This window comes from Micromonospora sp. RP3T (genome assembly GCF_003027925.1).
Classification (GTDB): Bacteria; Actinomycetota; Actinomycetes; order Mycobacteriales; family Micromonosporaceae; genus Micromonospora.
This window is the reverse complement of sequence record NZ_PYPS01000009.1, coordinates 57315-170672: the sequence shown is the minus strand read 5'-3', so window position 1 is coordinate 170672 and position 113358 is coordinate 57315. Positions and strand designations below refer to the sequence as shown.

Annotated in this window: 104 protein-coding genes, 3 tRNA genes and 3 pseudogenes (2 of these 110 running past the window's edge); 57 read left to right on the top strand and 53 right to left on the bottom strand. The window is 71.6% G+C overall.

The window, feature by feature from the left end; all coding sequences use genetic code 11:
• Window positions 1-35, top strand: the end of a protein-coding gene (locus C8054_RS10395) for a helix-turn-helix transcriptional regulator (protein ID WP_158273836.1). The gene continues 925 nt to the left of window position 1, outside the view; only the last 35 of its 960 coding nucleotides appear in the window; its start codon lies off the left edge, out of view; its stop codon occupies window positions 33-35.
• Between the two features lie 78 nt (window positions 36-113).
• Here the strand turns inward: C8054_RS10395 and C8054_RS10390 are convergent.
• Together C8054_RS10390 and C8054_RS32640 are read right to left on the bottom strand one after the other, a co-directional pair.
• Window positions 114-1643 (bottom strand): annotated as a pseudogene (locus C8054_RS10390) (cellulose-binding protein); the annotation flags it as partial.
• A 568-nt stretch (window positions 1644-2211) separates the two neighbouring features.
• A pseudogene (locus C8054_RS32640) lies at window positions 2212-2622 on the bottom strand (helix-turn-helix domain-containing protein); the annotation flags it as partial.
• Between the two features lie 304 nt (window positions 2623-2926).
• On the opposite strand from C8054_RS32640, the gene C8054_RS10380 reads away from it, so the two are divergent.
• Entirely contained in the window at window positions 2927-4894 is a 1968-nt protein-coding gene (locus C8054_RS10380) for an ABC transporter ATP-binding protein (RefSeq protein ID WP_107156541.1), read from the top strand.
• 355 nt (window positions 4895-5249) lie between these two features.
• Window positions 5250-6230, top strand: coding sequence for an alpha/beta fold hydrolase (locus C8054_RS10375; protein WP_107156540.1), 981 nt, complete (start codon window positions 5250-5252; stop codon window positions 6228-6230).
• A gap of 74 nt (window positions 6231-6304) precedes the next feature.
• On the opposite strand, the gene C8054_RS10370 is transcribed toward C8054_RS10375, so the two are convergent.
• Together C8054_RS10370 and C8054_RS10365 are read right to left on the bottom strand one after the other, a co-directional pair.
• Window positions 6305-7819: a cellulase family glycosylhydrolase gene (locus C8054_RS10370; protein WP_107156539.1), complete on the bottom strand. Its 1515-nt coding sequence runs from the start codon at window positions 7817-7819 to the stop codon at window positions 6305-6307.
• A gap of 248 nt (window positions 7820-8067) precedes the next feature.
• Window positions 8068-8343: a DUF6008 family protein gene (locus C8054_RS10365; RefSeq protein WP_107156538.1), complete on the bottom strand. Its 276-nt coding sequence runs from the start codon at window positions 8341-8343 to the stop codon at window positions 8068-8070.
• 4 nt (window positions 8344-8347) lie between these two features.
• Here C8054_RS10365 and C8054_RS31995 point away from each other — a divergent pair, with 4 nt between their 5' ends.
• On the top strand, window positions 8348-8488 hold the full coding sequence (locus C8054_RS31995; protein ID WP_158273835.1) for a hypothetical protein: 141 nt from the start codon (window positions 8348-8350) through the stop codon (window positions 8486-8488).
• Here the strand turns inward: C8054_RS31995 and C8054_RS10360 are convergent.
• From C8054_RS10360 to C8054_RS10310, 11 genes are all read right to left on the bottom strand, one after another.
• Window positions 8478-9374 (bottom strand): hypothetical protein, encoded by an 897-nt coding sequence (locus C8054_RS10360; protein ID WP_107156537.1) that lies wholly within the window; start codon window positions 9372-9374, stop codon window positions 8478-8480. The genes C8054_RS31995 and C8054_RS10360 overlap by 11 nt on opposite strands.
• Before the next feature lie 87 nt (window positions 9375-9461).
• Window positions 9462-10376, bottom strand: a complete 915-nt coding sequence (locus C8054_RS10355) for an aminoacyl--tRNA ligase-related protein (RefSeq protein WP_233219569.1) — start codon at window positions 10374-10376, stop codon at window positions 9462-9464.
• A 2-nt stretch (window positions 10377-10378) separates the two neighbouring features.
• Entirely contained in the window at window positions 10379-11524 is a 1146-nt protein-coding gene (locus C8054_RS10350) for an acyl-CoA dehydrogenase family protein (RefSeq protein ID WP_107156536.1), read from the bottom strand.
• Window positions 11521-11799 carry an acyl carrier protein gene (locus tag C8054_RS10345; protein WP_233219568.1) on the bottom strand — a complete coding sequence of 93 codons (279 nt, stop codon included), beginning with the start codon at window positions 11797-11799 and terminating at the stop codon, window positions 11521-11523. The genes C8054_RS10350 and C8054_RS10345 overlap by 4 nt, the downstream gene beginning before the upstream one ends.
• Window positions 11796-12650, bottom strand: coding sequence for a hypothetical protein (locus C8054_RS10340; protein WP_107156534.1), 855 nt, complete (start codon window positions 12648-12650; stop codon window positions 11796-11798). Before C8054_RS10340 ends, C8054_RS10345 begins: the two co-directional genes overlap by 4 nt.
• A 261-nt stretch (window positions 12651-12911) precedes the next feature.
• On the bottom strand, window positions 12912-13376 hold the full coding sequence (locus tag C8054_RS10335; protein ID WP_233219567.1) for a flavin reductase family protein: 465 nt from the start codon (window positions 13374-13376) through the stop codon (window positions 12912-12914).
• 169 nt (window positions 13377-13545) lie between these two features.
• Window positions 13546-14535 (bottom strand): nucleoside-diphosphate kinase, encoded by a 990-nt coding sequence (locus tag C8054_RS10330; protein ID WP_146179901.1) that lies wholly within the window; start codon window positions 14533-14535, stop codon window positions 13546-13548.
• A gap of 11 nt (window positions 14536-14546) precedes the next feature.
• Window positions 14547-15704, bottom strand: a complete 1158-nt coding sequence (locus C8054_RS10325; protein WP_107156531.1) for a nucleotidyltransferase family protein — start codon at window positions 15702-15704, stop codon at window positions 14547-14549.
• Window positions 15701-15976, bottom strand: a complete 276-nt coding sequence (locus tag C8054_RS10320) for a phosphopantetheine-binding protein (RefSeq protein ID WP_107156530.1) — start codon at window positions 15974-15976, stop codon at window positions 15701-15703. Before C8054_RS10320 ends, C8054_RS10325 begins: the two co-directional genes overlap by 4 nt.
• Window positions 15966-17036 carry a pyruvate kinase gene (locus C8054_RS10315; RefSeq protein WP_107156529.1) on the bottom strand — a complete coding sequence of 357 codons (1071 nt, stop codon included), beginning with the start codon at window positions 17034-17036 and terminating at the stop codon, window positions 15966-15968. The genes C8054_RS10320 and C8054_RS10315 overlap by 11 nt, the downstream gene beginning before the upstream one ends.
• Window positions 17021-17797, bottom strand: a complete 777-nt coding sequence (locus C8054_RS10310; RefSeq protein WP_107156528.1) for a hypothetical protein — start codon at window positions 17795-17797, stop codon at window positions 17021-17023. The genes C8054_RS10315 and C8054_RS10310 overlap by 16 nt, the downstream gene beginning before the upstream one ends.
• A 232-nt stretch (window positions 17798-18029) precedes the next feature.
• Between C8054_RS10310 and C8054_RS10305 the strand changes: the two genes are divergently transcribed.
• Window positions 18030-19715 (top strand): ABC transporter ATP-binding protein, encoded by a 1686-nt coding sequence (locus tag C8054_RS10305; protein WP_199199670.1) that lies wholly within the window; start codon window positions 18030-18032, stop codon window positions 19713-19715.
• Window positions 19712-21460 (top strand): ABC transporter ATP-binding protein, encoded by a 1749-nt coding sequence (locus C8054_RS10300; RefSeq protein ID WP_107156526.1) that lies wholly within the window; start codon window positions 19712-19714, stop codon window positions 21458-21460. The genes C8054_RS10305 and C8054_RS10300 overlap by 4 nt, the downstream gene beginning before the upstream one ends.
• 12 nt (window positions 21461-21472) lie before the next feature.
• On the opposite strand, the gene C8054_RS10295 is transcribed toward C8054_RS10300, so the two are convergent.
• Window positions 21473-22759, bottom strand: a complete 1287-nt coding sequence (locus C8054_RS10295) for a macrolide family glycosyltransferase (RefSeq protein WP_107156525.1) — start codon at window positions 22757-22759, stop codon at window positions 21473-21475.
• A gap of 35 nt (window positions 22760-22794) precedes the next feature.
• On the opposite strand from C8054_RS10295, the gene C8054_RS10290 reads away from it, so the two are divergent.
• Window positions 22795-23673 carry an alpha/beta fold hydrolase gene (locus C8054_RS10290; protein ID WP_107156524.1) on the top strand — a complete coding sequence of 293 codons (879 nt, stop codon included), beginning with the start codon at window positions 22795-22797 and terminating at the stop codon, window positions 23671-23673.
• Between the two features lie 113 nt (window positions 23674-23786).
• A complete protein-coding gene (locus tag C8054_RS10285) occupies window positions 23787-24815 on the top strand; it encodes a radical SAM protein (RefSeq protein ID WP_107156523.1) in 1029 nt (342 codons plus the stop codon).
• 199 nt (window positions 24816-25014) lie between these two features.
• Here C8054_RS10285 and C8054_RS10280 read toward each other — a convergent pair whose 3' ends face one another.
• A complete protein-coding gene (locus C8054_RS10280) occupies window positions 25015-25602 on the bottom strand; it encodes an LmbU family transcriptional regulator (RefSeq protein ID WP_199199669.1) in 588 nt (195 codons plus the stop codon).
• 452 nt (window positions 25603-26054) lie between these two features.
• On the opposite strand from C8054_RS10280, the gene C8054_RS10275 reads away from it, so the two are divergent.
• On the top strand, window positions 26055-26318 hold the full coding sequence (locus tag C8054_RS10275) for a transposase (protein ID WP_306766807.1): 264 nt from the start codon (window positions 26055-26057) through the stop codon (window positions 26316-26318).
• Complete coding sequence (locus tag C8054_RS31990; RefSeq protein ID WP_158273834.1) at window positions 26318-26647, top strand: hypothetical protein; 330 nt, start codon at window positions 26318-26320, stop codon at window positions 26645-26647. The genes C8054_RS10275 and C8054_RS31990 overlap by 1 nt, the downstream gene beginning before the upstream one ends.
• 89 nt (window positions 26648-26736) lie before the next feature.
• On the opposite strand, the gene C8054_RS10265 is transcribed toward C8054_RS31990, so the two are convergent.
• The 6 genes from C8054_RS10265 to C8054_RS10240 all read right to left on the bottom strand — a co-directional run bounded on the left by C8054_RS10265 (window position 26737) and on the right by C8054_RS10240 (window position 34024).
• On the bottom strand, window positions 26737-27051 hold the full coding sequence (locus C8054_RS10265) for a hypothetical protein (RefSeq protein ID WP_146179900.1): 315 nt from the start codon (window positions 27049-27051) through the stop codon (window positions 26737-26739).
• A 221-nt stretch (window positions 27052-27272) separates the two neighbouring features.
• Entirely contained in the window at window positions 27273-30689 is a 3417-nt protein-coding gene (locus C8054_RS10260) for a DEAD/DEAH box helicase family protein (protein ID WP_107156520.1), read from the bottom strand.
• A 44-nt stretch (window positions 30690-30733) separates the two neighbouring features.
• Window positions 30734-31903, bottom strand: a complete 1170-nt coding sequence (locus tag C8054_RS10255) for a restriction endonuclease subunit S (protein WP_107156519.1) — start codon at window positions 31901-31903, stop codon at window positions 30734-30736.
• Window positions 31900-33438 carry a class I SAM-dependent DNA methyltransferase gene (locus C8054_RS10250; protein WP_107156518.1) on the bottom strand — a complete coding sequence of 513 codons (1539 nt, stop codon included), beginning with the start codon at window positions 33436-33438 and terminating at the stop codon, window positions 31900-31902. The genes C8054_RS10255 and C8054_RS10250 overlap by 4 nt, the downstream gene beginning before the upstream one ends.
• Before the next feature lie 386 nt (window positions 33439-33824).
• Window positions 33825-33897: transfer RNA gene (locus tag C8054_RS10245), tRNA-Arg, on the bottom strand.
• Between the two features lie 36 nt (window positions 33898-33933).
• A tRNA-Ser gene (locus tag C8054_RS10240) sits at window positions 33934-34024 on the bottom strand.
• A gap of 135 nt (window positions 34025-34159) precedes the next feature.
• Here C8054_RS10240 and C8054_RS32635 point away from each other — a divergent pair.
• Window positions 34160-35761: a hypothetical protein gene (locus C8054_RS32635; protein ID WP_233219566.1), complete on the top strand. Its 1602-nt coding sequence runs from the start codon at window positions 34160-34162 to the stop codon at window positions 35759-35761.
• On the opposite strand, the gene C8054_RS10230 is transcribed toward C8054_RS32635, so the two are convergent.
• Window positions 35722-36495 (bottom strand): CPBP family intramembrane glutamic endopeptidase, encoded by a 774-nt coding sequence (locus C8054_RS10230; RefSeq protein ID WP_107156517.1) that lies wholly within the window; start codon window positions 36493-36495, stop codon window positions 35722-35724. The genes C8054_RS32635 and C8054_RS10230 overlap by 40 nt on opposite strands.
• Before the next feature lie 122 nt (window positions 36496-36617).
• Here C8054_RS10230 and C8054_RS10225 point away from each other — a divergent pair, with 122 nt between their 5' ends.
• Window positions 36618-37739 (top strand): globin domain-containing protein, encoded by a 1122-nt coding sequence (locus tag C8054_RS10225; RefSeq protein ID WP_107156516.1) that lies wholly within the window; start codon window positions 36618-36620, stop codon window positions 37737-37739.
• Window positions 37740-37855: 116 nt separating this feature from the next.
• Here the strand turns inward: C8054_RS10225 and C8054_RS10220 are convergent, their stop codons facing one another.
• Window positions 37856-39388 carry a peptide deformylase gene (locus tag C8054_RS10220; protein WP_107156566.1) on the bottom strand — a complete coding sequence of 511 codons (1533 nt, stop codon included), beginning with the start codon at window positions 39386-39388 and terminating at the stop codon, window positions 37856-37858.
• Between the two features lie 318 nt (window positions 39389-39706).
• Here C8054_RS10220 and C8054_RS10215 point away from each other — a divergent pair, with 318 nt between their 5' ends.
• Entirely contained in the window at window positions 39707-40483 is a 777-nt protein-coding gene (locus C8054_RS10215; RefSeq protein WP_107156565.1) for an IucA/IucC family C-terminal-domain containing protein, read from the top strand.
• Window positions 40484-40490: 7 nt separating this feature from the next.
• Here the strand turns inward: C8054_RS10215 and C8054_RS10210 are convergent, their stop codons facing one another.
• Window positions 40491-42260 (bottom strand): hypothetical protein, encoded by a 1770-nt coding sequence (locus tag C8054_RS10210; protein ID WP_107156515.1) that lies wholly within the window; start codon window positions 42258-42260, stop codon window positions 40491-40493.
• A 209-nt stretch (window positions 42261-42469) separates the two neighbouring features.
• Here C8054_RS10210 and C8054_RS10205 point away from each other — a divergent pair, with 209 nt between their 5' ends.
• Window positions 42470-43174 (top strand): bifunctional 2-polyprenyl-6-hydroxyphenol methylase/3-demethylubiquinol 3-O-methyltransferase UbiG, encoded by a 705-nt coding sequence (locus C8054_RS10205; protein WP_107156514.1) that lies wholly within the window; start codon window positions 42470-42472, stop codon window positions 43172-43174.
• Between the two features lie 88 nt (window positions 43175-43262).
• On the opposite strand, the gene C8054_RS10200 is transcribed toward C8054_RS10205, so the two are convergent.
• Both C8054_RS10200 and C8054_RS10195 read right to left on the bottom strand, forming a co-directional pair.
• Window positions 43263-43796, bottom strand: coding sequence for a YbhB/YbcL family Raf kinase inhibitor-like protein (locus tag C8054_RS10200; RefSeq protein ID WP_107156513.1), 534 nt, complete (start codon window positions 43794-43796; stop codon window positions 43263-43265).
• Between the two features lie 71 nt (window positions 43797-43867).
• Window positions 43868-43954, bottom strand: a tRNA-Ser gene (locus tag C8054_RS10195).
• A 71-nt stretch (window positions 43955-44025) separates the two neighbouring features.
• On the opposite strand from C8054_RS10195, the gene C8054_RS10190 reads away from it, so the two are divergent.
• Complete coding sequence (locus tag C8054_RS10190; RefSeq protein ID WP_107156512.1) at window positions 44026-45000, top strand: NAD(P)H-quinone oxidoreductase; 975 nt, start codon at window positions 44026-44028, stop codon at window positions 44998-45000.
• Window positions 45001-45003: 3 nt separating this feature from the next.
• Here the strand turns inward: C8054_RS10190 and soxR are convergent, their stop codons facing one another.
• A complete protein-coding gene (gene soxR / locus C8054_RS10185) occupies window positions 45004-45456 on the bottom strand; it encodes a redox-sensitive transcriptional activator SoxR (protein WP_107156511.1) in 453 nt (150 codons plus the stop codon).
• A gap of 46 nt (window positions 45457-45502) precedes the next feature.
• Here soxR and C8054_RS10180 point away from each other — a divergent pair, with 46 nt between their 5' ends.
• The gene (locus C8054_RS10180; protein ID WP_107156510.1) at window positions 45503-46186 is read left to right on the top strand and encodes a transketolase; all 684 of its coding nucleotides are present in this window, start codon (window positions 45503-45505) and stop codon (window positions 46184-46186) included.
• Window positions 46187-46194: 8 nt separating this feature from the next.
• Entirely contained in the window at window positions 46195-47073 is an 879-nt protein-coding gene (locus tag C8054_RS10175) for a transketolase family protein (protein ID WP_107156564.1), read from the top strand.
• A 48-nt stretch (window positions 47074-47121) separates the two neighbouring features.
• On the opposite strand, the gene C8054_RS10170 is transcribed toward C8054_RS10175, so the two are convergent.
• The 6 genes from C8054_RS10170 to C8054_RS10145 form a co-directional block, all read right to left on the bottom strand.
• Window positions 47122-47832 (bottom strand): glycosyltransferase family 2 protein, encoded by a 711-nt coding sequence (locus tag C8054_RS10170; protein WP_107156509.1) that lies wholly within the window; start codon window positions 47830-47832, stop codon window positions 47122-47124.
• A gap of 79 nt (window positions 47833-47911) precedes the next feature.
• The gene (locus tag C8054_RS10165) at window positions 47912-48571 is read right to left on the bottom strand and encodes a hypothetical protein (protein WP_107156508.1); all 660 of its coding nucleotides are present in this window, start codon (window positions 48569-48571) and stop codon (window positions 47912-47914) included.
• Window positions 48572-48627: 56 nt separating this feature from the next.
• Window positions 48628-50076, bottom strand: a complete 1449-nt coding sequence (locus tag C8054_RS10160; protein ID WP_107156507.1) for a HAMP domain-containing sensor histidine kinase — start codon at window positions 50074-50076, stop codon at window positions 48628-48630.
• The gene (locus tag C8054_RS10155) at window positions 50069-50761 is read right to left on the bottom strand and encodes a response regulator transcription factor (protein WP_107156506.1); all 693 of its coding nucleotides are present in this window, start codon (window positions 50759-50761) and stop codon (window positions 50069-50071) included. Before C8054_RS10155 ends, C8054_RS10160 begins: the two co-directional genes overlap by 8 nt.
• 69 nt (window positions 50762-50830) lie before the next feature.
• Window positions 50831-51343 carry a hypothetical protein gene (locus tag C8054_RS10150; RefSeq protein WP_107156505.1) on the bottom strand — a complete coding sequence of 171 codons (513 nt, stop codon included), beginning with the start codon at window positions 51341-51343 and terminating at the stop codon, window positions 50831-50833.
• 70 nt (window positions 51344-51413) lie between these two features.
• Window positions 51414-52586, bottom strand: a complete 1173-nt coding sequence (locus tag C8054_RS10145) for an acetyl-CoA C-acyltransferase (RefSeq protein WP_107156504.1) — start codon at window positions 52584-52586, stop codon at window positions 51414-51416.
• Window positions 52587-52698: 112 nt separating this feature from the next.
• Between C8054_RS10145 and C8054_RS10140 the strand changes: the two genes are divergently transcribed.
• On the top strand, window positions 52699-53136 hold the full coding sequence (locus tag C8054_RS10140; protein WP_199199668.1) for a PH domain-containing protein: 438 nt from the start codon (window positions 52699-52701) through the stop codon (window positions 53134-53136).
• Between the two features lie 453 nt (window positions 53137-53589).
• On the opposite strand, the gene C8054_RS10135 is transcribed toward C8054_RS10140, so the two are convergent.
• A complete protein-coding gene (locus C8054_RS10135) occupies window positions 53590-54531 on the bottom strand; it encodes a rhomboid family intramembrane serine protease (protein WP_199199667.1) in 942 nt (313 codons plus the stop codon).
• Between the two features lie 25 nt (window positions 54532-54556).
• Entirely contained in the window at window positions 54557-55087 is a 531-nt protein-coding gene (locus tag C8054_RS10130) for a peptidylprolyl isomerase (RefSeq protein ID WP_107156502.1), read from the bottom strand.
• Between the two features lie 84 nt (window positions 55088-55171).
• Here C8054_RS10130 and C8054_RS10125 point away from each other — a divergent pair, with 84 nt between their 5' ends.
• A complete protein-coding gene (locus tag C8054_RS10125; protein WP_107156501.1) occupies window positions 55172-55993 on the top strand; it encodes a hypothetical protein in 822 nt (273 codons plus the stop codon).
• A 99-nt stretch (window positions 55994-56092) separates the two neighbouring features.
• On the opposite strand, the gene corA is transcribed toward C8054_RS10125, so the two are convergent.
• Entirely contained in the window at window positions 56093-57241 is a 1149-nt protein-coding gene (gene corA / locus C8054_RS10120; RefSeq protein WP_107156500.1) for a magnesium/cobalt transporter CorA, read from the bottom strand.
• Window positions 57242-57525: 284 nt separating this feature from the next.
• Complete coding sequence (locus C8054_RS10115) at window positions 57526-58620, bottom strand: PLP-dependent aminotransferase family protein (RefSeq protein ID WP_107156499.1); 1095 nt, start codon at window positions 58618-58620, stop codon at window positions 57526-57528.
• A gap of 198 nt (window positions 58621-58818) precedes the next feature.
• Here C8054_RS10115 and C8054_RS10110 point away from each other — a divergent pair, with 198 nt between their 5' ends.
• Complete coding sequence (locus C8054_RS10110) at window positions 58819-59697, top strand: 3'(2'),5'-bisphosphate nucleotidase CysQ (RefSeq protein WP_107156498.1); 879 nt, start codon at window positions 58819-58821, stop codon at window positions 59695-59697.
• Window positions 59698-59927: 230 nt separating this feature from the next.
• Window positions 59928-61472 carry a hypothetical protein gene (locus C8054_RS10105; protein WP_233219565.1) on the top strand — a complete coding sequence of 515 codons (1545 nt, stop codon included), beginning with the start codon at window positions 59928-59930 and terminating at the stop codon, window positions 61470-61472.
• A 64-nt stretch (window positions 61473-61536) separates the two neighbouring features.
• On the opposite strand, the gene C8054_RS10100 is transcribed toward C8054_RS10105, so the two are convergent.
• From C8054_RS10100 to C8054_RS10085, 4 genes are read right to left on the bottom strand one after another with little or no spacing between them, the layout of a single operon-like run.
• Window positions 61537-62451: a glycosyltransferase family 2 protein gene (locus C8054_RS10100; protein ID WP_107156496.1), complete on the bottom strand. Its 915-nt coding sequence runs from the start codon at window positions 62449-62451 to the stop codon at window positions 61537-61539.
• Window positions 62448-63446, bottom strand: a complete 999-nt coding sequence (locus C8054_RS10095; RefSeq protein ID WP_107156495.1) for a sulfotransferase — start codon at window positions 63444-63446, stop codon at window positions 62448-62450. Before C8054_RS10095 ends, C8054_RS10100 begins: the two co-directional genes overlap by 4 nt.
• Entirely contained in the window at window positions 63443-64021 is a 579-nt protein-coding gene (locus C8054_RS10090; protein ID WP_107156494.1) for a glycosyltransferase, read from the bottom strand. Before C8054_RS10090 ends, C8054_RS10095 begins: the two co-directional genes overlap by 4 nt.
• Window positions 64021-64497, bottom strand: coding sequence for a UDP-N-acetylglucosamine--LPS N-acetylglucosamine transferase (locus C8054_RS10085; protein WP_107156493.1), 477 nt, complete (start codon window positions 64495-64497; stop codon window positions 64021-64023). Before C8054_RS10085 ends, C8054_RS10090 begins: the two co-directional genes overlap by 1 nt.
• A 500-nt stretch (window positions 64498-64997) precedes the next feature.
• On the opposite strand from C8054_RS10085, the gene C8054_RS10080 reads away from it, so the two are divergent.
• The 13 genes from C8054_RS10080 to C8054_RS10020 all read left to right on the top strand — a co-directional run bounded on the left by C8054_RS10080 (window position 64998) and on the right by C8054_RS10020 (window position 81615).
• Window positions 64998-66845, top strand: a complete 1848-nt coding sequence (locus C8054_RS10080; RefSeq protein WP_107156492.1) for a Wzz/FepE/Etk N-terminal domain-containing protein — start codon at window positions 64998-65000, stop codon at window positions 66843-66845.
• On the top strand, window positions 66842-67849 hold the full coding sequence (locus C8054_RS10075; protein ID WP_107156491.1) for a DUF3048 domain-containing protein: 1008 nt from the start codon (window positions 66842-66844) through the stop codon (window positions 67847-67849). Before C8054_RS10080 ends, C8054_RS10075 begins: the two co-directional genes overlap by 4 nt.
• Window positions 67846-69336, top strand: coding sequence for an O-antigen ligase (locus tag C8054_RS10070; protein ID WP_107156490.1), 1491 nt, complete (start codon window positions 67846-67848; stop codon window positions 69334-69336). The genes C8054_RS10075 and C8054_RS10070 overlap by 4 nt, the downstream gene beginning before the upstream one ends.
• Complete coding sequence (locus C8054_RS10065) at window positions 69336-70541, top strand: hypothetical protein (RefSeq protein WP_107156489.1); 1206 nt, start codon at window positions 69336-69338, stop codon at window positions 70539-70541. Before C8054_RS10070 ends, C8054_RS10065 begins: the two co-directional genes overlap by 1 nt.
• A gap of 16 nt (window positions 70542-70557) precedes the next feature.
• Entirely contained in the window at window positions 70558-71421 is an 864-nt protein-coding gene (locus tag C8054_RS10060; protein WP_107156488.1) for a sulfotransferase domain-containing protein, read from the top strand.
• Window positions 71388-73007: a flippase gene (locus C8054_RS10055; protein WP_107156487.1), complete on the top strand. Its 1620-nt coding sequence runs from the start codon at window positions 71388-71390 to the stop codon at window positions 73005-73007. The genes C8054_RS10060 and C8054_RS10055 overlap by 34 nt, the downstream gene beginning before the upstream one ends.
• Before the next feature lie 28 nt (window positions 73008-73035).
• Entirely contained in the window at window positions 73036-73968 is a 933-nt protein-coding gene (locus C8054_RS10050) for a sulfotransferase (protein ID WP_107156486.1), read from the top strand.
• A gap of 145 nt (window positions 73969-74113) precedes the next feature.
• Window positions 74114-75160, top strand: a complete 1047-nt coding sequence (locus C8054_RS10045; RefSeq protein WP_107156485.1) for a glycoside hydrolase family 26 protein — start codon at window positions 74114-74116, stop codon at window positions 75158-75160.
• Window positions 75161-75377: 217 nt separating this feature from the next.
• Entirely contained in the window at window positions 75378-78434 is a 3057-nt protein-coding gene (locus tag C8054_RS10040; protein ID WP_233219564.1) for a malectin domain-containing carbohydrate-binding protein, read from the top strand.
• Window positions 78435-78577: 143 nt separating this feature from the next.
• The gene (locus tag C8054_RS10035; RefSeq protein ID WP_199199666.1) at window positions 78578-79027 is read left to right on the top strand and encodes an NUDIX domain-containing protein; all 450 of its coding nucleotides are present in this window, start codon (window positions 78578-78580) and stop codon (window positions 79025-79027) included.
• A gap of 107 nt (window positions 79028-79134) precedes the next feature.
• Window positions 79135-79866, top strand: coding sequence for a sugar phosphate nucleotidyltransferase (locus tag C8054_RS10030; RefSeq protein ID WP_107156482.1), 732 nt, complete (start codon window positions 79135-79137; stop codon window positions 79864-79866).
• Window positions 79854-80921: an iron-containing alcohol dehydrogenase family protein gene (locus C8054_RS10025; RefSeq protein WP_107156481.1), complete on the top strand. Its 1068-nt coding sequence runs from the start codon at window positions 79854-79856 to the stop codon at window positions 80919-80921. Before C8054_RS10030 ends, C8054_RS10025 begins: the two co-directional genes overlap by 13 nt.
• Window positions 80896-81615, top strand: coding sequence for a CDP-alcohol phosphatidyltransferase family protein (locus C8054_RS10020; protein ID WP_107156480.1), 720 nt, complete (start codon window positions 80896-80898; stop codon window positions 81613-81615). The genes C8054_RS10025 and C8054_RS10020 overlap by 26 nt, the downstream gene beginning before the upstream one ends.
• A 321-nt stretch (window positions 81616-81936) precedes the next feature.
• On the opposite strand, the gene C8054_RS10015 is transcribed toward C8054_RS10020, so the two are convergent.
• A complete protein-coding gene (locus C8054_RS10015; protein ID WP_107156479.1) occupies window positions 81937-82131 on the bottom strand; it encodes a DUF397 domain-containing protein in 195 nt (64 codons plus the stop codon).
• 8 nt (window positions 82132-82139) lie between these two features.
• Window positions 82140-82967 (bottom strand): helix-turn-helix transcriptional regulator, encoded by an 828-nt coding sequence (locus C8054_RS10010; RefSeq protein ID WP_107156478.1) that lies wholly within the window; start codon window positions 82965-82967, stop codon window positions 82140-82142.
• 348 nt (window positions 82968-83315) lie between these two features.
• Between C8054_RS10010 and C8054_RS32265 the strand changes: the two genes are divergently transcribed.
• Window positions 83316-83486, top strand: coding sequence for a hypothetical protein (locus C8054_RS32265; RefSeq protein WP_199199665.1), 171 nt, complete (start codon window positions 83316-83318; stop codon window positions 83484-83486).
• Window positions 83473-84660, top strand: coding sequence for a helix-turn-helix domain-containing protein (locus tag C8054_RS10000; RefSeq protein ID WP_233219563.1), 1188 nt, complete (start codon window positions 83473-83475; stop codon window positions 84658-84660). The genes C8054_RS32265 and C8054_RS10000 overlap by 14 nt, the downstream gene beginning before the upstream one ends.
• 31 nt (window positions 84661-84691) lie before the next feature.
• Here C8054_RS10000 and C8054_RS09995 read toward each other — a convergent pair whose 3' ends face one another.
• From C8054_RS09995 to C8054_RS09985, 3 genes are all read right to left on the bottom strand, one after another.
• Window positions 84692-85516 carry a TrmH family RNA methyltransferase gene (locus C8054_RS09995; RefSeq protein WP_107156476.1) on the bottom strand — a complete coding sequence of 275 codons (825 nt, stop codon included), beginning with the start codon at window positions 85514-85516 and terminating at the stop codon, window positions 84692-84694.
• The gene (locus C8054_RS09990; protein ID WP_107156475.1) at window positions 85513-86307 is read right to left on the bottom strand and encodes a phytanoyl-CoA dioxygenase family protein; all 795 of its coding nucleotides are present in this window, start codon (window positions 86305-86307) and stop codon (window positions 85513-85515) included. The genes C8054_RS09995 and C8054_RS09990 overlap by 4 nt, the downstream gene beginning before the upstream one ends.
• Window positions 86308-86406: 99 nt before the next feature.
• Window positions 86407-87657, bottom strand: coding sequence for a glycosyltransferase family 4 protein (locus C8054_RS09985; protein WP_107156474.1), 1251 nt, complete (start codon window positions 87655-87657; stop codon window positions 86407-86409).
• Between the two features lie 24 nt (window positions 87658-87681).
• On the opposite strand from C8054_RS09985, the gene C8054_RS09980 reads away from it, so the two are divergent.
• The 5 genes from C8054_RS09980 to C8054_RS09960 all read left to right on the top strand — a co-directional run bounded on the left by C8054_RS09980 (window position 87682) and on the right by C8054_RS09960 (window position 94555).
• Entirely contained in the window at window positions 87682-88542 is an 861-nt protein-coding gene (locus C8054_RS09980; protein WP_107156473.1) for an Fpg/Nei family DNA glycosylase, read from the top strand.
• Between the two features lie 280 nt (window positions 88543-88822).
• Window positions 88823-90328 carry a sugar transferase gene (locus tag C8054_RS09975; RefSeq protein WP_107156472.1) on the top strand — a complete coding sequence of 502 codons (1506 nt, stop codon included), beginning with the start codon at window positions 88823-88825 and terminating at the stop codon, window positions 90326-90328.
• Window positions 90329-90338: 10 nt separating this feature from the next.
• Entirely contained in the window at window positions 90339-91562 is a 1224-nt protein-coding gene (locus tag C8054_RS09970; protein WP_107156471.1) for a sensor histidine kinase, read from the top strand.
• The gene (locus C8054_RS09965) at window positions 91559-92326 is read left to right on the top strand and encodes a LytTR family DNA-binding domain-containing protein (protein ID WP_107156470.1); all 768 of its coding nucleotides are present in this window, start codon (window positions 91559-91561) and stop codon (window positions 92324-92326) included. The genes C8054_RS09970 and C8054_RS09965 overlap by 4 nt, the downstream gene beginning before the upstream one ends.
• 147 nt (window positions 92327-92473) lie before the next feature.
• Complete coding sequence (locus C8054_RS09960; RefSeq protein WP_107156469.1) at window positions 92474-94555, top strand: carboxypeptidase-like regulatory domain-containing protein; 2082 nt, start codon at window positions 92474-92476, stop codon at window positions 94553-94555.
• A 61-nt stretch (window positions 94556-94616) separates the two neighbouring features.
• On the opposite strand, the gene C8054_RS09955 is transcribed toward C8054_RS09960, so the two are convergent.
• Window positions 94617-95168 carry a Uma2 family endonuclease gene (locus C8054_RS09955; protein ID WP_158273833.1) on the bottom strand — a complete coding sequence of 184 codons (552 nt, stop codon included), beginning with the start codon at window positions 95166-95168 and terminating at the stop codon, window positions 94617-94619.
• A gap of 170 nt (window positions 95169-95338) precedes the next feature.
• On the opposite strand from C8054_RS09955, the gene C8054_RS09950 reads away from it, so the two are divergent.
• The 5 genes from C8054_RS09950 to C8054_RS09930 all read left to right on the top strand — a co-directional run bounded on the left by C8054_RS09950 (window position 95339) and on the right by C8054_RS09930 (window position 100428).
• Entirely contained in the window at window positions 95339-95776 is a 438-nt protein-coding gene (locus C8054_RS09950; protein ID WP_107156467.1) for a hypothetical protein, read from the top strand.
• Window positions 95777-97417: a cation acetate symporter gene (locus C8054_RS09945; protein ID WP_107156466.1), complete on the top strand. Its 1641-nt coding sequence runs from the start codon at window positions 95777-95779 to the stop codon at window positions 97415-97417. It abuts the gene before it with no gap.
• Window positions 97418-97496: 79 nt separating this feature from the next.
• Window positions 97497-98261, top strand: coding sequence for an ABC transporter ATP-binding protein (locus tag C8054_RS09940; RefSeq protein WP_107156465.1), 765 nt, complete (start codon window positions 97497-97499; stop codon window positions 98259-98261).
• Window positions 98246-99940: an ABC transporter permease gene (locus C8054_RS09935; RefSeq protein ID WP_107156464.1), complete on the top strand. Its 1695-nt coding sequence runs from the start codon at window positions 98246-98248 to the stop codon at window positions 99938-99940. The genes C8054_RS09940 and C8054_RS09935 overlap by 16 nt, the downstream gene beginning before the upstream one ends.
• A complete protein-coding gene (locus tag C8054_RS09930; RefSeq protein ID WP_107156463.1) occupies window positions 99940-100428 on the top strand; it encodes an SRPBCC family protein in 489 nt (162 codons plus the stop codon). The genes C8054_RS09935 and C8054_RS09930 overlap by 1 nt, the downstream gene beginning before the upstream one ends.
• Before the next feature lie 126 nt (window positions 100429-100554).
• Here the strand turns inward: C8054_RS09930 and C8054_RS09925 are convergent, their stop codons facing one another.
• Genes C8054_RS09925 through C8054_RS09915 form a run of 3 tightly spaced genes read right to left on the bottom strand, consistent with a single transcriptional unit; the run spans window position 100555 to window position 101324 of the window.
• Window positions 100555-100812, bottom strand: a complete 258-nt coding sequence (locus tag C8054_RS09925; protein WP_107156462.1) for a hypothetical protein — start codon at window positions 100810-100812, stop codon at window positions 100555-100557.
• An 18-nt stretch (window positions 100813-100830) separates the two neighbouring features.
• Window positions 100831-101019 carry a DUF397 domain-containing protein gene (locus tag C8054_RS09920; RefSeq protein WP_107156461.1) on the bottom strand — a complete coding sequence of 63 codons (189 nt, stop codon included), beginning with the start codon at window positions 101017-101019 and terminating at the stop codon, window positions 100831-100833.
• Complete coding sequence (locus tag C8054_RS09915; protein WP_233219562.1) at window positions 101016-101324, bottom strand: Scr1 family TA system antitoxin-like transcriptional regulator; 309 nt, start codon at window positions 101322-101324, stop codon at window positions 101016-101018. The genes C8054_RS09920 and C8054_RS09915 overlap by 4 nt, the downstream gene beginning before the upstream one ends.
• A 105-nt stretch (window positions 101325-101429) precedes the next feature.
• On the opposite strand from C8054_RS09915, the pseudogene C8054_RS09905 reads away from it, so the two are divergent.
• Window positions 101430-102172 (top strand): annotated as a pseudogene (locus C8054_RS09905) (flavin reductase family protein).
• A gap of 44 nt (window positions 102173-102216) precedes the next feature.
• On the opposite strand, the gene C8054_RS09900 reads toward C8054_RS09905, so the two are convergent.
• The gene (locus C8054_RS09900) at window positions 102217-103200 is read right to left on the bottom strand and encodes a hypothetical protein (RefSeq protein WP_107156460.1); all 984 of its coding nucleotides are present in this window, start codon (window positions 103198-103200) and stop codon (window positions 102217-102219) included.
• A gap of 224 nt (window positions 103201-103424) precedes the next feature.
• Between C8054_RS09900 and C8054_RS09895 the strand changes: the two genes are divergently transcribed.
• The 10 genes from C8054_RS09895 to C8054_RS09850 form a co-directional block, all read left to right on the top strand.
• On the top strand, window positions 103425-103793 hold the full coding sequence (locus C8054_RS09895) for a DUF485 domain-containing protein (RefSeq protein ID WP_091061706.1): 369 nt from the start codon (window positions 103425-103427) through the stop codon (window positions 103791-103793).
• Window positions 103771-105444: a cation acetate symporter gene (locus C8054_RS09890; protein WP_107156459.1), complete on the top strand. Its 1674-nt coding sequence runs from the start codon at window positions 103771-103773 to the stop codon at window positions 105442-105444. Before C8054_RS09895 ends, C8054_RS09890 begins: the two co-directional genes overlap by 23 nt.
• An 81-nt stretch (window positions 105445-105525) precedes the next feature.
• On the top strand, window positions 105526-106506 hold the full coding sequence (locus C8054_RS09885; RefSeq protein ID WP_107156559.1) for an NAD-dependent epimerase/dehydratase family protein: 981 nt from the start codon (window positions 105526-105528) through the stop codon (window positions 106504-106506).
• Between the two features lie 74 nt (window positions 106507-106580).
• Entirely contained in the window at window positions 106581-107816 is a 1236-nt protein-coding gene (locus tag C8054_RS09880) for an LCP family protein (protein ID WP_107156458.1), read from the top strand.
• A gap of 140 nt (window positions 107817-107956) precedes the next feature.
• The gene (locus C8054_RS09875; protein ID WP_107156457.1) at window positions 107957-109171 is read left to right on the top strand and encodes an LCP family protein; all 1215 of its coding nucleotides are present in this window, start codon (window positions 107957-107959) and stop codon (window positions 109169-109171) included.
• A gap of 184 nt (window positions 109172-109355) precedes the next feature.
• Window positions 109356-110273 carry an LCP family protein gene (locus tag C8054_RS09870; protein ID WP_233219561.1) on the top strand — a complete coding sequence of 306 codons (918 nt, stop codon included), beginning with the start codon at window positions 109356-109358 and terminating at the stop codon, window positions 110271-110273.
• 28 nt (window positions 110274-110301) lie between these two features.
• Window positions 110302-110637 carry a rhodanese-like domain-containing protein gene (locus C8054_RS09865; RefSeq protein ID WP_107156456.1) on the top strand — a complete coding sequence of 112 codons (336 nt, stop codon included), beginning with the start codon at window positions 110302-110304 and terminating at the stop codon, window positions 110635-110637.
• A 12-nt stretch (window positions 110638-110649) separates the two neighbouring features.
• A complete protein-coding gene (locus C8054_RS09860; protein WP_107156455.1) occupies window positions 110650-111441 on the top strand; it encodes a glycerophosphodiester phosphodiesterase family protein in 792 nt (263 codons plus the stop codon).
• Between the two features lie 76 nt (window positions 111442-111517).
• Window positions 111518-112972 carry an ATP-binding protein gene (locus C8054_RS09855; protein WP_107156454.1) on the top strand — a complete coding sequence of 485 codons (1455 nt, stop codon included), beginning with the start codon at window positions 111518-111520 and terminating at the stop codon, window positions 112970-112972.
• A gap of 31 nt (window positions 112973-113003) precedes the next feature.
• On the top strand, window positions 113004-113358 hold the 5' portion of the coding sequence (locus tag C8054_RS09850; RefSeq protein WP_107156453.1) for an ATP-binding protein. It continues 95 nt past the right edge of the window; the window shows 355 of its 450 coding nt (coding positions 1-355); its start codon is at window positions 113004-113006; its stop codon lies off the right edge, out of view.

The following is a 113358-nucleotide window of genomic DNA, read 5'->3' as shown; positions in this document are numbered from 1 at the left end:
CACCGACCGGGCCACCGCACGACCGCGCGCCGTGAGCGCCGGGAGGCGTACCCGATCCGCGGCCGGCGGACGCCGGTGTCACAGTCGCGGGTGACACCGGCGTCGCCCGGTCGTTACGGGGTGACCACCTTGCCGCCGAACGTCACGACGAGGCGGCCGTCGGAGGCGAAGGACCAGCCGAGGGCACCGGAGTACTGGGCGCAGCGGGACCCGTTGCTGCCGGAGAAGAACTGGTTGGAGCTGTCGGAGTTGCCGACGATCCGGTCGTTCGTGCCACCGTCGCACGAGGTGTTGTTCCGGAACACCGAGGAGCCGCCGTCGAAGTTGAAGTTGCGCTCGGTGTTGCCGATGCCGGCGTTGTTCGACACCGTCATCGAGCCGACGTTGCGGTTGTAGGTGAAGCCGTGCTGGCCGTTGTCGTACGCGATGTTGCCGCGCACGACGTGGTTCACGCCGATGTCCTCGCCGCCGAGCTTGAAGCCGTTGCGGTCGCCGTTGCCGGCCTGGCCACCGTTGCTCAGCGTGCCGTTGCCGTACGCCAGGGAGGACTCGATGGTCACCGGACCGATGGGCCCGGTGTCGCTCTTGGTGTAGAGGTCGTACCCGTCGTCGATGTTGTTGTGGGACACCGTGTAGCGGAAGATGTTGCCGGTGCCGACCGTCAGCTTCGGGGCGAAGCCGTCGGCGTCCTCACCGTCGGAGTCGGCGTTGTCGTGCGACTCGGTGCTCACCACCAGGTTGTTGGCGGGCCACTGGTCGCGGGGCGCGTTGGCGACCAGCCGCGAGAGCTGGAGCCCGGAGTCCCGGTTGAAGCGGGTCACCACGCGCTCGACGATGTTGTTGTTGCCGGCGAGCAGGATGCCGTTGTCCCCGGCCCGCTCGACGACGATGCCGCGGATGTGCCAGTACGACCCGCCCAGTTGGAGCCCGCGGTTCGCCGGGTCCTCGCTCTGCGCCGAGAAGTTCAGCACCGGCGTCTCGCCCGGGTAGGCGAAGATGTTCTTACGCGCGCTCGACGTGCCGTTGTTGCCCTGGCCGATGGTGACGGTCTGCGTGTAACGGTAGGTGCCGCCGCGCAGGTAGATGGTGCCGCCGGCGGCGACCCGGGTGATCGCCGAGGCGAGCGTGGTCGGGTTCGCCTGCGTGCCGGCCGCGCCGTCGGTGCCGGCCGGTGCCACGTACAGCGTGCCGCTCGACGGGGGCGGGGTGGTCGGTGGCGGCGTGGTCGGTCCGGTGGTGGGCGGCGGGGTGGTGGGCCCGGTGGTCGGCGGCGGCGTGGTCGCGCCCGAGGCGTACGTCTCGAACTCCGCGATCCGCGGGGTGGCGGTCGAGCTGGTGATCTCGAAATTAATCTTGCGAAGGGCGGTCGCGGCGAACGTGATGACGCCCGCCCCGGTACCGCTGGCCAGCGTGGCGCCGGTGTCGTTGTTGACCACCCGCCAGGAGCCGACCGCCCCGACCGCGCCGGCCGCCTCCCGGATGTTGATCGAGGCGACCGTGGTGGCGGAACCCCACTTCACCGAGATGCGGCCGGTCGAGCCGGCCGGCGACCAGTAGGTGCTCATGTCGCCGTCGATCGCGCTTCCGTAGCTGGTGCCGTCGGCCTTGCTGGAACCGTCCGCGCCGGCCCCGAGACTGAGGTTTATGGCATTGGCGTTGATCGATGCCAAATCGAGGTCGCCGAATGCCCCCGACGCCTGGCTCACCGGTATCGTAGCGACGACCGCCACGGCGGCGACCACGGCGAACCCGCCGGTAAGAAGCTTGTGTCGCACTGCGGTTCTCACAGTTGGACTCCTCGGGAGTAGACACGGTGCGGGCACGACTCTTACCGCCCCGACACCGCATGTGGCTTCGTGTGCGCACCCTCAGCCCGGATCGAAACATCGATGAAACACAGGCTAAGAAAGCGCTTACCGGCGAGGCAATAGCAAAGACGTGCAGGTTTGTTGCATACGGGAAGGGCACCCCGTCGGCCGCTCAGGTCGGAGGGCGTGCGCGCGACCGGGACGCGCCGCCCGCCGGCCGCCGGTCGTCGAGCGGCTCGGCGACGGGCCACGGCCCGGAGTGGTGACCGGAGGGTCCCGCCGCGTCGAGTAACTGTCGGGCCCGCCGCCGCACCGACTCGACGCCGCGGTCGGCGGTCAGCGCGAGCGCCCGGACGGCCAACCCGGTGGCCTGTTCGAGATCGTCGACGCGCAGGTGGGCGGTGGCCAGGTCGAACGCCTCGGTGGCGTACGCGCGGGCGGCGCGGAAGGCCCGCAGGTCCCGGGCGAGCGTGGCGAGCAGGCCCGACAGGTGGACGGCGACGCGTCCGCCGAGCTCCCCGCGCCCCGCGCCGGCGGGCCGTTCGGTGCCCACCCGTCGGCGACGCAGACCCAACTCGGCGATGCGGTCGTAGTCGGCGGTCAGCGTGCCGCCGGTGCGCAGCACGGTGTCGCACCGGCACCAGAACGCCCGGTCGGGGTGTTGCCGGCCGGTTTCCGTGCTGGCGATGGAGCTGCGGGCGTACCGCACGAGCGGGGCGAGGCGGTGCTGGGTGAGGCCGGCGGCCCTACGCAGGTGGGCGAGCCGACGGCCGAGCGCGCGGCGCGCGGCGACGATCTCGTCGCGGTCGTCCATCGGCCACCACCCCGGCGTCGAGCGGTCACGGTGAGGGGCGACAGTAACGACCCGCTGTGACATTTTCCAAGTCCGCGCACCGGGCCGGCAGCGGCCGCCGGTCGCTGCCGGTCCGGCCGCGGTGTCGGAGGTGATGTCGGCAGAGACCGACATTGTCGGTGGGCGGTGTCACGGGCGTGTCGGCCGATCGGCGTCATACGGTGCCTGCATACGCGGCGACCGGCCCTGATCCCGACCCGCCGTTCTCCGCGCCGTCGCACGTCCACGCCACCGGCCCGCCCGCCCGTCGTTGGGAGGATCCGTCATGCCCGAACCCGACCGTGCCGATTCCGCCTCGCCCACCCCCGCGTCGGAGGTCGACCCGGTGTTGCCGGAACTGCGGGAGATGTGGTGGGAGACCGGCGTGCGCGCCCGCGCCCAGGCCGGGCTGTTCGCCGTGTTCACCGAGCTGCCCCGTCTGGTCCGGGCCGCCCTCGTGGTGAGCTGGCGCGCCGATCGGCTGCGCACGTCCATCGTGGCGGCCTCGACCGTGGGCGCGGGGGTGATGGCGGCGTTCGGGCTCCTCGCCACGCAGCGGGTGCTCGTGGAGCTGTTCGCCGGCGGACCCACCGGCGACAAGGTACGCGCCGCGCTGCCCGCGCTGACCGCGCTCGCGGCGGCGACCGCGCTGCGCGCCGGGATGGCCACCGCGATGGGGTACGCGCAGAACGGGCTGGCCCCCAAGGTGGACCGGGAGGTGGAACGTGGCCTGTTCGAGGTCTCCACGGCGGTCCGGCTGGAAGCCTTCGACGCCGACGCGTTCGCCGACGACATGGAGCGCGCCTCCCGGGGCGCGGACTCGACCACCGGGTTGGTGCAGGCGGCGATGAACCTGCTCGCCGGGCTCGCCGGCGTGGTGGCGGTCGCGGTCGCCGTCGTGGTGGTCCACCCGTTGCTGCTGCTCGCGTTGCTGGTCGCGACCGTGCCGAACGGGTGGGCGTCGCTGCGCGCCGGGCACCTCCGCTACCAGACGTACGCCGCGGGCTCGGTGCGACGGCGGCGGTTGTGGCTGCTGCACCGGCTGATGGCCGAACGCGACTCCGCCCCCGAGCTGCGCTCCTACGGTCTGCGGCAGTTCCTGCTCGACCAGTACGACCGGGTGATGGCGGTGGAGACCCGTATCCAGCTCGCGCTCGCCCGCCGGGTCACCACGACCACCACCGTCGGGGCGATGATCGGCGGGATCGCCACCACGGCGGTCTACGTCCTGCTCGGGTTGTTGCTGGTCGACGGCCAGATCCCCCTCGCCGCGGCGGCCACCTGCGTCATCGCCGTGCAGGCCGCGCAGCGGTCGCTGGCAGTGGTCACCTTCCAGGTGGACCGCGTCTACACCGAGGGACAACATTTCCGCGACTACAGCGACTTCATGACGCGAGCCGCCGACCACCTCCCCGCGCCCCGGGACCCGGCCGCGCCTCGCACCACGCCGAGACGACTGCGGACGATCAGCGTCGAGAAGGTCAGCCTGCGCTACCCCGACCGCGACACCGCCGCCGTCGACGAGGTGACCCTGACCATCGGGTCGGGCGAGACGGTGGCGTTCGTCGGGGAGAACGGCTCCGGCAAGTCCACACTCGCCACCATGATCGCCACCCTGCGTACGCCCACCGCCGGCACCATCCGCTACGACGACCGGCCGCGCGACGACTGGGACACCGACGCGCTGCGGTCCCGGATCGCGGTCGTCACGCAGGAGTACCACAAGTGGCCGTTCACCGCCGCCACGAACATCGCCATCGGCGACGTCACCACCGCCGCGGACCAGGACCGCATCACCGCCGCCGCGGCCCGGGCCGTCGCCCACGACATGATCAGCGAGCTGCCCCACGGGTACGAGACGCTGCTCGACCGTACGTTCGCCGGCGGGCAGGACCTCTCCGGCGGGCAGTGGCAGCGCATCACCGCCGCCCGTGGGTTCCTGCGCGACGCCGACGTGCTCATCATGGACGAACCGTCCTCCGCGCTCGACCCCCGCGCCGAGGACGCGTTGTTCCAGGCCATCCGCGACCGGCAGGGACACGCCATCACCATCCTGATCACCCACCGGCTGGCCAACGTCCGGCATGCCGACCGCATCTACGTCCTGCACCACGGGCGCCTCGTCGAGGCGGGTACGCACCGGGATCTGATGACCGCCGGCGGCCGCTACGCCGAGCTGTTCACCCTCCAGGCCGCCGGCTACGACACCACCACGCCGGCCACGACGTTTCCCCGCCAGCCCTCCTCCGCCTGACGGGTCCCGCCTCCACCACAATCGCCGACCCGGGTAGTGGCACTTATACACTGACCTGCGCCGATACCTGGTTCACCCAATGGTGGGCCGGCCACGACCGAACAACATCAACTCAGTGCATCACGAGATCAACTCGAAGCACGCCCGCGAATGTGGTTAAGATCGTCGTCTGTCCCGTTGACGGCATTCCCGTTGATGGCAGTCCCGACCATCGGACGCAGGCGCAGGAAAATAGGTCTCATCGGTCATTTCCCATCGACCATCGGGCATGAGTGGCCTTGTCACGAGCCTGCATTTGCCGAAGTCGGTAAAGATCCTTGGCACCGTCTAGAGAACTGGAGCATGCGTGTCTTCCATGAACAGAAGGAAGCTGATCGCGCTCGGGGCCGGCGCGGTCGCCGCGGCGGCGACCGGCACCGCGGCGCAGGCCGCACCGTCCACCGACGGTGCGCGGATCGCCGCTCCGTCCGCCGCCGACCTCGCAGCCTCCCTTCCCGGGGGGTTCACGAGCAGGTACGCGGACGTCAACGGAATCCGGCTGCACTACGTCGCCGGTGGGCGCGGGGAACCCCTGATCCTGCTGCACGGCTGGCCGCAGACGTGGTGGGAGTACCACAAGGTGATGCCCGCGCTGGCCACCCGGTACCGCGTGATCGCCGTCGACCTGCGCGGCGCCGGCAATTCCAGCAAGCCCGCGTCCGGCTACGACAAGAAGACCATGGCGGCGGACATCGCGGCGTTGGCCGGTGCGCTGGGCTACGCCAAGGTGAACGTCGTGGGTCACGACATGGGGTCGATGGTCGCCTACAGCATGGCGGCGAACCACCCCTCGGTCATCAACAAGATCGCCATGCTGGACGTGGATCACCCGAACAGCAGCTACTACGAGTTCCGCATGCTGCCGGCACCGGGCGCCCCGTTCCACCCCTGGTGGTTCGCCTTCAACCAGGTGTCGCAACTGCCGGAGCAGCTCATCACCGGCCGGTCCCGGTTCCTCATCGACTGGATGTTCGACAACCTCCTGGTCAACAAGGCCGCGATCAACGATTTCGACCGGGCCGTATACGCCCTGGCCTATTCGACACCGGACGCCATTCGGGGCGGCAACGGCTGGTACAAGGCGCTGGGTCAGGACATCGTCGACAACGAGACGTACTCGCCGGTGACCGTCCCGGTCCTGGGCATCGCCCACCCCATCTTCTACCCGGGCTTCGCCGCGACGCTGACCCAGCAGGCCACCAACGTGCAGCTGGTCCAGATCGACAACACCGGGCACTACTTCGTGGACGAGCAGCCCCAGGTGCTCGTCCAGCACCTGCGGGCGTTCTTCGGCTGAGCGGGTCGAGCTGAGCCGGGCTGAGGCTCCGGACGGGTGGGCGACGGACATCGCGCCGTCGCCCACCCGGCCCGTCAGCTCGCCGCGCAGGCCAACGACGGTACGCCGTTGGTGCCGCTCGACGAGCCCAGGAAGCCGAAGGTCGTGCTACCGCCGGCACTGAGCGAACCGTTGTAGCTGACGTTGCGGGCGGTGACGGTCGAGCCGCTGCTGGTCACCGTCGCGCTCCACGCCTGCGTCACCTGCTGCCCGTTCGCGAACGTCCAGGTCACCGTCCAACCGCTGATCGCCGAGCCACCGGCGGTCACCCGCGCCTCGGCCTGGAAGCCGCCCTGCCACGAACCGGTCACCGTGTACGACGCCGAACAGGACCGCCCGTTCGACGGCGGCGGGGTCGTCGGCGGCGGGGTGGTCGGCGGCGGGGTCGTCGGCGGGGTGGTGGTCGGCGGCGTCGTCGGGGTGGTGCCGACAGCGCTCATGATGGCGTCGATGATGCCCTGCTGGGTGACCGCACCGCTGCTGCGGTTGAACAGCCCGAACCCGTACGCGCCGTTGTAGCCGTTGTCCCAGTAGGCGGTGGCCGCCCCGTACTTCTTGGCGGTGGACACCAGCGTGCGCGCGTAGTCCGCGCGGTACCTGTTGTTCGTCGAGTCGACCGATGTCTTGTCGACCGAACCGTACTCACCGACGAACACCGGGTATCCGCGCGAGACGAAGGTGTCGCGCACCTTCTTGAGCTGGGTGTCCATGAAGTCCTGCTGGCCCCAGGTCGACTTGCGGGCCGGATTGGTGGCGGCCGGCCCCCACTGCGTGATGGTGCCGTTCTCCTCGCCGGCGAAGTCCCAGGGGTCGTAGTAGTGCACGGAGATCATGAGCCGCTGTTCGTTGGCGGGCACGGACGACGACCGGTACTGGTCCGTCGGCAGCACGAAGCCGTAGTTGCCCACTGTGTAGTCGATGTTGGTGTTCCAGCCGGGGATGAGCAGCCAGCGCGAGGTGTTGTTCCCGCCGGTCCGGCGGACCGTGTCCACGAAGATCTGGTTGTAGGCGTTGATGTTCGAGTAGCACGGCTGGGTGGGGTTGCCGTACTGCCCGTCGAACTCCTCGTTCATGGACTCGAGGACGAGGCGCTCGCCGTAGCTCTGGAACCTGGTCGCTACCTGCTGCCAGACCTTCTGGTACTTCTCCCTGATCGTGGTCTGGTTCGACGAGTCGCAGATCAACCACGAGCCGGTGACGGTCTTGTAGCCGTCGCCGTGCATGTTGATCAGCACGTACAGGCCGCGACCGTAGGCGTAGTCGACGATCTCCTGGATCCGGTTCAGCCAGGCGGCGCTGATCGTGTAGTTCGGGGCGGCCCCGATGTTCCCCAGGTAGGAGACAGGGATGCGGATCGTCTTGAATCCGGCCGCCTTCACCCGGTCGATGAAGGCCTGCGTCACGACCGGGTTGCCCCAGGCCGTCTCGCTGGGGATGCCGTTGGCGTTGGCCTCCAGGGCGTTCCCCAGATTCCAGCCCGCCCCCATGTCGGCGACGAGTTGGGTGGCGTTCAGCTGGGCGATGTTGTCCGCGGACGCGGAACTCGTCATCGCGGCTGCGGAGCCGGCCAGCGCCAGTACGCCGGAGAGTAAGGCGAACTGAACCTTTCTGAATGTGGATTTCACGAAAATCTCCTGTCTTCGAGCCCACCGTCACGCTGGGTTGTCGAAGCGATTCGACGATATTCGACTGCCTACGCTGGCGGTCGAGGGGTCGCCAAAGGATAGATGCTCGTGCATGAAAGGAGCAAGGACCCGGCCGGTGACGGAACGACTCCTCCAGCATCCGGCCGAACAGTTCACGACAAGGAAGCGACAACCATCCGATCGTCCGTCACCTTGGTCGCCCGCTTCGTTATCAGCATGATCCCGGCCAGGCCGGCCAGGAAGATGAAGTTGCCGGTGAGATGCAGGATTTCCGTGCCCAGGGAGGCCTTGGTCGCGTCCACTTGCCCGAACCCGTCGGCCAGCCCGAGCCCATCGGCGTCCGCGAGGTGTGCGGGCCCGACTGGCGCGAAGTGGCAGCGCAGGAGCAGACGCGTCCGCGCCTGCCAGTAGGCGGGCGAAGTTCGCACTGACGTGACCGCCGACGACCTCCTGCTTCTGGTCGGCTTCCTCTGGCGCATCAACCCGGATGAGAACGTCGAAACCCGCAGCAGCCACCTGCTCGACCTCGTCATGGACGCGCTGCGCGGCGGCGATCCTGCGCTCAGCGCCTAAGTCGTCCTGTCTGACGTCCTCGCCGAGCTGAGCACGGCGGCTGCACGAGATGACTCCATCCCAGCGCGTCGCGCATTGCCCCGTGTACCAGCCGGGCCATCGCCCGCCGGATGTTGATGGTCACGTAGCCGGGCTGGCCATCGCCTACTCGCATCTTGCCGACTGGGGACTCCACCACCGCCACGGGTGCGACCAAGGGGGCAGCGCTGCAGGCGAAGGCCTCGCGCACCGCACCCTTCTCGATCAGCTCACGCCAGGCATGGAGGCCGAGATTCGCCTCACGCAGGGGAAAGCCGAGCATCCGAGTGAGCTGCTCGACGGTGTCCCGGGCAATGGTGGGACCGTCGCTCAGCACCGGGCTGAATACCCGCGCGTTGCGTGAGTCACCGAAAACGAAGAACGGATGGTGGGTGGTTTCCAAGCCCGCCACAGAGTGGTCGATCTGGAGTGTGATCGGCAACAACCGGTCGGCGTACGGCTCGATCACCGGCCTCAGTCGGCAGCAGTACCGCCGCTGTCCCGGGCCGGGTGCCTCCTCGCGCAGCTCCACGGTCAGATGCAGCGAGTCCAATGCCCCACCGGGGATACGGTCGGCGCGGCGTACCGCTTCCTCGGCGGCTGCGAGCAACAGCGAGGCCGGCACCACCGGCATGCAGCGTTCACGACAGGCCCGCCGGATGAGCCCCGTGTAGTCACGGGGGCGGAAGAGTGAGACGCGGCCACGGTCCCAGCGGTACGCCCGAAGGCCGGTGACCACTCGGACCACCCGACCGCCGGGCAGCTCCTCGTGGCCGGGGTTGGCCCGGATCCACCGCCAACCCGTCAGCGGCGCCCAGCACAGGTGTTGGACGCCCTGGGCGTGTGGGATCGGAGCCGGGTACGTCATCGCGCCTCACCTTCCTGCGGTAACCGTCGAATTGCCGACGATCTGGCGAGCCGTCGAAGGAGCCACCAGCGCGGCGAGGCGGGCCGGTCACCGCGGATCTACCGCCAGGGTGGCGCGGACGCGGGCCGGCCAGCTTGCAGGATCGGGGCCATGCGCGGCGAGCAGGGCGAGGGTGATGCGTTCCAGGCCGAACGCGGCGCAGGCGGTGTGTGCGGTCTCGCCGCCGATTCGAATCGAGAACGGCGTCCCGAAGTGGTCCTTGTGGTAGTTGGCGCTGGCCACAGCTTGGACCGCACCGTCACCGACCGGTGCCGTCAGTTCCCACTTGAGCTGTTGTTCGCGCTGGGTGGCACCCATCAGCCGGCCGGCGCCACCAAAGAACGGATCCGAGGCCGGCACGACTGACACGTCCAGGCCGAGGTCGCCAAGCCACCGTTCGGCGCGGGACACCCAGGCGTCCCGCCATTCCGTGACCTCGTCGGCCACGCCGATCCGGACGAATTCCCGCATCCGGAAGCTCCGGAGCCGGCCGTGCTCATGGGTGCCCTCGTTGCGGTAGCAGTACGCCTCCGCGGTGACGACGACCGGCTCGGTCAGGTCCTTCCCCTCGAAGAGCGGATAGAGGTGATAGCACGTCGCCGGCAGCACCGCTACGTCGGTGATCTGCTGAGCGGTGTGCCACGGCGCATTCTGTTCGTCCCGGGCGAGCTGCAACTCGTGCCAGCGCGCGGGACTGCCCGCGAAGCTGTGTACCGTTCCCAGGAGGTTCGGGAACCCGTCGACGTAGCCGACCCGCTCCAGCAGGGCCCGGGCGATGACCGGTGGTACGGCCACTGACACCGGCTGCTGGGGTGCGGTTAGCGTCAGCAGCGCCGATCGCAGGGCAGCCACGATCGCGTCGAAGGATCGGTTGGCGACGGCGATGCCCGGTGTCTCGGTCGGGATGAGGGCGGCATCGGCGGTGGACAGGTGCGGCTGGGCCGCGGTGGAGGTGTCGGTCACGGCTAGGCTCGTTTCCATAGGCTGAGTCGGGCGTTGGCGGTCATCAGGCGCTCGTTGCCGATCATGAGGCGAGCGGAGTACAGGTCGCGCAGCGGCCGAGCGACCGATAGGGGGCCGGCCTCGGCATAGCCGGGCATCCCGCAGATTTCGAGGGCCGCAACCGCGACGTCGACGGCAAGGGTGGAGACAGTGACCTTGAGGTTGTTCACGGCCAAGGTGAGGGTGGGGCCACCGTGCTCGTCGACGGCACCCGGGTCCGCCCAGATCGGCTCGAAGCGGCGGACGGTGGTTGCTAGCGCGGCCCCCATCTGGTCCATCCGCCCGGCGGCCTCCGCCAGCCGCGGATCGACCAGGTCGGGGTTGCCGCGCATGCGTCCCCGGACGGCCTGTTGCGCACGACGGAACGCGGCAGCGGCGATGCCGAACCAGCATGCTGCCCACAGCAGGTGTGACAGCGGCACCATGGTCGCGCTGGCGATCCGCTCGAAGGGGTCGGTCAGGACGTATCCGGCCGGCACCTCGGTGTGGAACTCGAACCCCGGACTACAGGTGCCCCGCATGCCCATGGGATTCCACGGGGGTCCGGCCGGCGTGAGCGCACAGGCGTCCGCCGGGGCGAGCACAGCGATCTGGTCGCCGGCCGCGGCCTGCGCGTCCCGCCGGGCGGTGACCAGATAGGCGCAGGCGTAAGCGCCGTACGAGACGGTGGGTGCCCGCTTTGTCAGGCGGACCCGATCTCCGTGGCGTTCCAGAGCCGCGCCGCTGGTACGCAGGCTGCCGCCGATACCGGCCTCTGAGGTGACGGAGGCGATCAGTGTCCCGTCGACGACGATGTCCTTGAGCGCGGTGCGTAACGGCGCGGATCCACCGTGGTGGCGGGCGACGCAGGCCAGCTGGACCTGATGCATCGCCCAGATCATCGAGGTGGAGCCACACGCCTTGCCCAGCTCGGCGGCGATCGCGACGAGGTCCGACAGGGAGCGATCGAGGACTGGCGCGAGCAGACCGGCCCGGTGCAGTGCCGCGACCGACGCCGCAGGGAAGGCCGCTTCGTTGTCGACTGAGTCGGCATGCTCTGCCAGGGTGGCAGCGACGTGTCGGGCGGCGGCCACCACGTCGCTCGGCGTTTCCGTCACCGTGGCCGTCATCGGGCCACCGCCGGATCCGAGTCGCGCAGCTTCCGCACCGCGCGTGCGATGGACGCGACCGAGGTGAACGTCGCGCGGGTCAGTAGCCCTTCGGTGAACTCGACGCCGAACTCCTCCTCGACGGCCATCATCACGCTGACGCTGTGCATCGACGACATGCCTGCGTCCCACAGGTCGGTGTTCGGGTCGAGGGCATCCGCCGCGGCATCGAGCTGGGCGAACCGCAACACGAGTGCGGATATACGGTCTTCCACTGGCGTCTCCTCATCGGTCAACGTGGACAGGGGGAGCCGACCTGCATGATCGCGCTCAGCCGGGTGTTCAGGTCGGCTTCGCGGGTCGCCAGGTTGGTGAGCATGCGGACGAGTCGGGCCGGCCGAAGGGTGCCGGTGCCGCGGGTGGCCGCCCAGGCCATCGCGTGCACGATGTACCAACGGTGGGACAGATCGGCTAACGCGTCGGCTACCGGCGTCCACCGATCGTCTGGTCCGTTCGGCGGGGCGACGACCTGGCTGAGTGCCAGCCGTTCGGCGGCCACGTCCGCGATGTCGACGTCGGGGCCGGTGCGTCCCTCGCGGACGTCGGTGATGAACTGTTCCAGGACAGCGAGCTCAACCCTGTGTGCGGGCAGCTCTGCTCGTAACCTGTCCGCCACGATGTCGGACGGCGGGGGTACGCCGACGACGCCGCGACAGACGATGCCGAATCCGCCGGCGACCGGGCTGAGCCGGGTCTTCTGGTACACGTGCAGCGGGAGCGAGTGCGGCTCAGGGCGGTTCGTCATGTCGGCCACGACGACCTCGTCTCCGGCGTACCGGTGCAGCACCAACGCGTGCGTCAGGTGCTCGTGATCCCGGTACGGGGACTCGATGTCGAACGAGTCGACCGCCACGATCAGCTGCGCCGAGTCGGCCAGGGCCGCCCGCTCGGCCTGGGCCAGCTCGGCCCAGTCGGTCTGCGCGAATCGTTGCAGCCGCAGACCGGTGAGCCGGGCCGTGCCCGCGAGCCACCGTTCCCCGCCGCCCAGCCGATGTCCCGCCAGCCGCCGAAAACCCCAGCTGGGCCCGAGTCGAGCCGCTGCGTCGGGCACTCCGTGCTCGGTGGCCACCGCCGCGACCGCCTGCATGAAGCAGGTACCGAAGGGTGCCTGGCCTCGAATGACGATGCTCGGTCTGGTGGACGTTGTCATGCCGTCGTCGTCGGCCGGGCTGTGGCGGCCAGGCCAGTCGTGGTGGGGGTTGCCGGGCCGACCGGTCGCGGACGTCGGTGACGGACGGTCGCCATCGATGGGACCGTGTCCCGGGGCTCGTCGGCCGCCGAACGCGCGGCATCGGCACGGAGGTTCAGCATGTCTTCTCCTTCGCTGGCGGGATGGCCTAGGCACGAACTACGACGTGGGCGCGACAATGCGGGTGATCGAGTGGTAGCGGCGTTGGCAGTGGACGAGCGGGCCGCCGGATCGGACGATGGCCAGGTCACCGACCGCTGCGATGACCACCGAGTGCGTGCCGGCATCGTGCAGGTCGACGACGTCGCATGCGATCCAGGCCAGCGCGCCGGCAACGGCCGGTATGCCCGCACCGTTCGCCGGCCAACTGACCAGGGCGAAGCCTTCGGGATCCACCTGGTGGGCCAGAATCCTGCTGACCCGGTGCTGGTCCTCGGCGAGGACGTTCACACACAGTCGGACGGATTTCCTCATCCGTTGCCAGGTGCGCGACGAACGGTTGACGCAGAACCCGATGAGGCACGGGTGGATCGACACCGAGAAGAACGACCCGATCGTCAAGCCGGTCGGGCCGTCGTCGCCTTGGGCAGTGACGGCGACGACGCCGGTCGGGAACAGCGCCATCACCTCCCGGAAGGCGTCAGCGTCCGGCCGTCCGGATGACATGTGGTGTGGCGAGCAGTCGGTTGTCACGGCTCAGCCGATCAACTGGCCGGGGTGAGCTTCGGCGGCCCACCCGGCGCGGTGCCGATGTCGCGTCTGCTGCCGGTGACGCGGGAGGTGCTCGGCTCGGTCATGGCCCTGTCCTTTCTATGAGGGAGTGGAAGCCCCAGCCGCTGACCAGAACCGTCTCCGCCCAGTCGTCGAGGTCCACGCGCAGGTTCCGCAGGTGGTCGACGACACCGTCGCCGAAGGTGGCCGCCGTCTGCGACATCTGCATCGACCAGGTGAGATAGACGGACTCGGGGTCGCGGCGGCTGCTCAGCTCCTCGCGCAGCGGGCTGGCGTACCGCCACGGTGCCCGCAACGCCCGGGTCCGGCGTCGGTAGACCGGGTCCGTCAGGTCACCGCCGTGCGCCTGCTGGAGGGCGGTGCGCACCATGACTGCCTCCCGGCGGCACTCGATGCGCGGCTGGAGCCGGTCAAGCAGGGCGATCTGGGTGGCGGCCACGATCTGGTGAAAGGTCGGCAGCATCGCCGGCACGGCCGGGATTTCGGCGGCGTCGAGCACGGCCGGGCAACGTCGGCTGATCGCCTCGTCGACCCGTTGCTCGCCGAAGAACAGGCACGCCTCCCGGATCGCGCTGTCGGCGTCTTCCGACGAGTGGACGATCGACATCAGCATGTTCTGTGACCGGTAGCGGTAGCGGAGCTGCCCCGGACGCGTCTGCGCCGGGTTGGCCGGGCCCTTCAGCACGGTCAGCCGCTCGGCCGCTCCCGTCTCGTTCGGCCCACCGGTCAGCAGCACCGCGACCGCAGGCGCCAGTTCGTAGTAGCGGGGCATGTACCACCACATGGGTCGCTGTCCCGCCTCGGCCATCCGGATCTGGGTCGACAGGTACAGCTCCTCGAGCTGCCGAGGGTGTGGCCGGACCACACCGATCTCCAGCGGCGTCAGGCCCTCCCGGCGAAGCTCGTCCAGGATCGCCCAGCTCAACCCCTGTCGCACTGCGTCGGGCCGGACCAGCAGAAACGCGAGGGGCGTGCAGTGCTCGCCGTGCCGCGCCCGTAACCGGGTCACGGCCCCATCGTCGAGCGGCAGGGCATCGATCACATCCACCATCGATGACACTGCTACACGCTCGATCTCGTGCCGGGAACGTTGCTGCGCACCTCGACGGCGTGGCGCCGGCCGCGGTCGAACATGCGCTCGGTGAAGCCGACGTCCCACCGCTTCGGCGTGCCGTCGAAGCCGCCGTACTCGTCGAGATAGGCCGTGTCGGCCGGCTGGAACTCCTCGGCGAGCCCCGGCGGCACGGCCTCCGGATAGAGTTGCCGCGTGTAGTGCAGGGCGTAGTGCACGCTCGGCCCGCAGCCCAGCTCGTGTGCTCGAGTACGGAACCGGGACAGGTCCTGCGCCGTGCTGACGTGCAGCAGTTCGACGAGGTCGACGAACTTGCGCAAGGTGAGGTCCTTGTCGCTCTCGATGTAGTAGAGCAGGGTCGCTTCGGCGTGCAACTGCACGCAGGCGTCGATGAGTTGGTCGGCGGGGTCCAGCACCCGGGCGGGCTGGCCATAGATCACGGTGGGCGTCGCACGCTCCAGGAACGGGTCGGGGCTCAGCGGCAGGCCGGCGTTGGGCTGGAAGAGGCTGAAGCACGGGGAGAGGATGAAGGTCTCCACCTCGGGCCGGTGTCCCAGCTTGAGATAGGGCAGTGCCACGTTGCCCAGGTTGACCTGCCAATAGAGCGTGGTGCGCCGGTCGAAGGGCGCGATCCGGGTGCCCGTGGGCGTCACTTTCCCGACGTCGTAGCCGGCCGCGGTGGCCACCTCGGCAAGGACGGGCAGATCCGTACGCCGGATGAGGACGTCGAGGTCGGAAATCCGCCGGGTGCCGGGATCCCGGTAGAGGCCGTCCGTGAGGGCCGGGCCCTTGCGGATGACATACCGCAGCCCGGCGGCGTTGAGCTGCCCGAGCACCCAGCCGAACTCGTCGCTCAGGGCCAGGTTCCGACGCCGGGTGCCCTGGTAGACGTCGGCGTAGAGCCACGCGTAGGGCATCTGCTGGCGTCCGTCGTCGTCGTGCGAGAGCCGGTTGCGCAGGACGTTCCGGGAGATCAGCGGCAGCACCATGTGCCGGCTCGCCAGATCGACGAACCGTCCCCAGTCGAACTCCTCGTGTCGGGTCAACAGGTCATGGACCCGACCACGCACGTCGGTGTCGGGCCGTAGCCGCGCCAGCGCGACCAGGAGGCGCGCCTCCGCCGGCAGCTCGAGCTCAGGACCGGTCATCGGCCGACCTCCGCTTCGCCGAGTGCGTTGCCGGCGCAGCCCATCAGGGCGGCGAGCTGACCGACATCGACGGAGTGGAGATCGAGCAGTGCGTCGTCGGGCACCGGGACGTCGAACTCCTCCTCGAGTTCGAGCAGCAGACTCACCAGGGCGAGCGAGTCGACGCCCTGATCGGCTGGTCGCAGGGTCGCGGTCAGCGGGGCGGCCGGGTCCAGCCGAGGCAGGTGGGCACGCATGATCTTCTCGAAGGCGGACGGCCAGCTATCGGGCATGGGTCTCCCTCTCCATCTGTTCGGTCCGGTGGCGTTCGGCGCGTTCGATCACCCGTCGGCAGACGTCCACCACGTCGACCGGGCGGCGGCCGAATCCGGTCTCGCCCGCCAGCACCAAGTAGTCGGCACCGTCGAGTACGGCGTTGAAGATGTCGGCGACTTCGGCGCGGGTGGGACTGGCCGCGGTCCGCATGGAGTGCAGCAGTTGAGTGGCCACCATCGAGCTACGTCCGCGGGCCGCGCAGCTCGCGGTGACCTGCTTCTGCACCACCGGCACGTCCTCGAACGGGATCTCCAGGGCCAGGTCCCCCCGGGCCACCATCAGCCCGTCGAAGGCATCGATGAGCGGCGGGAGCGCGCGTACCGCATCCGGATGTTCGATCTTGGCGATCAACGCCGCTTCCGGCGCGATCCGGTGCAGCGCCTCCCGGTCGGACGGATGGGCGGTGAAGGACAGCGCGATCATGTCCGCCCCCAGGTGACGGGCGAAGGCGGCATCGTCGCGGTCCCGCGGGGTCAGCCCCACCGGAATCGGCTGCCGGCCCGGCAGGGTCACCCCGCGCCCGTCGGTCACCGTGCCACCCTGCGTGACCGTGCAGGTCATGGTGCTGTCGTCGGCCTCCTCCACCCGCAGCACCACGGCACCGTCGTCGATCAGCACGTGCGAGCCCGCCTGCGGCACCGCTCGCCAGCCGTGGATGAGCCAGGTGCGGTGCCAATCGAGATCGCCCGGCGCTGCGGCCAGGACCACCTTCTCGCCCGGCTCCCACCGCGCCGCCCCGTCACGCAGGCGGCCAATCCGGTTCTTGCGGCCCTGCAGGTCCGCGAGGACGCTGACCGTCCGGCCCTGCCGGTCGGCTTCCGCCCGCACGGTACGGACCGTGGCGAGGTGCCGTTCGCGGCTGCCGTTGACCATGCTGAGCCGCACCACGTCCACGCCCGCCCTGATCAGCGCGGCGAGGCACGCGGGGTCGGCGCTGGCTGCGCCGATGGTTGCGACTATCCGGGTACGCCGTACGGCGGCCGTCGCTGTGCTCACGGCCGTCACCGCGCGCTGCATCGGTGGTACTCGCGCACCATGCGGCCCGGGTCGTCGGCGATCACCGGGGTGACACCGTGCAGGATGCCGGCGCCGTAGGTGTTGTTGACGAAGAACACCTGGCCCGGTGCGGGAGCTCCCAGGTTGATGCCGAACTCACGTGTCGCCGCGTCGCCGTACTCCGCGCGCAGCACCGGCTTGCTGCCGGGTGTGGGCTCGACGGACCACTCGAACGCATCGTCGAAGGACAGCTCTCGCGCCTGCATGAGGGCCCGCGCGTCGACCAGCAGAAACTCGCCGCCGACGAACCCGCGGACCGGACCGTACAAGTGCGAGAAGAGCATCGCATCACGGTCCGTATGCAGTGCCTTGAAGCTCCAGCGGCTGCCGTACTGCTCCGGCGGAATTACACCATCGCGGGTCACTGATTCCTTGACAATCGGCGTAGCGGAAGAACTTAGCTCGTCGCATCGGGTGACGAATTTTTCCCACACTGCGGAAAACAGAAAACGGTGCAGTCGGCGGCCTTCGGCGACGTCCGCCATGGGCAGACCGTCGACCACGGCGGCACCGGCGGCTGGCCGCTCCGCCGGACGCAGCAGCCGATCCACCACGGCGCTGACCAGTTCGGGAGCGGTGACATCACCGCCGTAACCAGAGATCCGCACCGTGATGTCGGTAAATGCTGGCAATTTCACTGCCGTGCCGGAGACCGCCATCCGGTCCAGCGCCGACCGCCTCATACGCATCGATTCGGGGGCAGGTGAGGGTTCGGTAATCATTCCAAGGCTCGCTCTCTCCGGTCATCGGGAGATCTCGCACCACTGTGGCGCACCTTTCGCCATTCTGCACACGTCCTGTCTCGCCGGCGAGACGAGACGATCGTCAAAGTTTCCGCATCCGTGGCCATCGGCGAACGGCATGGTCGAACAGACTGCGGGTAGTGTCGCCGCTATGCGCATCGGCACAATATTGCGCCGCCTCGGTGACCATTGGGGCCGCACCAGTGTGGTGATGGCGTCCCATCTCGTGCAGGCGGCAGCCGCCCTGTGGCTGCCTCTGCTGACCGCCCGCCTGGTCGACGATGGCCTGGCGTTCGGGGACCGCGGACGGATCGCGGTGACCGGGGCGGTGATGCTGGGCATGGCCGTCGTCCAGGCGCTCGCGGCCGCTGTCGCCGTACGGACGGCCACCACGATCGCCGAGGCGATCGGGCGGGACCTGCGGGAGGAGGTCTTCGTCGCCGCCCAGCGGCTGAGCATCGCGCAGGTGGCCCGCTTCGGGACGTCCTCGTTGACGGTACGCACCATCAACGACGTCCAGCAGGTGCAGCAACTGCTGCAGATGCTGCTCGCGGTCGCGGTGCCGGTGCCGATGATCTGCGTCGGCGGCATCGTGCTCGCCGCCTTCCGCGACGTGCAGTTCACCGTGATCCTGCTGGCCGCGATCCCGGCGCTGATGCTGCTGACCACCGGCGTGCTCCGCGCCATGCGGCCCCTCACCTCGGTGGTGCAGGGTCGCATCGATGTCATCGACCGGCTGTTCGACGAGCAGATCACCGGCGTACGCGTCGTCCGGGCGTTCGGCGCCGAGTCGCACGAGGAGCAACGCCTGCAGCGGTCCGGGGCCGAGCTCGCCGGGGTCGCCCTGCGCGCGGGCCGGCTGTCCACACTGGTGCTCCCGGCGGGTTCTCTCCTGGTGAACCTGCTGAGCGCCGTCACCGTCTGGCTCGGCGCGGGCCGGATCGCCCAGGGCTCCCTGGGGATCGGTGAGCTGATCGCCTTCATCAGCTATCTGGCCCTGGTGCTGAGCTCGATCACGACGCTCAGCTTCCTATTCACCACGCTTCCGCGCGCCGAGGTGTGCGCCGTCCGGATCGGCGAGGTGCTTGCCGAGCGGCCCGACGTCGTCGCGCCGGCCCGGCCACGGACCGCGCAACCCACCCCTGGCTCGGTCGAGACGCGTGCCCTCCGTTTCGGCTACCCGGGCGCGGCCCGGCCGGTGCTCGTGGACGTCACCCTGACCATCCGGCCCGGCGAGCAGGTCGCGGTGATCGGCGCGACCGGAAGCGGCAAGTCGACGTTGCTGCACCTGGTGGCGCGTCTGGCGGACAGCACCAGCGGGGCGGTGCTGGTCGGCGGCTCCGACGTCCGGCAGCTCAACCCCACGGTCCTGTCGCGCGCGGTGGCACTCGTACCGCAGCGGCCGATGCTGTTCTCCGGGACCGTCGCGACGAACCTGCGCCAGGGCCGCACCGGGGCCACCGACGCGGACCTCTGGGAGGCGCTCGACGTGGCGCAGGCGCGGGAGTTCGTCGAACGGCTGCCCGGTGGGTTGCGGGCCGAGGTGAGGCCCGGCGGCGCCAACCTCTCCGGCGGCCAGCGGCAACGACTGGCCATCGCCCGCGCGCTGGTCCGCCGCCCCGACATCTATCTGCTCGACGATGTCACCTCAGCGCTGGACCACACCACCGCGACAGCGGTGGAACGGGCGCTGGCACTGGCGCACGCGAACGCCACCAGGATCGTGGTGACCCAACGTGCCGAGGTGATCCGGCACGCCGACCGCGTCGTCGTGCTGGACGCCGGGCGGATCGTCGGCCTCGGGACACCCGCCGAGCTGCTGGCCGGCAACGCCATCTACCGCGACATCGTGGCGGCCGAGCCCAGCCACGACGACGTCATGGACATACCCGCGTGAAGCGCTCGGACTCGGCACGGCGACTGACCGCTCGCCTGGGTGCCCACCGCCGGTTGTTCGTCGGCCTGTTCCTGCTCGGGCTGACCAGCGTGACGCTCAACGTGCTCGGCCCTGCCCTGCTCGGCCGCGCCACCGACCTGATCGTCGCGGGCGTGACGAGCGACCGGGGCGTCCCGTTCTCCGCACTCGCCCGCGTGCTGCTGCTCGCGGCGGCCACCTATGTGCTCTCGGCGGCCTGCTGGGCGTTGCAGGGCCGGGTCACCAGTCGGCTCATCCAGCAAACCGTGCTCCGGCTGCGAACCGATCTGGCCGCGAAGGTGAACCGCCTGCCGATCAGATACTTCGACCGGCAGCCACGCGGTGAGATGCTGAGCCGCGCCACCAACGACGTCGACAACGCCGCGGCGACCCTGCAGCAGACGATCAGCCAGATCACCAACTCGGTGCTGCTCTGCGCAGGGTTGTTGACCATGATGATCATCATCTCGCCGCTGCTCGCATCGGTCATCACGGCCACGGTGCTGGTCCTGGTCGTCCTGAACATCGCGCTCAGCAGACGGGCCCAGGAGCGGTTCGGCGCACGCTGGGCCGCCTCAGGTGACCTGCACGCACACGTGGCCGAGATGTACACCGGCCACGCCACCGTCGTGGCGTTCCAGCAGCAGGGCGAGGCGCTGCGCGGCTTCCGGCGCCTCAACGACCGGCTCCGGGCCGACGGGCTCCGGGCCCAGACCACCAGCGGACTGGTGACACCTGCCATGACCCTGCTGTCCAACCTGGGCTTCGTCCTGATCGCAGTGGTGGGCGTCGCACGCGTCGCGGCCGGTGCCGTGACGATCGGCGAGGTCCAGGCGTTCCTGCAATACTCCCGCCAGTTCAACGGACCGCTTACCCAGCTCGCCACGCTCAACGCGGTGATCCGGTCGGGCCTGGTGTCCCTCGACCGCATCTTCGAACTGCTCGACGCGCCCGAGCTGGACAGCCGGCCCAGCGTCGCGGTCCAGCGGACCCGGCCGGCCGGTCAGCTGGTCTTCGACCGGATTCGCTTCGGGTACGACCCGGCGACCCCGGTGCTCCGCGAGCTGAACCTGACGGTCGCGCCCGGCGAGACGCTGGCGATGGTCGGCCCCAGCGGCGGCGGAAAGTCGACGCTGGTCAACCTGCTGCTCCGCTTCTACGACCCGGACCACGGAACGATCCGCCTGGACGGGGCGGACCTGCGTGCGCTGCCCCGCGAGCAGGTGCGGTCGGTGGTGGCGCTGGTGCCGCAGGACGTCTGGCTACGGCACGGCACGGTGGCCGAGAACATCGCGTACGGGCAGCTCGACGCGACTCGCCAGCAGATCGAGGCGGCAGCGCGCGCAGCCCACGTCGACGACATCATCCGCGCGCTGCCGGACGGCTACGACACGGTAATCGAGGACGGCGGCTATCTGAGCACCGGTGAGCGGCAGCTGGTCACCATCGCCCGGGCCTTCCTCCGCGATCCCGCGGTGCTGGTGCTGGACGAGGCGACCAGTGCGGTCGACTCGCATACGGAGCGCCTCGTCCGGCAGGCCATCAGGCGGCTGACGCACCAGCGCACCGCGGTCATCGTCGCGCACCGACTCGCCACCATCCGTGACGCGGACCGGATCGCCGTGCTGGACGAGGGCCGGATCGTCGAAAGTGGCGACCACGCCGGCCTGCTCGCCCTTGACGGCGCCTATGCGCGGCTGCACCGCGCGCAGCGTACGGACGGATGAGGCAGGGGTGGCTCAGACAGCGACCGCACGTCGGGCGAGGAAGGCCTCGGCCGCGTCGGCCGCGACGATCGCCCCGTCGCCGCGGAGGTGCCGGTCGCGGAAGCCGCGTACGGCGGCGCGCTCCGGGGAGTCGCCGAGCAGGGCGGTGGCGGCGTCCCGTAACGCGCTCGCGGAGAGTTCTCCCGCCGTGAGCCGGCGACCGAGGCCGAGTTCCGCCACCCGGGCCGCGTTGGCCTTCTGCTCCGGGCGCTCGGGCACGACGACGGTGGGCACCACGGCCAGCAGGGACTCCATGACCGAGTTCATCCCGCCGTGCGACACGAAGACATCCGCGTGGCGCAGGACGGCCGGTTGGGGCACCACCGGCGCGACGACGACGCCCTCGGGGATCGGCCCGAGAGCCGCGACGTCGAGATGCTCACCGACGGCCAGCACCACCCGCCAGTCGGCGGTGCCGAACGCGCCCAGCGCGGCCCGGTACACCTCCGGACGGTTCGACGCGGTGCCGAGCGCGACCAGCACCAGGGGCGCCTCGCCCGGCGGTGGTTGCCAGCCGTCGTCCGTGCCGGCGGGCATCGCGCTCGGTCCGGCGAACACGAAATCGTCGGCGAAGGTCTCACCGGCCGGCTGGAAGGCCCGAGGCAGGAACACGATGTTCAACCCGGGGGTGGGCTCCGCCATCATCACCGCGGCGGTGTTGACGCCGTGCTGCATTGCCAGGCGGCGCATGTCCCGCCAGACCGGTCGCAGTGCGGCGCGCTCCGGGCCGCTCATGCCGGCGGCCTGGAACTGTGCCCGGGTGTGCTCGTTGCCGGCGATCGTCGGCAACATCCGGATCCCGGGCAGGCCGAGGCGCTCCGCAATCATCCGGCCCGGCGGCGTCGACATGTCGTAACAGACGCTGTCCGGTCCGTGCGCGACGGCCCACTGATACAGCGCCTGGTATCCGTTCTCGACGAGGTCGGCGTAGAGGCGCATTCTTTCGACGTATCGAGTCGGTCCGCTGTCCGCCGTCGGAGTGCCCGGCGGCAGCGCGAACCCGATCGGCAGGAATTCTGCCCCGGTTGCCGTCACTGCGGCGGCGAATCGATCACTGGTCGCGTAGGTGACCCGATGGCCGCGACGGACCAGCTCGGCGGCGAACGGCAGTGTCGGATTCACATGGCCGTCTGCGGGAAGGCACACAAAAAGCAGGTGCCGGCCGACCCGCTCGTCGGCGATCTTTCTCATGGAAATCTCCCGGATGTTCGGCTCGCCGTGGCGGAGGAATTCGATATCTTCGGTCCAGTATCGCCGCATGCCCTACGAACAACCATTCCCGACCGAGGAGAGAAATGGAAAAATATGTCGACGTCGCCCCCGGAATTCAGTTGTACGCACGGCTGGACGGGCCGGCCGGCCGGCCCGTCGTGCTGCTGGTCGCGGGGGCGAATGCCGCCGGGTCGAGCTGGCCGGACGGCCTGGTGTCGCAGCTCACCCACCATCACCGGGTCCTGCGTTACGACCATCGCGACACCGGCCGTTCGACCCGGGTCTTCGACCGGGACCCGTACCCGGTGACCGTCCTCGCCACCGACGCGGTCGCCGTGCTCGACGCGTTCGGCATCTCCCGCGCGACCGTGGTCGGCACGTCGCTCGGCGCGCAGCTGACCCAGCTTCTCCTGCTGGACGCCGCCGACCGCGTGGCCTCGGCCGTCCTGCTCTGCGCTGCGGCGCTGCCGATGCCCGGCGCTCGGCCGTCCGACCATCCGGGCCCGTCGCCCGCGCTGGCCCGGGTGTGGCGAGGCCTGGCGGAGGCTCGCGACCCTGCGGAGGTGGTGGAGTGGAAAGTTGAGCAGTGGCGGCTGCTCAACGGGCCGCGGTTGCCCTTCGCCGAGAACGCCTACCGCCGGCTGGAGCGTCGTGCCGCCGCCGCACGAGGGCCGGCCGGACCGCTACTGGGCCCGCACGTCCGTGCCGATCCCGGCAGACTGGCCCGCCGCCCGGAACTCGCCCGCGTGCGGGTGCCCACACTGGTGCTGGAGGGGTCCTGCGACCCGGTTAATCCGCCACCCTGTGCGGCCATTCTGACCGCGTCCATTCCTACCTCCCGCCGCGTCACCCTCGCCGACATGGCTCACTTGATACATCCGCTCGTGGCTCCGCAGATCGCGGTTCAGGTCGCCGGATTCGTCTCGCCGGCGGGACATCGGTTCGGACCTCCCCCGCCTTGAGTCGACCACGTCGAGGCCCCAGGATAGGAATCGGCGCCCGGCAATTGCCCACCCCCTTGGAAGGGTGTTCGGCGCATGCTCATCACCCTCTTCACAAGTGCTGGGAGAGACGAATGCAGAAACCTCAGAAAGACCCGGTCTACGTGCGCGCTTCGGTCTGGCCGAAATGCGATCTGGTCTGCCGTTACTGCCCGGTCGAAGAGGGGATGGAAAATCGTGTACCGGCGAGGTACGCCGGACAGCAACTGACCACTGAGCAATACTTGCGCAACGCTGCGGCGATCGCTTCGGCCGGCATTGGCGGCATCTCGTTCACCGGTGGCGAGCCGACGTTGCGCCCAGACCTGGGTGACATCATCGAGGCGGTCCGCCCCATGTACGAACGGGTGGAGTTGACCACCAACGGCGCCCGCCTGCCGAAGATCGCCGACGCGGTGAGCCGGCACATCGATCTGCTGAAGATCTCGCTGGACAGCGTGCGGCAATCCGACGTCCTGCAGATCACCGGCCGCCGCTTCGCGTACGCCCACGCGACCGAATCGATCCAGTGGGCGATCAGCGAACGTGTGCCCCTTGCTCTTAACGCGGTCCTGATGCGTCGCACCCGTGACGTCTTGGACCAGACCATCGATTTTGTCGCCGACCTGGTGTCCGACGCGCGCTCACCAGTGCACCTGAGCCTGCTCGACTTCTACTACTCACCGAGCCGGCGGGCCGAGTGGCAGGAGGACTACCTGCCTACCGACAAGGTCCTCGAACTGCTGACCGACCGCTATGGCGAGCCGGAGATCCAGGAGCGGTTCGGATGCCGCTTCTACTGGTACGACGCTAACGGCTTCAGCGTGCGCCTCAAGGACTCCTACAGCGCCACGATGCGCGCGCCCAAGTGTGAAGGCTGTGCCAGTTACTGCCAGGAGGGCATCTACGGCATCAAACACTCCGTGGAGGGGTGGCTGACCACCTGCCCGAGTGACCGGGAGGACCTCGGCAACCTGCTGCATCCTGACCTCAGCGATGAGCAGTTGACCGAGCGGGTGACCGCGATTCTGGCCGACGTCGACAACGCGAGGTCGACACCGGACTCGTTCGACGTGATGTGCCGGACCCACGATTTGCGGCCCGCGGCAGCGGTCGCGTCCTGACGTCGCGAGCAGGATGCGGCGGCGCAGGAAAGCCGCTGAATGCCGGCGCAGCGCGTCGACCGGGCGTGCTGCGGGCGCCGGCCGTGAACGTCGGCGGGTATTGAGACCTCCGGTTTCGGTGTGGACGTCGGCGCCCCACGCCTCGCCGGAGGTCTCGCCCTGTCTCACCCCGCCACGCCGTCGACGCCCTTCATGGGTGCTACCGCTGGCCGCCGGTCGCGCCAAGGGCCTGCGCCGCGGCCCGATCGAGGGCTTGCACGATCCAGGCGTCCAACGAGGTGTTCAACTCGGTGGCGGCCTTCTGCCAGGTGTCGATCCGGTCCGTCGACACCCGGACCCGGGGCAACTCGGCGGCCTTCCGGTCAGCGCGCTGGGCGGCTCGTCGGTGATTGCGCAACTGGATCCGCAGTCGGTTACGCGACCATCCCTTTTCGGCTGCCAGGTCGAGCCAGTGGTCCTGTTCGGGCTCCGGCAACGCGGCCACCTCCGTGTGGTGCTGGAAGCTCAGCTCCTCACGGCGGCGACCGATGGGGAACTTGCGGGCGATCCAGGCATAGTTACGTAACGTCTGGTATTCCAGGCCAACCCGCTCCACGGTCTCGGCGTATCTGCGCTCGTAGCGTTCCTGCCCGTAGATCAACCAGTCGCCGAGGCACCACGCGAAGGAGTCGACCAGCCGACTGATCCGGAAGCCGGCGTCGGCCCAGTCGTCGAAGGCGAGGTCGGAGGGTATGACCAGGCCTGTCCGCGTTGTCAAGATTCCGGTGCCTTCGTTGCCCCGTTCCATGGCCGTTTTCCTGGCGCTAACCACGTAGATTCACTCCCCGTTTTGGATCTGTTACCAACTGCAAGGAAGCCTATCCGAGGGGACACACTGATCGAAGTGCTTCCATCAGTGACACTTGTGGGCATCCTGCTTGTCCACTTGGTACTTGCTTGTGGGGCTTTGGTTCTTATGCGGCGGGAACTCGTCCCGGCGGTTGGCGGACTCCGCAGCGAAGCGAAGCGTTCGCGAGTTGCCGCGGTCGGAGCAGCGGGCGACTGTCTGTACGCGTGCCCGAGGGCTACGTCCCCTTGGGAAGGCTGGAGAACACGGTCAGCCGGTACGAGCCGACCTGCATCGACGGCGGTGAAGCCGAGCTGCGGTTCCCCTCGTAGCGTGGAGGCCAGGACTTGAGAGATAGGGGTTCATGGCTGAGAACGAGACGCCGGTTCGATCCGGAGTTCCGCGCAGGAGCGGTGCGGATCGTGCGCGAGACCGGGAAGCCGATCGCCCAGGTCGCGCGTGACCTGGGGATCAACGACGGGGCTCTCGCGAACTGGGTGAGGAAGGACCGCGAAGCTCGGGGTGAGCCCGCTGCGGGTGGGCTGTCCGAGGATGAGCGGGCCGAGCTGGTCAGGTTGCGGCGGGAGAACGCCGAGTTGGCGATGGAGCGTGATGACGCCCCTATGGTTGTCAAATCGCCGGGTTCGGCATTGTCGCTGGTGGCCGGGCTGCGGTGATGAGGGGGAACCTGGTTGGCCAGCCGGTCGGGGTTGTCGCCGGCGGTGATGAGCAGCGCCCCGGCGGTGTCGGAACCGACGCCGTGCTGCTCGAGCAGCTGTGCGCAGGCGGTGATGGTGGCGCTCATCTGCTGTTGCAGGGCGCGGGCCTCGTCGGTGAGCGCCAGGACGCGGCGGGCCAGGCTGCGCAGGACGGTGGTGGTCGCTCCCACATCGTGGGGAATCACGGCACATCCTGGGAAAGAATCAAGGCCGCAACCGGTGTTTACGCTGGTCGCGGCCTTGATCGTGAAGTGCGCCCGAAGGGACTCGAACCCCTAACCTTCTGATCCGTAGTCATCAGGAGAGAGTGCGCGTGACCTGCAGTTATGTAGGTATGTCCGGATTCGGTATGTAGCAGTGTCGACGGAACGTGACGCTAGACCGCAGTTCCGTCCCCCACGGTGCCCCCCGGGGGGCACGGTTCCTGCGGTCCAGGTCCGTCGCCCACACCTTGATCTGTTGGCGAGCTTTCTGCCGCTCGGCGCGCCTGACTCACCAGGAACTCGATCATCTCCGACGGGTTGACGCCGCGGCGGTCGGCCTCCTTGGCCACCCACATGCCATCGGCGGGGCCGAGCCGCACCGGGAACACAAACACCGCCGGGCGGCGCTCGTACACCACCTCGACGTTGGTCCAGGCGGTCACCGGCTCGTCCGCCAACCGCAGCGCCTCTTCATCACTCATGCTCATGGCCACCTCCGAACAACTTCCGGCCCACTCACGTCTCATTCTTGTGCAGCTGCCTACCGCTGAGAAGGACAAAACCCCCGCCGGCCGTCAGCGTGGCTGGGCAACCCGGCCGATGCCGGCCGAAAGGTCGCCAGCAGGACCGGGTTCGGGCCGGCACCCCGCTTGCGGGCCACGTTGATCCTCCGAGAGCTTCCTCGGACCAGCGGCATCTCTTCGGCTGGCTAGGCCACTTCGGCTGCGGGGGTGGCGGTGTCTCGGACGGAGTTGAGGATGGTGATCAGGCGGTCGACGTCGGCGGACGGGAAGATCGAGTCCGGCCCGTGCGGGGCGATGTCGCTGAACGGGGATTCGTAGAGCCGCGCGGGCTCCATGACGCCGTTCTGGGTGAGGTGGGTGATGATCAGGTTGACGAAGTTGATCTGGTTCGCGGTCAATGTGCGGCCGGCGAGGAACTCGCCGAACGCCTCGGTGGCCGCCTCCCGATCGAGGCCCACCAGCGACCGGATGAACAGGCCGAGCCCGTGGGCCGAGCGGCGGGCCTCGTCGATGTTCTCGGTGCCGCCGCCGCTGGCCGCCAGCATCCGTTCCAGCTCATCGAGGTCGGTCGGGGAGAGCTGCTTGTTGCGGCGCAGCTTCTGCAACGCCAGGTGGTCTTCGTGGGCGCGCAGGTACACCCGGGCCTTCGCACGGAACCGCTCGAAGTCCGTACCGATCTTGATGTCGTTCAGCGTGACGACGGAGATCTCGCCCAGCTCGTCGGTGAAGTCGGTGTAGACGATGGCCCGCTTGGACCTCTCGATCAGCTTGACCAGTCCGCGGAGGCGGCGGCGCATCAGCTCCAGCATCGGCAGGGTGACGTCCTGCCACCACTCGTCGCCGGCTACCTCGTCGAGGAGCTGCTGCTGCTCCCGGACCGCCGGGATGCTGGTCTGCTCCAGCAGCGTCGAGGCGATGTCCTGCACCTGCCGTCGTAGCCGGTCGTAGGCGGGTTCCACGTCGAGCTGGCCGAGCTGCAGGCGCAGCACCAGCAGGTCGAAGCGCTTGGCCGCCTCGTCCTCGTCCTTCACGGCGGTGGGCAGGCCGGCGAGGTTTCCGCCGATCTCGTCCACGGCCTCAGGGGTGAGCCGGTGCCAGTGCTCGAAGTCGACGTAGTACTCCACCAGGCGCCGCTTGGGGCGGACGACGAAGTTGTCGAGGTGGATGTTTTCCACCCGGCGGTGGAGGTTGCGGGCGAGGTCCCAGCGCAGCGCCGCTTCGCTCTGCGTCCCGTCGGCCTCTTCCTCCGCGTTTGCGTCGGAGGGGAGGCGCTGGTCGAGGCGGTAGATCAGTTCGAGCTGGGCCTTGAAAAGCCGCTCGGTCAGCGACTCGCCGAGCGTGCCCTCGGCCGCCTTCGGGTTGTGGTTGAAGTACTCGAAGTTCTGGCAGAAGTCGAAGATGAAGAAGTCCTGCTTGTCCTGCCCGGGGCCGTAGAGGTCCTTGCAGAGCCGGGTGCCGCGGCCGATCATCTGCCAGAACTTCGACTTCGACCGCACGATCTTGAAGAAGACCAGGTTGACGACCTCGGGTACGTCGATGCCGGTGTCGAGCATGTCCACCGAGATCGCGATGTGCGGGTCCTTCTCCTTCTCCGAGAAGTCGTCGATGAGGCTCTGGGCGTACTCGGTCTTGTGGGTGATGACCCGGGCGAGGTGGCCTCGGTGCATCGGGTACGCGAGGTCGAACCGCTTCTGGATGAAGTCGGCGTGGGCGTTGTTCTTGGCGAAGATGATCGTCTTGCCGATCCGGTCGCCGCCCGCGACGTGGTGGCCGTGGGTCATCAACGTCTCCAACACCTTGTCCACGGTGTCGGCGTTGAACAGCCACTTGTTGACCGCGTCCGGGTCGACGCTGTCCGGCGGCCCGTCCTCACCCCAGTCGAGGGCGTCCCAGGTGTCCTTCTCCTCCTCGGTGAGGTCGTCGTAGCGGATGCCGTCGCGCTGGAACTTCAGCGGTACGGAGACCGCGCGCGGCGGGACGAGGAAGCCCTCGTTGACCGCGTCGTCGAGGTCGTAGTGGTCGGTGGGTACGCCGTCTTCGAGGTTGAACAGGCTGTAGGTGTTGCGGTCGATCTCGTTGCGCGGGGTCGCGGTGAGCCCGACCAGGAGGCTGTCGAACCAGGAGAAGATCGCCCGGTACTTCTGGTAGACCGAGCGGTGCGCCTCGTCGATGATGACCAGGTCGAAGTAGCCGGGCCCGAAGCGCCGCTCACCGCTCGCGGTCTCGTTGATCAGGCCCATCATGGTCGGGTACGTCGAGACGTACACCCGGCCCTCAGTGTTCTTCTCGGTGACCAGGTTGACCGTCGCCGCGTCGGGCAGGTGCGCCTTGAACGCGTTGACCGCCTGACTGACCAGCGCGTTGCGGTCGGCGAGGAACAGCACCCGCTTGACCCAGTTGGCCCGCATCAGCAGGTCGACCAGGGCGATCACGGTGCGGGTCTTGCCAGCGCCGGTGGCCATCACGACGAGCGCTTGGCGCTGCCGCTGCGTCTCGAACGCCTCGCCGATGGCTCGGATCGCCCGGTGCTGGTAGTACCGCTCGACGATCTCCTGCTTGATGGCCACGTCAGCGAGTGGCTTGCGGGTGTCGCGGCGACGGATCAGGAGCTGGAGTTCCTCCTTGGTGTAGAAGCCTTGGACCGGGCGCGGAGGGTAGGCGGTGTCGTCCCAGAGCCAGGTCTCGTAGCCGTTGGTGTAGAAGATGACCGGGCGCTGGCCGTACCGCTGCTCCAGGCAGTGGGCGTACAGCTTGGCCTGCTGCTGGCCGACGGTGGCGTCGCGGCGGGTGCGCTTGGCCTCGACCACCGCGAGCGGCTTGCCGTCGTCACCCCACAGGACGTAGTCGACGTACCCGGTGCCCGTGGCGTTGGGCATGCCGGTGACTTTGAACTCGCGGTCCTCCGGGCGGTCGAGCGGCCAGCCGGCCTCCCGCAGCATGAGGTCGATGTAGAGGTCTCGGGTCTGCGCCTCGTCGTAGTCGTGGTCATCCGGGCGCGCCTCGTTCGCGGCCTTCGCGGCGGCGATCTCGGCGCGCAGCTTCGCCAACTCAGCGTCGAGGGTGGCCGACTTCTCCCGCTCCGCCGCCAGCGCCGCGTCCTGGGCGGCGAGCTTGTCAGCCAGCGCCTTCAGCTCAGCCTGCGTCTGCTGCCGAACCTGCGAGGGGACCGGCCGCGGGATCAGGTCCGGGTTGAAGGCCAGCGCGCTGGCCGGGACCTTGGCCTGGTCGCGGGTGTAGTGCCGGCCGATCCAGTACATGACGTGGAACAACTCGCGGACGACCGGCACCGCCTCCTTCGGCGTCACCGGCGTGCTCTTGTGGACGGCAGTGTTGCCCTGCTTGCGGATGATGTTCATCTTCGCCTGCAGGCCGTTGCCCACCAGGTTGCGCAGCGACGGCTCGTGGATCATCGCCGATAGGTCGTCCTTGTACGGCTTGGTGAGCGTGCTGTCAGCCTCGAAAAGCCACGCCAGGGCGAGTTCGAGCGTGCGCCGGGCGTAGAAGCACGAGGCTCGCGGGTCGGCGACAGCCAGCCGCTCAGCCCGCAGAGCCTCGTCAAACAGTACGGGCCACTCAGCCCGCAGGAACGCGAAGTTGCTCATCGGAGCGCCAACCCCCACAGTCGACAGCCCTCGATCTTCTCACGTCAGAGCAACCCCCGGAAGGCCCGATCTTGTAACGACTCGAACAGCCCATCCAGTTCGGTGAGCCCTGCGTGATGGGCCGCCTTGATCTCGGCGATTGCCGAAGTTCGTGCCTGGAACTCCTGCTGCAACTCGAGAGGTGGAAGGAAGACAGGGAGCGCCCGAATGGGCCCCTGGAAGAGGTTCGCCTGACTCGACGCCTTTGCGCTGCGCAGCATTCTAGCTTTCATGGCAGGCGTCTGCAGATAAGCCTCAAGGAACCTGGAAAGGAGCAACTCCTTAACCGGTCGAACCAAGGCAACGCTCCGCACGAGCGCGAAAGGTTCATCGGTGTCGACCGCCGCAACCCGACCGATCGTGCCGGAGCACGAAATCAATATATCGCCCCGCCTCGGTTCACACCGCTTGCGGATTCGCTCAAACTCATCGACTTGGATGTAATCGACATTACCGAACTCCAGGCACCCATCTCGCACATTGCGCGCAGACAACAACTTGATTCCGCTATCCGAGCGCTTGGGTGTTTGGTGTTCGCCATCCGTCACCTGCTCAGCCACTGCCCCTACGGTTGACGTGACCCACCCGCGCCCGTTCGTGGCCGGGTCGCCGAACATGTCGAGGAAGATCGACTGGGCGAGCTCGTCGAGGTGGGCGAGGGCTTCGCGGCGCTTGGCGCGCAACTCGTCCGCCCGGTCCATCACCTCCACAATTCTCCGCTGGTCATTCAGGGGCGGCAGCGGGACCTGCACGAGTCGGAGTTTCGCCTTGTTCAGGGTTTCTCCCATCGCCGCCCGGCTCGAGTTGCTCGTCAGGTCGAGCGCGCGGAGGGCCCAGTACAAGAATTCCGGGAGAATTCGATCAGGTTGCCGGATAGGTAGTGCGGCAATTGCCTCATTCGTAAATAGCGGTACGCCAGCTATGCCTACCTTCCCGATGCTCAGCTTGAAGCTGAGCAGGACTGTCCCTGGTTCGGCGGGACGACCAGTTGCCTCCGCAACTGCCAGCTGCGTAATTTGTTCTTTCGTGCTAATCAGGTTGCGCCCTTGGTTCATGTCAGCGATCGACAGCCAAGGAGCCCCTTCGCCCCAGTAGTCCCTGCGGTTCCGAGATGGAGTGCGACCGACGTTAATCTCGCAGATCTCGCCGAGGGGTGCCGACGTCCAGCCGCTCATCCGAGCATCGCCTTCAGGTCCGCCATGCGCTGCTGGATTTCGGACTCCAAGCGTTCCAGGTTGGCCAGAATAGCCAGCGGCGAGCGGTGCTCGACCTGCTCGTGCACGACCTCCTTGTAGCAGTTAAGGCTCAGGTCGTAGCCCTGCTCGACGATGTCGGCCTTCGGTACGCAGAAGCTCTGCTCGGTCCGCGCCCGCTGCAACTCGTCGCTGTCACGCTGAAGCCACCGCGCCAATGCATCCGGAAGGTTGTTCTTCGCGTGCTCGTCCTCGGCTAAGGCCACGTCCGGCACCGGCCCAAGCTTCTCGGGCGGCAGCAAGGGGGACCGCTTGTCGTCGAGGCTCCAGCCGTCGGCGGTTACCTCGTAGAACCAGACGTTGTCGGTGCCGCCGCTGTTGGTCTTGGTGAAAAGCAGGATTGCGGTAGAGACTCCGGCGTAGGGCCGGAAGGCGCCACCGGGAAGCCTGACAACGGCGTCGAGCTTCTGATCCTCGACCAGCATCCGGCGCAACTCCTTGTGGGCCTTGGTCGCGCCGAAAAGGACGCCGTCCGGCACGATGACCGCTGCACGACCACCTGGCTTGAGCAACCGCAGGAAGAGGGCGAGGAAGAGCAGCTCAGTTTTCTTCGTCTTGACAACCCGCTGGAGGTCCTTCGATGTGCTCTCGTAATCTAGGCTGCCGGCGAAGGGCGGGTTGGCCAGAATCAGTGAGTACTTCTCCGACTCGTTGCTGACGTTCTCGGCCAGGGAGTCTCGGTAGCGGATATCCGGATTTTCCACACCGTGCAGCAGCATGTTCATGCTGCCGATCCTCAGCATCGTGCCATCGAAGTCGAAGCCGTGGAACATGCTCTCGTGGAAGTGCTTTCGCTGCCCCGCATCGAAGAGCGTGTCAGGGTGGGTGCGGCGGACGTACTCTCCCGCTTGCACCAGGAAGCCAGCGGTCCCGCAGGCCGGGTCGCAGATCTCGTCCGACGGCATTGGGGCGGTCATCTCGACCATGAGCTGAATAATGTGCCGCGGGGTGCGGAACTGTCCGTTGTGCCCAGCCGTGGCAATCTTGCTGAGCATGTACTCGTAGAGGTCGCCCTTGGTATCCCGCTGATCCATGTCGATGTCGTCGAGCATGTCGACCACGCGGGACAGCAGCGCCGGGTTGGGGATGGTGAACCGGGCGTCCTTCATGTGGTGCGAGTACGTCGACCCGTCGCCACCAAGCGTCCGCAGGAACGGGAACACCCGCTCGCCGACGATCTCGAACATCTCGGCCGGAGCGGCACTCTTGAAGTTCGACCAGCGCAGGTCGTCGTACTTCCGCCCCTGCTCGTCGCGGCCCTCGGGAAAGGTCCGGCGGTCCATCGGCTTGCCCAGCCGGTTCGCCTTGTTCTCCTCACGGGTGTGCAGGTCGTCCAGTCGTTTGATGAAGAGCAGGTAGGTGATCTGCTCGATTACCTCCAACGGGTTCGAGATGCCACCCGACCAGAAGGCATCCCAGACGCGGTCGATCTTGCTCTTCAGTTCACCGGTGATCACGTAGCTTCGGTCCCCACCCCGTCGTACTGCCAAGTGGACCTAGGTTAGTCCCGCATCTCCGCCGGGCGGGATCGGGCGTTGGGGCGAAGACTCCGCACGCCGGAGCAGCAGCGAGGCTAATCGCTCGGCGGCGAGGGTGGGGTACGGCAAGTTGGAGCAGTGACCCCCCGAGCATCTGACTCGTGGGCAGGCGCGCCACCGGTGTCCAACTACTTCCAACGCACTGCACGCCGCCAGTGTCCGACCACCCCCACGCTGCAGGAACGGTCCACTTGGTGACTCTCCGTTACGAGCAACTGGCGCCAGTGGCGTGCGTGCCCCCCGGGGGGCACGCGAAAATGCCCCTCCATCGATGGATGGAGGGGCATTTTCCCTGCTCAGCGTTGTGCGCCCGAAGGGACTCGAACCCCTAACCTTCTGATCCGTAGTCAGATGCTCTATCCATTGAGCTACGGGCGCCTGGTGCTCGGCCAGTCTACACAACCGGCTTTCGCGCGGAGACTCCGGGATTCGAACCCGGGAGGGGCTTTAAAACCCCAACCGCATTAGCAGTGCGGCGCCATAGACCAGACTAGGCGAAGTCTCCTCGGTGGCCCGGAGGTCACCGCGCCCGAGAATACAGGTCCACACCCGTCGGGGGCAAAGCGGATACCGGCACCCCGCCGAACCCACCGCGTCGCCGCCGTGTGCCAGGTCACGTCCCCGACTACGCTCCATCGATATGCAGGAGCAGCCGCCGAGCGATCCGCCCCGTCGCGAGCCCCCCGCCAAGGCCCGGCGGAGCCGCTCCCCCCGACCGACCTTCAGCCCGCCGCCGACCCCGGAACCGCCGTCGACGGACGCGGGCGACGAGACGAACGCCACGCCGCCCCGCAGGCGGACGCGCGGGGCCGCGCCGAGCGTCCTCTTCCAGCCGCCGACGCCGGCCGACGACCCGCCAGCCCCGCGTCCGCGACCGGCCGCCGAGCCGGCCACGACCGGTCCGGGGCCGTCGGCCGGCGAACCGGCCGCACCGGAGACCCCCGCTTCGGGTACGCCGGCCACTGACCCGGCCACGACCGACCTCCCCACGGCACCGGGGACGGCCGACCCGACGCCGGCATCCGACGTGCCGGTGCGTACGCCGGAACCGGCCGAAGGGGCGCCGGACGACACGCCGCCCGTCACCGCCACTCCCGTGGGCGGGGCGGCCCCGAAGCGGGCGCGTCGTGCCCCCGCCGAGAAGGCCGCGAAGAAGACCGCGCCGACCGCTCGGAAGGCGCCCGCCACCAGCCGGAAGACGACCGTCGCACCGGAGTTCACCGCGCCGGACCGGACGGACCAGTCCCCGTCGGGCGCGCCCGACACGGCGGTGGACGCGGCCGGGGCCGCCCCGCGGCCGGTCCGGGCCCGACGGGGCACGAAGACCGCCCCGGCGGCGAAGACCAGCCCCACGAAGCGCGCCACCACGCCGGCACCGGCCGAGCACCAGCCGACCGCACCCGAGCCGGCCGAGCACCAGCCGACCACATCCGAGCCGATCGAGCCCCAGCCGACCGCATCCGAGCCGACGCCATCCGAGCGGCCCGAGCGGGGGCGGAGCGACCACGAACCGGCCGGACGGCACCTGTCGGGCACGGAGGTGGCCGGCGCACCGGACGCGGCGGGCCCGCGTACCCCGGTGGCGGGTTGGCAGGCGGTGGGGCCGCGCCTGCGCGACCACCCCGGGTTCGCACCGGAGCTGCTGGCCCTGGCCGCGGTGGACGCGCTCGGGCCGCGGGCCCGGAGCTGGGTGGAGCAGGTCCGGTCGGCCTACCCGGCGGCGGACGCGGACGGGGTGGCCCGGCTGGCGACCCGGCGGTTCGTCCGGATGGCCGGTACGGGTGGCGCGCTGGCTGCGGGGGCCGGGGTGTTCGCGCCGGCCGCCGAGCTGGCCGCGGTGCTCTGGACGCAGGCGAACCTGGTGCTGCACGTGGCGGCCGCGTACGGGCGGGACCCGGCGCATCCGGACCGGGCGGCCGAGCTGCTGGTGCTGACGTCGGTGCACCCGGACGACGGGGCCGCGCGGGCGGCGTTGGCGGCGGCCCGGGCGGTGGACGTCCCGGCGGACGGGCCGTGGGGTCGGACCGCCGAGGCGGCCTGGCGGCTGGCCACGCCGGTCGCGGCGCAGGCGGGCGGCTGGCTCGGGTTGCGACTGGCGGCGCGGTTGTTGCCGGGCGCGGCGGTGCTGGCGGCGGCGATCGGCGGTACGGCCGCGGCGGAGCGGGTCGCCGCCCGGGCGGTCGCCCGGTACCGGCGCGCCGGTCAGAGCCAGTCGAACCAGGATCTCGGCAGCAGCGCGTAGCCGACGAAGGCGACCACGTCGAGCAGCGTGTGCGCGACGATCAGCGGGGCCACCCGGCGGGTGCGCAGGTAGAACAGCCCGAAGATCACGCCCATCACGGCGTTGCCGAGGAACGCGCCGAAGCCCTGGTAGAGGTGGTAGGAGCCGCGTAGCACAGCGCTGGTCGCGACGACCGCGCCGAGTCGCCAGGTGAGCTGCCGCAGCCGGGTGATCAGGTAGCCGACCACGATCACCTCCTCCAGCACGGCGTTCTGCACTGCGGCGAGGATCAGCACCGGCACCGCCCACCACAGGTCCGGCAGCGCGGCCGGGACCAGCGTGGCGTTCACCCCGAGCTGGGCCGCCGCCCAGAACAGCGCCAGCCCGGGCAGGCCGATGAGCGCGGCCAGGCCCGCGCCCCGGGCCAGGTCCGCACCGGGCCGGGTCAGGTCGACGCCGAGCGTCCGCGCCGGGTCACCGGGGTCACGCGCCAGCAGGTGTACGGCGAGCAGCACCGGCAGCAGCGCGAAGACGATCCCGAGCAGTTGGTACGTGAGGTCGAGGTACGGCCGGGCCGAGCTGGACGTGTTCAGCGCGGCGGTCTGCTTCGACAACCCGCCCGACGCGGTCAGCTTCGCGATCAGCGAGACCAGCGCGTACACGGCCGACTGGCCGAGGGAGAGGCCGAGCACGAGCAGCGTCTCGGTGCCCAGCACCCGGCGGGAGACCGGCCGGGCCGGCTCGTCAACCGTCACCGGACCATGAAACCACTTCGCCGGGCAAATGAGCCGGTCGCACATTGTGTGCGACCGGCATACACGCTCCGTGGACATTCTATCCGGGCCGATCCGCCCGTCCGGAGAAGGAGCGAGCCCCTGTGGAGAACGTCGCGCGGCTGTTGAAGGAGAGCTGGGCCCTGGTCGAGGAGCACGGGGAGCGGCTCTGCGGCCACTTCTACGCCCGGATGTTCCTGCTCGACCCGGAGCTGCGCAAGCTCTTCCCGGTGCAGATGAGCGGGCAGCGCGACCGACTGCTGGAGGCGATCGTGACGGCCGCTCAGACGGCGGACGACCCGGAGGCGTTCGACGAGTACCTGCGCGGGCTGGGCCGGGACCACCGGAAGTACCACGTCACCGCGGACCACTACGCGACGCTGGGCGTCGCGCTGCTGGACGGCCTGCGCACCGTCGCCGGGGACGGTTGGAGCCTGGAGTACGACCAGGCGTGGCGGGACGCGTACGCGAGCATCAGTGAGCGGATGCTCGCCGGCGCGGAGGCCGACGGGAGCCCGCCGTTCTGGCACGCGGAGGTGCTGACGCACGAACGGCACGGCCCGGACACCGCGGTGCTGACCGTGCGGGCGTTGCAGGATCCGTTGACCTGGCAGGCCGGCCAGTACGTCAGCGTGGAGGTACCCCGCTACCTGCCGCGCACGTGGCGGACGTACTCGGTGGCGAACGCCCCGAACGAGGAGAACGTGCTGGAGTTCCACGTCCGTACGCCGGCCGGGGCCGCCGGTTGGGTGTCCGGTGCGCTGGTGCGCCGGACCAGGCCGGGTGACCTGCTGCGGCTGGCCGCGCCGATGGGCTCGATGACGCTGGACCCGGACTCCACCCGGGACATCCTCTGCGTGGCGGGCGGGGTGGGGCTGGCCCCGATCAAGGCGCTGGTGGAGGAGCTGACCCGGGTCAACCGCACCCGCTGGGTGCACGTCTTCTACGGCGCCGGCCACGCGGACGAGCTGTACGGGCTGCCCGGCCTCCAGGAGCTGGTGACGGCGTATCCCTGGCTGTCGGTGACGCCGGCGTGCAGCGCCGACCCGGACTTCGCCGGTGAACTCGGCGACGTCTCCGAGGTGGTCACCCGGTACGGGCCCTGGACCACGCACGACTGTTACGTCTCCGGCTCGGCCGCCATGGTCCGGGCGACCCTGCGGGCGCTCGCCGCCGACGACGTCCCGCCGGACCACATCCGTTACGACACGTTCGGCACCCTGTAGAGCCCCACTCCCCCCAAGCCGGGTCGCGTGCCCCCGCCCCCTGGGGCACGCGACCCGGCCCCCCGTTTCCCGGTACGCGGGCCAGGCGGCAACCAGCCCGCGTGCCGGAGCTCTTCTCAGTAGCGCCAGGGGGTGCCGGTCTCGCGGTACTCCTCCACCGGCACCAGGGGCACGCCGGGTGCCATCCGGTCGACGTAGAGCCGCCCCTCCAGGTGGTCGATCTCGTGCGCGACCAGACGCGCCATCGCGTACTCGAAGGACGTGATGACGCGGCTGCCGTCCCACTGGGCGTGTTCCACGTCGATCCGCAGCGGCCGGGGCACCAGGCCGCGGTGGTCGAAGAAGGAGAGGCAGCCTTCGTACTGCTCGTCGGTCTCGGTGGTGGCGTCCACCACCCGTGGGTTGAGCAGCACGACCGGTTCGGCCGCCCGGTCGGCGGGGCGGACCAGCGCGACGGCCCAGCCGATCCCGAGCTGCGGCGCGGCCAGGCCGACGCCCTTGCTGAACGGGTGCAGCTCGTCGAGGCGGGCCAGCATGCCGGCGAGCCGGTCGACCACCTGCCGGGCGTGCCGTTCCTCGGCCGGCAGGTCGAACTGGCGGGCGGGCTGCCGGAGCAGGTCGTCGCCGCGCTGCACGATGCCGACCGCGCGCATCCGGTCGCTGGCCCGCACCCGGGTCTCCCCGGCGGGCGTGCTGTCCGGTTCGGTGTCCGGCGTGGGGCTGCGGAACCGCCACTGCATCCGGTAGCGGGCGTTCAGCGGCGGGTCGTCGGTCCCCCACTCGTAGATCACCCGGTCGGCGTCGCGGGTCTGCTGGATCGGGGTCCGCAGCGGGCCCTCCTCCGCCGACAGTGAGGTCTCCGCGCCCCACACCTTGGGGTCGAGCTCCGCCGGCAGGTCGAGGCGGACCGCGAGGTGCCGGGTGGGCAGGCGTACGGCGCGCTGGAACCAGGGGCCCCACTTGTCCCGGCCGACGCGGTAGGCGTACTCGATGGTGACCCGGTCGCCCGGGTAGAGCGGGAAGCGGCCCTCGTCGTTCTCGAAGAGCAGCCAGATCTCCTTGAACGCGTCCCGGTCGTGCTTGGCCCGCCAGTGCATCGGCTCGCGTCCGCTGCCGTCGTCCCGGTACGCGGTGAGTTGCAGCTCGGCGAACGTGAGCGGGTGCTCGCGGTGGTGCCGGTTGGAGCGGCCCGGGTCGTTCGGGTAGCGGTCGACGGCGACCCGGACCAGGTAGCGGGTGACCGGTTCGGTGCCGGCGTTGTACAGCTCCCGGCGGATCGTGCAGTGGTAGCCGTCGCCGGTGTGGGTGAGCGTGGCGACCTCGCGTTCCACCACGAGGCCGGTGCCGGGGGGCAGCCACTGGCCGGGGACGGGTGGATCGCGGTGCGTCCCGGTGGCCCGGCTGTGCCGCAGCTCGTCGTACTCCCGGAAGCGCTGCCAGATCGCGCCGCTGGCCTCCAGGACGGCCTCGGCCCGGCGGGCGAAGTCCTCGGTGGGCCGGTGCCGGCGCCCTTCGACGTGGCTGACGTAGGACGGGTCGAAGCCCATCAGCGTCGCCAGCTGCTTCTTGGACAGCCCTCGCCCGGTGCGGTGCCGGGCGAGCTCGACCGCGAAGGACTCGGCGGCACGCTCGATCGGTGAGGTCATCAGCTTCCTCGTACGCGGGAAGACCATCTTCACGTTTCGTGGCCGAACGTGTACGGAAACTGCCTCGTATTCGACAGTCACCTTGACAATTCAGCGGCAGACGTCGATGCTTGCGCGGCCCGGCGAGCCCCTCCGGCCGGCGTTTTCCGCCCACCCCGCCGGGTAGTACACGACGGCGACGGAGTGACCGGGACCTCCCCATCAAGCCCGTGGTGCCACTTCCCTCCGTCCGGGAGTGTGGTTAGGCTAGCCTTAGCTTCGGTCGACGGCACGCGTCGGCCGACGGGCTACCGGACGGGGGACGGCCAGGTGACTGCGGTGATGCCGGGGCGCGACGTCGCCACCCCGTTCGCCCCGGTGACCGCGACGCTGCGCGCCATGTTCGGCACCGACGACCTGCCCGGTCTCGCCCCCGGCCTGCTGGTCCGCGACGAGCTGGACCGCTGGTCCCCGGCCACCCGCCTGATCGACGGCACCCTGCTCCCCGGCTTCCTGGCCGCCGCCGGCCGGCGCTGGGGCGGCACCCCGCACGCCTGCGCCGCGCTCGCCTGGAAGTCCTACAGCTACTGGACCGCGCTGCCGGCCGTGCTCGGCTGGGCCTCGGCGCGGCGGGTGCCGCTGCTCGATCCCGCCGACGTGCTGGTGCACTTCGAGGACCACCACCAGTTGCTCACGCTGGGGCTGCGCGGCTCCACCACGGTGGCCGTGCTGCCCGGCGACCCGCTGGCACTGGCCGGTGCGCCCGGCGTCCGGGTCGTCGCCGACGAGGCGGCACTGCTCGGCGCGCTGCGCGCGACGCTGCTCGACGCGCACTTCGCCCCGCTGATCACCGCCATCCAGCGCGAGGTCCGGATCGGCACCCGTACGCTGCTCGGCTCGGTGGCCTCCGGCATCGCGCACGGCCTGCTGCGCGCGGCGGACGCGCTGCCCGGCCCGACCACGGTGGCCGTCGGCACGCTGCTCGACGCGCTCGACCTGGCCGACCTGGTCGACCTGGTGCCCGGCCCGACCGGCGAGCCGACCGTGCAGCGGCGCACCTGCTGCCTGGCCTTCACGCTGCCCCGGCCGAAGGTCTGCCAGGGCTGCTGCGTCCGCTGACAGTCGGTCAGTCGATGAGCGGGCGCACGTCCCACAGCCACACCCCGCCGGTACGCGTCGGGGTGATCCCGGTCAGCTCGGTCATCGCCCGGCGCAGCGACTCCGCCGGCCGCAGCCGGGGGTCGAGGATCACCGCCCCGGCCCGCCAGTACCGCAGGTCGTCCACGGCGTCCACCCGGTCCTGCCCAGTGATCGGCGGCACCGCGTCGGTACGCCGTACCGTCTCGAAGAACGTGCTGGTGGGGCGCGGCGGCGCGGTGAAGAGCGCGACCCGGTCGGCGCCCGGTCGGGTGTCCGGATAGAGGAAGTAGCCCCGGGCCAGCGGCATGTCCAGCCGGGTCTCGGCGGACCAACGCAACGGGACCGCGTAGGTGGTGTCGGGCAGCGGGAGCGTGACGATGCTCCGCCCACCCGCCACGTAGGGCCGCCACGCCCCGGAGGTGACGAACGCCGGGGTGGGGTCCAGCCGCGTCGCGGGCAGCGGGGTGGGCAGGATCGGCAGCAGCGCCATGGCGAGCACGGTGCCGGTGGCGAACCGGAGCTGTCCCCGGGCGGCCGGGTGCCGATGGGCCAGCAGTCGGACCCGTTCGACACCGAGCGCGAGCAGCACGCCGATGATCGGGGTGAGCGCGAGCGACCAGCGGGTGGGCACCACCGCGTGCAGGACCGGCAGGTTCTCCAGCGCGGCCCACGGCCCGGGGATGCCGGTCTCCCGCCCGTCGAACCGGATCTCCCGACCGAGCGAGAAGAGACCGAAGACCACACCGACCGCGGCCAGCCCGAGCACCAGCGCGTCCCGGCGCAGCCACCAGACCAGCGCGACCACCAGCACCACGAGCGGCCAGCCGAAGAACGCGTTCTCCTCGGTGGCGTTCTTGACCAGCGGCGCGCTGCCCCGGGCATCGCCGGCCACCGACTCCCGGGCCCAGGCCAGGTAGGCGGCGAGGTCGGTGGAGTAGCCCCGGATCAGCGTGGAGAGCCCGGAGTACGCGCCGGGGCCGGCGAACTGCACATGCAGCGGGTACGCCAGGAGCACCCCGGCCACGACGGCGGCCACCCCGAGCCCGGCGGCGAACGGCCGGGCCGCCGACCGGAGCGCGGGCCGGCCGAGCACGAGCGCCAGCACCACCCCGCCCAGGCCGAGCGCGGTCATCAGCAGGATCTCCAGGTTGAGGAACGCCTGCCAGACGATCACCAGGCCGAGCAGTGACCCGTTGCGCAGCCAGCGGCCGGGCTGCGCCAGCCGGAGCGTCCGCCAGACGATCAGCGGCACCACGAACTGGCTGACGATGTTGGGGTGGGCGTTCGCGTGCGACACCATGGCCGGCGCGAACGCGCAGAAGCCGGCACCCAGCCAGGCCGGACCCCGGGCGCCGACGACCACGCGGGAGAGCAGGAAATACCAGGCGGCACCGGTGGCGGCCAGACCGAGCGTGAGAAAAATGAGGAACGACCATCGCGGCCCGAAGAACACCGTTATCGGCGACAGGGGCAAGGAAACGGATAATACGGACGTGTTCCCCATGAGATTGACGACGTCCGGCACATTCATCCGGTCCGAGGTGAACGGATAGGCGAAATGAGTGACCACACGCGCACCGTGTGCCATCATCCATTCGAACTGCGCCTGGTCGGTGCGATTGTCCCGCACGCCGTTGGCCGGATCGATCCAGAGCCGGGCGGTCACCCAGAGCGCGAGCAGCACGAAGCTGAGCACGGCGAGGGCGTCGATCCGCCGTCCTCGCCGTGGGTCCACGCCCGGCTGGGGAGTAGTCATGACATTTCAGAGCGTAGTCATTGTATGACGGCCAGGTGACATATTCCGAGGACTCGCGTACTATGTGCCGGGTTCGCCGACCGCCGATCACGTGCCCCACCCGACCGCAATTCGGCCAGCGCGGTGCCCCCGATTTTCCCGCCGGCCATTCAGATGGTTGACTCTGAACGGTCCAGGCGCGGGTCAGTCATATCGTGAGGAATCGACGCATGGCAGAAATCACTGGGGATCAGCGCGTCCAGGCGGAGGTGCTCGAAGGCCTGGCCACGGCGGTCAACCACCGGCGGTGGTTCGTCGAACTGGCCGTGCCCTACCTCGGTGACAACCCCATCGAGATCGGCAGCGGCCTCGGTGACTACGCGCTCGCCTGGTCCGAGCACATCCCCCGCATCACGGCCACCGAGGCCGACCCGGACCGGCTGGTCAAGCTCAAGGAGCGGCTGTCCGAGCACCCCGGCGTCGAGGTCCGGCAGATGCTGTTGCCGCACACCGAGCGGGGCGACTACAGCGCCGCCGTGTCGTACAACGTGCTGGAGCACATCGACGACCACGTGGGCGCGCTGCGCAGCATGCGCGACCTGGTCCGGCCCGGTGGTGCGGTGATCATCATCGTGCCGGCGTTCCAGTTCGCCATGGGCCCCGCCGACATCGCGACCGGCCACGTGCGGCGCTACACCAAGAAGACGCTCGCCACCGCGATGACCGACGCCGGCCTCACCGTGGAAAAGATCCACTACGCGAACGCGCTCGGCCTGATCGGCTACTTCATGGCCACCAAGGTCTTCCGGCTGATGCCGAAGGAGGGCCCGATGGTGAAGGTCTACGACACGCTGGTGCTGCCCGCCACCAAGGCCGCCGAGCAGCGCATCCGCCCCCCGTTCGGCCAGTCCGTCTTCGCCGTGGCCCGGGTGTGAGGCGGGGCCCCCGCTTAACGCTTCCGGTATAGGCGGGGGCCCTTCTTAACATCCACCTGTTAAGAAGGGCCCCCGCCTTACACCCGGTTCAGTCCTTGACCTGGTAGGTGGGACGGATCACCGCGCGGGCCAGCGTGTGGAACGCGAGGTTGAAGCCGACGAAGGCCGGGCTCGCCTCCTTGCCGACGTCCAGACGCTCCACGTCGACCGCGTGCACCGCGAAGACGTACCGGTGCGGACGGTCCCCCGGCGGCGGCGCGGCACCGCCGTAGCCGGTGTCGCCGTAGTCGTTGCGGATGCTGAACGCGCCACCGAGGTCGGCCTCCCGCGCCGCGGCCGGCAGCTCGGTGACCGAGGCGGGCACGTCCACCAGCACCCAGTGCCAGAAACCGCTGCCGGTCGGCGCGTCCGGGTCGAAGCAGGTGACCACGAAGCTCTTCGTCTCCGCCGGGAAGCCCGACCAGGACAGGTGCGGCGAGACGTTCCCACCGCCGGCGCTGCCGTGCGCGTACCGCGCGTCCATCGGCTCGCCGTTGTGCACGTCGTCGCTGGTCAGGTCGAACGACGGCACGGTCGGCAGCAGCTCGTACGGGTCCGGGGCGATCGGTCGTTCCAGGGTCATCGAAACGGGTCCTTCCGGGTGCGCGAAATGTTCTGCGCCCCTTCTTACCCCGCTGCGGGCGATTACGGCGGCGGAGGGTGTGGGATTCGAACCCACGAAGACATCGCTGCCTTACCGGTTTTCAAGACCAGCGCCATCGGCCACTAGGCGAACCCTCCCGGCGCGCTCCCCGAGGGGTACGCGACCGCGCCTAGTCTGCCACGAACGGCGCATCGGGTAAGACTGAGCCATGCGCGCTGTCACGATCACGGAACCCGGCGGACCCGAGGCACTCGTCTGGGCGGAGGTCCCCGACCCCGAACCCGGCCCCGGTGAGGTGGTCGTCGAGGTGCGGGCCAGCGCCGTCAACCGGGCCGACCTGCTGCAACGGCAGGGGCACTACCCGCCGCCGCCGGGCGCGTCCGCGTACCCCGGGTTGGAGTGCTCGGGGACGGTCCGCGCGCTCGGTCCCGACGTGACCGGCTGGTCGGTGGGCCAGGAGGTCTGCGCGTTGCTGACCGGCGGCGGGTACGCCGAGCAGGTCGCCGTGCCGGCCGGGCAGTTGCTGCCGGTGCCGGACGGGGTGGACCTGGTCGACGCCGCCGCGCTGCCGGAGGTGGCCTGCACGGTGTGGTCGAACGTGGTGGACCTGGCCGGGCTGGCCGAGGGGGACACGCTGCTGGTGCACGGTGGCGGCAGCGGCATCGGCACGTTCGCGATCCAGCTCGGGGTGGCGCTGGGCGCGACGGTGGTGGCGACCGCGCGGGCGGCCAAGCACGAGCGGCTGCGCGAGCTGGGCGCCGCGCACACCGTCGACTACCGGGAGCAGGACTTCGTCGAGGAGGTCCGCCGGGTCACCGACGGGCGCGGCGCGGACGTGATCCTGGACATCATGGGCGCGTCCTACCTGCCCCGGAACGTGGCGGCGCTGGCGACCGGCGGCCGGCTCGTGGTGATCGGCATGCAGGGCGGGCGCAAGGGCGAACTCGACCTCGGGATGCTGCTGGCGAAGCGGGCCTCGGTGCACGCCACCGCGCTGCGCTCCCGCCCGCTCGCCGAGAAGGCGGCGATCGTCCGGGGCGTACGCGAGCAGGTGTGGCCGCTGGTGGCGGCCGGCCGGGTCCGGCCGGTGGTGCACGCCAGGGTGGACATGGCGGACGCCGCCGACGCGCACCGGCTGGTGGAGACGAGCGACCACCTGGGCAAGGTGCTGCTGGTGCGGTGACGCTCAGCCCGGGTCGGCGCGCGGGAGCACCAGGCGCGCGCCGGGGCCCTCGGCGGCCAGCGAGTCGCCGGGGTTGTAGAGCGTGCAGCGCTGCAACGACAGGCAGCCGCAGCCGATGCAGCCGTCCAGGTCGTCGCGGAGCTTGCCGAGCAGTCGGATCCGCTCGTCCAGCCGCTCCCGCCAGCCCCGGGAGAGCGCCGCCCAGTCCTCCGGGGTGGGTGTGCGGCCGGCGGGCAGCGAGTCCAACGCCTCCCGGATCTCGTCCAGCGAGACGCCGACCTGCTGGGAGATCCGGACGAAGGCCACCCGACGCAGCTCGGTGCGGGCGTAGCGGCGCTGGTTGCCGCCGGTGCGGGCGGCGTGGATCAGGCCGAGCCGCTCGTAGTAGCGCAGCGCGGAGGGTGCCACGCCGCTGCGCTCGGCGAGCTGGCCGATGGTGAGCGTTGCCTCGTGCATCACAGGACCTTGAGGTGAAGTTCGGTTGAGGTTCGAGGCTATCGGCATGACGACGACCACCGCCACCGAGCTGGCCGCGCTGCTGGAGCGGGTCCGCGCCGGCCGCGAGTTCGGCCCGAACGTGTACTCGACGCTGGACGTGCTCCACGTGCTCTACGACCGGGTGCTCCGGATCACCCCGGCGACCGTGGCCGACCCCGACCGGGACCGGTTCCTGCTCTCCAAGGGGCACGCGGTCGCCGGCTACTACGCGCTGCTCGCCGCGCGGGGCTTCGTGCCGGTCGAGTGGCTGGACGACCAGGGCGGGCCGGCCAGCCGGCTCGGCGACCACCCGGACCGGACGCTGGTGCCGGGTGTGGAGATCGGTTCCGGGTCGCTCGGCCACGGGCTCGGGCTGGGCGTGGGCACCGCGCTCGGCCTGCGGGCCCAGGGCCGCTCCGACCCCCGGGTGTACGTGCTGCTCGGCGACGCCGAACTGGACGAGGGCGCCAACCACGAGGCGATCGCGTACGCGGGTGCGACCGGCCTGGCCAACCTGACCGCGATCGTGGTGGACAACCGCTCCGCCACGCACGGCTGGCCGGGTGGCGCCGCCAGCCGGTTCACCGTCAACGGGTGGACCGCCGCCACCGTGGACGGCCACGACCACGACGCCCTGCACGCCGCCCTGACCGGGCACGACCACCACCGGCCGCACGTCGTCGTCGCGGCCGTCACCGACGGGGAGTGACCATGACCATGCGGGACGCGTTCGTGACCAGCGCCGAGGAGGTGCTGACGGACCCGAGGAGCGTGCTCGTGCTGGCGGACATCTCCGCCGCCGCGTTCGCCCCGGCCGCCGCCCGCCACCCGGACCGGGTGGTCAACGTCGGGATCCGGGAACAGCTCATGATCGGGGTGGCCGGCGGGCTGGCGTTGACCGGGCAGCGGCCGATCGTGCACAGCTACGCCCCGTTCCTCGTCGAGCGGGCGTACGAGCAGATCAAGCTGGATCTCGACCACCAGGGGGTCGGCGCGGTGCTGGTCAGCATCGGCGCCTCGTACGACCGGGCGGCGGCCGGTCGGACCCATCTCGCGCCGGCCGACGTGAGCCTGATCGACACGCTCGACGGGTGGACCGTGCACGTGCCGGGTCACCCGGACGAGGTGCGACCGCTGCTGCGGGACGTGGTGTGCGGGACCGACCCGGCGTACCTGCGGCTGTCGACCGGGGGCAACGCGTCCGCGTACCCGGAGGCGGGTGACCTGCGGGTGGTCCGGGACGCCGGGCCGGGCGCGCCGCTGCTGGTGGCGGTCGGGCCGGTGCTGGACGCGGCGCTGCACGCGGTGGCGGACCTGCCGGTCACGGTGGCGTACACCCACCGGCCCCGGCCGTTCGACACGGCCGGGCTGCGGGCGCTGGCCGGCGGCGAGGTGATCCTGGTCGAGCCGTACCTGGCCGGCACGTCCACCCGGGTGGTGTCCGACGCGCTGGCCGACCGGCCGCACCGGCTGCTCGCGCTCGGCGTCGGCCGGACGGAGCTGCGCCGCTACGGCGGCCCGGCGGACCACGACCGCTGGCACGGGCTGGACGCGGCCGGGCTGCGCCGTTCCGTCGACGCGTTCCTCGGCGCGTGACGCGAAGGAACCCCGCACCGCCGGGGTGCGGGGTTCCGGTGCGTCGGGTCAGCGCGCGGCGGCGGGACCGGCCGGGCGGCGGCGGGCGCGCTCGCGGGCCAGGATCCAGATCGCCTCGACGCCGTCCTTCCAGGTGATCTTCTTGCCCTCTTCGCGGCCCCGGGCGCGGTAGCTGATCGGCACCTCGTAGGGGCGGATGCGCTGGCGGAGCAGCTTGCCGGTGACCTCGGCCTCCATGCCGAAGCCCCGGGAACGCACCTGGAGCGAGCGGTAGAGCGCCAACGGCATCAGCTTGAAGCAGGTCTCCAGGTCGCCGATGTAGGAGTTGTAGAGCACGTTGGCCGCCAGCGTGACGCCCTTGTTGCCCATCACGTACCAGAAGCTGTAGGAGCTGTGGCTGCCGAACGTGCGATTGCCGTAGACCACGGTGGCGTGCCCGTCGAGCACCGGCTGCAGCAGGCGCGGGATGTCCTGCGGGTCGTACTCCAGGTCGGCGTCGAGGATGACCATGTATTCACCCTCGGCGTTGTCGACGGCCGTCTTGATGGCCGCGCCCTTGCCGGCGTTGCGCGGATGGGTGATCACCCGCAGCCGGGCGTCGTCCACCCGGCCGAGCACCTCGCCGGTGCCGTCCCGGCTGCCGTCGTCCACGACGACCAGCTCTATCTCGCACGGGTAGTCCACCGCCAACGCCTGCTTGAGGGCGTCCGCGATGCGTTCTTCCTCGTTGTAGACCGGCATGAGGATCGAAAGCTTCACGGGTTCTCCATGGAGGTGACGGCAGGTCGGGGCATAGCGTAGCCTGGCAGATTCCTGAGGTCACGACAGCCCGCCCACCTTACTCCTGGCGGAGCGGCACCACGACCAGCCGGGCGACGCCCTTGTCCCCCTCCTTGGCACCGGCCACGCCGACCGTCGTACCGACCTTGATCTCGCTCGCCTGGATCGTCGCGCGACGCTCGACCACCCGCAGCTTCTCGCCGAACGTCCAGGTCATGGTGAAGCCGTCGGCGGACTTCACGGTCATCGACTTCGCGTCGACAGCGGTCACCGCACCGCGCTGGACGGCTACCGTCTTCGTCCCGTTCTCCTTGGTCTGCACCACGACCTCGCCGTGCAGCCGGTTCTTGCGCAGCAGCACCCGGGCCCGGTGCCGCTTGCGCCAGTCCTGCGCCCGGTCCCCCTTGCGGTCCGGCCCGGCCTGCTCGTCCGGCGTGCCGGAGTCGGCCAGCTCCGTCGGCGTGCCGGAGCCGCCCTGCGCCGCAGGCGTGCCGGCGGCCGACGGGGCGGGCGCCGCGACCGGATCGACGTCCAGGTCGGCCGGGTCGACGCCGAGCGCGGCCAGGGCCTGCCCGTCGGTGCCCATGGCGGCGGCCACCTCGACCGCGGTCTCCCGGGCCGCGTCGGCGCCGGTCTGCGCCGCGCCGCACCCGGCGAGGCCGAGTGCCGCGGCGGTGAGCAGCGCGGTGGCTCCGGTGACGATTCGCTGACGTGCCATCGGTGTTCCTCTCGTCGGTGGTGTCGTCAGCGTTCCGCACCGGCGCGAGCGGACCGTCAGGCCGATGTTCGAGCCAGGTAAGGATCTCCGGGCAGCCGGACCGTGAACGCCGCGCCGCCCTCCGGCGCGTGCCCGGCGGCGATGTCGCCGCCCAGCCGGCGCACCAGCCCGGCGGCGAGCGCCAGCCCCAGCCCGCTGCCGACCTTGCGCACCCCCCGGTAGCGCTGGTGCAGCGCGCCCCGCTCGAACGCCACCGCCAGGTCGTCGTCGGTGAAGCCGGGCCCGCCGTCGCGGACCTCCAGGACCCCGCCGGCCGCCGGGTCCACGCCGGCGGGCCGGACCGCGAGCACCACCGGCGCCCCCGGGGGTACGACCCGCAGCGCGTTCTCCAGCAGCCCGTCGACCACCTGCCGGATCCGGCCCGGATCGGTGTACGCCGGCACCGGCCCGCCCGGCGTCTCCACCCGGAACGGCACCCCGACCGCCGTGCACCGGTCCGACCAGGTGCGCTCCACGTCGGCGGCGAGCCGGGCCAGGTCCACCCGCACCGGTTCCAGCGGAAAGTCGGCCGCCTCCAACCGGGCCAGCGCCAACAGGTCGCTGACCAGCCGGTCCAGATGCTCGGCCTCGGCCAGCACGGTACGCCCGGTCGCCGGCACCGCGTCCGCGTCGAGCACGCCGTCGGCAAGTGCCTCGGCGTAGCCCCGGATGGCGGTGAGCGGCGTCCGCAACTCGTGCGAGACGGAGAGCAGGAACTCACGCTGCCGGCCCTCGCTGGTGGCCAGCGCGGCGGCCAGCCCGTTGAGCGCGTACGCCAGGTCGGCCACCTCGTCGGGCGGCTCGACCGGCACCCGGACCGCCCGGTCCCCGGCCCGGAGCCGGGCGGCGGCGGTGGCCGCGACGCGGATCGGTCGGGCCAGCCGGCGGGCCAGCAGCAGCCCGGCGACCGCCCCGGCGGCGAGCCCGGCGAGCAGCGGCAGCCAGAGCCCGCGCAGCACCTGCCGCCAGGGGCCGGCGGTGGCGGCGCGGGTGAGCACCACCCCGTCGCCGCCGGGCAGCGCCCGTGCCTCGACGAGCCGGCGTTCCCCGTCGACGAGTCGCCGGCCGGAGACGTTGCCGCCGGCGGCCACCCGGGCGACCAGCGGCGCGGGCAGGCCACTGCGGTCGGCCCGGCCGTCGCGGACCAGGTACACGTCGATCTGCTGCTGGCGGAGCTGCCGGATGAGCCGGTCCCCGGCACTGTCGCGCTGGCGTACCGCGCGGACGCGCAGCACGTCGGCGGCGAGCCGGGCCTGCGCGGCCAGCGCCTCCTGGTCCCGCCGTTCCGCGCCGCGTACCGCCAACGGCACCGCCACCAGCGCGGTGACCAGCACCGACACCAACGCCACCGCACAGGTCACGAGCACCGCACGGGCGGTGAGCGTATGGCCCGGCCGACGACGGGCGGGCGGTGCGGTGGGCCCGGTCCGGATCACCGGCAGCGCCACCGTGGGCTGGTCAGGCATCGGCCGCGTACCCGACGCCGCGGTGGGTGCGGATCACGCTGGCCGGGCCGAGCTTCGCCCGGACCTGCGCCACGTGCACGTCCACGGTCCGGGTACCGGCGTGCGCCGCGTACCCCCAGACGCCGGCCAGCAACTCCTCCCGGGTGAACACCCGGCCGGGGCGGGCCATCAGGTGGGCGAGCAGGTCGAACTCGGTGGAGGTGAGCTGCACCGGCGCTCCGCCGACGGTCACCGCCCGGCGGGCCGGGTCGAGCGTGACCGGGCCGAGCACCCGCGGCTGTTCGGCGGTGGCCGGCGTGCCGGCGCTGCGGCGCAGCACCGCGCGGACCCGGGCGACCAGCTCACGCGGGCTGAACGGCTTGGTGACGTAGTCGTCCGCGCCCAGCTCCAGGCCGACCACGCGGTCCACCTCGTCGTCGCGGGCGGTGAGGAAGATGACGGGCGTCCAGTCACCGGCCGCGCGCAGCCGCCGGCAGATCTCGGTACCGGCCAGGCCGGGCAGCGCGATGTCGAGCACGCAGGCCACCGGGCGCAGCCGCCGCGCGGCGGCCAGCCCAGCCGTGCCGTCCCGTTCCAGGTGTACGCCGAAGCCGTCCCGGGTCAGGTAGAGCCGGACCAGGTCGGCGATGGACGGCTCGTCCTCCACCACGAGAACGAGCCCGCGCTGCGCGGTGTCGGCGGTCACCGGCCCATGATGACCGACCGGTGGCCGCCGGGAAGGTCCGGGAGATGTTCGGGTTCGGTAAGGAGAACGTCAGCGGGCCGACGCCGGCCGGAACACGACCGGCCGGGGGCCGGCCGGCCAGTCACCGATAGTGGCGACCAGGCGTTCCGCCGGAGTACGCAGCCGGGTCCGGAAGGCGTGGTGGAGCAGCGCGTCGAGCTGCCACACCCCCTTCGGGTGGTGGGTCCGGATGAGGAAGCGTTCGCGTACGCCGTCGATGGCGGTGGCCGCCAGCTCCACGCGGTGCGCCCGTGGGTCCGGGCTCCAGGTGACGTTGCTGAGTTCCCGCAGCTCGGTGTTGAGGTGCAGGCGCAGCCGGTGCAGCAGCCGGGTCTGCCGGGTCACCACCAGCCGGCGATGGGTGAGGAGCATGAGGTATTCGCCTCCGACCGGATGGTCCGGGCGGCTGCACCGGGTGACCAGGATGGTGGCGTCGCCGGAGCCGACGCAGCGCCGGAACACCGGCATGTGGCGGGTGGCGGTCTGGGTGGCCAGGCCGGTCTCGGCCGCCGCCGGGAGGAACGTTCGGGAGAACACGTCCATGTCGGGTGCAACGAGCGGTTGACCCGTAGTGACATGGGTCACCCTGGATTTCTGGAACTTCCACCCGTGCTCAGAGCAGTTCGACGATGGTGGCGTTGGCCATGCCGCCGCCCTCGCACATGGTCTGCAGGCCGTAGCGGATGCCGTTGTCCCGCATGTGCTGGAGCATCGTCGTCATGATCCGCGCGCCGGACCCGCCGAGCGGGTGGCCCAGTGCGATCGCGCCGCCCCGGGGGTTGAGCCGCTCCGGGTCCGCCTCGGTCTCGGCCAGCCAGGCCAGCGGCACCGGGGCGAACGCCTCGTTCACCTCGTACACCCCGATCTCCTCGATGCCCAGCCCCGCGCGGCGCAGCGCCTTCGCGGTGGCCGGGATGGGGGCGGTGAGCATGGCGACCGGATCGTCGGCGGCCACCACGGCGGTGTGCACCCGGGCCAGCGGACGCAGGCCGTGCCGGCTGGCCCACTCGGCGGTGGTCACCGCCAGCGCGGCGGCGCCGTCGGAGATCTGCGACGCGGAGCCGGCGGTGACCACGCCGTCGGCGCGGAACGGGGTGGCCAGCTCCCCGAGCTTGGCCAGCGAGGTGTCGCGGCGGATGCCCTCGTCGGCGGTGAACTTGCCGCCGTCGGCGAGCACCACCGGGGCCAGCTCCGGCTCGAACGCGCCGGCGTCCTGCGCGGCCGCCGCCTTCTCGTGGCTGGCCAGCGCGAACTCGTCGAGCTGGGTGCGCGAGAAGCGCCACCGCTCGGCGATCAGCTCGGCGCCGACGCCCTGGTTGAACGGCAGCGGCGAATCCTCGGCGACGCCCTCCGCGCCGCGGTAGCGGGCCAGGATCGCCGGGCTGAACGGCATCCCGCCGGCCACGCTGGAGCCCATCGGCACCCGGGTCATCGACTCGACGCCACCGGCGACGACCAGGTCGGCCTGGCCGGAGAGCACGGTGGCGGCGGCGAAGTGCAACGCCTGCTGGCTCGATCCGCACTGCCGGTCGAGCGTGGTGCCGGGCACGGACTCGGGCCAGCCGGCCGCCAGCACGGCGTTGCGGGCCACGTTCCAGGACTGTTCGCCCACCTGCGACACGCAGCCCCACACCACGTCGTCGACCTGACCCGGGTCGATGCCGGTGCGCTCGGCCAGGGCGCGCAGCACGTGTGCCGAGAGGTCGACCGGGTGCACGCCGGCGAGGCTGCCCTTGCGCCGCCCGACCGGGGTCCGCACCGCACCGACGATGACCGCGTCACTCATGTCTACTCCCCGGTAACCTCGCTTGACCCAATACTACGTGCTGACTTGACCGTCGTCCCTCCTCGCCTTTCCGGGCGTGCCGGATGGCCCCGGCCGCTGGCATGCTGGGCGGATGGATCCACAGCCGTCACCGGTCCGGCAGTGGCGCGTGCCCCGGGCGCTGCCGGTGGTCAAGGCGCTCGGCGCGCTCGCCCTGATCGCCCTGGGCCTGGCGCTCACCGACGGCGACCCGGTCCGCCCGGCGCTCGCCGGCTCGCTCGCCGCCGCGTTGCTCGCGTGGGCGCTGCGCGATTTCGTCGCGCCGGTCCGACTCGCCGTCGACCCCGAGGGCCTCACCGTGATCCGCGGGTACGCCGGCCGACGCCGGCTGCCGTGGGCCGTGGTGGAGGCGATCCGGCTGGACCGACGCAGCCGACGCGGGGTCACCGCCGAGACGCTGGAGATCGACGCCGGGGAGTCGCTGCACCTGTTCGGCCGCCGCGACCTGGACGCGCCGCTGGAAGAGGTGGCCGCCACGCTCACCGCCGCCCGTGCCGCCGCCGCCCGCTGACGAGGCCGCGCTGACGAGGCACCGCGCCGATCCGCGCGACCGGCCGCCCGTCGGTCACGACGGGTAGGCGTCGGGCGCAGCCCGGCCGACGACCACTGCGTGTGACGACTCCTTGAGCCATCTCCGGGTGGCCCTCCTTCCCGCAGCCCATCACTCGGGCGCTGAGCTGGACCGACGCTTCGAAAGCCGCGCCACCGACAGGGCGACCTTCACGGCCCTTTGCTCTGCAGCCAACCGCGCAGCGGCAACGCTCGGTCGCTGCTGCGTCGATGGCTGCAGAGCAAAGGGCCCCGAGGGGTGAAGTCCGCCGAGTCCCGATGGGCACGTACGGTAACGGCCCTCCGCGCTCATCCCGCCGACCCGCCGAGGGCGGGCGGCACCACCGGAACGCGGGCGGCACCACCGGACCGCAGGCCGCGACGGTTGGCGCGGGCCGCGCGGGAGCGGTCCGGATCAGCCGATCAGCGCGGCGGTGCGGACGAGGGCCAGGCCGATCAGGGCCACCAGCACGATCGCGCAACCCGCCGTCTGGAACACGGTCCGGCGCATCCGCGGGGCGTACGCCAGGACCAGCGCCGTCACGGCACCGACCACCAGGCCGCCGAGGTGCCCGGCCACCGAGATGCTCGGCACGGTGAACGTGAAGATCAGGTTGATCACCAGGATCGGCACGATCGCCGAGGTGTCCCGACCCAACCGGCGCATGATCACGAAGATCGCGGCGAACAGGCCGAAGATGGCGGTCGACGCGCCGGCCGTGAACCGGTTCGGCTCGGTGAAGACGTAGGCGGCCACGTTGCCGCCGAGCCCGGCGAGCAGATAGAGCGCCAGGAAGCGCAGCGGCCCGAGCACCGCCTCCAGCGTCCGGCCGAGCACCCAGAGCGCCCACATGTTGAGCAGCAGGTGCAGCACGCCGTAGTGCAGGAACATGGCGGTGACCAGCCGGTACCACTCGCCGTCGGCCACCCCGCCCACGGTGCCGTCCGGGAAGGCGGCCAACCCCAGCACCGCGCCCCACTCGGTCAGCGGCGTCCCGCCGCCCATCAGGCCGCCGAGACCGCCGCCGGCGATCGCGTTCCCGCTGCGGGCCGACGCGATGGAGAGCAGCATCATCAGCACGTTCAGCGCGATGAGGGCCTTCGTCACGTAGCCCTGCCGGCCGGCGGCACCGCCTCCGAAGGCGGTACGCGCCGGCCGCACGCTGCGGCGTCCCTCGGCGACGCATTCCGGGCACTGGTGGCCGACGGAGGCGTCGCGCATGCACTCGGGGCAGATCGGCCGGTCGCAGCGGGTGCACCGGAGGTACGTCTCCCGATCGGGATGCCGGTAGCAGACCGGAGTGGTCGGCACCGGCCCCTCGGTGGCGTCGCCTGCCTGCCCGGAGCGCTCAGTCATGCGAGCAAAGGTACCCGCGCGACGGTCAGGACTGCTGCCGCTCGATCTCGACCCGCTCGATCACCACGTCCTGGATCGGCCGGTCGCTCGGCCCGGTCGGGGTGTTCGCGATCGAGTCGACGACCTTCACCGACTGCTCGTCGGCGACCTGGCCGAAGATGGTGTGCCGGTTGTTCAGGTGCGGCGTCGGCCCCACCGTGATGAAGAACTGCGAACCGTTCGTGCCCGGCCCGGCGTTCGCCATCGCCAGCAGGTACGGCCGGTCGAAGCGCAGCTCCGGGTGGAACTCGTCGTCGAACTTGTAACCCGGGCCACCGCGCCCGGTGCCGGTCGGGTCGCCCATCTGGATCATGAAACCGCTGATCACCCGGTGCGAGATGGTGCCGTCGTAGTACGGCCCGCTGCCCGGCTGACCGGTACGCGGGTCGATGTACTCCCGGTTGCCCTCGGCCAGCTCCACGAAGTTGCGGACGGTCTTCGGCGCGTGGTTCGGGAAGAGCTCCAGCCGGATCGGGCCGGCGTTGGTGTGCAAGGTGGCGTAGACAGCCTCGGCCACGGGTACTCCTCACTCGTTGGTCAGTTCCTTGCGGATCCTCCCATGTGCCCGATCTGGCCATGCGGAGGCATCCGAAGGTGGAGGATGACGAAGGAACAACTCCCAGGAGGTGGGACCGTGTTTGGAATCGGGCGGCGAAAGACCCAGGGCCAGCTCGCCAAGGCCGAGCTGAACCAGGGCATCGGTCACCTGAGGCAGGCCGCCTCGCACGCGGCGAAGGGTGCCGGGGCCACGGTCGGCCCGCGGGTCCAGGCAGCCCGGGTCGCCGTCGCGCCGACCGCGGTCATGGTCCGGGACCGGGCGTCCAGTGGCGTCGCGTCGAGCGCCGCCGCGCTCGCCCCGGTGCTCCTGGCCGTGCGCAGCGCCCGGACCGAGGCGGCGGGCAAGGCGCGCACCGGTCGTCGGGCCGTGGCGGCGAAGCAGTCCGCGATGACGAAGAAGGCGAAGAACATGAAGCCCGGAAAGAAGAAGCAGCGCAGGTCGCGGGGCATGACCGCCGGTCTGCTGGTGGCCGGCACCGTCGCCGGCCTGGCCGGGGCGATGGCCATGCGCCGCCGCCGCGAGCAGCAGGAGTGGGCCGAGTACGACCCGACCGGCACGCTCGGCCCGACCGGTCAGGACAAGCTGGAGCCGATGCGGGAGGACGTGGACACGATCGTGGTGGAGACCCCGGACGCCAGCGCGAAGGTGACCCAGGCCGGCCCGACCGGCGCCGGCAGCTCGGCGGTGGCCGACGGCAGCAGCGCCTCGACCACCACGCCCGGCCCCGACCCGGTGATCCACCCGAACAGCCAGGTTCCCTCCGTCGCCGAGGGCGCCCGGGACGTCTCCGGCCGGCCGGCCGACGACATCACCAAGGCCGCCCAGAACGGCCGGAACGCGGCCAAGGCCAGCGGTCGCCACTGAGCAGGGTTCGAGCCGTCGGAACAGCGCCGGCGCGCGGGCCAGTCCCGCGTGGCCGGCGCTTCCGCGTGCCGGCCTACCGAGCCGGGCGCGTGTCGCCGGTCACAACCAGCCGTTGCGGCGGAACCAGCGGTAGAGCACGAACGACAGCGTCAGGTTGACCGCCCACACGCCCGGATAGCCGTACGTCCAGGTCAGCTCGGGCATGTTCTGGAAGTTCATGCCGTAGATGCCGGCGATCGCGGTCCACACCGCACCGATGGCGGCCCAGGCGGCGATCTTGCGCATGTCGTTGTTCTGGTCGACGGTGACCTGCGCCAGCCGGGCCTGAAGGATCGAGTTGAGCAGGTCGTCGTACGAGTTGACCTGCTCGACGGTGCGGCTGAGGTGGTCCTGCACGTCGCGGAAGTAGCGCCGCACCTCCTGCGGCACCGCGCGGTTGACCTGCGAGGTGAGCGTCATCAGCGGGCGCTGCAACGGCACCACCGCCCGCTTGAACTCGACCAGTTCCCGCTTCATCTGGTAGATCCGCTGGATCCGGCCGCTGCTCTGCCGGTCGAAGACGTCCGCCTCCAGCACGTCGAGGTCGTCCTCCAGCCGGTCGGCGACCTCCAGGTAGAGGTCGACCACCCGGTCGGTGATCGCGTACGCGACCGCCCACGGCCCCTGCCGCAGCAGGTCGCGCTTCGCCTCCAGGTCGGCGCGGACCGGCGACAGCCGGCAGGCGTCCCCGTGCCGCACGCTGATCACGAAGTTCGGCCCGATGAAGAGCATCACCTGGCCGGTCTCCACGACCTCTGAGTTCTCGGTCAGCTCGGTGTGCTCGCAGTAGCGGGCGGTCCGCAGCACCAGGAAGACGATCTCGCCGAAGTGCTCCAGCTTCGGGCGCTGCTCCGCCTTGACCGCGTCCTCCACGGCCAGCTCGTGCAGGTCGAACGTGGCGGCGATCTCGGTCATCTCGGCCAGGTCGGGCTCGTGCAGGCCGAGCCAGACGAAGCCGTCCCGCTCGCGGCGGGCGGCGGCCAGGGCCTCCGCGTACTGCGGGCGGCCGGGTCGGCGCTCGCCGTCGACGTAGAGCCCGCAGTCGACGATGCCGCTGCGCCCGGGACGGGCCGGCTGGGGGGCGCGCGGGGAGCCGTCGGCGTTGAGGATGCGGGACATGGCGCGTACCGGCGCCGCCCAGGCGCGCGGCCGGGGCGGCCGGTCGCCGTACTGGCCGTCGGTGCGGTCGCGTGCCACCCGGTCCGTCATCTCTCGCCCCCTCTCCGCGAAGCTGCGGCTTGCAGGTTACGCCGCTCGGGGGCGGGGTCGGGCGGCCCGCGGTGCGGTGCCGGGCGGGCCGGCCGCGTCAGGGGGGTGAGGGGCGACACGGCCCACCCGGCACCCTTGGGGGCGGGAGTGATGCTGGCGGCGTCGCGATCCGGGGCCGATCACCGGAATGTGAGCGACGCTCGCAGCATTGTGAGCCGAAGGCCGGCCCGGCGGGAGAGCCGAACCGGCCAGTGGGGCCACTCTGTCAGAAACCCGACAGAAAATCAGGCACGAACGGCGGCCATCGCCTCGGCGAGCCGCCGCACCCCCTCGTCGATCCGGTCCGCCGTCACCGCCGAGTACGCCAACCGCAGCGCGTGCCGACCGCCGTCGACCATGAAGTCGCTGCCCTTGACCACCGCGACGCCGCGCTCGGCGGCGGCCGGCGCCAGCCGGTCGACCTCGACGTCCTCCGGCAACTCGATCCAGAGGAAGTAGCCGCCGTCGGGCTCGACGAACCGGGCCTCCGGGATGTGCCGGCGCAGCGACTCGGCCAGCGCCCCGGCCCGCTCGCCCAGCGCCGTCCGGACCGTGTGGATCGACCGCTCGATCGAGCCGGAGACGCAGAACTGGTGCACGATCGCCTGGGCCACCATGCCCGGCGAGATGTAGAGGTTCGTGGCCCGCTTGGCGATCGCCGCGATCAGCTCCGCGGGGCCGACCAGGTAACCGACCCGCACACCGGGGCAGACCGTCTTGGTGAAGCTGGAGGCGTGCACCACCACGCCCCGGGTGTCCATCGACAGCATCGAGGGCAGCGGCTCGCCCCGGAACCGGATGTCCGCGTACGGGTCGTCCTCGAAGATGGTGAACTCGTACTCGGCGGCCAGGTCGAGCAGCTCACGGCGCTTGTCCAGGGAGAGCGTGACGCCGGCCGGGTTCTGGTAGTTCGGGATCACGTGGGCCAGTCGCGGCCGGACCCCGGACTCCAGTAGCTTGCGCAGCTCGGCGGTGTCCAGGCCGTCCGGCTGGATGGTCACGCCGTGCACCTCGCCGCCCATCTGCTGGAGGTTGAGCAGCGTGCGGTCGTACGTCGGGCGCTCGACGACGACCGCGTCGCCCCGGCGGACCAGGTGGTCGAAGAGGAACGCGTCGGCCTGCAACGAGCCGTTCGTGACCAGCACCTGGTCGGCCTCGACGCCGTGCTTCTCGGCGATCCACTTCCGCAGGGGCGGGTAGCCGACGGAGGTCCCGTACGCGGTGACCCCGGCAGGGTCGGCGTCGAAGGCGCGGACGGCGGCGGCCTTGAGCCCCTCGACATCGACGATGTCCAACGAGGGAGCCCCACGGGCGAAGGAGATCAGCTGCTCGGCGGTCATGCGCAGAGCCTAGGGCCTGCCCGGCCGGGTCCGAACGGCATACACGCGAAGTTCAACATGCGGGCGGTCACCGGCGGCGACCAGCACCGCCAGGGAACCGAGGCCGGCTCGGGACTGTCTACGATCCGACCGGACGCTGGCGCCGGTGACACCGGTCGCCGAAGGATGACGGGTCGCGGCAGACCCGCGGGACAGGGGATGAGGCTCGTGACCGAGGACGAGACGGGACGGCTCGACGACCAGCAGTTCGCGCAGTGGCTGGCCACCGAGGCCGGGGCGGCGCTCACCGCGCTGCGGGACCGGCAGGGCTTCGCCGACCCGAAGGCGCTCAAGGACGCCGGCGACCGGGCGTCGCACGAGCTGATGACCGCGGCGCTGGCGCAGTGGCGTCCGGCCGACGCGGTGCTCTCCGAGGAGGAGGCCGACGCGCGCCGCGCCTGGGCGGACGGGGAGCGGGCGCCCCGGCACGAGGCGGACCGGGTCTGGATCATCGACCCGCTGGACGGGACCCGTGAGTTCTCCGAGGCCGGCCGGGACGACTGGGCGGTGCACGTGGCGCTCTGGCAGCGCTCCGCCGCGCCGGACGGCGCACTGATCGCCGGTGCGGTCGGCATGCCGGCGCGGACCACTGGGGACGGTGCGCCGGTCGTGCTCGGCACCACCTGCCCGACGCCGAAGGCGACCGACGGGCCGATCCGGATCGCGGTGAGCCGCAGCCGCCCGCCGGCGTTCGTGGGCGAGCTGGTGGAGCTGCTGGACGCCCGGGCCGTCCCGATGGGCTCGGCCGGGGTCAAGGTGTGCGCGGTGGTGACCGGCGAGGTCGACGCGTACGTCCACGCGGGCGGCCAGTACGAGTGGGACAGCGCCGCGCCGGTGGCGGTGGCACTGGGCGCGGGCATGCACGCGTCCCGGATCGACGGTTCTCCGCTGCGCTACAACCGGGCCGACCCGCGCCTGCCCGATCTGCTGGTCTGCCGCCCCGAGTTGGCCGACCGGCTGCTCGCCGCGATCGCCCGGACCGGGGTCGAGATGCCCGCTTCGGCCGTCACCGGCGACCAGGGTGAGGCGTTCGGCTGAGAGTGACGGTACGTACGGCCAGGGTGAATCGGGGTTATCGTCGGGTGCGAATGCGCGTCCGACCTGAGCCCGAGACCTCGGGCCGCCGACAGCCAGGGAGGGCCATGCCGGCCGACCGAGACCCGCACGATGCTTTCGAGGAGCCGACCGGCCTGTGGCCGGGGCAGGACATTTCTCGCCAATCAGGCGGCCCCGCGCTGCCCTGGCCGGAGACTCCGACCTCGCCACCGATGCCGGTCCACGCACATGCCCCCGGCGATCTGCCCTGGCCGGAGCGGGAGCTGCCCGGCCCTGGTCACGCGGACCGGTCCTGGGTGGACGCCGCGCCGGCCTGGTCGGGGCACGAGCCGCCCGGCCGGGGGGTCGAGCACGCCGTGGCCGACCGGGCACCCGTCGGCTGGGCCGACGGCACGACCACCGCGTCCGCCCACTGGGGCGACGGAACGACGGCCACCGCCCGCTGGGGCGACGCGCCCACCGCGCCGGCGGACTGGGCCGAGGAAACGACCGCGTCCGCGAGCTGGGGCGGGACCCCGCCCGTCGGCTGGGGCGGGGAGGCATCCGCCGGGTGGGGCGCGGCGACGACCGCGACCGCCACGCTGACCGGGCCGCCGCCCGGAGGCGTACCCACCGGGCCGGACGCCCGGCCGGGCGCGGGCGGTCCCGGCCAGCCGCCGCTTCCCCCGGTCACGTCGGACCCGCCGCCCGGCGGGCCCCGGCGGCGCTGGCGCGCGGTGCTGGCGACGGCAGTCGCGCTGGCCCTGACCGGCGGTGGCGTCGCAGTGGCCGCGCTGCGGCCGGACGCGACCAACCCGCAGGCCAGCGAGGTGCCGAAGAGCGCCGGCCCGGCGCCGTCGGCCGGCCTGGGCGCGCCGGCCACGCCCGGCGCCGCGCCGAGCGCGGACCAGGGCCTCGGCGGCAAGCCCGGCGCGAAACCGTCGGCCTCCGCCGCCCCGGGCGCCAAGGGCTTCGCCGGTACGCGGGAGACGTTGCCCGGCGCGTCGATCGGCGTGCAGAACGGGGAGACCTTCGGCCAGGCGCTGAGCCGCTCCGACCGGACGTTCGGCAAGCTCCAGATGGCCCGGATCTTCTTCCCCGGCCTGCCGCCGGCCTGGTCGGGCAGTCGTGCCGACGTGGTCGACCGCACCGTGGTGGTGTCCTTCAAGGCGTCCCCCCAGGAGATCAACTCCGGCCGGCACGACTCCCGCCTGCGCTCCTGGTTCGCCTCGATCCCGCGCGACCACAACGTGTACTGGTCCTACTTCCACGAACCGGAGGACGACGTCGAGCGCGGCGCGTTCAGCACCGACGCGTACCGGACGGCGTGGAAGCGGGTCGCCGGCCTGGCCGACCAGGCGGGCAACCCCAAGCTGATCAACACGCTGATCCTGATGTGCTGGACGCTCGACCCGAAGTCCGGGCGCAGCTTCGACGCGTTCTACCCGGGCGGCAACGTGATCGAGGCGCTCGGCTGGGACTGCTACAACTGGGGCAAGAAGTGGAAGCGGTACGCCTCGCCGCAGGAGATCTACGGCCCGATGATCAGCAAGTCGAAGGCGCTGGGCAAGCCGTGGGGCGTCGCGGAGACCGGCAGTGACCTGGTGCCCGGTGACGCCGGCGCCGGCCGGGCCGACTGGATCCGGTCCATGTCCGGCTTCCTCAACGGCCAGCGGCCGGAGTTCGTGGCCTACTACAACCAGACCGTCAGCCAGGGTGACTTCCGGCTGCTCGACCAGCCGAGCATCCAGGCGTGGAAGGCGTTCTGCGTGGCCTGAGCCGGGCCGGCGGACCACGACGGGCGGGCGACCTCGGTCGCCCGCCCGTTTCGTCGCGTACGGCTCAGATGCCCCGGCCGCGCTTGTGCAGCGTGCGCAGCACCCGGTCGGCCTGCACCGCCCGGCTCGCCACCGCCAGCGCCAGGTAGGCGCGCGGCTCCTTCGGGTTACGGGCCAGCGTGCGCCGGGCCCACCGGACCGCGTCCCGCCGGTTGCCCATCGCCGCCTGCGCGAACGCGATCTGCCCGGCCACCCGGGCCTCGCCGTGCGGCACGGTGGCGAACTCGGGATAGCGGCGCAGCAGCCACTGCAACGCGGTCGAGATGGTCTCCCAACGCTGCGCGAAGTAGGACCGCTTGTGCCAGCGCACCAGCACGTACGGGCTCTCCACGTTGACCAGCGGCGCGTAGCGGGCGGCCCGGAGCAGGAACTCGTAGTCCTCCGCGTAGCTGCCCGGGATCTGCTCGTCGACCAGCCCGATCGCGTCGAGCAGCGCGGCCCGGCGGATCAGGAACGTGGACGGGTGCAGCTCGGTGAGCCGGTCCCGGAGCAACGCCTCCAGCGAGATCCGCGCCCGGTCCAGCGAGCGGTCCACCGTCCGGTCGTCGTAGCTGACCCGGATGCCGCAGCTCACCAGCGCGCCGTCCGGGTGGGCGTCGAGCGCCCCGAACTGGGCGGCCAGCTTCCCGGGCAGCCACTCGTCGTCGTCGTCGCAGAACGCCACCCAGTCGCCGGTGGCCGCCTCGATGCCGGTGTTGCGCGCCCCGGCCAGCCCCGCGGTGCGGGTGTTCGTGATGACCCGGACCCGCCGGTCACCGCGGTCGGACTCCAGCGACCGGTCCGGCTCGGACTGGTCGTAGACCACGATCGCCTCGATCAGGCCGGGGTGCGCCTGGCTGAGGATGGCGTCGAGCGCCGCGCGCAGCAGCTCCGGACGGTCCCGCGTCGGTACGACGACCGAGATGCTCGGCCCACTCATGTTCTCTCCACGGATTCGTCGGATCCCCGCTGGCCCAGGTAGCCGTAGCGGACTCGGAGCGGCAGTGTGGCCAGGCTGACCACGGCCCGGCTGCGGCGCGGCAGGCGGTCCCGCCACGCCTCGTCCCGGCGTACCGTCAGCGGGCCGCCGCTGAACCGCAACGGGTTGCCCGCGACGCTGTGCGCGCGGAACGGCGCGGCCGGCTCGGCCGCCGGGTCCGGCGCGTCGCCGGCCAGGATGCGCAGCGCCGCCGGGTCGTCCGGCAGGCCGCTGAAGTCGCGCACCCGGCGGACGGTGCCGGCCGGGTCGGCGGTGAAGTCCTCGTAGCGCAGCCGGAGCACCTTCGCCCGCTGCGCGAGCAGGTGGAACGCGGCGTTCTGCGCGGTCCACAGCTTGCTCACCTCGAACGGCGAGAAGGTCGGCATGAAGTCCTCGCCGTCCACCACCTCGGGCCGGCGCACCTGCTTGCCCCAGGAGTACGCGACCGCCCGGCTGTCCCGGACCAGGTGCAGCACCCGCAGGTCGAGCCCGTCGGCCCAGCTCAGCGCGAAGGCGAGCGAGGCGTGCTTGCTGGAGTCGACCACCACCCGCGCCCCGGTCACCGCGAGCGCGGCGCGGTAGATCCGGGTGTAGAGGTCGGCGTAGCGGCGGACGTCGGCGAGCTGCTCCGGCGGGAGCGAGGTCTTCGCCAGCCGGGGAATGTGCCGGGTCCGGTCGACCCGGTCCTTGAGCGCCAGCACGTCGTCCCGGTCGATCGCGGACCAGCCGCCGAACGCCTGCTCCCCGACCTGCTGCCAGAACGGGCAGGCGGTGAACCGCTCCCCGCAGCCGCACCGCTCGTCCGCGCCGAGCGCCCGCTCCCAGAGGTGCACCACCTCACCGACCGCGCACACGTCGGGACTCTGCGCCAGCAGCAGCTCCAGCAGCGTGGAGCCGCTGCGGCCGAGACCGCCGACGAAGAGCACCCGCGGCTGTGCCGGCTCCGGGGCGCTCATCCGCGCCGCCCGCCGGCCCGTTGGTGGACCCGCCGGGCCACCAGGTCGTCGATCACGGCGCCGACCCGGGCGACCGCCTCGGCGCGCGGGTCCGGCCGGCCGGGGTCGGCGGCCAGCACGAACCGGCCCGGGTCGGCGAGCCCTTCGTCAAGCGCGGCGAGCAGCTCGGCTTCGGTCTCGCAGAGCCGGACCATGCCGGCCGCGCCCAGCCGCCGGGAGAACAGCTGCTGGTGGTTGTCGACGTGCTCGTCGTGGGCCGGGTCGCGCGGCACCACGATCGGCAGGTGGCCGGTGCGGCGGGCCTCGGTGATGGTGGCCGGCCCGCCGTGGCTGACCACGAGCGTGGCCTCGGCCATCGCGCGTTGCAGCTCCTCGTGGCCGAGGAACGGGGTGGCCTCGGGCAGGGCCGGCGGGCGGCTGTGGCCGTACTGGAGGACCAGCCGGACGCCGGGGCGGGCGGCGTGCCAGCGCTCCAGCCAGCCGACGAGGCGGTCGAAGCGGTGCACGTCGGTGCCGACCACGACCAGCACGTAGGGCGCGGACCGTCGGTCCCGCTGCTGCGGAATGAGCCCCATCAGAGGAGGTTCCCCACGACGGTCGCCTCCGGGTACATCCGGCGCTGCTCCTCCCACTGCACGAGCATCGCGGAGAGGAACGGCCGGCAGAGCCGGGCGGTCAGCGTCGCGCTGTCGATGCGGTCGTAGACCTCGATGTAGACCGTGGGGATCCGGCGCAGCCGGGCCGCCACCACGAACGGCAGGGCGACGCCGGCACCGGTGGTGACCACCGCGTCCACCCGGCGTCGGCGGATCACCTTCAGCGCGAGGAACGCGTTGCGGACCAGGTTCTTGACGTTACGGGTGGTGGGGTGGTGCGCCCAGACCACGTCCTCGCCGTCGAGCAGCGAGCGGGCGTCCGGTGTGTCGAAGGTGACCCATGCCCGGCCGCGTTCCCGGTACCACGGTTCGAGAGCCAGGAGCTGGGCCAGATGCCCGCCACTGGAGCCGACCAGCAGGACCTGCCCCGAGCCCTCGGTTGACCCGCTCACCACAACGTTTCCTCCCGTAACCGTGCGACCGCGCCCGGATTTACGTGAATGACCCTCGGACGCGCCCTGACAACCTACTGGCGCGGCCTGGGCAACTGAAGGGGCCGTTGGACGGATCCCGGCCGGCCGGTCGGGTCACCTCGGGATTCCCGTCGCCGGGATCCGGCCGGCGGTGCGACCCGCCAGGTCAGCCGCGTTGAGCCCGGCTCGGTGGGCCGGGACCACGGGCACCCGGGGGGATGTGTCAGGATTCCGTCACCGCTCCGTACGCGAGCCGGCGGCGACGCCGACTCCCGGGGGCAGGTCGGGCCCGACGCCGGGAAACCCGCTGAATGGCCAGCACAGATCGGCCATCTCTCCGCGGGCTGCCCACACCTGGGCAGGCTTACCGGAACGTGAGCAGACTTTCCCTCAACGTTCGGATCGGGGACACTCGAAGTCACGGTCAGTTCCAGCTGTGCCGTGGACTGCCCGGCTCGGTCGAAAGGGAGCGACAGACTCTGATGCCCTCACCCCATTTGGCCGAGAACGACTCCGACGGTCTTGCCCTGATGGCGTACCTGGGCTGGTTGCGCCGCCGCTGGTGGATCCTGCTGCTCGCCGCGGTCCTCGGTCTGGCCGGCGGCCTGGCGATCAACCAAGTCCAGGACGCGCGCTACACCTCGACCACCTCGCTGCTGGTGCGCCCGCTCGGCTCCGGCGCGGAGAGCAACCCGAACGCCAAGGTCAACCTCGACACCGAGGCGCAGGTGGTCCGGTCGCTCGTGGTGGCGGAGCGGGCCAAGGGCCTGATGAAGGTCACCACCGGCGGTGACGAGCTGGTCAAGTCCGTGACCGTCAGCGTCCCGCCGAACAGCCAGATCCTCCAGGTCGCCTACGAGGCGGGCAGCCCCGCCGAGGCGCAGGCCGGTTCGCACGCGTTCGCGCAGGCCTACCTCGACCTGCGCAAGGCCACCGCGCAGAAGTCGCTGGAGAACGAGGTCAACGCGCTCAAGCAGCAGATCGCCGACTACAACAAGCAGCTCAGCGCCGTCGCCGGACGGATCGCGGCGGCCCCGGCCAACTCCCCCGAGCGGGAGCGTGCCGAGGCCGACCGCAGCGTGCTGACCAACCAGCTCAACGGGTTGAACAACCGGCTCAGCCCGCTGGTCTCGGCCGACTCCGACCCCGGAGAGATCATCTCCGACGCCCGACTGCCCGAGCGGCCCAGCTCGCCGAACCGCACGCTGAACCTGGCCAGCGGCATGGGCGCGGGGCTGCTGCTCGGCATCGTGCTGGCGCTGGTGCTGGACCGGCTCGACACCCGGATCCGGCGCGGGCGCGACATCTCCGACCGGGTCGGCCTGCCGCTGCTGCTGGAGCTGAACACCCGTCCGCCGTCGCTCTCCGTCCTGCCCGCCACCCACCGGATCTCCCGCGAGCTGGGCCGGCTGCGCAACGTGCTGCTCTCCGCCGTCCCCGAGTCGGCCCAGGCCGGTCGCGGTCGTCAGCTCCTGCTCTGCGACGGCTCGGCCGGCACCGCCGCCGGGTTCGTCGCCGCCAACCTGGCCGCCGCGTACGCCCGCACCGGCGCGCAGGTCGCGCTGGTCACCACCAAGCCGGACTCGGCACTCAGCGGCATCACCGGCGTCGCCGAGGGGCGGCACAGCCTCGCCTCGGTGCTCCGCCGCGACGTGCCGGCACTCAAGGCGCTCGCGCCGGTGCCGGGCCTCGGCCAGCTCCGGGTGCTCGTCCCCGGCGAGCTGGACGCGGAGGTGGAGCTGCCGGTCGCCGGTCTGCTGGAGATCCTGCACGAGCTGACCGCACGCTTCGACCACGTGCTGATCGAGACCGGGCAGCCGACCCAGGCCGTGGAGGCCCAGGCCCTGGGCCGCTACGTCGACGCGGTGATCGTGGTGGCCGAGTCCGGCAAGACCCGCAGCGGTGAGATCACCGCCGCCCTCCAGCAGTTCGAGCAGGTCAACGCGCCGGTCATCGGTGCGGTGCTGGCACCGCGCCTGCCCGCGCCGACCGGCGGCGCGACCCGCCCCGTCGCGGCGGCCGGCTCGACCACTCCGGCGACGCCGGCCAACCGGCCCAAGCCGCGACCGAGTCCCGGCCCGTCCGCCGAGTCGACGATGGTGCTGCCGCGCATGCAGTCGTCCCGATCCGGCCCGGCCGCCGGGTCGGCGAAGCCGGGCGCCCCGGGCAAGGGCGCGGCGCCGGTGAAGCCGCCGGTCGGTCCGGGCAAGCCGCAGGCCGGCCCCGGCAAGCCGATGCCGGTCAACGGCACCGGTGGCACCTACCGTTCCCGGGGCGACGGCGGTGACGGCCGCAGCTACGCCATCGACTCCGGCGAGGACCTGGGGTGAACCGCCGGCAGATGCTCCGCGCCGCCCTCGCTCCGGCCGTCGTCCTCGGCGTCGGCACGGGGTGCAGTGAGCCCCAGCCCAAGCCGGGCAGCGTCGACGTGGTCGACCCGGGCAGCGCCGCCGCGACGCCACCGTCGGCCAGTCCGACGTCGAGCCTGCCCGTCGGCCCGCTGACCGGGGCGCCGGTCGGCACGCCGGCGGCGGCCACCCGCCAGGCGGTCGCGGTGCCGATGCGGGTGAGCCCCGCCACCACCCCGGCCGGTCTGGACGCCGCCGACCTGGTCTACGCCGAGTTCGCCGAGTCCGACACGCTGCACCTGACCGCCGTGTTCCACTCCCGGGACGCCAGCAAGATCGGGCCGGTGACCGAGATCCGGCCGGTCGACATCCGCTCGGTCTCGGTGCTGCGCCCGTTCGTGGGATATGACGGCGGTCCGACCGGTTTCCTCAGTCAGTTCGAAAGCTCCGACCTCGACGGCGTCACCCCCGACGACGACGGCAAGGTCTTCAGCGGCGACTACACCTCGACGGCCGCGCTGCTCAAGGCCGCCCCGAAGGGGGGTCAACCGCCCACGCCGGCGCTGGACCACGCCACCGGCGGCGACGCGCTGGCCGCCCGGGACCTCGTGCCCGCCACCGAGCTGTCGATCAGCGTCTCCGGCGGCCCGCCGATGGTCTGGCGGTACGACCAGCCGAAGGCCCGCTGGGTGGGCAAGGTCGGCACCGCGACGGTGACCGCCGCCTCGGTGATCGTGCTGACCATGGAATACCGCACGCTCGAGGTGCGTAAGCCGTCGTTCCGCGCGCTGCCGTCGGCGAACGTCTTCGGCGAGGGCGCGGTGCTCGCGGTGTCCGGTCCGACCAGCGCGAAGGGCCGCTGGCGCAAGCCCGGCCTGGGCATGGTCTGCACGCTCGCCGACGCCGGCGGTGACCTGCTGCACCCGCAACCCGGCAACGCCTGGGTGATCTACGCCCCGACCACCGCCAAGGTCACCGTGAAATGAGCACCGTCACCCCACCCCGCCCGGCGCGCGGGTCGGTCCCGGTGGGCGCGGTGGTGCCGCCGCCCGGGGGCAACCGCCTCGCGCCGGTGCGGGCCCGGCCGAAGGGCTGGTCCTGGCGGCTGCCGACCGCGTGGCCGCTGATCTCGCTCTTCCTGCTCTGGCCGGTGTGGTGGGCGCTCGGGGTGTCCAGCTTCGTCTTCATCATCTTCGCGGTGCCGATGGTGGTGCAGATGGCCCGGCGCGGTCCGGTCCGGGTGCCGCCCGGCTTCGGCATCTGGCTGATCCTGCTGCTCTGGCTGTTCCTGTCCGTCTCGACGCTCGGGCTGACCGCCCCGAACACGCTGCCGCCCGGCGGTGGTGGTGGGCGCTATCTCGGCTGGGGCATCCGGCTGGCCAACTTCGTCGCGATGACCGTGGCCATGCTCTACGTCTACAACCTCAGCGAGCGGGAGCTGTCCCGCCGCCGGATGATCCGGCTCTTCGGGTTCATGGGCGTGGTGGTGGTCGTCGGCGGTTGGCTCGGCTCGCTCTTCCCCACCACGGGGTTCGTCGCGCCACTGCGTTTCGTCCTGCCGCACTCGATCGCCACCCACCCCTTCGTCGCCTCGCTGATGGACGTGAAGTTCGCCCAGGTGCAGCAGGTGATCGAGGGGGAGGCCAGCTCACCGCGACCGTCCGCGCCGTTCACGTACACGAACTCGTGGGGTGAGAACACCGCGATCCTGCTGGTCTGGCTGATCGTCGGCTGGGTGGTGCTGGGCAGGCCGCTGCGCCGGACCGCCGGCGTGGCGATCGCGCTCGCCGCGATCTTCCCGATCATCTACTCGCTCAACCGCGGGCTCTGGATCGGTGTCGGCATCGCCGCGGCCTATGTGGCGCTCCGGCTCGCGCTGCGCGGCCGGATGGTGGTGCTCGGCGGGCTCGCGCTGGCGGTCGGGCTGATCGGCGTGCTGATCGTCGCCACCCCGCTCGGCCGGACGTTCGACGAACGGTTGCAGAACGGGCACAGCGACGACATCCGCACCACGCTGTCCGAGGGCGCGGTCGCCGCCGCCAACCACTCGCCGATCCTCGGCTACGGCGGCAACCGCGCACTGATCGGCAGCAACCGGTCCATCGCGATCGGCAAGTCCGACGACTGCAAGCAGTGCGGCAACCGGGAGCTGGGCAGCAACGGCCAGCTCTGGGCGCTGCTCGTCGGCCAGGGCTGGGTCGGCGCGCTGGCCTACAACGGCTTCTTCCTCTACTGCCTCTGGCGGTACCGGCGCGACCACAGCGCGATCGGGATCGCCGGCACGCTCGTGATCATCCTGATGCTCTTCTTCCAGTTCACCTACGGCGCACTGGAAGCCACCCTCGCCTACGCCCTGATCTCGGTCGCCCTGCTGGCCCGCAACGACCAGCTCCGCCGCGCGCTCGCGCCGGCGCCACCCAAGGGCACGATCGCCGGGCTACGGGCCCGACTGGAAGCAGCCGGTGAACGTTGATGGTGCTCCGCGTACCCCCGGACGGCGACGGCCGTTCCGCCTACCTCGGTGAGCTGGCCGACCTGATCTGGCCCGCACCTGCCGAACCCGCGCTGCGCCGGGGCGGCGCCGGCTGGGTGGTGGTGCCCTCGGCCGCACGCCCCCGGCTGCTGGTGCCCACCGGCTCGGGCCGGGCCGCCGCCGGCGCCGTCCGGCACTCCACCGAGGCGGTCGGTCGCAAGGCCAAGCTGGTACGGCAGGGGTTGGCCACCGCGTTCCGGCTCGGGCTGGGGCCGGTGGTGTTCCGCGACCGGCTGGTGGTCGCCGGGGGCGGGCTGGACGCCTACCTGACCGAGGTGCTGGGCGAACCGGCGCTGGTCAGCCTGCACATCGGTCCGGCGCGGGCCAACCGCAAGCCGGTGCTGCAACTGCTCGCCCCGGACGGCCGGGCCCTCGGCTACGCCAAACTCGGCGTCGACCCGCTGACCCGGGCCCTGGTCGACGCGGAGGCCGCCGCGCTGCGCCGCCTCGCCGGCCTGCCGCTCGGCCCGGTGGTCCTGGCCGGGGTCCGCCATCACGGCGACTGGCACGGGCACGCGCTGCTGGTCCAGGAGGCGCTGCCGGTGCGGCTGCCCCGGGCCGCCCCGGCCGAGGCGGCGGCGGCCGAGCGGGCCGCCATGGTGGCGGTGGCCGGTTGTCTCGGCGTACGCCGGGAGTCGTGGGCGGGCAGCGGGCACGCGGCGCGGCTCGGTGCGGCGGTGGACGCGCTCGGTGACCGGCCGGAGGCCGGGCGGCTGCGCGCGGCGCTGAGGTCGGTCGCGGACGCCGACCCGGTGGTGGCGTTCGGCGCCTGGCACGGGGACTGGAACGGCGGCAACAGCGCGGTGCTGGCCGACGGCCGGGTGCTGGTCTGGGACTGGGAGCGGTTCGAGGCGGACGTGCCGGCCGGCTACGACGCGCTGCACCTGGCGGTGCAGGGTGCGATGAGCCACGCCGGGGTGGAGCCGATCGAGGCCGCCCGCGCGCTGATCGCCGGCGCGGACCGGACGCTCGCGCCGTTCGAGCAGGTCGGTGGGGGCGCCGACCTCGTCGCCGTGCTCTACCTGGTGGAGCTGGCGGCACGTTATCTGCGGGACCGGCAGGCCGAGGCGGGTGCGCGGCTGGGGCACGTCGACACCTGGCTGCTGCCCGCCGTCGAGGAGCACCTGGCCCGCCGGGCCCGGTGAGAGTGAGGAGTGGGACGTGACGGTGGCCAGGGAGCAGGCGCTCCGCGCGGTGAAGTCGGTGAGTCGGACGGTCGGTCGGTTGACCGCGGGCTCGCGGATGGTGCCGGGATTCCTGATCGTGGGGGCGCAGCGCTGCGGCACCACCTCGCTGTTCAAGACGCTCTCGCAGCACCCGGGCGTGCTGCCGCCCGCGTACCACAAGGGCGTGCACTACTTCGACGTCGACTACCACCGGGGGATGAGCTGGTATCTCGGCCACTTCCCCACAAACGGCAAGGCGGACGCGGTGAAGGCGCAGCTCGGCGTGCGCGGGATCACCGGCGAGTCGAGCCCCTACTACATGTTCCACCCGCTGGCCGGGCAGCGGATCGCCAAGGACCTGCCGTCGGTCAAGCTGCTGGTGCTGCTGCGTGACCCGGTGGAGCGGGCCTACTCGGCGCACTCCCACGAGCTGGCCCGTGGCTACGAGACCGAGGCGGACTTCGAACGCGCGCTGGCGCTGGAGGAGCAGCGGACCGCGGGTGAGCGGGAGCGGATGACCGCCGACCCGACGTACGCCAGCGAGCACTTCCAGCACAACTCCTACCTGGCCCGGGGCCGCTACATCGAGCAGGTGGAACGGCTGGAGGCGCTGGTCGGCCGGGACCGGCTGCACGTGATCGACAGCGACGACTTCTTCGCCGACCCGCGGCCGTCCTTCGACGCGGTCTGCGACTTCCTGGAGCTGCCCCGCTGGGCGGACATCTCGTTCGGCAAGCACAACTCGCGGTCCCGTTCCCCGATGTCGGCCGAGCTGCGGACCCGGCTGGAGGACCACTTCGCCCCGTACGACGAGCGGCTGGCCACGTGGTGGGGACGCGTGCCGTCGTGGCGGCGGTGACCCGGGCGGACGCCGACGCCACCGTCGTCCTGCCGGCGGTCGGGCCGGGTCCGGGCGCGGGCGCGGGCCTGGGCGGCGCGGCCCGGCAGGGCTTCGCCAACCTGCTCGGGGTGGGGCTGGCCGCGGTGGCCGGCTTCGGCCTCAACATCGTCATCGCCCGGGGCTGGTCGGTCCGCGAGGCCGGCATGTTCTTCGCCGCCACCAGCGCTTTCATGATCGCCGCGTCGACGGCCCGGCTCGGCACCGACGTGGGCACCGTCTACTTCGTCAGCCGGCAGCGCACGCTGGACCGGCGGGACGAGATCCGCGGCACGATCCTGGCCGGTCTGCTGCCGGTGCTGGTGGTCGGCGCGCTGCTGGGCGTGGCCGGTTGGCTGGCCGCCCCGGCGCTGGCCCGGGCGACCATGCCGGAGGCCGGTCCGGGCGCGGTGACCGCGCTGCGCATCCTGCTGGCGTTCGTGCCACTGGCCGCGCTCAACGACTACGCGCTGGCCGCCTGCCGAGGCTTCGGTCAGATGCGCCCGCTGCTGACCGTGGAGCGGCTCGGCCGCACGCTGGTGCAGTTCCTGGCCGTGGCGGTGGCCGCCTGGCTCGGGCTCTCCGCCACCGTCGCGTTGCCGCTGGCCTGGGTGGTGCCCTATCTGCTCGCCGCCGTGGTCGCGCTGGTCTGGCTGGGTCGGCTGGTCGGCCGGGCCGGCAGGCAGGTGGCCCGGCCGGTGCCGGTCGGGAAGATGGTCGGGCCGTTCTGGCGGTTCACCGGCCCTCGGGCAATCAGCAGCGTGGCCGCGATCGTGGTGCAGCGGATGGACATCGTGCTGCTCAGCGCGCTGCGCGGGCCGGCGGACGCGGCGATCTACACGGCGGCGACCCGGTTCCTGGCGTTGGGTCAGCTCTCCAGCGTCGCGCTCTCCAGCTCGGTGCAGCACCGGCTGGCCGCCGCGTTCGCCCGCAACGACCGGGCCGACGCCCGGCAGCTCTACCAGGCCGCCACCGGCTGGCTGGTGCTGCTCTCCTGGCCGGCGTACCTCATCTTCGCGGCGTTCGCCACGCCCATGCTGTCGCTGTTCGGCGCCGGTTACGACGACGGCCGACGGGTGGTCGTGCTGCTCGCGCTGACCATGCTGGTGGCGACCGGATGCGGCATGGTCGACATGGTGCTCAACATGGCCGGCCGTACCGCGTGGACGTTCTACAACGCGATGGGCGGCACCGTCCTCAACGTGGTCGCCAACCTGCTGCTCATCCCGCGCCACGGCATCCTCGGCGCGGCCCTGGCCTGGACCCTCTCCATCCTGGTCACCAACCTGGTGCCGCTGACCCAGCTCTGGTGGTCGATGCGGCTGCACCCGTTCGGCGCCGGCACCCGGGCCGCGATGGCGTTGGCCGTCGCCGCGCTGGGCCTGCCGCTCGGCGTGGCCACCCTGCTCGGCGCGACGCCGCCGGTGCTCGCGCTGGTGGCGGTCGCCGGGGTGGCGGCGTACCTGGCGGGGGCGTGGCGCTGGCGGCGCACGCTGCATCTCGACGCGCTCCGGTCGCTGCGCCGGGGCCGCAACCGCGCCGGGGCGGACCCGGCGACCCGGTCCTGACCGTTCCTGCTCACCGATGGGATCTTCGATGACCAGCGACTCCCCCCTCGCCCCGCACGCCGGGCTGTCCACGGTGAAGGCCGCGAAGCTCGCCGCGGTCGGCCTGCTGGCGGACCGCAAGGAACGCCGGGACCTGGAGCGGCCGGTGGAGGCCGGCAAGCGGAAGCTCACCCTGAAGGTGGAGCGACCGATCTTCATCCTCGGCGCCCCACGCTCCGGCACCACGTTCCTGGGTAGCTGCGTGGGTGCGCTGCCGGACGTGTCCTACCACTACGAACCGCGGCTGACCAAGGCGGTCGCCCGCTGCGTCTACGAGGGAAGTTGGACCCGGCAGCGCGCCGCGCGCTACTTCCGTGGCTACTACGGCGCGCTGCTCGCCGCCGCCGGCCACGGTGGGCTGCGGTTCGCCGAGAAGGACCCGGAGAACTGCTTCATCGTGCCGTTCCTGGCCGACGTCTTCCCGGACGCGGTCTTCCTGCACGTCTACCGGGACGGCCGGGACGTGGCCGTGTCGCATGCCGAGCAGCCCTGGTTGAACGCGGCCTCGACCGGTAGCGGGCGCAGCGGTCGCGGCGGTACGCCGTGGGGCGCCGCGCCGCGGTTCTGGGTGGAGCCGGAGCGGCGCGAGGAGTTCACCCGCGTCTCCGACCTGGGGCGGTCCGCCTGGATGTGGCGGCGCTTCACCAGCAGCGCGTTGGCCCAGCTCGCCGCGCTGCCGGCGGACCGGGTCCGGCACCTGCGCTACGAGGACGTGGTCACCCGGCCGGCCGAGGCGGCCAAGGTGGTGGCCGATTTCCTGGAGGTCGGCGACCCGGCCGGCCGGCAGGCGCTGCACGCCCGGTTCGGGCAGGCCCGGCCCGGCTCGGTGGGGCGCTGGCGGAAGCGACTGACCGAAGAGGATCTGACCGACGTGCTGGCCCAGGCCGGCCCGCTGTTGACGGAGCTCGGCTACCACCCGTGAGGGCGCTGGCACGGGTAGAGTGCCAGGGGTCGCCCGCCCGGCTCGGCGTGCCGTCCCGCTGACGCGGGCCCGCCCGGCAGACATGACAGTGGACCGGCGACCATCCTGGGGAGAGGTTGCGGTGGTACGACGGTTACGACGGACGATGGCGGCCGTGTTCGCGTTGGCCCTCCTGGCTCCGGCGGTCGCGGCGTGCGACTCCGGGTCGGGCGACCGGGCCGGGGAGACCGCGTCGGCGGTGCCGCCGCCGCCCACGGTGACGCCCCGCAAGGGCGCGGTCCAGACCACCGGGCGCGGGCCGGAACTGCCGGAGCAGGGCGCCTGGGTGGGCGCCTGGGTGAAGCCGCAGTTCCACAACGCCACCGGCCGGGCGGCGGCGTGGGACGACTTCAACCGGGCGGCGGGCGGTCAGCTCGCCATCGCGCACATGTTCCACGAGTGGAACGAGCCGTTCCCGGGTGGCACCGAGCGGGCGTTCCAGGCGCAGGGCAAGCTCCAGATGATCTCCTGGCAGGGCACCGACACCCGGTCGACGGTCAGCGGCGTCTACGACAACCTGATCCGGCAGCGGGCGCAGGACGTCAAGGCGTTCGGGGTGCCGGTGCTGCTGCGTTACCGGTGGGAGATGGACCGGCCGAACCTGGCCGCCAGCATGCACTCCCCGGAGGACTACGTCGCCGCCTGGAAGCACGTGCGCGCCATCTTCACCGAGGTCGGCGCCACGAACGCGGCCTGGACGTGGTGTCCGCACGCGGACGGGTTCGCCGAGCCGGAACGCCGGGCCGCCGACTACTACCCCGGTGACGACCAGGTCGACTGGCTCTGCACCGACGTCTACCCGAGCCCGGAGTGGAACAGCTTCAGCAACCGGATGGACCACTTCATGGCGTTCGCCAAGAAGCATCCGAGGCCGGTGGTGATCGGCGAGTTCGGGCTGACCCAGGACGGCCGGCCGGGCCAGCGGGCCGAGTGGATGAGTGAGGTCGGTCCGTACCTGAAGAAGCACCCGCAGATCAAGGCCGTGATCTATTTCGCGGCCAAGCAGACCGAGAAGCCGCTGTACGACAGCACGTTCGGCAACGACCCGGAGAGCGCGGCGGTGTTCCGCGAGCTGGCCACCGACCCGTACTTCAATCCGCCGATGCCGGATCTCAGCGCCTCCGGTGCGCCATCTCCCGCACGCACAGAGTGATCTTCACTCGTCTTTTCGTTCGACTCGGACCGCTCGTTGTGTCAAAAAGGCCGATCCCGGGTGGACGGGCGACAGGCGAATGCGAGAAGGTATTGCTCTCACGTCTGCGGTCGGCCGTGCGACGCCACACCTCGCGTCGGCACCGGCCACGATCGCAGCGCCTCCGACGTTCCCCCCGGAGCAGCCTGTGCCTTCCTCGATCCTGAGACACCGATCGGTGTCCGCCTTCGGTGCTGCCGTGCTCGGCATCGCCACCCTGTTCACACCGGTGCCGGCACTCGCCGCACCGGCGGCCACGGTCGCGCCCGACCACAGCACGTTGGTCGGCGAGGTGCCCTCGGACAAGACGCCGAACATCAACGACGGCAACGTCGTGGCCATCCACGACGCCGGCACGAAGGTGATCGTGGGCGGCTCGTTCACCGAGGCGCAGAACCGCGGCTCCTCGCCCACCCCGGTCGGCCGCCGGGGCCTGCTCGCCTTCGACAAGGCGACCGGCAAGATCGACAACGCGTTCGCGCCGGTGCTCGACGGTGACGTCACCGCGATCATCGCCGGCCCGACCGCCGGCACGGTCTACGTCGCCGGCACGTTCAACAAGGTCGGCGACAAGAACTTCCGCAAGCTCGCGCTGCTGAACGTCGCGGACGGCACCCCGGTCGACGGCTTCAAGGGCCCGGCGTTCAACGGCACGGTCAACGACATCGCGCTGATCGACGGCCACCTGCTGGTCGGCGGCATCTTCAGCACGGTCACCGCGACCACCAACCGCGCCGGGCTCGCCTCGCTGAACCCGACCACCGGCGCGGTGGACGACTACCTGACCGTGTCGCTGACCGAGCACCACAACTGGACGGCGACCAACGGCGGCGCCTCGGCCGGCGTCGGCGTCGAGAAGCTGACCGTCTCGCCGAACGGCAAGCACCTCGTGGTGATCGGCAACTTCAAGAAGGCCGACGACGCGGTGCACGACCAGATCGTGCGGATCAACCTGGGCGCCGACTCGGCGACAGTCGCCGACTGGAACACCGACGGCTACTCCGGCGCCTGCAAGTACAGCGCGTTCGACTCGTGGGTCCGGGACGCGCAGTTCTCCCCCGACGGCAAGTACTTCGTGGTGGTCACCACCGGCGCGTCGTACCCGGGTACGCTCTGCGACTCGGCGGCCCGCTGGGAGACCGACGCCACCGGCGCCGGCCAGAAGCCGACCTGGACGAACTTCAGCGGCGGCGACACGTTCCTCTCCGTCGGCATCAGCGAGAAGGCCATCTACGTCGGCGGCCACTTCCGCTGGTCGAACAACCCGCTCGCCCGCGACAAGGCCGGGCCGGGCGCGGTGCCGCGGGCCAGCATCGCGGCCCTCGACCCGGCCAGCGGTCTGCCGCTGGCCTGGAACCCGGGTCGCCACCCGCGCGGCTACGGCGTCACCGAGATGCTGGTCACCCCGCAGGGCCTCTGGCTCGGCAGCGACCAGGACTACATCGGCAACTTCGAGTACCAGCGGAAGAAGATCGCCTTCTTCCCGCTGGACGGCGGCAGCACCCCGCACTCGACCAGCACCAAGGGCCTGCCGGGCGACGTCTACCAGGCCGGCCGTGCGGCGCAGACCGAGGTCCTCTACCGGGTCAACGCGGGTGGCCCGGCCATCCCGGCGACCGACGGCGGGCCGGACTGGGCCGCCGACACCGACACCGCGCCCAGCCCGTACCACAACGGCGGCAACAGCGCGAAGGCGTACCCGACCAACGCGACGTTCGACGCCACGGTGCCGGCCAGCACCCCGGCGACGCTGTTCAACACCGAGCGGTGGGACCAGTCGACCGCACCGGACATGCAGTGGGACATCCCGGTCGCGGCCGGCACCCGGGTGGACGTCCGGCTCTACCTGGCCAACCGCTGGAGCGGCACCGCCGCGGTGGGCAAGCGCAAGATCGATATCAGCGTCGACGGCGTGCTCAAGCTGAACGACTTCGACCCGGTGGCGGCCGCCGGCGGCACCGACCGCGGCACCATGCAGTCCGTCTCCGTGGTCAGCGACGGCGTGGTCGACATCGACTTCGGTCGGGTCCTGGAGAACCCGCTGATCCAGGGCATCGAGGTCGTCAAGACCGCGCCGACGCCCGACGCGTCGGACGTGCTCTACCGGGTCAACGCCGGTGGCGACCAGCTCGCCGCGCCGAGCGGCCCGGCCTGGGCCGCCGACAGCCTCACCGCGCCGAGCGCCCTGCACAACGCCGGCAACACGGTGACGACGTACACCACCGACGCGACTGTCGACGGCACCGTCCCGGCCGGCACGCCGGCCCAGCTCTTCAGCAGCGAGCGGTGGGACGAGTCGCCCGCGCCGGACATGCAGTGGGACTTCCCGGTCCCGGCCGGCACGCCGGTGCAGGTGCGGCTCTACCTCGCCAACCGCTGGGCGGGCACCGCCACCGCCGGCAAGCGCAAGTTCAACGTCAGCATCGACGGCGTGCAGAAGCTGAGCAGCTTCGACCCGATCGCCGCGATCGGCGCCACCAACAAGGGCACCATGCGGGCGTTCGCGGTCACCAGCGACGGCAACATCGACGTCGACTTCGGTCGGGTCCTGGAAAACCCGCTGGTGCAGGGCATCGAGGTCGTCAAGCTGCCGCCGGTGCCGCCGGCCACCACGGTCGACAGCATCACCAAGCGGTCGTACGACGGCGCGACCGGCGTCGGCAACGCGATGTCGGTGCCGAACCCGGACAACACCCGCTGGTCGACCGTCAAGGGCGCGTTCTGGGTCGGCGGTGACCTGTTCTACGGCGTCGGCGGCGACCTCTACAAGCGCTCGTTCGACGGCACCGAGTTCGGCACCCCGAAGAAGCTGGACCCGTACCACGACGCGAAGTGGGACACTGTCGTCACCGGCTCCGCGCCGGAGGGCTCGACCTACGCGGGCATGACCACCAACTTCGCCGCCGAGCTGCCCAACGTGACCGCGATGTTCTACAAGAGCGGTCGGATCTACTACGCGCTGGCCGGCCAGGCCACGCTGTTCTCGCGGCAGTTCACGCCGGACACCGGCACGGTCGGCGCGGAGCGCACCACGATCACCGGGACCACCGCGTTCGCGGACGCGGGCGGCCTGTTCCTGGACGGCGACAAGCTCTACGTCGTCTCCCGGAGCACCGGCACGCTGTCCTCGATGGACTGGGCGGACGGCGTGCCGACCGGTTCCGCCACCACCCGCAGCGGTCCCGCCGTCGACGACGTGGACTGGCGCGGCACGGCGGTCTTCGTCGGTCCCTGAGGTAGGCGCAGCGATGGCCCGGCCGGTATCGGCCGGGCCATCGTGCTTTGTAAGGCGGGGCCCCCGCTTAACGCCTTTGGTAGAGGAAGGGGCCCCGCTTAACACGCATCGCCGCGAGCGGCGCGGATGGCTACTGTCGGAGCGTGCCCACCGACCCCCTCCGTTGTGCCGGCGCGCTGATCGTCGACGACGACGGCCGCATCTTCGTCCAACGTCGCTCGCCCGAGCGGCGTCTCTTCCCCAACTGCTGGGACATCGCCGGCGGTCACCTGGAGCCGGGCGAGGAGATCGACGACGCGCTGCGCCGGGAGGTCGCCGAGGAGACCGGTTGGGCGGTGTCGCACGTGCTCGGCCTGGTCGGCGAGTACCGCTATACCGGCGACGACGGGCTGGACCGGGTGGAGACCGACTTCCTGGTCCGGGTGGACGGCGACCTGAGCCGGCCGCGCCTGGAGCCGACCGAGCACACCGAGTTCCGCTGGCTGGCGGAGCGGGACATCGCCCTGCTGGACGAGCACCGGGACGTCAACGACGGGCTGCTCCGGCGGATCGTGGCGGACGGCTTCGCGGCGCTGCGGTCGATCGGGCTGTAAGCCGACCGGGCCCGGCGGCCGGGCGATCATGGGCTGAACCACGGCCGCCGGGCCGCCGACGATATCCTCACCTCGTGGAATCCGGTCGAGAAGAGGAGCGTGTCGGCATGATCGGGATGGTGCTCGCCGCGGGTGCGGGGCGCCGGCTGCGGCCGTACACGGACACCCTGCCCAAGGCCCTGGTGCCGGTCGACGGGGAGGTCACCATCCTCGACATCGCGCTGCGCAACCTCGCCGCGGTGGGGCTGACCGAGGTGGTCATCGTGGTCGGCTACGCGGCCGACGCGGTCCGGCAGCGGCAGGCCGAGCTGGCCGAGAAGTACGGCGTCACGATCACGCTGGTCGACAACGACAAGGCCGAGGAGTGGAACAACGCCTACTCGCTCTGGCTGGCCCGGGAGCACTTCTCCCGGGGGGTGCTGCTGGTCAACGGCGACACCGTGCACCCGGTGAGCGTGGAGAAGACGCTGCTGGCCGAGCGCGGCCCCGGCATCCTGCTGGCCGTCGACACGCTCAAGCCGCTGGCCGAGGAGGAGATGAAGACCACCTTCGACGCGGCCGGTCAGCTCACCCGGATCACCAAGCTGATGGACCCGGGCGAGGCGTACGGCGAGTACATCGGCGCGACGCTGATCGAGCCGCAGGTGGCCGACGCGCTCGCGGACGCGCTGGAGGCGACGTGGCGGCGCGACCCGAACCTCTACTACGAGGACGGCTACCAGGAGTTCGCCGACTCCGGTGGCGAGGTGCGGGCGGCGCCGATCGGTGACGTCTCCTGGGTCGAGGTCGACAACCACGACGATCTGGCCCGGGCGCGGGAGATCGCGTGCCACTACTAGCCCGTAGCGTCCTCACCCCGCTGCACATCGACGTGCGGCGGGGCGCGGTGGCGGACCTGGCGGCGATCCTCTCCGACGGCCGGATCTCGGCCGGCGGCGACGTCGCCGTGGTGGTCGGGCCGGGACAGGGCGAGAAGATCGCCGAGCTGCTCCGCCCGTCGCTGCGGTCGGCGGACGTGTTCACGGTGGCCGGCGGCACCCTGGACGCCGCCGACGAGCTGGGCGGCAAGCTGCGCGCCCGGTCGTACGACGCGGTGGTCGGCATCGGCGGCGGCAAGACCATCGACGTGGCGAAGTACGCGGCCACCCGGCGTGGGCTGCCGATGGTGACGGTGGCGACCGCGCTCGCAAACGACGGCATCGCCTCCCCGGTGGCCAGCCTGATCACCGAGGGGTTGAAGGGCTCCTACGGGGTGCACATCCCGATCGCGGTGATCGTCGACCTGGACTTCGTGGAGGCCGGGCCGGAACGGCACAACCGCGCCGGCATCGGCGACGTGGTCAGCAACATCAGCGCGCTTGCCGACTGGGAGCTGGCCCGGCGGGTACGCGGCGAGCCGGTCGACGGGCTGGCCGCCTCGCTGGCCCGGGCCGGCGCGGAGGCGGTGCTGAACCATCCGGGCGACATGACCGACGACGCGTTCGTCACGGTGCTGGCCGAGGCGCTGATCTCCAGCGGCCTGGCGATGGCGGTCTGCGGCACCAGCCGCCCGTCCAGTGGCGGCTGCCACGAGATCATGCACGCGATCGACGCGCTCTTCCCGGGCACCGCCTCGCACGGTGAGCTGGCCGGGCTGGGCGCGTTGTTCTGCACGTTCCTGCGCGGCGACGAGCGCCGGTTCGCCGAGATGTCCGCCTGTCTGGTCCGGCACGGGCTGCCCCGGCTGCCGTCCGAGGTGGGCCTGACCGACCACCAGTTCGTCGAGGCGGTGCAGTTCGCGCCGGCGACCCGGCCGGACCGCTACACCATCCTGGAACACCTGACGATGTCCGCTTCCGAGACCCGGGAGCGGCTGGCAGACTACGCCGGTGCCCTCCGCGACCACCTTGGCTGAGCCCCGTCCCACCGTCGCCGACTTCCACCGGGTCAACCGGGGAGGCGGCCTGTTCAGCGAGTCGATCAGCCAGTGGATCGGGGCGGCGTTCGCGCTCGTCGCCCAGCGGCTGGGGCTGCGCCCGACCGCGCTGACCCTGGCCAACCTGGTGCTGGGGCTGGCCGCCTCGGTGACCGTGGTCGCGCTCGCCGACGACGTGGCCGCCGGCACCGTTCCCGCCTGGATGGTCGGCCTGGTCGCGCTGGTCGGCTGGCAGATCGCGTACGCGCTTGACTGCGCCGACGGGCAGCTCGCCCGGGTGACCGGCCAGGGCAGCGCGGCCGGTGCCCGGGTCGACGTGCTCTGCGACGTGGCCGCCCAGATCGCGCTGGTGGCCGCGTTGTCCGCCACGGCCGTGGCGCAGCGCCCGGCCACGCCCGTCTGGCTGGTGGCGGTCTTCGCCGGCACCTGGATGGTCAACCTGGTGACCTCGGTGATGCAGTCCGGCCCGAACGCGGCCAGCATGGTCACCTCGACCTCGTTCCCGGTACGCGTGGTGAAGCTGGTCCGCGACTACGGCGCGGTGATCTTCCTGGCCGGGCTGGTGCTGGTGTTCGCGCCCGCGCTGGCGTTCTGGGTGGTGGTGGCGTTCACCGTGGTCAACGGCGGTTTCCTGCTCGCGAGCATCGCCTTCTCCGCCCGCGCCGCGTGGTAAGGCGGGGCCCCCGGTTAACGCTTTCGGTAGAGGCGGGGCCCCTTCTTAACACTGCCTGCCGGAGTCACTGGCGGGCGGCAGGACCAGGTCGAGGCCGCTACAGACTTGATGTCGTGAACGACTCACAGGAGGACTACTCCCTCGATCCCACCTTCGATGCCCCACGGGAAGGTGGCCGCCTGTTGGTCCGTGAAGCGGCGGAAGAGAAGAGATCCGCGCGTTCTATCACGGCGAACAGGTGCCCCGTCCCGTAGGCGTCGTCCCCGCCACCGAGGCCGAACTCCGGACGGCGGACTGCCTCATCCAGTACGAGAGGTACGGCTAGCTGCTCTTGAGCGAGTCGATGAAGGTACGCCAGCCCTGGGCGTCGAATGCCAGCGTGGGACCGGCCTTGTCCTTGCTGTCTCGAACGGCCACCCCGTCGCGCAGATCGGCCACCTCGACGCACGCGCCGCCGTTGCCGTCGCTGCGGGTGGACTTGTGCCACACCGCGCCGGTGAGGTCCGGGTTCGACATGTCAGCCTCTACTTCATCTCGTCGGCAATCCCCAGGATGAGCTTCCGAGACTCTGCCGGCCCCAGGGCCGCAGCCCGGAGGCGATCCCACAGCCGATTGTAGGCCCGCACTGCCTCGGGGCTGTCGAGGTAATCCGCGTCGGTGAACGTCTCCAGGTAGACGACGTCCGAGGCGACTTCCTCCCCGAAACGGAGGGTGATGAAGGTATATGAGGAGATCACGTAGGTCTGGGCATCCAGCGGAAAGACCTGGATCGTGACGTTGGGCCGGTTGGCGAGAGTGGCGAGATGGGACAACTGCTCCCGCATCGTCGCCCGGTCGCCGAGGTTACGACGCAGCGCGGACTCGCTGAGGATGAAGCTCAACTCCGGTCCGTCGGGGCGATCGATCACCTTTTGTCGTTCGAGACGTACTGCGGTCTGCTGCTCTACATCCTCGCCTTCGATGATCGCCCGGATGTACGGCTCGGTCTGCAGGATGCCCGGGATGACCTCGGATTGGTACCAGCGGATCTCGGCCGCGTCCGCCTCCAGGTCAAGGTACTGCCGGAACCAGTCCGGCACCACGTTCCGGTAGCCGCTCCACCGTCCCCGCTGCCGTCCGGCGCGGGCGAGGTCCCGCAGCGGCTCGGCGGCCTCGCCGGTCACTCCGTAGAAGTCGAGCAACAGCTTCAAGTCGGTCAGCCGGATGCCGGACTGCCCCAGCTCCAGTCGACTGACCTTGCTCGACGCCGAATCGATGACCTCGGCGGCCTCCTCTTGAGTCTTGCCTGCCGCCTCGCGGGCTCGTTTCAGGGCATTGCCCAGGCGACGCCTCTGGATTGTCGGGGTGACCATGCGGCGAGTATCCCTGCCCTGCGGTAACCGGTCAGACGACACGCCGTGAGTTCCCAAATCAGGAGCGCCCCGCTAGCCTACTTATCTGGACTTCTAATTTGAGAAACTATAAAGCCTTTCGGGAGGCCCCATGGCACGGCATGCGAAGGACCCGACACGCCCCGGACTGCTGCGCAAGCTCTGGCCGTTCGCGCGCCGTCGGGTGAACCCGCTCGGCCGCCTCATCCCGCCGAGGAACCATCCGAGTCGGGCAGGCGCATACCGGGCCGTCGGCGTTGCCCGGGTGCCCTACCTACGGGAACGGCCGTTGCTGACGCTCGCCGGGGAGCATCGGGCGGGGTGCTGGTCGTGACGGGGCGACGGAGGTCCGGGACCGAGGACCGGGGCGAGGAGATCCAGGCGGCGGAACGGGAGGCCGCCCGGCAGCGACTTCTCGCCCAGGCCGAGGCGGAGCGGATACCGGCCGAGGAGTCCACCCGGGCGGTGCCGGACCGGCGGTGGCAGCGTGAACAGCAGTGAGCTGCTGCCGGTCGGCCGGCGCGTGGCGTACTGGCGGGGGCGGCGCAAGTTGTCGCAACAGGTGTTCGCCGATCGGCTCGGTCGGTCGAAGTCCTGGGTCGACAAGGTCGAGCGCGGTGTCCGGTCCCTCGACAAGGTGTCGACGCTGCGGGACATCGCCGCCGTCCTCCGGATCGACACCGCCGTGCTGCTCGGCCGGGACGCTCAACCCGCTGAGACTGCCGGGCAGGCCGAGGGCGTGGATCGGATCCGGGCGGCGCTGTCGGCGTACGAGATGGCATTGGCGCGGCCGACCACCCACGGCGCGGTGTTGCCGGCGGACCGGTTGGTCCGGGACGTCGAGCACGCCTGGATGCTGTTTCAGCATGCCCGGTATCCGCAGGTGGTCGCCGTCGCGCCAGGGCTGCTGGCGGGCGTGCAGCGCGTCGCCGCCGACGGGTGGGGGTGTCCGCTGCTGGTGGAGGCGTACCGGCTCACCGCGTCGCTGCTGGTGAAGCTCGATGAGACCGAGTTGGGCTGGCTGGCCGCGGACCGCGCCATGGCTGCCGCGACCGGCGATCGGTTGCTGGTGGCCGCCGCTGCGGTGCAGCTCGGCCAGGTGTTCCGCGCGTCCGGGCGGGCGCGGGAGGCGGAGGCAGCCACGTTGACCGCCGCATACCGGATCGCCTCGGAGGACGGTTCTCCCGGCGCGCTGTCGCTGTGCGGGACCTTGCTGGTGCAGGCCGCGCTGGCGGCGGCCCGCCGGGGCGACGACCGGGCCGCCGCTGATCTGATCGACGAGGCCGCCGGCATGGCTGCCCGGGTCGGCGAGGGTCACGACCATCACCGGACCGCGTTCGGGCCGACAGCGGTCGACCTGGCCCGGGGTGCCGCCGCGCTCGACCTGGGCAACGCGAGCGAGGCGGTCGGCTGGCACGAGAAGGCGACCGCGCGGGACGCCTGGCGCTGGCTACCGGTGGAACACCGCGCCGCGCACCTGATCGACGCGGCCCGTGCCTACCTCCAGGCCGACGACCCGGCTCGCGCCGGCCGGGTGCTGGCCGACGCCGACCGAATGGCACCCGCCGAGGTACGGCAGCGGCCCGCCGCCCGGGAGGTGCTCGCCCAGGTGATACGCGACCCGCGTGCCCCGACCACGATCGTCCAACTCGCCGCCGCCCTCGGGCTGAGCTGACCATGACCGGCCCACCGGTGTGTCCGATGCGCTACCGGCGGGCGACGGCAACGCGCTGGCGTGCCGACTCGTAGAGCAGGACGGTCGCGGCAGCCGCCGCGTTCAGGGAGCTGGCAGCCCCGGCCATCGGGATCCGGACGAGCTGGTCGCAGGCCGCCCGCCAGCCGACGCTGAGACCGGTGGTCTCGTTGCCGATCAGGGTCAGCGTGGGTCGCGTGAAGTCGTGCTCGGCGGCATCCCGTGCGCCGTGCTCGTCGGCACCCACGATGCCGATGTCGACACCGGCGGCGCGCACGTCGGCCACCCAGGACAGCACGGCCTGGTGTGCGGGCACCCGGACCACGGGCAGCGCGAACAGCGAGCCGGTGCTCGCCCGTACCGCCTTCGGGTCGTACACGTCGGCGGCATGGCCGGTGACGATGACGCCGGACGCGCCGAGGGCGTCCGCGGACCGGATGACCGTCCCGATGTTGCCGGGGCTGGTGGGCCGGTCGAAGACGACGACGTTCATGGTCGGCCCGACCGGGATACGGCACAGGTCGTCCTCACGTGTCGCGACCACGGCCAGCAGCTCCGGTGCCGTGTCCGCCTTGCCGCCCAGCTCGTGCATCAGTTCCCGGGAGACGGCGAACCGCTCGGCCCGGACGGCGTCCAGGGTCCTGCGGGCCCAGCCGGACAGCTGGGCGTCGGCGTCGTGGAGCAGCTCCCGGACCTGCCAGCCGTGTTCGACGGCCATGGCGATCGGGCGTACGCCCTGCACGAGGAACTCGCCGCGACGCTGCCGCTTGGCCCGGTTGCGGAGCAGCGCCTCCCACTGCTGGAACCGGGCGTTGCGGCCACTCACCAGCCCTGTCACCGGTGCGGCTCGGCAACAACGGTGTCCCGTCCGAGTCCCCGGCGAATCGCGATCTCCACGGCCGAGTACGCGCCGTCGGCCCGTTCCAGTTCGTACGGCGCGGCCGGCATCAGCGGCGGCTGGGCCATGAAGCGCGGTCGCGTCCCATGGTGCGGTTGGGCCGCGTGCACCAGGAACGGATGGCACAGGAAGACGTCGCCCGGGGACCCGGTGGCCAGGGCGAGTGGCCGGTGGTCGGAGGCCGCCACCAACTCGGGCGCGAGGTCCAGCCCGCTCGCCCCGTCCTCCCCGTACTTCTCCAGCACCTTCGGCACGTCGAGGTGTGAGCCGACCCGGATCCGGGTCGGGGCGTCCTCCGCACCGACCTCGCTGAAGAGGAACAGCATCAGCAGCGCCCGGTCCCGGGAGCGGACGTTCGTGAAGTACCAGGTCGCGCCCTCCGGCAGATAGCTGCCCTCGATGTGCCAACCCGCGTCGTCCGGCTCGTCGGTGTGCGGGAAGCGCAATGGGAACGTCCCCAGCGAGTAACGCGGTTCCCACCGTCCCGCGCCGACGAGCAGGTCGTACGCGTGGTGGAGGAACGGCGAGTTCGGCGCGGCGGCGAACGGCCCCTGCGCCATGCCGGGCACCCAGTGCACGGGCTGCGTCCAGGTGGCCGGGTCGTCCGGGTCGCAGCCCGTCTCCCGCCACAGCAGCCTCGCGCAGTCCGCGGCCACGCGCGGTGCGACGGCCCCCGCCAGCTTCACGAAGCCGTCGCGAAGGAACCGGGACACCAGCGTTTCGTCGTCCATGCCTCCCATCGTGTGGTGGCACCGGTCCCAGTCACCCGACACTTCCCGCGCCGCGTCGGTCGGGTGGGCCGGCGAAAGAGGCGGCGGGAGGGAGGCCGGTCAGGAGAGGGAGGCGTAGACGTCGATCAGGCGCTTGGTGATCACGTCGGGGTGGAACGTGCGCTCGTAGCGGGTGCGGGCCGCGCCGGCCAGGGCGCGCGCTTCCGCGGCGGCCAAGGGCAGCGCGGCGGCCAGCGCGTCGGCCTCGGGCGCCACCACCCAGCCGGCCTCACCGCGCTGCACCCCGACCGGCAACGGGACCTGCCCTTCGCCGGGCGCGGCGGTCGCCACCTCGGCCGGGCCGGTGCCGGCCGGCTCGCGGGGGGTGTCCGCGCCGACCAGGTACGGGATGCCGCCGAGCGCGGTCCCGAGCACCGGCCGACCGGCCGCCAGCGCCTCGATGATCACGGTGGGCAGCACGTCGTGCCAGGTCGAGGTGGCCAGCACCACGGCGCTGTCGGTGAGCGCCGCGCGTACCCCCTGGCGGTCGAGCTGGCCCAGGTAGCGCACGTCGGGCCGCTCGGCGGCGGCCGCCTCGGCCAACCGGCGCAACTCGCCGTCACCGGCGATGCGCAGCGGGCCGAGCGCGCCCACCGGGTGTCGCCGCCACGCCGCGAGCAGCAGGTCCAGGCCCTTCTCCGGGCTGAGCCGGCCCATGAACAGGAAGCCGTCCCCCACCGGCGCCGGCGTGCCCGGATCGGGCACCGCGTTGGGCTTGACCACGATCCGCTCGTCCGGGATGCCGTAGTCCCGCAGGTGGTCGGCGACCGCCGAGGTCAGCGCGATGAAGCGGTCCACCGACCGCCAGGTCGGGCGGTGCACGGCCAGCGTGGTGGCCATCAGCGCGCTCTGCGCCCGGGAGTCGCGGTAGCAGCGGTGCACGATCGCGGGCACGCCCAGCGCGCGACCGCGGCAGTCCTGGCAGATCACGCCGTCGCGGAAGTAGAGACCGGAGGAGCAGACCTGCCGGTAGTTGTGCACCGTCTGCACCACCGGCACGCCGCGCTTGTGCGCGGTCCGCACCACCCAGGGCGAGAGCAGCGGGTACGGGTTGTGCAGGTGCAACACGTCCGGCCGGTGCTCGACGAGCAGGCGGTCCAGGTCGTGCTGGGCCTTCGGGGCCCAGATCGGCGAGATCGGCAGCAGCGCCTTGGCCGGCTTCGACATCGACGGGATCTCGTCGGAGCTGCGCTGGAACGGCAGCACCTCCACGCCGGCAGCGGTGAGCTGGGCGATCTCCGCGTCGACGATGGTGTTCTCGCCGGACGGCTGAGCTTCCCGGTACCGGTTGTGCGCCACCACGATTCTCACGGGAAAGAAGGCTACCGTTGTCCCGTGCCTGAACTACCGGAGGTGGAAGCGCTCGCCGGGTACCTGCGTGAGCGGGCGGTGGGCCGGCGGGTCGAGCGGTTCGAGGTGGCCTCGATCAACGCGCTGAAGACGTACGATCCGCCGCCCAGCGCGGTCGCCGGTCGGACGGTCACCGGCGCGGGCCGGCACGGGAAGTTCCTGGACGTCCGGTTCGACGAGGATCTGCACCTGGTGATCCACCTGGCCCGGGCGGGCTGGCTGCACTACCGGGAGGCGTTTCCGTCGGCGACCCCGCTGCGGCCCGGCAAGGGCCCGATCGCGGTGCGGGTACGCCTCGACGACGGCTCCGGCTTCGACCTGACCGAGGCCGGCACCCAGAAGAAGCTGGCCGCCTACCTGGTCACCGACCCGGCCCAGGTGCCCGGCGTGGCGAAGCTGGGGCCGGACGCGCTGGCGGCCGACCTGCCCACGTTCGTCGAGCGGCTACGCAGCCGCCGGGGGCAGGTCAAGGGCGTGCTGACCGACCAGTCGGTGCTGGCCGGCGTGGGCAACGCGTACTCGGACGAGATTCTGCACGCGGCGCGGCTCTCCCCGTTCGCGATCACCGACCGGCTCACCGACGACCAGCTCGCCGGCCTGCACGCGGCGACCCGGACGGTGCTGGGCGACGCGGTCCGGCGGTCGATGGGTCAGCGGGCCGCGGAGCTGAAGGGGGAGAAGCGCTCGGGCCTCAAGGTGCACGCCCGGAAAGGGCTGCCCTGTCCGGTGTGTGGCGACACGGTGCGTGAGGTCTCGTTCGCCGACTCCAGCCTCCAGTACTGCCCCACCTGTCAGACCGGCGGCAAGCCGTTGGCTGACCGAAGGTTGTCCCGACTCGTACGGTGAGTAACCACACCCGGTCGTTACTGAGCGGAATCGACCGGGGATCGCGGAAGGTCCCGGTCGGTGGCTCTACCCGAGCCGTCATCCATCGGTATAGTGGCTCGGTCCCCGGCTTCACAACTGACTCGGAGCCGGCCAGATCGCCACGGTCAACGTGGGAGACTGGGACGGTGAGCGACCCGCGTCCTCACGGCGAGTGAGGTTCGGGTCATGCGGGAGGACATGGGTTGAGGTGACGACAAGCCTCCAGCGCCCGGTAACCGACACAGGCCGGAGCAAGAGCGTGCGGCACGTCGACAGCTTTGAGATCCAGCCGCCGACACCGCCGTCGCACAACGGCGTACCCCGGTCGGCGTGGGCTCGCGCGCGACGCCGGGTCTCCCGTTGGCACCGTCCCTACATCGCGATCCTGCTGCTGGCCGACTTCGGTGCGGCGGCCCTGGCCAGCTTCCTGGCCGTGCAGATCTTCGAGCAGGCCGCCTCCGGTTTCCGGGACGCGCCCCAGGCGTGGTTCTACACCGTGGCGTTCCTGCTCCTGCCGCTCGGCTGGCTGCTCATCCTGTGGGGCAACCGCACCTACGACCGGCGCTACCTGGGCCTCGGCCCGGACGAGTACAAGCGGGTGATCCGCTCCGGCGTGGCGGTCGCCGCCACCGTCTCCTTCCTGGCGTTCGCGACGAAGACCACGCTGTCCCGGTGGACGGTCGGCTTCGCGCTGCTCGGCGCGCTGCTGCTGATCCTGCTCGGCCGGATGATCGTCCGGGCGGGCCTGCACGCGCTGCGCCGCCGCGTCGGCCAGGCCGGGCACCGGATGGTGCTGGTCGGCACGCTGCCGGAGTGCCTGGAGGTCTACACCACTGTCACCCGCAACCCCAACGTCGGCCTGGTGCCGGTGGCCATCCACCTCACCGACGGGTACGCCGCCGCCCGGGGCCTGGAGACGCCGGTGCCGGTGTACGCCGGCCGTGACGTGCTGGCCCTGGTGCGGGAGGTCGGCGGGGACACCATCGCGGTCTGCGGCTCCGCCAGCGCCGAACCGGGTGAGCTGCGCCGGCTGGCCTGGCAGTTGGAGGGCTCCGGCGTCGACCTGGTGGTCGCGCCCCAGCTCACCGACATCGCCGGCCCCCGGGTGCACATCCGCCCGATCGAGGGCCTGCCGCTGCTGCACGTCGAGGAGCCGACGCTCTCCGGCCCGGCGCTGCTGCTCAAGAACCTGATGGACCGCGTCGCCGCGGCGCTGGGCCTGTTGCTGCTCTCCCCGCTCTTCGCCGCGATCGCGCTCGCCATCCGCATCTCCGACCCCGGTCCGGTGTTCTTCCGGCAGCCCCGGGTCGGGCACGAGGGGCGCACGTTCCGGGTGTGGAAGTTCCGCACCATGTACGTGGACGCGGAGGAGCGGCTGGCCGGCCTGGTCGACCAGAACGAGACCGACGGCATGCTGTTCAAGATGAAGCAGGATCCCCGGGTCTTCCCGGTGGGCCGCTTCCTGCGGGCCTCGTCGCTTGACGAGCTGCCCCAGTTGATCAACGTGCTCTGGGGGGAGATGTCCCTGGTCGGCCCGCGTCCGCTGCCCGCCGACGACGGCGACTTCCTGGGCGACGTGCGACGCCGGCTGCTGGTCCGGCCGGGCATGACCGGTCTGTGGCAGGTGTCCGGCCGCTCCGACCTGTCCTGGGACGAGGCGGTCCGGCTCGACCTCTACTACGTCGACAACTGGTCGCTGGCGTACGACCTGAGCATCCTGTGGCGGACCGTCGGGGTGGTGCTGGCCCGCAAGGGCGCGTACTAACGTTCCCGGGGTGGGTGGCAACCTCTCGGCCGTCTTCGCCGTCGTCTCGCTGGTCACCGCGTTGGCCGCGGCGCTCTGGGCGGTGCTGCGGTTGCGCGCCCGGCGGGGCATCGCCACCGCCACCCAGCGGGCCACGTACGAGGTGCTGCACACCGCCGGCCTGGCCGCCGAGCCGCTGCGCACCGGCCTGAGCGCGGCGGGCGCGGCGAAGGCCGTACGCCATCTGCGGGCCCTGGTGGGCGCTGCCGGCCTGGCGCTGACCGACCGCGAGCTGCTGCTGGCCGTCGACGGGCGCGGCGCGCACCACGGCGACCAACTGGTCGCGGCGGCCCGGCGGGTGGTCGACAGCGGGCGCTCCACCGTGCTGCGCGAGTCGGAGCTGCACTGCGACCTGGTCGACTGCCCGGTACGCGGCGCGGTGGTGGCGCCGCTGAGCGCGGACGGCCGGGTGGTCGGCGCGCTGGTGGCGGTGGCCGACGAGCGGCCGGCGCCGGGCCTGGTGCAGGCCACGCTGGAGACCGCGCACTGGGCCGGCGACCAGCTCGCCCTGGCCGAGCTGGACTCGTCGCGGGAACGACTGGCCCGGGCCGAGGTACGCGCGCTGCGCGCCCAGATCAGCCCGCACTTCATCTACAACGCGCTCACCGCGATCGGCTCGTTCGTGCGGACCGACCCGGACCGGGCCCGGGAGCTGATCCTGGAGTTCGCCGAGTTCACCAGGTACTCGTTCCGCTCGCACGGCGAGTTCACCACGCTGGCCGAGGAGCTGCGCTCGATCGACCGCTACCTGACCATCGAGCGGGCCCGGTTCGGCGAGCGGCTCCAGGTGCGCCTCCAGATCGCCCCGGAGGTGCTGCCGGTGACGCTGCCGTTCCTCTGCCTCCAGCCGCTGGTCGAGAACGCGGTGCGCCACGGGTTGTCCCGCAAGCCGGGCACCGGCATGGTGAGCATCGAGGCCCGGGACGCGGGCGCCGAATGTCACATCACGGTGGAGGACGACGGAGTGGGGATGGATCCGACCACGCTGACGGCGGGCATCGCCGAGGTGTCCGGTGTCGGCAGCGACCCGGCCGACGACCCGGGGCAGCACGTCGGCCTCTCCAACGTCGACGAGCGGCTGCGGTCGGCCTTCGGGGACCGCTTCGGCCTGGTCGTCGAGACCGGCCTGGGCTCGGGTACGAAGGTCAGCATGCGGGTGCCGAAGTTCCACCCCGGCGTCCGGGTCTCCTCATGACGGTGTCCGGCACCGGCTTCCTCCGGGTGCTGGCCGTGGACGACGAGCCGCCGGCCCTCGACGAGCTGGCCTACCATCTGCGCACCGATCCCCGGGTGGCCCGGCTGCACACCGCCGGCGACGCCACCGAGGCGCTGCGGGTGCTCCGCGACGACGACGTGGACGTGGTGTTCCTCGACATCCGGATGCCGGGGCTGGACGGCATGGAGCTGGCCCGGGTGCTGCGCCGGTTCGCCCGGCCGCCGGCGATCGTCTTCGTCACCGCGTACGACGACGGCGCGGTGGACGCGTTCGACCTGGGCGCCACCGACTACGTACGCAAGCCGGTCCGGGCCGAGCGGCTGGCCGAGTCGCTGCGCCGGGTGATCGGCTCGCGGGTGGTGCCGTCGCATCCGGCGGCGCTGGCCCGGGCGGAGGAGGACCCGACGATTCCGATCGAGTTGGCCGGCACCACCCGGATGCTGCCCCGCTCGGCGGTGCGCTGGGTGGAGGCGCAGGGCGACTACGCCCGGCTGCACACCGCGGAGGGGTCGCACCTGGTCCGGGTGTCGCTGGCCACGCTGGCGGAGCGCTGGGCCGACGCGGGGTTCGTCCGCGTCCACCGGTCGTACCTGGTGCAGTTGCGGCTCATCGCCGAGCTACGGCTGGTCAACTCCGGTTACGTGGTGGTGGTGGACGGGACGGAGCTGCCGGTGAGCCGCCGGCACACCCGGGAGCTGAAGGACAAGCTGGTCCGCGCCGCCAAGCAGGACTGGAACCGCTGACTCCACAGTCGATTCCGCCGGTACGGCTGATCGACGGGTGTCGCACCGCGTACCTATCCTGGCCGGGCCGATCCCGGACGGGGCGCGGGGGGCGGTGTGGGCGAAGCCTGCGCGGGGTCGCCCCACCATCCTCACGTTGGGACGCAGATGCGTTTTTCCTTCGCACGTCGTGCCGCCACCGCGGCCGTCGTCGCCGGTTTCCTCATCCTGCCCGGGTCAGCCCCGGCGCAGGCCGCGGAGACCAGCACGGTCAGCGGACGGCTGACCACCAGCTCCGGCGCCGGCGCGGCCGACGCCCAGGTCGAGGTGTTCGACGCCGACAGCTACGCCACGGCCGGCTGGACCACCACCGACAGCGACGGCCGCTGGTCGGTCGGCGGGCTGGACGCGGGGCGCTACCTCGTCGGCTTCCAGCCGGTCGACCAGCCGGCGCAGTACTACCGGCAGCAGGCCGTGATCTGGGACGCCGACCCGGTGACGGTGGGCAGCGGCGAGACCGCCACCGCCGACGACCAGCTCCGGGCCACCGGCCTGCTCACCGGGCGGATCACCGACGCCGGTGGCGCACCCGTCGCCTGGCTGAGCATCTACGCCGACCGGCCCGACAGCTCCGGGAACGCCTACGGGTCCACCGACGAGGACGGGCGCTTCCGGATCGCCGCGACGCCCGGCGACTACACCCTCTCCTTCCGGCCGATCGAGGGCTCCTACCAGACCCAGTACGTCCCCGGGAAGCTCGACGAGGTCGACGCCGGCCGCTACCGGGTGACCGCCGACCAGGAGACCGTGGTCAACGAGACGGTGCTGCCCACCGGCAGCCTCACCGGCACGTTCACCACCGCGACCGGCGCGCCGCTCGCCTCCGCCCGGGTCGCGGTCAACACCGCCAACATGTACGGCGGGGTCGACGCCGAGACCGCCGCCGACGGCACCTTCACCGTCCCGGCGCTGCTGGCCGGCTCGTACAAGGTGCGTTTCGAGACCGACGACCGGACGCAGTACTACCGGGGCAAGCTCGACTACACCGACGCGAACCTCGTGGTCGTGCGCGGCGGGCAGCGGACCCGGATCGCCGACGCGCTGCTCGGCACCGGCTCCGTGCGGGTCCGCGCCGTCGACTCGGTCACCGGCGCCCCGGTGGCCGACTTCTGCGTCGAGTCGACGGAGACGTGCAGTCGGGGCACCGGTGCCGTCACCGTCACCGGCCTGCCGCAGGGCCGGCACGAGATCTACGTCTACACGGCGGACCGCCTGCACTTCGACCGCCGCCTCACCGTGCGGGTGCTGGCCGGCCAGACCACCGACGTCGCCCCGAAGCTGCGCCCGGGCGCGCTCATCACCAGCACCATCGTCGACCGGGCCACCGGGCGGCCGGTGGCTGACGTCTGCCTCGACGCGTTCCTGCCCAAGCAGGCCAAGTTGGTGGACGGGCACGGCAACTGCAGCGACCAGGCCGGCCGGATCCGGGTGGGTCCGCTGGCCGGTGGCACCTACCGGCTCTTCGCCGACCCGGGCGACGCCCCCTACGGTCGGCAGTGGGTCGGCGCCGACGGCGGCACCGGTGACGAGCGGCAGGCCGCCACCGTCACCGCGACGGTCGGCACGGTGACCGCCGGGCCGCAGGTCCGGCTCGACCCGGCCGGCCGGATCACCGGCACGGTCACCGACGCGGCCACCGGCAAGCCGGCGAACTCGGTCGACGTCTCGGTGCTGACCGGTCACCCCGGCGTCGGCGTCAACGACGCCAGCACCGACGAGCAGGGCCGCTACACGCTCGACCGGCTCGGCCCGTACGCCTGGCCGGTGGTGTTCAGCGGCCACCCGTACGCCGTCCACTGGTCCGGTGACGCGGTCAGCCGCTATACCGCCACGCCGGTGCCGGTGACCGCGGGGGGCACCGCGACCCTCGACACCGCCATGCGGGCGGGCAGCACGGTGACCGGCACGTTCACCAACCAGGACGGCGCGTCGTTCACCAACGGCTGGGTGGTCGCCCGCAGCGCCGACACCGGTGATGTCGCCGGCTCCGGTTGGATGTCGGACGGCCGCTACACGCTCCAGGTCACCGGCCGGCAGCGCGTCTACGTCACCTACGACGTGTCGTTCGCCGGCCAGGACTTTTCCGGCCGCTACCTGGTGACCGGGCCGGACGGCGCCCGCAAGCTCGGCTTGTTCGTGGTGCCGGCCACCGGCACGCTCACCGCCGACCTGGTGGTCCCGACGAGCTGATCCGACAGGGAGGGGCCGGTCCCGACGGGGCCGGCCCCTCCCGTCGTGGACGGGCGGGCGGTCAGAACAGCTCGGCGACCGGCAGGACGAGCGGGAAAGGGTGGTCGGCCCGGTGGACGTCGGCGGCGGTGAGGACGGCCGCCTCGCGATAGCCGTTGCCGACGTGTTCCAGCACGGTCAGCGTCTGCTTCCGCGGCTCCACGAGCCAGTAGTGGGGGATGCCGGCCGCGCCGTATTCGTGACGCTTGAGCACCAGGTCTCGGCCCGCGTTGCCCGGCGAGACGACCTCGACCACGAGCAGCACGTCGGCCGGGGCCAGTGCGGGGCCGCCCCGCTCCAGCGCCTCCTCGCGGGCGACGAACACGTCGGGCACGAAGTAGGAGGACCGTTTCGCGCTGACCCCGACGTCCTGCCCGACGAGCAGGCCGGTCGGCGCCTGCCGGTCGAGGAGCCGGCGGAGGCGGTTGGCGATCGCTCCATGGCGGACGTCCGCGTGTGGGGACACGAGCAGGCTCCCGTCGAAGATCTCGTAGTCCTGGCCGTCCTCGGGGAGGTCCTGGAGGTCGTCCACCGTCCAGGCGTCGCCGCTGCCGGGCCGTGCCGGGCTGGTCACTGTCACACCTCCTCTCTACCCGCTCACCCTGACATCCGGGTCGGCCGTCCACAACGACACCGCGCTCATCCACCGGGTTGTCCACAGGTGTGCGGCGTTATCCACAGGTTGTGCACAGCGCCGTCCACGCTGCGCTTGACATTCACGCTGAGCGGGCGAGACTGCCGGGGATGACCGCAGCCGACGACCAGCAGCCGGCGGGGCAGCCCGTCGCGGCGGCCCCGGTCCCCGGCCCGCGCGTGCCGCAGCGGACCCGGGTCGTGCTGGCCGAGGTCTCCCGGACCGGCAGCCGCGCCGACCGCACCCGCTCCGAGCTGACCCAGCAGACCCGGGTCGGCGAGACGCTGGTGCAGGGCCTGATGCGCGCCCAGCTCTCACTGGCGCTGCGGCTCAGCCTGCTGGTGGTGATCGGGCTGGGCGGCCTGCCGTGGCTGTTCGCCATCGCGCCGTCGGTCGGGCGGGTCACCGTGCTCGGCGTGAACCTGCCGTGGGTGCTGCTCGGGGTGGCCGCGTTCCCGTTCCTGATCGTGGTCGGCTGGGCGTACGTGCGGCTGGCGGAACGCAACGAGCAGGACTTCGTCGACCTGGTCCAGCGGCCGGAGCGCTGAATGGCCAACGGGTACGTGGTCCCCGCGATCGTGGCGGTCACCCTGGTCACCGTCGGCATCGGCTTCTACGGCCTGCGGCTGGCCCGCACCACGTCCGACTTCCTGGTCGCGTCCCGGGCGGTCAGCCCGACCTGGAACGCCGCCGCGATCGGCGGGGAGTACCTGTCGGCGGCCAGCTTCCTGGGCGTGGCCGGGCTGATCCTCAAGTACGGCGTGGACGTGCTCTGGTACCCGGTCGGGTTCGCCGCCGGCTACCTGGCGTTGCTGCTGTTCGTGGCCGCCCCGCTGCGCCGCTCCGGCGCGTTCACGCTGCCGGACTTCTGCGAGGTGCGGCTCGGGTCGCGTCGGCTCCGCACGATCGCCACCGTCTTCGTGATCTTCATCGGTTGGCTCTACCTGGTGCCGCAATTGCAGGGCGCCGGGCTGACGCTTGCCACGCTGACCGGTTCGCCGTACCCGCTCGGGGCGCTGCTGGTGGCCGTGGTGGTGACCGCGAACGTGGCGCTGGGCGGCATGCGGGCGATCACCTTCGTGCAGGCTTTCCAATACTGGCTCAAGTTGACCGCGCTCGCCGTACCGGCGATCTTCCTGGCGTTGCAGTGGCAGGCCGACGCCCGCCCGGCGGTGACGCCACCCGACGGGCCGGCGTTCCGGACCGCGACCACCGTGGTGGTCGAGCACCGCGCGACGCTCACCCTGCCCGACGGCGACGTGCGGGAGGTACGCCCCGGCGATCGCCTCGACTTCGCCGCCGGTGACCCGGTGCCGGAGGTGTCCGGCGCGGCGATCGCCGCCACCGACTGGCTGCTGCCGGACACCGCCGGCGACGACGACCGCAGCCTGTTCGCGACGTACTCGCTGATCCTGGCCACGTTCCTGGGCACCATGGGGCTGCCGCACGTGCTGGTGCGCTTCTACACCAACCCGGACGGCGCCGCCGCCCGGCGCACCACGCTCGTGGTGCTGGCCCTGGTCGGCGTCTTCTACCTGCTGCCCACGATCTACGGCGTGCTGGGCCGGATCTACACGCCGCAACTGCTGGTCAGCGGTCAGACCGACGCGGTGGTGGTGTTGCTGCCCGGCGCGGCCCTCGGCGACGGCGTCACCGGCCGGCTGCTCGCCGCGCTGGTCGCCGCCGGCGCGTTCGCGGCGTTCCTCTCCACCTCGTCCGGGCTGCTCACCAGCGTCGCCGGGGTGATCTCCACGGACGTGCTGGGCCGCGGCTCGGTACGCGGTTTCCGGCTCGCCACGGTGATCGCCGGCGCGGTGCCGGCGGTGCTCGCGTTGAACGTCTCCGGGCTGGACGTCTCGCAGGTGGTGGGGCTGGCGTTCGCGGTCGCCGCGTCGAGCTTCTGCCCGCTGCTGGTGCTCGGCATCTGGTGGCGCGGCCTGACCGACCTGGGCGCCGCCGCCGGGGTGCTGGTGGGCGGCGGAGCGGCGATCGGCGCGGTGCTGCTCACCGTGCTGGGCCCGCCGCTTACCGGCTGGCCGGCGACGCTCACCACCCAGCCGGCGGCGTGGACGGTGCCGCTGGCGTTCACGGTGATGGTGGTGGTCTCCATGGCCAGCCGGCGACGCCTGCCCCGCGACGTGGGCACCACCATGCTCCGCCTGCACACGCCGGAGTCGCTGCGCCTGTAGCCGCGTACCTCTCAGGTATGACGGAAAGATCGTCCTACGGCCCGAGCGGGCGCTGGCCGGGCCGGGCTACCGTCGGACCATGACCGATCAGCACCCGGCCCTGCACCTCCGTGGCCTGGCCAAGCGCTTCGACACGAAGGTCGCGGTGGCCGGAGTCGACCTGGCCGTGCCGACCGGCTCGTTCTACGGCCTGCTCGGCCCGAACGGGGCCGGCAAGACCACCACCCTCTCCATGGCCGTCGGCCTGCTGCGGCCCGACGCCGGTGAGGCCCGCGTCCTCGGGTACGACGTCTGGGCCGACCCGGTCCGCGCGAAGAGCCTGCTCGGCGTGATGCCCGACGGCGTACGCCTCTTCGACCGGCTCAGCGGGGCGGAGCTGCTGGCGTACCACGGCCTGCTGCGCGGCATGGACCCGGCGGTGGTCGACCAGCGGGCGGCGGAGCTGCTCGACGTGCTGGCGCTCGGCGACGCCGGCCGCACGCTGGTGGTCGACTACTCGGCCGGCATGAAGAAGAAGATCGGCCTGGCCTGCGCGCTGCTGCACGGCCCGCGCCTGCTGGTGCTCGACGAGCCGTTCGAGGCGGTCGACCCGGTCTCGGCGGCGCTGATCCGGGACATCCTGCACCGGTACGTGACAGGTGGCGGCACGGTGGTCTTCTCCAGCCACGTGATGGAGGTGGTGGAGCGGCTCTGCTCGCACGTGGCGATCCTGGCCGACGGCACGATCAAGCGGGTCGGCACGCTGACCGAGGTGCGCGGCGACCGGTCGCTGGAGGACGTCTTCGTCGAGGTCGTCGGCGGCCGGACCGCGACCGGCGAGGAGCTGTCGTGGCTGTCCCGGTGACCGCCGTCGAGCCCCCGGCGCGGGCCGTCTCGCCCCGGCACTTCGTCCGGCTGAAGCTGCGGGTGCTCGGCAACAACTTCCGGGGCCAGGCGTGGCGGATCGCCCTGTTCGTGCTGGGTGTGCTGTTCGCGCTCTGGTTCGCCGCGACCGGGTTCTTCCTGCTGGCCGCGCCCGGCCTGGCCGACGAACCCCGGTACGCGTTGCTGGCCGCCGCGTTCGGCGGCGGCGTGCTGACGCTCGGCTGGCTGCTGCTGCCGCTGGTCTTCTTCGGCGTGGACGAGACGCTGGACCCGGCCCGGTTCGCGCTGCTGCCGCTCTCCCGCCGGACCCTGGTCACCGGCCTGCTCGCCGCCGCGCTGGTCAGCGTGCCGGCGCTGGCCACCCTGATCACGGTGGCCGGGCTGGTGATCACCGCCGGCGCGCTGGGCGGCTGGTCGGCCGCGCTGGTGGAGGCCGTCGGCGTGGTCGCCGGGCTGCTGGTCTGCGTCGCCGGGGCCCGCGCGGTGACCAGCGCGTTCGCCACCATGCTGCGGTCCCGCCGGGTCCGTGACCTGGCCGCCGTGCTGCTCGCGGTGCTGGCCGCGCTGCTCGGGCCGTTGCAGTTGCTGGTGCTGGCCGCCGTGCGCAGCGCCGACTGGGACCGGCTGACCGGGGTGGCCCGGGTGGTCGGCTGGACGCCGTTCGGCGCGCCCTGGACGGCCGGCATCGACGTGGCCGAGGGCCGGGCCGGGGCGGCCGTGGCGAAGCTGCTGATCGCCGCCGCGACGGTCGGCGTACTCCTGCTCTGGTGGTCGCGGTCGTTGGAGTCGGCGATGGTCGGCGCGGCGAGCGCCGGGCCTGCGCGGACCCCGCGCGGCGTGGTCGGCGGCGCGGTCGCGCAGCTCTTCCCGCGCGCGGTCGGCTGGGCCCGGCGGGACCGGTTCGGCGCACTGGTGGCCCGCGAGTGCCGCTACTGGTGGCGGGACGCCCGGCGGCGGGCCAACCTGATCACGATCGCCGTGGTGGGCGTGTTCGTGCCGGTGATGGTCAACCTGGGTGGCGCGTCGCTCGCGGTCGAGGGCGGGGCCGCGTTCGGCGAGGCCAGCGCCAACTCCTCCCCGGTGCTGGTCAGCATCTCCATGGTCTTCGTCGGGGTGCTCGCCTCGGTGACGCTGGCCAACCAGTTCGGTTTCGACGGCAGCGCGTACGCGGCGAACGTGGTCGCCGGCGTGCCGGGGCGGGTGGAGCTGCGCGCCCGGATGGCGGCGTTCTCGCTCTACGTGGTGCCGATCCTGCTGGTCGTCGCGGTGGTGCTGGGCGTCGTGCTCGGACGGCCGGAATGGCTCGGGGTGATGGCCGGCGGGTTGTTCGCCGCGTACGGCTGCGGGCTGGCGATCAACGGGTTCATCTCGGTGCTCGGCGCGTACTCGCTGCCGGAGACCAGCAACCCGTTCGCCATGAACACCGGCGCGGGCATCGCGAAGAGCCTGTTCACGCTGCTGTCGATGGTGTCCTCGGCGGCGGCGGCGATCCCGTTCGTGGTGGCCGCCGGGCTGCTCGGCGACGTCTGGCTCTGGCTGGCGCTGCCGGCCGGCCTGGCGTACGGGGCGGGCGCGGCGCTGCTCGGCGCGTACCTGGCCGGGGACGCGTTGGACCGTCGGCAGCCGGAGCTGCTGGCCTCGGTCACGCCGAGGCGCTGATGCCGGTCGTCGAGGCGGTCGTCACCGTGCCGGTCCCGCCGGAGCTGGCGTTCGCGGTCTCCCAGACCGTCGCCCCGGTGCGTTACCGGTGGGACCCGTTCGTCCGCGAGCAGCACTTCGTCGACGGCGCGACCCGCCCCGGCCGGGGCGTGCGCACGTTCACCCGCTCCCGGCGCGGATTGGCCATGGTCAGCGAGTACGTCTCCTGGGCACCGCCGACCAACGTGGGCATGAAAATGGTCAGCGGCCCGTGGTTCTTCGAACGCTTCGGCGGCGGCTGGCGCTTCGCACCCGGCCCGGAGCCGGGCACCACGGTCGCCACCTGGCGGTACAACTTCCGGTGCCGGCCGGCGTTCCTGCGTCCGGTGGCCGAGCGGATCGGCGGGTGGCTGCTCGGCCGGGACATCCGCCGCCGGATCGCCGGGTACGCGGCCGGCTGCGCCGACCCCGAGGTGCTGGCCGCCGCCCGCCGCACGCTGCCGTCCTAGGCTCGGCGCTCGGCGGCAGTTTACTTTTTCACGCTATGACCGTGAGTCATAAATATGACCCAGAGTCATGACAGGAAAGACCGGTGCATTGTTCCGGCCGTGGAGGGGCGTCGCCGGAGGGAGGCGCTACATGGTGCGGCGCATCGCGGCGTAGACGTGGTGACCGTCGCCGACGCTGAGCACGTTGACCAGCTCCCAGCCGTAGTTCGACAGGTGCTCGACCGCCTCCATCAGCGGCGGGAAGCCACTGCTGCCCCACTTGTGCCGGGCGATGATCATGAGGTGCCGGTGCGGGTAGGCGCGCAGGTCGACCTGACCGCCGACGATGGCCTCGGCGGTGATCATGCGGTCCTGGGCGAGCTTCTGCGGAGGAACGAGAGCCATGCCCGGAGGGTAGGCGGATCAGTCGAGCGGCGCGCGGTGGAGGTCGGCCAGCAGGGACCGCCAGGCGTCCGGCGTAAAGGTGAGGGCCGGGCCGGACGGGTCCTTGCTGTCCCGGACCAGCACCACACCGGGCAGATTGCCCGCCACCTCGACACAGTTACCGGCGTTGTCGGATCGCGACGATTTCTGCCATGCGGGCTGGTTCACGGCGTCACCTTCAACTTGTGGACGAGATCGAGCGAGGCACGTTCCGGCAGTGCCTCCCCGAGCAGGATCTCCCACTTGCGCAGCATGAGGCGAATCCACTCCGGATGGTCGGCAATCTGCCCTCGGGCCGGGTTGTCGAGGCAGAGCATGTGCTCGCCGCCCGGCAGTTCGGCGATGGCGAAGCCACCGCCCAGTGAGAGATGCGCGCCGATGTCGAGGGGCAGGACGTGCAGGCGGAGGCCACGACCCGGCGGCCGGTCCTGCGACGGGTCGCCCCGACCATCCCCCGGTCGGGGCGACCCCATCCCAGGGAGGCGCGAGTGCGAAGAGATCCGGAAGATCTTGGAAGAAAAGTGCCCCCGGAGGGGCCCGTAGCTTCCAAGATCGGGAGGAGCCGGGCGCACGTACCGATGCGGCCGGCGTGGCGCTGCCGGGCGTGCGGGGCGCCCTGGCCGTGCCAGCCGGCCCGGCTCGGGCTGCTGCGTGAGTTCCGGGGCGACCGGACGGCGCTGTTGTCCATCTCGGCGGGCTGCTCGCCGAGGCGAACGCCCAGCTCAGCGACGCCACGGACCTGCACCGGCGCTTCCTCGGCTGGGCGCGGGCCCGGGGCGGCAGAATGTTTCACGTGAATCATGAGCAGCCGGGTGCCGAGATCCACCACACCGATCCGTTCGCCGTGCCGGCCGGGCAGCGCTCGCCGGTACGCCGGCTGCGTGGCCGGCTGGCCGCCCCGGTGACACTCTGGACCGCGCCCGGCCCGGCCGGGCTCACCGTCTCCTCCACGCTGGTCGCGGAAGGGGAGCCGGACCGGTTGCTCGGCCTGGTCGACGCGGAGTCGGAGCTGTGGGCGGCGGTCGAGGACGCCGGACGGTTCGCGGTCGCGCCGCTGGGCCCGCGCCACCGGCAGCTCGCGGACCGCTTCGCCGGCCTCTTCCCGTCGCCCGGCGGCCTGTTCGCGCTGGACGCCTGGACCGAGACGCCGTACGGGCCGGTGCCGGCGGACGCCGGTGGCTGGGCCGGCTGCCGGCTCGACACGGCCCGCGAGTACGGCTGGGGTCTGCTGGTCGAGGCCACCATCGAAACGGTCGACCTCCCCGGCGAGAGCACCCCTCTGCTGCACTACCGGGGGCGCTACCGGGAGCTGACCGACTAGGTCGGGAACCTCCGACACGAGCGGCCCGGAGGTTCCCGACCGGGCTACTTGGCGAGCCCGCCGCCGCGCTGCTGGCCGGTGGACGGGCCGGACGCGCCACCGCTCGGCGGACGGACGCTCCGATTGCCGCCCTGGCTCGCGTCGGGGGTGCTGGTCATCCGGGCGATCGCAGCCCGGTCCCCGTTCTGGACCTGCGCGATCCGTTCCGTCGGGCTCTCGCTGCCCCGCAGGTAGGCACGCTGGACGTCCTGGTTCGTGTACCCGCCGTCGCGGACTGCGTCGCGGACGGTCCGGGTCTCCTCCCGATAGGTGAAGCCGCGCTGCCCCGGCGGGCCCGCCGTCCGGAAGTCCAGCCCGGCCGCGGACTGCGTCATGTACTCCGTCATCCCCTCCACCGTGGAGTCGGTGAGACGACTGCCCGGCGCCTGGAGGCTGGGGTGCTCGATGCGGTGGAAGTTCTCGTGGGCCTGCGCGAAAACGGTGTGGTTGTTCGGGTTGAGGTAGGTGTCGCGTTCCCCGACCGGCCCCCGGGTGGTGATGCCCTCCACGTGCGCGGCCCGCCCGAACGCCTGCCCGGGCGCCCCGGCGTCGTTGGCCGCCACCTGCGACACGAACTCGCTGTAGCCGGGGTGGTGCACCCGGCTGTCGTCCGCCAGCACCGAACGGTGCTCGTCGGTGTACATGTCGCTGCCGGTCAGATAGTTGCCGACGATGTTCCGGGCGCGGTCGTTGTTCTGCTCCGGGGTGGGGCGCACCACCTGATCCGGTTCCGGGGAGGGGGTCGACTCGGTCGGCTGCCGGCCGACGTACCTGACCTCGCCGGTCGCCGCGTTGCTGATCTGGATGTTCGTGCGCTCGGGGTGATTCGCCCGGACCGCCTCCTCGATCCGCACGCGCCAGGCGGGGTCCACCGCGAACGGCACCAGCACGGTGGTCCGGCTGGCGTCCTGGCCACTGTGCACGTAGTCGACCTGGATGCTGCTGTCGTCGCCATAGGGCAGGTAGAGATGCCCTCTCGTCGCTGGCATGGCACTCCTTCCGAAGGTGCCCCCCACGACGGCCCGGGTTGCGTCCGGGTTCACGGCCGACCCGGATCCGACCGCTCAGCGGAGTGATCTGGGTCACTGGGCGCAGCGGGGGCGCCGTTCGGCGCAGCCGTCGCCCGGGGCCAGGCTGAGCCTTTCGCGCCGGGAGGCGCGCTCTCTAGCGTGCCCGGAAAATCCCCCACGCCTGCGAAGGTGGTGATCCACAGATGTCCACGGACACACCCGCGTCCGCACCCTCCGAGTCGACGGCGGAACGGTACCTAGCCGTCCAACGGTCGGACGAGTTCGCCGGGTTGCGGCGCGCGCTGCGCGGCTTCGTCTTCCCGATGACCGTCGCGTTCTTCCTGTGGTACGCGCTCTACGTCATCCTCTCCGCGTACGCGCGGGGATTCATGGGCACGAAGCTGGTCGGCAACATCAACGTCGCCCTGGTCTTCGGTCTGCTCCAGTTCGTCTCCACGTTCGTCATCGCCTGGCTCTACTCGCGGTTCGCCAACCGGCGGATCGACCCGGTCGCCGACCGGATCCGCGCCGAGATGGGGGAGGTGAACCATGAACACGGTCCTCGCGGCTGAGGCGGGCAGCACCACCGCCCGCAACCTCACCATCACGCTGTTCCTGATCTTCGTGGCGATCACGTTGGCGATCACGATCTGGGCCAGCCGGCAGACCAAGACCGCCACCGACTTCTACGCCGGTGGCCGCTCCTTCTCCGGCTTCCAGAACGGCATGGCGATCGGCGGCGACTACATGTCCGCCGCGTCCTTCCTGGGCATCGCCGGCATCATCGCGCTCTACGGCTACGACGGCTTCCTGTACTCGATCGGCTTCCTGGTCGCCTGGTTGGTGGCGCTGCTGCTCGTCGCCGAACTGCTGCGCAACTCCGGCCGGTACACGATGGCGGACGTGCTGGCGTTCCGGATGCGGCAACGGCCGGTCCGGACCGCGGCGGCGGTCTCCACCATCACGGTGTCGATCTTCTATCTGCTGGCCCAGATGGTCGGTGCCGGCGCGCTGGTGGCGCTGCTGCTGGGCATCAAGCCGGGCACCACGTTCCTCGGCATGGACGCGGACACCGCCAAGGTGGCCACCATCGTGCTGGTCGGCGCGCTGATGATCATCTACGTCACGGTCGGCGGCATGAAGGGCACCACGTACGTCCAGATCGTCAAGGCGTTCCTGCTGATGACCGGCGCGCTGGTGATGACGCTGCTGGTGCTCGCGAAGTACAAGTTCAACCTGTCCTCGCTGCTCGGTGACGCGGCCGACGCCTCCGGCAAGGGCGCGGCGTTCCTGGAACCCGGGCTGCGGTACGGCGTGGAGACGCCCGGTGACGCGCTGAAGACGTTCTACAGCAAGATGGACCTGCTCTCGCTGGGCATCGCGCTGGTGCTCGGCACGGCCGGCCTGCCGCACATCCTGATCCGCTTCTACACCGTGCCGACCGCGCGGGCGGCCCGCAAGAGCGTGCTCTGGGCGATCGGCATCATCGGCGCGTTCTACCTGCTCACCCTGGCGCTCGGCTTCGGCGCGGCGGCGATCGTCGGCGGGCAGGCGATCACCGCGCAGGACAAGGCCGGCAACACGGCCGCGCCGCAGCTCGCCGAGGCGCTCGGCGCGGACTTCTTCGGCGGGAACCTGGGCGGCGCGACACTGCTGGCGATCATCGCGGCGGTCGCGTTCGCCACGATCCTCGCGGTGGTGGCCGGGCTGACGCTGGCGTCGTCGTCCAGCCTGGCGCACGACTTCTACGCCAACGTGGTGAAGAACGGCCAGACGTCGGAGCGGCAGGAGGTGAACGTCGCCCGGATCTCCGCGCTGGTGATCGGCGCGGTCTCGATCGTACTGTCGATCTTCGCGCAGAACCTCAACGTGGCGTTCCTGGTCGCGTTGGCGTTCGCGGTGGCCGCCTCCGGCAACCTGCCGGCGATCCTCTACAGCCTGTTCTGGAAGCGGTTCAACACCTCGGGCGCGGTGTGGTCGATCTACGGCGGCCTGCTCGCCGCCGTACTGCTGGTCTTCTTCTCCCCGGTCGTCTCCGGCGCGCCGACGGCGATGTTCCCCGACCAGGACTGGCACTGGTTCCCGCTGTCGAACCCGGGCATCCTCTCCATCCCGTTCGGCTTCCTGTGCGGCTGGCTCGGCACGGTCCTGTCCAAGGAGCGCGACGACGACAAGTACGCGGAGCTGGAGGTGCGCTCGCTCACCGGCGCGGGCGCGCACTGACGGGTAGTTGTTAAGCGGGGCCCCCGCCTCTACCGGAGGCGTTAAGCGGGGGCCCCGCCTTACCCCTATAGGGTGCTGGGCATGAAGGTCGCTCCCCGGTTTGGTGCCGGACACCGCATCCTCGTCACCGGCGGCGCCGGCTTCGTCCCGTCCCACCTGGTCGACCGGCTCGTCGAGCGCGGTTGCACGGTGGTGGTGCTGGACAACTTCGTCACCGGCTCCAAGGACAACGTGTCCCACCTGCTGGAGAAGCCGACGTTCACGCTGGTCGAGGCGGACATCTCCGACGGCCTGCCGACCGACCACCCGGCGATGACCGAGCGGTTCGACGCGATCCTGCACATGGCGTCCCCGGCCAGCCCGACCGACTTCGAGAAGCTCCCGGTGGAGATCCTCCGGGTGGGCTCGGTCGCCACGCTGGCGCTGCTGGAGCGCGCCACCGCCGACGGCGCGCGGTTCCTGATGGCCTCCACCTCCGAGGCGTACGGGGACCCGAAGGAGCACCCGCAGCGCGAGACGTACTGGGGCAACGTCAACCCGATCGGCATCCGGAGCGTCTACGACGAGGCGAAACGCTTCTCCGAGGCGGCCACCATGGCGTACCACCGCAGCCGGGGCACGGACACCGCGATCGTCCGGATCTTCAACACGTACGGCCCGCGGATGCGGCCGGACGACGGCCGGGCCATCCCGACGTTCATCTCCCAGGCGCTGCGCGGCGAGCCGATCACGGTGCACGGCACCGGCAACCAGACGCGCTCCATCTGCTACGTCGACGATCTGGTGCGGGGCATCCTGCTGCTGCTCGACTCGACGCAGACCGGCCCGATCAACTGCGGCACCGAGCACGAGATGTCGATGCGGCAACTGGCTGAGACGATCGTGTCACTCACCGGCAGCACCTCCGAGGTGAGCTACATCACGCGCGCCTCGGACGACCCGGAGATGCGCCGCCCGGACCTGACGCTCGCCCGTGAGCTGCTCGGATACGAGCCGAGCGTGACGCCCGAAGACGGCCTCGGACGCACCATCGCGTACTTCCGCGGGCGGCTAGGGTACTGAGCCCGACTGTCAGCCGGCTGAGCGCCGCGCGCGCCTGAGCGCGGTGGTGGAACGGCCGACCTACCCTCGGTTACATGTCCGCGACCTCGTCTGCCGGCGTCCCCCTCCCCCGCCCCCTGAACCGGGGTGCGGGCCGCGCCTCGGTCCCCGGCTCCGGCCGGGGTGCCACCGCGCGCGCCCGCGCCACGGAAACCCGCTGGTACCCGTCACACGACGAGGCGCCCCGCTCGGGCGGCCCGGGTGGGCCGGGCGGTCCCGGTGGCACGGGCGGCGGCGGCTTCGGTGGCCCGGGCCGCCGGCCCCGTCCGCGCTGGGGGCGCATCGGCCTGGTGGCCGGCGTGGCGGTGCTGGTGCTGGCGCTGCTCGGTGGGATCGGCGCCTGGTTCTACGCCCGCAACCTCGACGACGACCTGGCCCGCACCGATCCGTTCTCGGAGATCACCGGCGGGCGGCCGGCCAAGCAGGTCGACGGCGCGTTCAACATCCTGCTGGTGGGCAGCGACTCGCGGGACCCGGACGCCCCGGTCGACGGCGCCGGCAAGTGGCGGGCGGACACCGTGATCGTCATGCACATCCCGGCCGACCACAAGCGCGCCTACCTGGTCTCCGTGCCGCGTGACCTGTACGTGCCGATCCCGGAGAACGCGGGCGCGTCCTGCGACTCCGGCTCACGCAACAAGATCAACGCGGCGTTCGCGTTCGGCGGCCTGCCGCTGGCGGTGAAGACCGTGGAGTGCTTCACCGACGTACGCATCGACCACGTCATGGCCATCGACTTCGCCGGCTTCAAGGACGTCACCGACGCGCTGGGCGGCGTCGACCTGAAGGTGGAGCGCACCGTCACCTCGATCCACAAGCCGTACCGGACGTTCACCAAGGGCGTGAACCACATGAACGGCGCCGAGGCGCTGGACTGGGTCCGGCAGCGCAAGCAGTTCCCGGACGGCGACTTCGCCCGGATGCGCCACCAGCAGGAGTTCCTGAAGGCGCTGATGGACAAGGCGGCGAGCACCGGCACGCTCACCAACCCGAAGAAGCTGAACGACTTCCTGAAGTCGGTCACCGCCGCCGTCACGGTCGACCAGGGATTCTCGTTGACCGACATGGCGGTGCAGTTCCGCAGCCTGCGGGGCGAGAACCTGACGTTCGTCACCAGCCCGAACCTGGGGGGCCAGACCGTCGACGGCCAGTCGGTGGTGGTCTCCGACCGGGAGAAGGCGCTGGCGATGTACCAGGCCATCGCCGGGGACAAGATGGCCGACTGGCTCGCGGCCAACCAGAAGAATTCGGGCGACAGCGCCGGCGGCTGACCGGGCGCGCAGCCTCGCCCGTTCGGCCACATCTCGGCACCATCGGCCGGGATTGACGGGAATACCCGCCTCAGGAGGTCGCGAGAACGGGAACGGATACGTAAAGTGGTCCCGCCCCCGATCACCGAGCTGGAGCACGCATGTCGGTCCAGACCAGTCGTCGCCCGCAGTCACCGGCACCCGGATCATCCGGGCGGGTTCCCCCGGTCATCCCCACGCAGCCCGGTCCCGGCGGCCGTGGTCCCGGCGGCGGGAAGAAGAAGCGCACCAAGCGCAAGGACCCGCTCTGGGCGAAGCTCACCCTGGTCCTCGGCGCGGTGCTGATGGTGACCAGCGGCGTCGCTATCGTCGGCAGCAAGGCCGTGATCGGTCAGGCCACCAACAACATCGCCCAGCGCAACCTGCTCGGCGAGGCGGGCAAGAGCGAGGCCGAGGGCGGCAACAGCCTGGACGGCCCGATCGACATGCTGCTGCTCGGCGTGGACGCCCGGGCCCGCTGGGCCGCCGACGACGTCCGGTCGGACACGATCATCGTGCTGCACATCCCGGCCAGCCACGACCAGGCCTACCTGATCTCGATCCCCCGGGACACCGAGGCCCGCATCCCGGCGTTCAAGAACAGTGGCTACAAGGGCGGCACCGACAAGATCAACGCTGCGTTCTTCCACGGCGCGCAGAACGGCGGCGGCTGGGAGGGCGGCGCCCAGTTGATGGCCAAGACGATCAAGGGGATGACCGGCATCAGCTTCGACGGCGCCGCGATCATCAACTTCGGCGGCTTCAAGAACGTCATCGACGCGCTCGGCACGGTGCGGATCTGCGTCAGCCACGAGGTCCCGTCGCACCACATGTCGATGGTCGAGGGCAAGCCGATGTGGAACGCGGACGCGAAGAAGACCGGCAAGCCCTACAAGCCGGTGGTGCACAAGAAGGGCTGCAAGGAGATGGAGGGCTGGGAGGCGCTCGACTACTCCCGCCAGCGCTACGGCCTGCCCAACAGCGACTACGACCGGCAGCAGAACCAGCAGCAGCTCATCAAGGCGATGGCCAAGAAGGCCACCGACGGCGGCATGCTGACCAACCCGATCAAGCTGAACTCGCTGATGAAGGCTGCCGGGAAGGCGTTCGTGCTGGACACCGGCGGCGTACCGATCGCCGACTTCATCTTCACGCTCAAGAACCTCAGCGGGAACGACCTGGTCACGCTGCGCACCAACGGCGGGACGTTCGCCGGCAACAGCAACGGCCGGGAGACGTTCAACGAGACGACCATGGACATGTTCCAGGCGGTCAAGAACGACAAGCTGGCCGACTTCATCGTGGCCAACCCGACCGTCCTCTCCACCCGGAAGTGACGAAAGCCGGCACCGGCCGGCCCGTCCCCCCGTAGCCTGACCTGAGCGGGTCTCAGGTCGGCGCCACGGGGGGATCGTCACGTCCAGACCAGCACGGAACCGACGCGGGCGGCCTCGACCGGCCCGCTGGCCCCGGTTCCTGCTCGGCAGCGGCCTCGCCCTGGTCCTGCTCGCCACGCTCGGCGTGGCCGGGCTGCACTGGCTCACCCACCGGTACGACCGCACGGTGGTCAAGGAGCAACTGCTCGACCCGACCGCCCGGAAGAAGCGGACCGACCTGGACGGCGCCCTCAACTACCTGCTGATCGGCTCCGACCACCGGCCCGGCGCGAACGCCGCCGACCAGCGCTCGGACACCATCCTGATCGTGCACGTGCCGGCCGGCATGCGGCAGGCGTACCTGATCTCCGTCCCGCGCGACCTGCTGGTCGCCGTCCCGGCGGCGCCCGGCTGGCCCGGCGGCCAGGACAAGGTCAACGCCGCGTACGAGCACGGCGGCGGGGGCGAGGGCGGCGCACGGCTGCTCAGCGCCACCCTGACCCGGCTCACCGGGGTCCGCTTCGACGGCGCCGCGCTCGTCGACTTCTCCGGCTTCACCCGGGTCATCGACCAGCTCGGCGGCATCCGCATGTGCGTGGACACGCCGGTCCGGTCGATCCACACCGGCATCCGGTTCGAACCCGGCTGTCAACAGATGGACGGGGCCCGGACGCTCGACTACGTGCGGCAGCGCTACGACCTGCCGAACGGCGACTACGACCGGCAACGGCACCAGCAGCAGATGCTACGGGCGGTGCTCGACCGGGCCGGCGAGACGCACCTGCGCGGCGACCCGGTGAAGCTGGACCGGGTGCTGCGCGCGGTCGGCGGGGCGCTGACCGTCGACACCAACGGCGTACCCCTGGACGAACTGGTGTTCGCGCTCCGCGCGCTGCCGGCGGACGCGCTGCGCGGCGTCCGGCTGCCCTCCCACCCGCAGACCATCGACCAGGTGTCGTACGTGGTGCTGGACCCCGACGGCGGCGATCTGTTCACCGCGTTGCAGGACACCCGGATGCCGGAGTGGGCCGCCGTCAACCCGCGCTGGGTCAACCGGCTCTGAACGCCGCCGGGCGACTAGGCTTTGACCCGTGTTCGGAGCCCACCTTCCCAGCGTGCCCGCGTCGGCCGTGCCCGACGACGTCTACCTGCTCGACGTCCGGGAGGACGACGAGTGGGCCGCCGGCCACGCGCCGGCCGCCCACCATCTGCCGATGACCGAGCTGCCGGCCCGGCTCGCCGAGATCCCCGACGATCGCGAGGTGGCGGTGATCTGCCGGTCCGGCGGCCGTTCCGGGCAGGTCGTCGGCTACCTGCTGCGCAACGGGTGGGACCAGGTCCGCAACGTCGAGGGCGGGATGGGCGACTGGGCCGCCGCCGGCCGTCCCGTGGTCACCGACGACGGGCAGCCGGGAAGAGTCGTCTGAGGCACGTCCGTCATGACCGAACCGCTGGTCTTCGCCCACCGAGGCTCCTCGTACGACCTGCCGGAGCACACGCTCGCCGCCTACCTGCGCGCGCTGGACGAGGGCGCGGACGGGCTGGAGTGCGACGTCCGGCTGACCCGCGACGGGCACCTGGTCTGCGTGCACGACCGTCGACTCGACCGGACCAGCAACGGTCACGGCCTGGTCAGCGCGCGTACGCTCGCCGAGCTGGAGGCGCTCGACTTCGGCTCCTGGCACCCCGCCGCGGCGGAGGCGGTCGCGGCGGCCCGGCTCGACGAGTCGCACATCCGGCTGCTCACGCTGGACCGGCTGCTCGACGCGGTGCTGGCCGCCGGGCGGCCGGTCCGGCTGCTGATCGAGACGAAGCACCCCTCGCGTTACCGGGGCGACGTCGAGCGCCGGCTGGTCGACCTGCTGCGCCGGCACGGCCTGGCCGAGCCCGGCCCGGACGACCCGGTCCAGGTGACCGTGATGTCCTTCTCGCCGCTGGCCGTGCGCCGGATCCGCGAGCTGGCGCCGGCGCTGCCCACCGTGCTGCTGCTGGAGGTGCTGCCGCGCTGGCTGCGGCTGGGCCGGCTGCCCTTCGGCAGTCGCATCGCCGGCCCGGGGGTGGAGCTGGTCCGGGCCCGCCCGCAGCTCGTCCCGGCGCTGCGGGCCGCCGGCAACGCGGTCTACGTCTGGACCGTGAACGAACCGGAGGATCTGGAACTCGTGCTGGCCGCCGGGGTGGACGGCGTGATCACCGACCGGCCGGCCCGCGCGTTGGCCCGGTTGGGCCGGTGAGCCCGGTCGATCCGCCCGGGGCCGGTCGCCCGGGGAGGGGGTGTCCCCGGCGCGGCCGGCGCGGCAGACTCGGGGCATGCCGGAGCGAACCGACTACCCCACCCTCATCGCCGGCCACACGAGCGCGATCCACATGATCAATTCTGGTGAGTCCGGCCTCTCCGTGCTCACCCGCCTGCTCCGGGAGGTCGAACCGGCGCTCGACGCGGCGGGCCTGGTCTTCGTGGAGTTCACCCCGGCCGGCGGGCGGGTGATCGCGGCGACCGGCAGCGCCGAGTTCGTCATCGGCCGCCCGCTGCCGGCCACCGACCCGGCCACCGTCTGCCTGCTGGCCGGCCCGCCGGTCCGGGAGGTCCGGGTGGACGCGATCCCGGGCGCGCTCGCCGACGAGGTGGTCGGCCGGGGGCTGCGCCGGATGATCGTGGCCCGCGCCGAGATCGCCGGGCTGACCGTCGGCAGCCTGCACGCCCTCTACCGGACCGGCGAGCCGCTGGACGCCTCGCAGCGCGCCGTCGTCGGGTACGTCGCCGCCTGCATCGCGCACATGTACGGCGACCAGACCGGCCTGCCGGTGCACGGCGACGGCCCGGTCGTGGCGGCGCTCGCCGACGGCCTGGCCGTGGTCGACCGCGACCAGCGGGTCCGGCTCTGGAACCCGGCCGCCGCCCAGGTGACCGGCCGGTCGGTGGACGAGGCGCTGAGCCGGCCGCTGCCGTTCCCGCTGCCCCCGCCCGGGCAGGTGCTGGACCATCGGCTGCCGGACGGCCGCTGGCTGCGGATCACCTCCGGCGAGCTGCCGGGCCCCACCGCGCTGCGGGTGGTCACCTTCCGGGACATCACCGACCAGCAGCGGCGCGACCACGACCGGGACCTCTTCGTGGCGGTGACCAGCCACGAGCTGCGCACCCCGGTCACCGTGATCAAGGGGTACGCGGACACGCTCACCGACCACTGGGAGTCGCTCACCGACGCCGACCGGAGGCAGGCCGCCCGGATCATCGGCCAGCGCGCCAACGAGCTGGCCCGGCTGGTCGACCGACTGCTCACCGCCGCCACCGAGAACCGCCCCGGTGGCGAACCGGCCGCCCCGTTCGACCTGGTCGACGCGCTGCGGGCGGCGGTGCTCGACCTGCCCGCCGACCTGCGCCACCGGATCGTGCTCGACCTGCCCGCCGACCTGCCCAAGGCGCTCGGCGACCGGCACAGCCTGACCACCGTCCTCACCGAGCTGGGCACCAACGCGGGCAAGTACTCACTGCCGGACACGCCGATCGAGATCGGCGCCGACGCGAACGAGCGGACGGTCTCGTTCCGGGTCGCCGACCGGGGCATCGGAATCCGGCCGGAGCACGTGGAACGGGCCTTCGACCGGTTCTGGCAGGGCGAGTCCGGTGACCGCCGGCGCTACCCCGGCGCGGGCCTGGGCCTCTACCTCGTCCGGCAGATCGTGGAACAGCAGAACGGCTGGGTGTCCCTCCGGCCGAGGGCCGGCGGAGGTACGGTCGCGGAGGTGCGACTGCCCCGGGGTTGATCCGCGGCGTCCACGGGTGGAGAGGAACGGCGTGTCGACGGGACCGGCGGAACGGTCGTGGTGCGTGGTGGTGCCCCACCACGCGACCGGCGCGCGCGTGGCCCGGCACCGGCTCGCCGACGAGCTGACCGGCGTCGTCCCCCCGGCGCTGCTGGCGGACCTGGTGGCGGTCCTGGCCGAGCTGGTCGGCAACGCGGTCCGGCACGCCGAGGCGCTGCCCGGCGGCGTGGTCCGGGTGGCCTGGCGGGTGCGGGCCACCGACCGGGGGCCGGCCGTCCTGCTCCGGGTCACCGACTCCGGTGCCGGCACCGGCCCACGGATGCGCGTCGCGCCCCCCGACGCGGTCGACGGGCGCGGGTTGCACATCGTCGCCGGGATGGCCAGCC

What these genes read in the sequence shown, in the direction of transcription:
- C8054_RS10380 (WP_107156541.1), top strand. Translation starts at nt 2,927, where the DNA reads ATGCCCGAACCCGACCGTGCCGATTCCGCCTCGCCCACCCCCGCGTCG.
- C8054_RS10375 (WP_107156540.1), top strand. Translation starts at nt 5,250, where the DNA reads ATGAACAGAAGGAAGCTGATCGCGCTCGGGGCCGGCGCGGTCGCCGCG.
- C8054_RS10370 (WP_107156539.1), bottom strand. Translation starts at nt 7,819, where the DNA reads ATGACGAGTTCCGCGTCCGCGGACAACATCGCCCAGCTGAACGCCACC.
- C8054_RS10360 (WP_107156537.1), bottom strand. Translation starts at nt 9,374, where the DNA reads ATGACGTACCCGGCTCCGATCCCACACGCCCAGGGCGTCCAACACCTG.
- C8054_RS10350 (WP_107156536.1), bottom strand. Translation starts at nt 11,524, where the DNA reads ATGACGGCCACGGTGACGGAAACGCCGAGCGACGTGGTGGCCGCCGCC.
- C8054_RS10340 (WP_107156534.1), bottom strand. Translation starts at nt 12,650, where the DNA reads ATGCAGGCGGTCGCGGCGGTGGCCACCGAGCACGGAGTGCCCGACGCA.
- C8054_RS10335 (WP_233219567.1), bottom strand. Translation starts at nt 13,376, where the DNA reads ATGGCGCTGTTCCCGACCGGCGTCGTCGCCGTCACTGCCCAAGGCGAC.
- C8054_RS10330 (WP_146179901.1), bottom strand. Translation starts at nt 14,535, where the DNA reads ATGGTGGATGTGATCGATGCCCTGCCGCTCGACGATGGGGCCGTGACC.
- C8054_RS10325 (WP_107156531.1), bottom strand. Translation starts at nt 15,704, where the DNA reads ATGACCGGTCCTGAGCTCGAGCTGCCGGCGGAGGCGCGCCTCCTGGTC.
- C8054_RS10320 (WP_107156530.1), bottom strand. Translation starts at nt 15,976, where the DNA reads ATGCCCGATAGCTGGCCGTCCGCCTTCGAGAAGATCATGCGTGCCCAC.
- C8054_RS10315 (WP_107156529.1), bottom strand. Translation starts at nt 17,036, where the DNA reads ATGCAGCGCGCGGTGACGGCCGTGAGCACAGCGACGGCCGCCGTACGG.
- C8054_RS10310 (WP_107156528.1), bottom strand. Translation starts at nt 17,797, where the DNA reads ATGATTACCGAACCCTCACCTGCCCCCGAATCGATGCGTATGAGGCGG.
- C8054_RS10305 (WP_199199670.1), top strand. Translation starts at nt 18,030, where the DNA reads ATGGCGTCCCATCTCGTGCAGGCGGCAGCCGCCCTGTGGCTGCCTCTG.
- C8054_RS10295 (WP_107156525.1), bottom strand. Translation starts at nt 22,759, where the DNA reads ATGCGGCGATACTGGACCGAAGATATCGAATTCCTCCGCCACGGCGAG.
- C8054_RS10290 (WP_107156524.1), top strand. Translation starts at nt 22,795, where the DNA reads ATGGAAAAATATGTCGACGTCGCCCCCGGAATTCAGTTGTACGCACGG.
- C8054_RS10285 (WP_107156523.1), top strand. Translation starts at nt 23,787, where the DNA reads ATGCAGAAACCTCAGAAAGACCCGGTCTACGTGCGCGCTTCGGTCTGG.
- C8054_RS10280 (WP_199199669.1), bottom strand. Translation starts at nt 25,602, where the DNA reads ATGGAACGGGGCAACGAAGGCACCGGAATCTTGACAACGCGGACAGGC.
- C8054_RS31990 (WP_158273834.1), top strand. Translation starts at nt 26,318, where the DNA reads ATGAGGGGGAACCTGGTTGGCCAGCCGGTCGGGGTTGTCGCCGGCGGT.
- C8054_RS10265 (WP_146179900.1), bottom strand. Translation starts at nt 27,051, where the DNA reads ATGAGCATGAGTGATGAAGAGGCGCTGCGGTTGGCGGACGAGCCGGTG.
- C8054_RS10260 (WP_107156520.1), bottom strand. Translation starts at nt 30,689, where the DNA reads ATGAGCAACTTCGCGTTCCTGCGGGCTGAGTGGCCCGTACTGTTTGAC.
- C8054_RS10255 (WP_107156519.1), bottom strand. Translation starts at nt 31,903, where the DNA reads ATGAGCGGCTGGACGTCGGCACCCCTCGGCGAGATCTGCGAGATTAAC.
- C8054_RS32635 (WP_233219566.1), top strand. Translation starts at nt 34,160, where the DNA reads ATGCAGGAGCAGCCGCCGAGCGATCCGCCCCGTCGCGAGCCCCCCGCC.
- C8054_RS10215 (WP_107156565.1), top strand. Translation starts at nt 39,707, where the DNA reads ATGCCGGGGCGCGACGTCGCCACCCCGTTCGCCCCGGTGACCGCGACG.
- C8054_RS10210 (WP_107156515.1), bottom strand. Translation starts at nt 42,260, where the DNA reads ATGACTACTCCCCAGCCGGGCGTGGACCCACGGCGAGGACGGCGGATC.
- C8054_RS10205 (WP_107156514.1), top strand. Translation starts at nt 42,470, where the DNA reads ATGGCAGAAATCACTGGGGATCAGCGCGTCCAGGCGGAGGTGCTCGAA.
- C8054_RS10200 (WP_107156513.1), bottom strand. Translation starts at nt 43,796, where the DNA reads ATGACCCTGGAACGACCGATCGCCCCGGACCCGTACGAGCTGCTGCCG.
- C8054_RS10190 (WP_107156512.1), top strand. Translation starts at nt 44,026, where the DNA reads ATGCGCGCTGTCACGATCACGGAACCCGGCGGACCCGAGGCACTCGTC.
- soxR (WP_107156511.1), bottom strand. Translation starts at nt 45,456, where the DNA reads ATGCACGAGGCAACGCTCACCATCGGCCAGCTCGCCGAGCGCAGCGGC.
- C8054_RS10180 (WP_107156510.1), top strand. Translation starts at nt 45,503, where the DNA reads ATGACGACGACCACCGCCACCGAGCTGGCCGCGCTGCTGGAGCGGGTC.
- C8054_RS10175 (WP_107156564.1), top strand. Translation starts at nt 46,195, where the DNA reads ATGCGGGACGCGTTCGTGACCAGCGCCGAGGAGGTGCTGACGGACCCG.
- C8054_RS10165 (WP_107156508.1), bottom strand. Translation starts at nt 48,571, where the DNA reads ATGGCACGTCAGCGAATCGTCACCGGAGCCACCGCGCTGCTCACCGCC.
- C8054_RS10160 (WP_107156507.1), bottom strand. Translation starts at nt 50,076, where the DNA reads ATGCCTGACCAGCCCACGGTGGCGCTGCCGGTGATCCGGACCGGGCCC.
- C8054_RS10150 (WP_107156505.1), bottom strand. Translation starts at nt 51,343, where the DNA reads ATGGACGTGTTCTCCCGAACGTTCCTCCCGGCGGCGGCCGAGACCGGC.
- C8054_RS10145 (WP_107156504.1), bottom strand. Translation starts at nt 52,586, where the DNA reads ATGAGTGACGCGGTCATCGTCGGTGCGGTGCGGACCCCGGTCGGGCGG.
- C8054_RS10140 (WP_199199668.1), top strand. Translation starts at nt 52,699, where the DNA reads ATGGATCCACAGCCGTCACCGGTCCGGCAGTGGCGCGTGCCCCGGGCG.
- C8054_RS10135 (WP_199199667.1), bottom strand. Translation starts at nt 54,531, where the DNA reads ATGACTGAGCGCTCCGGGCAGGCAGGCGACGCCACCGAGGGGCCGGTG.
- C8054_RS10125 (WP_107156501.1), top strand. Translation starts at nt 55,172, where the DNA reads ATGACGAAGGAACAACTCCCAGGAGGTGGGACCGTGTTTGGAATCGGG.
- corA (WP_107156500.1), bottom strand. Translation starts at nt 57,241, where the DNA reads ATGACGGACCGGGTGGCACGCGACCGCACCGACGGCCAGTACGGCGAC.
- C8054_RS10115 (WP_107156499.1), bottom strand. Translation starts at nt 58,620, where the DNA reads ATGACCGCCGAGCAGCTGATCTCCTTCGCCCGTGGGGCTCCCTCGTTG.
- C8054_RS10110 (WP_107156498.1), top strand. Translation starts at nt 58,819, where the DNA reads ATGAGGCTCGTGACCGAGGACGAGACGGGACGGCTCGACGACCAGCAG.
- C8054_RS10105 (WP_233219565.1), top strand. Translation starts at nt 59,928, where the DNA reads ATGCCGGTCCACGCACATGCCCCCGGCGATCTGCCCTGGCCGGAGCGG.
- C8054_RS10100 (WP_107156496.1), bottom strand. Translation starts at nt 62,451, where the DNA reads ATGAGTGGGCCGAGCATCTCGGTCGTCGTACCGACGCGGGACCGTCCG.
- C8054_RS10095 (WP_107156495.1), bottom strand. Translation starts at nt 63,446, where the DNA reads ATGAGCGCCCCGGAGCCGGCACAGCCGCGGGTGCTCTTCGTCGGCGGT.
- C8054_RS10090 (WP_107156494.1), bottom strand. Translation starts at nt 64,021, where the DNA reads ATGGGGCTCATTCCGCAGCAGCGGGACCGACGGTCCGCGCCCTACGTG.
- C8054_RS10080 (WP_107156492.1), top strand. Translation starts at nt 64,998, where the DNA reads ATGCCCTCACCCCATTTGGCCGAGAACGACTCCGACGGTCTTGCCCTG.
- C8054_RS10070 (WP_107156490.1), top strand. Translation starts at nt 67,846, where the DNA reads ATGAGCACCGTCACCCCACCCCGCCCGGCGCGCGGGTCGGTCCCGGTG.
- C8054_RS10065 (WP_107156489.1), top strand. Translation starts at nt 69,336, where the DNA reads ATGGTGCTCCGCGTACCCCCGGACGGCGACGGCCGTTCCGCCTACCTC.
- C8054_RS10050 (WP_107156486.1), top strand. Translation starts at nt 73,036, where the DNA reads ATGACCAGCGACTCCCCCCTCGCCCCGCACGCCGGGCTGTCCACGGTG.
- C8054_RS10045 (WP_107156485.1), top strand. Translation starts at nt 74,114, where the DNA reads ATGGCGGCCGTGTTCGCGTTGGCCCTCCTGGCTCCGGCGGTCGCGGCG.
- C8054_RS10030 (WP_107156482.1), top strand. Translation starts at nt 79,135, where the DNA reads ATGATCGGGATGGTGCTCGCCGCGGGTGCGGGGCGCCGGCTGCGGCCG.
- C8054_RS10015 (WP_107156479.1), bottom strand. Translation starts at nt 82,131, where the DNA reads ATGTCGAACCCGGACCTCACCGGCGCGGTGTGGCACAAGTCCACCCGC.
- C8054_RS10010 (WP_107156478.1), bottom strand. Translation starts at nt 82,967, where the DNA reads ATGGTCACCCCGACAATCCAGAGGCGTCGCCTGGGCAATGCCCTGAAA.
- C8054_RS09990 (WP_107156475.1), bottom strand. Translation starts at nt 86,307, where the DNA reads ATGGACGACGAAACGCTGGTGTCCCGGTTCCTTCGCGACGGCTTCGTG.
- C8054_RS09965 (WP_107156470.1), top strand. Translation starts at nt 91,559, where the DNA reads ATGACGGTGTCCGGCACCGGCTTCCTCCGGGTGCTGGCCGTGGACGAC.
- C8054_RS09960 (WP_107156469.1), top strand. Translation starts at nt 92,474, where the DNA reads ATGCGTTTTTCCTTCGCACGTCGTGCCGCCACCGCGGCCGTCGTCGCC.
- C8054_RS09950 (WP_107156467.1), top strand. Translation starts at nt 95,339, where the DNA reads ATGACCGCAGCCGACGACCAGCAGCCGGCGGGGCAGCCCGTCGCGGCG.
- C8054_RS09945 (WP_107156466.1), top strand. Translation starts at nt 95,777, where the DNA reads ATGGCCAACGGGTACGTGGTCCCCGCGATCGTGGCGGTCACCCTGGTC.
- C8054_RS09940 (WP_107156465.1), top strand. Translation starts at nt 97,497, where the DNA reads ATGACCGATCAGCACCCGGCCCTGCACCTCCGTGGCCTGGCCAAGCGC.
- C8054_RS09930 (WP_107156463.1), top strand. Translation starts at nt 99,940, where the DNA reads ATGCCGGTCGTCGAGGCGGTCGTCACCGTGCCGGTCCCGCCGGAGCTG.
- C8054_RS09925 (WP_107156462.1), bottom strand. Translation starts at nt 100,812, where the DNA reads ATGGCTCTCGTTCCTCCGCAGAAGCTCGCCCAGGACCGCATGATCACC.
- C8054_RS09915 (WP_233219562.1), bottom strand. Translation starts at nt 101,324, where the DNA reads ATGGGGTCGCCCCGACCGGGGGATGGTCGGGGCGACCCGTCGCAGGAC.
- C8054_RS09900 (WP_107156460.1), bottom strand. Translation starts at nt 103,200, where the DNA reads ATGCCAGCGACGAGAGGGCATCTCTACCTGCCCTATGGCGACGACAGC.
- C8054_RS09895 (WP_091061706.1), top strand. Translation starts at nt 103,425, where the DNA reads ATGTCCACGGACACACCCGCGTCCGCACCCTCCGAGTCGACGGCGGAA.
- C8054_RS09890 (WP_107156459.1), top strand. Translation starts at nt 103,771, where the DNA reads ATGAACACGGTCCTCGCGGCTGAGGCGGGCAGCACCACCGCCCGCAAC.
- C8054_RS09885 (WP_107156559.1), top strand. Translation starts at nt 105,526, where the DNA reads ATGAAGGTCGCTCCCCGGTTTGGTGCCGGACACCGCATCCTCGTCACC.
- C8054_RS09880 (WP_107156458.1), top strand. Translation starts at nt 106,581, where the DNA reads ATGTCCGCGACCTCGTCTGCCGGCGTCCCCCTCCCCCGCCCCCTGAAC.
- C8054_RS09875 (WP_107156457.1), top strand. Translation starts at nt 107,957, where the DNA reads ATGTCGGTCCAGACCAGTCGTCGCCCGCAGTCACCGGCACCCGGATCA.
- C8054_RS09860 (WP_107156455.1), top strand. Translation starts at nt 110,650, where the DNA reads ATGACCGAACCGCTGGTCTTCGCCCACCGAGGCTCCTCGTACGACCTG.
- C8054_RS09855 (WP_107156454.1), top strand. Translation starts at nt 111,518, where the DNA reads ATGCCGGAGCGAACCGACTACCCCACCCTCATCGCCGGCCACACGAGC.